The organism is Pseudomonas sp. R38(2017) (assembly GCF_002112395.1).
Lineage (GTDB): Bacteria > Pseudomonadota > Gammaproteobacteria > Pseudomonadales > Pseudomonadaceae > Aquipseudomonas.
In genome coordinates this window covers 230687-346029 of sequence record NZ_NEHN01000003.1, presented here as the reverse complement: position 1 = coordinate 346029, position 115343 = coordinate 230687, and the positions used below count along the sequence as shown (strand labels likewise).

The window sequence follows — 115343 nt, the reverse complement described above, 5'->3', positions numbered from 1 at the left end:
TCGGGTTGAACACGCCGACGCTGTCGACCAGGTGCACCTTGCCGGTGGACTTCACCAGGATCTTGTCGCCCTTCTTCACGCGGCCATGACGCACGCGCACCAGAGAGACAACGCCCAGGTAGTTGTCGAACCAGGAGTCGATGATCAACGCTTGCAGCGGATCTTCGATGTTGCCGGTCGGCGCAGGAATGGTGGCGACCAGACGCTCGAGTACTTCGTCGACACCCAGGCCCGTCTTGGCGCTGCAGGTAACGGCGTCGGTGGCGTCGATGCCGATGATCTTCTCGATCTCGTCCTTGACGCGGTCAGGCTCGGCCTGCGGCAGGTCGATCTTGTTCAGTACCGGCATGACCTCGAGGCCCTGCTCGATGGCGGTGTAGCAGTTGGCCACGGACTGGGCTTCAACGCCCTGCCCCGCGTCAACCACCAGCAAGGCACCTTCACACGCGGCCAGGGAACGGCTGACTTCGTAGGTGAAGTCGACGTGGCCCGGGGTGTCAATGAAGTTCAGCTGATAGGTAACGCCGTCTTTGGCCTTGTAATAGAGGGTAACGCTGTGGGCCTTGATGGTGATCCCGCGTTCGCGCTCCAGCTCCATGGAATCCAGTACCTGGGCTTCCATTTCACGCTCGGCCAGGCCACCGCACATCTGGATGAAACGGTCAGCCAGCGTCGACTTGCCATGGTCAATGTGGGCGATGATGGAGAAATTGCGGATATGACTCAAATCACTCACGGATCAACACTCAAAAAGGCTGCAGGCTTGGCCCGCCGAAAAATAGCCGGGAATTGTACCTGATACACGGCGCAAGCGTCACGTTCGCCTGTCACCCGGATTGCATGCAAAAACGCCCCGATCTTGCGACCGGGGCGTTTTCAAGGCTGGAGCAAGGGTGAAACCTTGTTCATCAACCGGCTCGACGCAGCAACCAGACACCCGCCAGCGCACAGACGCCGGCCGGCACCAGCACCGCGAACAGCGGCGAGAAACCGAACACCAAACTGGATGGACCGAGCAGATCCTGGACGATGCGGAAGGTGAACCCCACCAGCACACCGGTGAACACCCGCTGACCGAGGGTCACCGAGCGCAGCGGGCCGAAAATGAAGGAAATCGCCATCAGCACCAGCGCAGCGGTCACCAGCGGCTGCAACACCTTGACCCAAAACGCCAGCCAGTAACGGCCATTGCTCAGCCCCTGATCCGCCAAGTAATGGATATAACCCCACAGGCCGCTGATCGACAGCGCTTCCGGCGCCATGACCACGGTATTCAACAGCTCCGGACTGATGGAAACATCCCAGTCTTCGGTCGGCGTGTTGACGACTTCGGTGCTGCGTTCGTGAAACAACGTGGTGGTGATATCGGTGAGCTGCCAGCGTTTGCCATCGAAATCGGCGCGCTTGGCGAAGCTGGAGCTCAACAGGTGACGCTCCTTGTCGAAGTGATAGCGGGTCACGCCATACAACAAACCATCGGGCTGAACGGCGTTGATATGGATGAACTCGTCGCCCTGACGGTGCCACATACCGTGTTTGGCGCTCTGCGCGTCGCCACTGCCTTGCGCCAGCGAACGGTTGGCCTGAGCGATGCTCTCGGTGGCCGGAGCAACGTATTCGCCAATCAGCACGCCAGCCAGCATCAGCACCAGCATTGGCTTCATGACGGCCCAGACGATGCGCCCGATGGACACACCCGCCGCACGCATCACGGTCAGCTCGCTGCTGCTCGCCAGGCTGCCGAGGCCGATCAGGCAACCGATCAGCGCCGCCATCGGCAACATGTCATAGAGCCGGCGCGGTGCGGTCAGCGCGACAAAGCTCAGTACGTCGACCAGCGTGTAGGTATCGCTGACATCGCCCATTTCGTCGATGAAGGCGAACAGCGTAGCCAGACCAAGGATGATCGCCAGCACGGCGATGATCGCCATGAACACGCTGCTGCCGATGTAGCGGTCGAGTTTAACCACGAGCCACCTCCAGCGCAGCGCTGCGACGGCTGGCCATTTTCAGGCGCAGCGGTTCCCAGTACAGCAGGCCGATACCGATGACCAGGAAGATCCCGTGTACCCACCACAGCCCCAGACTCGCCGGGATCTTGCCTTTTTCGAGGGCGCCGCGAGCGGCAATCAGGATGGTCAGGTAAGCCATATAAAGAAGAATCGCCGGCAGCAGCTTGAGGAAGCGCCCTTGGCGCGGATTGACCCGCGACAGCGGCACCGCCATCAGGGTCACGATAAATACCAGCAGCGGCAGCGACAGGCGCCATTGCAGTTCGGTCTTGGCGCGGATGTCATCGCTGGCCATCAAGGTCGACGTCGGCATGGCGTCACGGTCGGTGACTTCCTCGCTGACATCGGGCTTGGGCAACAGTACGCCATAGGTTTCGTAATGAATGGCACGGTAGTTGGCCAGACCCGGGCTGCCGTCGTAGCGGTAGCCATTGTGCAGGATCAGATAGCGATTGCCGTCAGGACGGATTTCCTGCCGTCCTTTTTCGGCCACCAGCACGGAAATCCCGCGATCCGCCTGATTGGCACCGAGGTTTTTCTGCGAGATGAACACGCTGCCCAGGTTGACCCGGTCGTCGCTCAGGTTTTCGGTGTAGGTCACCCGGGTGCCGTCGCGCAATGCCTGGAAGCGGCCGGGCTCAAGGGTGTCGAATTCGGTCAGGGCGTCCTGCTTGTTCAGCAGCAGCTGGAACTGATTGGCGCCTTGCGGGGCGAGGCTCAGGCTCAGCCAGGCAACCACCAGTGCAACCAGCGTGGCCGGGAACAGCGTCATGCGGAACAGGCGCTGCTGGCTCATGCCAGTGGCCGACAGCACGGTCATTTCGCTTTCGAGATACAACCGGCCGTACGCCAGCAGGATCCCGAGGAACAGGCCCAGCGGCAGGATCAACTGCATGAAGCCCGGCAGACGGTAGCCCATGATCAGGAACAGCGATCCCGGATCGAGCTGGCCCGCAGCGGCCTGGGCAAGGTATTTGATGAAGCGACCGCTCATGATGATGACCAGCAGCACGGCGCTTACCGCACTCAGGGTCAACAGGACTTCGCGGGACAGATAACGGAAGACGATCAAACCAGACTCCAGGGTTGTCAGGCTAAGGCGGCCAAACAAGCAAACGTATCGACAGGCCCGCAAGGCAGAGCCGTCGAAAAAAGATGCGGCATTATCCTGTGATTGAGGGCGCCTGTCACTGCGCACACTCACGCAAGCGTGCAATCCGTTGAAGATCGAACAACCGAGGGTTGTCAGGCGCGGTGAGCGAGGTTCAAACTGCCGCCTCTGTCGCAGGCACTGGCCTGCGCCTCTTCTCTCTATAAGCAGGCGACGGCGAACACCGTCGAACGCCTGCGTGTTGACCATTCATTCAGGGATCCGGACATGGAACTGGTTGTAAAAAGCGTTAGCCCAGAAACGTTGAAAACCGCCACCCTGGTGGTTGCCGTCGGCGAAGGCCGCAAACTCGGCGTCGCGGCCAGGCAGGTCGACGAACTGAGCGGCGGCGCCATCAGCGCCGTGCTCAAGCGTGGCGATCTGGCCGGCAAGGTCGGTCAGAGCCTGTTGCTGCACAGCCTGCCAAACCTGAAAGCCGAGCGCGTGCTGCTGGTCGGCGTGGGCAAGGATGAAGAACTGGGCGACCGCCCGTTCCGCAAGATCGTTGCCGGCATCCTCAACACCCTGAAGGGGCTGGGTGGCAGCGATGCCGTGCTGGCGCTGGATGAAATCATCGTCAAGGGCCGCGACAGCTACGGCAAGACCCGCCTGCTGGCCGAAACCCTGGTCGATGGCGAATACACCTTCGACCAGTTCAAGAGCCAGAAAGCCGAACCGCGCGCGCTGAAGAAAATCACCCTGCTGACCATCAAGGCCGCTCAGGCTGAAGTGCAACGCGCCGTGAACCACGCCAACGCGATCGCCAACGGCATGGCGTTCACCCGTAACCTGGGCAACCTGCCGCCGAACATCTGCCACCCGACGTTCCTCGGCGAACAGGCCAAGAACCTCGGCAAAGAGTTCAAGGATCTGAAAGTCGAAGTCCTCGACGAGAAGAAGATCAAATCCCTGGGCATGGGCTCGTTCTACGCCGTCGGCCAGGGCAGCGCCCAGCCGCCGCGCCTGATCGTCATGCAATACAACGGTGGCAAGAAGTCCGAAAAACCGTACGCGCTGGTCGGTAAAGGCATCACCTTCGACACCGGCGGCATCAGCCTGAAACCGGGCGCCGGCATGGACGAGATGAAGTACGACATGGGCGGCGCCGCCAGCGTGTTCGGTACCCTGCGTGCCGTGCTGGAACTGAAGCTGCCGATCAACCTGGTGTGCATCCTGGCCTGCGCCGAAAACATGCCGAGCGGCACCGCTTCGCGTCCGGGCGACATCGTGACCACCATGAGCGGCCAGACCGTGGAAATCCTCAACACCGACGCCGAAGGCCGTCTGGTACTGTGCGACGCCCTGACCTACTCCGAGCGCTTCAAGCCGCAAGCAGTGATCGACATCGCCACCCTGACCGGCGCCTGCGTCGTTGCTCTGGGCGCCCACACGTCGGGCCTGCTGGGCAACAACGACGAACTGATCGAGCAACTGCTGAGCGCCGGCAAGGCTGCCGACGACCGCGCCTGGCAACTGCCGCTGTTCGATGAGTACCAGGAGCAACTGGACAGCCCGTTCGCCGACATCGCCAACATTGGCGGGCCGAAGGCCGGCACCATTACTGCTGCGTGCTTCCTGTCGCGCTTCACCAAGAACCTGAACTGGGCGCACCTGGACATCGCGGGCACCGCATGGACCAGCGGCGGCAAGGACAAGGGCGCCACCGGCCGTCCGGTTCCCCTGCTGACCCAGTACCTGCTGGATCGCGCCAAAGCCTGAAACCGATGACTGCGAGCGGCGCCTCTTTCGAGGGGCGCTGCTTGCAGCTCAGGAACCGCAATGACCAAAGTCGACTTCTACATCCTGCCCAGTGCCGATCCTTCGGCGCGCCTGGATTTTGCCTGCAAGCTCACCGAAAAAGCCTGGCGCATGGGCCACCGCATTTACCTGCATTGCAGCGACGCCGCCCAGCGTGATGATCTCGATGCGCGACTGTGGGCATTCAAGGGCGAAACCTTCGTGCCTCATGGCCCGGCCGAGAGCGAACCGGAAGGTTTGATCGTGCTCGGATTGGGTAATGACTGCGGCCAGCATCAGGATTTGCTCGTCAACCTCGACCTGAAAGTCCCGGCCTTCGCCAACAAGTTCGCCCGATTGGCAGAAGTGGTGGTGGAAGATCCGGTGATCCGTGCGGCTGCGCGGGAGAGTTTCCGTTTCTACCGGGAACAGGGCTATCCTCTGCAAGACCACCGTTTACAGCGACTCTGAGTACGCCGATGGACACTCCAAAACCGCTGCAAAAACCCGCACACCTGCTGGATGACCTCGAGTCGATCCGCCAGTTGCTCGGCGATGACAACCTGCAACCGCCGCTTTTGACCGACACGGTCGATGATGGCGAACAGGAACAGATTCCGATGCTGTTCGACTCGGTCGCCACTGAGCCACCGGCCGTCGAACCGCCGCCAGCCCCCGTCGCGAAACCCGCCACCGCGCCCGCCGCACCTGTGGATAAAGGCCCCGACGCCCTATTGCACCTGGACAGCGAACTGCGCGCCGCCGCGCAATTGATCATGCAAGACGTGATCGACGACTTCGCCCCGCACATTGAAAATGAAATCAAACGTCGCCTCGAGGCGCGGATGGAACGGCTTCTGAGCCAGTACGAATAATCGACGGTGGGAGCCGTCGCACGGTCGCTCCCACTTTTAGATCTCCACCCGGCCCGCCCCGCTCGCCCTGCGCCCCATGCCCCGCTATACTTCCCGGCTTTTCCTGAATAAATGCCAATAGGGTCCCGCCGCGCATGGATAAGACCTACCAGCCGCACGCCATTGAAACTTCCTGGTACAACACCTGGGAGTCCGAGAACTACTTCGCCCCGCAAGGCGCGGGCGACTCCTACACCATCATGATCCCGCCGCCGAACGTCACCGGCAGCCTGCACATGGGTCACGGATTCAACAACGCGATCATGGACGCCCTGATCCGTTTCCGCCGCATGCAGGGTCGCAACACCCTGTGGCAGCCGGGCACCGACCATGCCGGTATCGCCACGCAGATGCTGGTGGAACGTCAACTCGAAGCCCAAGGCCAGAATCGCCACGATCTGGGCCGGGAAAAATTCCTCGAGAAAGTCTGGGAGTGGAAGGATCAGTCCGGCGGCAATATCAGCCGTCAGATCCGCCGCCTCGGCTCGTCCGTGGACTGGAGCCGCGAGCGCTTCACCATGGACGACGGCCTCTCTGAAGCCGTTAAGGAAGCGTTCGTGCGCCTGCACGAAGACGGTCTGATCTATCGCGGCAAGCGTCTGGTCAACTGGGACACCAAGTTGCACACGGCGATTTCCGACCTCGAAGTGGAAAACCACGACGAGAAAGGTTTCCTGTGGAACCTGAAGTACCCGCTGGCCGACGGCGCGAAAACCGCTGAAGGCAACGATTTCCTGATCGTCGCGACCACCCGTCCGGAAACCATGCTCGGCGACTCCGCCGTTGCGGTGAACCCGAACGACGAGCGCTACAAAGCCCTGATCGGCAAATTTGTCGAGCTGCCGCTGGTCGGCCGCCGCATCCCGATCATCGCCGACGATTACTGCGATCCTGAATTCGGCACCGGTTGCGTGAAAATCACCCCGGCCCACGATTTCAACGACTACGAAGTCGGCAAGCGCCACAACCTGCCGCTGCTGAACATCTTCGACAAGAACGCCAACGTGCTGCCTGCGGCTCAGGTGTTCAACCTCGACGGCACGCTGAACGACAGCATCGACGGCAAGATTCCGGCCGAGTACGCCGGTCTCGAGCGTTTCGAAGCGCGCAAGCAGATCGTGGCCGCGTTCGACGCCGCCGGCCTGCTGGTCAGCGTCGACGACCACAACCTGAAAGTGCCGAAAGGCGACCGCTCCGGCACCGTCATCGAGCCGTGGCTGACCGACCAGTGGTACGTGTCCACCAAACCGCTGGCCGTGCCTGCGATTGCCGCCGTTGAAGACGGTCGCATCCAGTTCGTGCCGAAGCAGTACGAAAACATGTACTTCTCGTGGATGCGCGACATCCAGGACTGGTGCATCAGCCGTCAGCTGTGGTGGGGCCACCGGATTCCGGCCTGGTACGACGAGTCGGGCAAGGTCTACGTTGGTCGCGACGAAGCCGAAGTGCGCGCCAAGCACAACCTCGGCCCGGACGTTGCGCTGCAACAGGACAATGACGTGCTCGACACCTGGTTCAGTTCGGGCCTGTGGACCTTCTCTACCCTGGGCTGGCCGGAAAAGACCGAGTTCCTGAAGAAATTCCACTCCACCGACGTACTGGTCACCGGTTTCGACATCATTTTCTTCTGGGTCGCCCGGATGATCATGCTGACGATGCACCTGATCAAGAACGAGGACGGCACGCCGCAGGTTCCGTTCAAGACCGTTTACGTACACGGTCTGGTGCGTGATGGCCAGGGCCAGAAGATGTCCAAGTCCAAGGGCAACGTCCTGGACCCGCTGGACATCATCGACGGTATCGAGCTCGAAACCCTGGTGCAGAAACGCACTTCCGGTCTGATGCAACCGAAACTGGCGAAGAAGATCGAGAAGCAGACCCGCGAAGAGTTCGCCGACGGCATCGCCAGCTACGGCACCGACGCCCTGCGCTTCACCTTCTGCTCGCTGGCGTCCACCGGTCGTGACATCAAGTTCGACATGGGCCGCGTCGAAGGCTATCGCAACTTCTGCAACAAGATCTGGAACGCTGCGCGCTATGTTCTGGACAAGGGCGAAGACTGCGGCCAGAACGGCGAAGCCTATGAGCTGTCGCTGGCGGACCGCTGGATCATCTCGCAGTTGCAACGCACCGAAGCCGAAGTGACCCGTCAACTGGATCAGTTCCGTTTCGACCTGGCGGCGCAAGCGCTGTACGAGTTCATCTGGAACCAGTACTGCGACTGGTACCTGGAACTGTCCAAGCCTGTGCTGTGGGACGAAAACGCGCCGGTCGAGCGTCAGCGCGGTACCCGCCGCACGCTGGTTCGCGTACTGGAAGTGGCGCTGCGTCTGGCGCATCCGTTCATGCCATTCATCACTGAAGAAATCTGGCAGCGCATCGCGCCGCTGGCCGGCATTCAGGGCAAGACGATCATGCTGCAACCCTGGCCGGTGGCCAACGAAGAGCGCATCGATCCGGCGGCCGAAGACGACATCGAGTGGCTCAAGGGCCTGATGCTCGGCACACGCAACATCCGTGGCGAAATGAACATCGGCCCGGGCAAACCGCTGCCGATCTATTTGAAAAACGTCACCGCCGAAGATCAACGCCGCCTGACCGAAAACGAAGCGCTGCTGAAGAAGCTGGCGCGTCTGGAATCGATCACCGTGCTGGCGGCCGGCGAAGAAGCGCCGCTGTCTGCCACCGCGCTGGTTGGCGAGATGGAAGTGCTGGTGCCGATGGCCGGCCTGATCGACAAGAACGCCGAGCTGGCGCGTCTGGACAAGGAAATCCTGCGTCTGCAGGGCGAAGTCCAGCGGGTTGGCGGCAAGCTGTCCAACGCCGGTTTCGTTGACAAGGCTCCGGCCGAAGTCATCGAGAAGGAACGCGCCAAACTGGCCGAAGCCGAACAGGCTCTGGCCAAGCTGGCCGAGCAGCACGCGCGGATTGCCAGCCTGTAACGGCAAATCGCACTGAAAAAGGGAGGCCCGCAACGGCCTCCCTTTTTTGTGCCCGGCACTTTTCCGGCCAACAACGCAGCGCCCTGTGGGACAATAGCCGCCACTTTCAGCCCTACCCGAATCGACCACGCCCATGAACGCCCCACGTACACCGAAACCTGCGCGCAAGAAGCCTGACTCCGCCACCCCGGCCAAACCCGTGGAACCGCGTAAAGAAGCCAGCCTGCACCCGCGCAATCGCCATCAGGGTCGTTACGACTTCCCGGCGCTGATCAAGACCACGCCGGAACTGGCGAAGTTCGTGATCACCAACCCGTACGGCAAGGAAAGCATCGACTTCGCCAGTCCCGATGCGGTGCGTGTGTTCAACCGGGCGTTGCTCAAGTCGTTCTACGGCATCCAGCATTGGGACATCCCGGCCGATTATCTGTGCCCGCCGGTGCCGGGCCGCGCCGACTACATCCACTTCCTGGCTGACCTGCTGGCCAGCAACAACGATGGCGTGGTTCCGCGCGGCGCCATCGTCAATGTGCTGGATATCGGCATGGGCGCCAACTGCGTGTATCCGCTGATCGGTAACAGCGAATACCGCTGGCACTTCCTCGGCTCGGAGATCGATCCGACCGCCGTGGCCGCCGCCAGGGCCATCGTCCAGTCCAACAACCTGAACAAGGTCATCCAGCTGCGCCAGCAGGAAAACCGCAAGCACATCCTGATCGGCCTGCTGGAGCCCGGTGAGCGCTTTGATCTGACCATGTGTAACCCGCCGTTCCACGCGTCGATGGAGGAAGCCACCAAGGGCAGCGAGCGTAAATGGCGCGCCTTGGGCAAGGCTGATCCGAAGCGCAAGCTGCCGGTGCTGAACTTCGGCGGCCAGTCGGCCGAGCTGTGGTGTGAAGGTGGCGAGGCGCGTTTCGTGACGCAACTGATCGCCGAAAGTGCGAACCTTGCACACAAGGTGTTGTGGTTCAGCACCTTGGTCTCGAAAGCCTCGAACCTGCCTGCCATCGAAACCGCGCTGAAAAAGGCCGGCGCGCTGGAAAGCCAGGTGGTGGAAATGTCCCAGGGGCAGAAGCAGAGCCGCTTCGTCGCCTGGACCTTCCAGACCAAGTCCGAGCAGCAGATCTGGCGGCGTGAACGCTGGGTTCGCAAGTAATACGTTTCACCTGAGGCGGCGCTTGATCGCAAGCAGCCGCCACTACTGCTGAAACACAATCGGCAGGCACAAAAAAACCGTGTCCGGATCACTCCGGCGCACGGTTTTTTTTATCGCTGCGTCTTACTTGTTCACAGCGTCGGTCAGGCCTTTGGCCACAACCAGCTTGATCACTTTCTTGGCAGGGATTTCGATGGCAGCGCCAGTCGATGGGTTACGGCCAGTGCGGGCAGGACGCTCGGTCACTTTCAGCTTGCCGATACCTGGCAAGGTGATTTCGCCGCCATTTTCCAGCTGATCAGCAACGATTTGGCCCAGTTGGTCCAGAGCGTTACGCGCGGTGGTTTTCGGCGCGTCGATAGCTTCAGCGATGTCGGCGATCAGTTGGTCTTTAGTAAGAGCCATGTAGTGTTCCTTCCCTATCAAATTCATATGGATTGCAGAGTGCAGTGTCAGCCATCGAGCCCGATCTTCTGGATCTGGCACCCTCGGCGATAACCACGACGAGTCGGGGTTATAGATGCCGAAATCAGGGTTTGGTTCGACCTGACAAATGCTGAATGCACGCTTAACGCAGTGACTACGCGTAAGACCGGGCAAAACTAGCACAGAGACAAGGAAATATCCGCCTCTAGCTAGCCAAATGGTCAGGTTTATTGCGCTAAATCGGTAAATAAATGCATACGCGCCGCCCCATGACCCCGAATTGCCCTTCAACCCGCGCCAAAACCAGTGGTTGCGGTACACTGAGCGCTTTTTCGGGGGAGCCCGCCCTCCTCCCTTTCACTTGCCGAGAAGCCCATGCCGATCCGTCATTGCATCGTCCACCTGATCGACAAAAAACCCGATGGCACGCCCGCAGTCCTGCACGCCCGTGACTCTGAACTGGCCGAGTCCGCCGCCATCGAAAACATGCTCGCCGACCTCAACGAAAGCTATAACGCCAAACAGGGCAAAGCCTGGGGCTTGTTCCATCCGGAGTCCGGTGCATTCCCGTTCAGCGGCTGGCTGAAGGAATACATGGAGGGCGGCAAGGACTTCACCGCGTTCAGCAAAGTCGCGGTCGAGCACCTGCAAAAGCTGATGGAAGAGTCGAACCTGTCGGTGGGCGGCCACGTGCTGTTCGCCCACTACCAGCAAGGCATGACCGATTACCTGGCCATCGCGCTGCTGCACCACAGCGAAGGCGTGGCGGTGACCGATCAACTGGACGTGACCCCGTCGCGCCACCTCGACCTCGGCCAATTGCACCTGGCAGCGCGGATCAACGTCTCCGAGTGGCAGAACAACAAGCAGTCCAAGCAGTACATCTCGTTCATCAAGGGCAAGAACGGCAAGAAAGTCTCGGAATACTTCCGTGACTTCATCGGTTGCCAGGAAGGCGTCGACGGTCCGGGCGAGACCCGCACGCTGCTCAAGGCCTTCAGCGACTTCGTCGAGAGCGAAGACCTGCCGGAAGATTCCGCCCGCGAGAAAACCAAGACCCTGGTCGACTACGCCAGCAGCCAGGCCAAGCTCGGCGAACCGATGGGCCTGGAAGAACTGTCGGAGCTGATCGACGAAGAACGTCCGAAAGCGTTCTACGATCACATCCGTAACAAGGATTACGGCCTGTCGCCGGAGATCCCGGCAGACAAGCGCACGCTCAACCAGTTCCGTCGTTTCACCGGCCGCGCCGAAGGCCTGTCGATCAGCTTCGAGGCGCACTTGCTGGGCTCGAAGATCGAATACGACGAAGAGGCCGGCACCCTGGTCATCAAAGGTTTGCCCACCTCGCTCACCGACCAGTTGAAGCGCCGTAACTGATGCTCGGCAATGTGCTGAAGAAGGTTGCGCTGGTGTTGCTGGTGGTCGTGGTCTACCAGAACTGGGGCAAGATCGAACGGGTGTTCAACCCATCGCAGATGGCGTCCGAGCAGGTCCGCGCCAACGCCAAAGTGGTGCTGTACACCACCGACTGGTGCGGCTACTGCAAGCAGACCAAGCGTTTTCTCGATCAGAAAGGCATTCCGTTCAAGGAATTCGACATTGAGAAGGACGCCGAGGCGCGCAAGGCGTACGAAGCGCTGGGCGGACGCGGAATCCCGCTGATCGACGTCAATGGCACGTTGATTCGCGGGTTTGATCCGGACGACATTCTCGCCGCACTGAAATGAACGAGGGAGCCAATCGGCTCCCTCGTTTGTTTCAGCGTTTCTCGATTCGGAAACCGAACCGCGGGAAGTGCACATGCACCACGCCACCGCGTTCGTCTTCACGGCGCAGGATCAGCTCTTCACGACCGGCAAATACCAGCTCCCCGGCAACCGGATCAACACCGTAGTCAGTGGCCGCGATCACAACCTGCTGGCCCGCTTCGAATCCGTTCGGGTCGACAAAATGCTCATCAGGCAACGCCGCCGGCGTCGAATCGCGCGCAATCTCCAGCGCCTCTTCGGAGCTCATCGCACTGGCTGCACCATGACCGAAGCCCAGCACCCGCCCGAGCCACGCGGACACCGCCGGATAGTCATCCACCAACGGTGCGGTTACATGAGTTGCCTTGAGGAACCACAGCGGATGCGCCATGGCAAAGTCGGCTATCGACGGCTCACCGAGCAGGAAGTCCCCGTCTTCACGCTGCAGCTGCTGTTCCAGGCGCGCCATGATGGTTGGCCATTGATGTTTGGCCTGTTCGGCTGGCAACTTGGTCGCGCTGCCACCGCTGAACAGTCCGGCACGATCGGCGAGGAACGCCTTGATGGCTTCCGGCGGCAACTTGCCGAAACGCACTGCCACCGATTCCGGCTGAAACACCAGGCTCACTGCGTGCTGGAACACCACAGAATCGGCCCAGGCGGCGAAACTGGCGGCGATCATTTCCTGACCTTCCGGGAAGAACGAAGGCTGGGCCTTTTCCTGCTCGAGGCGGCGGGCGACAAGCGCAGTGTCGCAATAGATGTCGGCGCCGATCTGCAGCACCGGGGTCTTGCGGTAGCCACCGGTCAGGGCGGTCAGATCCGGTTTCGGCATTACCGGCGAGATGTGCACCGAACGCCAGGACAAGCCCTTGAACCCCAACAACAACCGGGCCTTTTCGGCAAAGGGAGAGGTCGGGTAATGATGCAGAATCAACTCGGACATGCTCGGCTCCGCCGCACAGGAAGTGAACCGGCAGCTTAGCGCGCAATTCGTTCGCAGCCTACGGATCCGGCTGATGAGAACTCATCAGTCAGGTTGATAAGGCACCTGAGAGTGCTCGAAAAAACCGCCTCCGCCGAAACCGAGACGGTTTTCCCACTGCAATGGTCTTACATCAGGTCATCGAAGTGATCTCGCAGGAACTCGTAAAAGCGAAACGCTTTGAACGACCTCCATACGAGGCTCAGAGTACGCAGCAAAAGCTTCATACGTTTTGGCCTCCGGTTGGGGGCCAAACCTCCAGCGTGCTTACCGGACCACGTACGCCTTCGGAAGACACGTCAATATCCCCTGTGAGGCGGCCGGTTGTGATACCCCCTGAAAAATCATTCCGGCACGGGAGCAACTCCGTGTCAGAGGGCATGAAACCGTTACGCCGATCGGCCAGACCTCATTGGTTGCACTGTCATGTGAGCAGACGGATCGTAATCGGGTTTTCTGAACCTTCGCTTAAACAAATAAACTCAAAATTGAGTTTTTTGGGTAGGCGTGTCTCCAAGCTTGCTCAGTGAAGCAAAGAGGAATACTCTCGGTCTACGTCAATATCTCCTGTGAGATCAGTAAATCCGGCCGCAAACCGAGGTTTACAGAAAAACCGCCCCGCAAAGGCGGTTTTTTTTCGCCTGTCGTTTGCCTGAAAGCGCCGCTTCGATGTGCAGGGGTTTCTACCGTTCGCACCTGATCAGTCCGGCCGATAAGACGCCACCAGACATTCCTTCGCACTCTTCCTGAGTTTCTTGATCAACCGTTCCTGGCGCAACGCATCACTCTTGTCACGGCAACGCTCGGTATAAACCAGCGCCATCGCCGGGCTCGAGAGAAAGAATCGCGCGCCCTTGCCACTCTGGTGCTTGGCAAAGCGGCGCACGGGATCATCGCTGATCCCGCAGTACAGCGAACCGTTGGCGGCGCGTACGAGGTAGACGAACCAGGATTTGCTCACTGGAACGTCGGCATCGAGAGGATTTTCGCTGAGGCTGGTCACGGGACAATTCAGGCGTAAGGAAAACAGGTCGCGATCTTATCAGCGACTTGCCTGAAATGCCTTCAGCCCTTTCAGCGCCTGGGCGCGGACGGCGTTGCGCACCAGCGGCGTCCAGCCCAACAGCAGCCCCTTGAAACCCAGCGCCTGACGGGACCAGCGCCACAGGTCGAAGTGGTCGCGGTGTTCACAGATCTTGCCGTCGCGGAAGACGAAGCGTGCCTGGATGTCGTTGATCACGACGTTGCCGGTCTGGCTGAACAGGTAGGTCGCTACCCAGTGGGCGCCGCCGCTGCGCTCGTCGGCGCGGACGTTGTCGAAGGTCAGGGAGAAGTCCTTGGCCCGCGTGGTGAGCATGCGCCACATGTCGCCGGCATCGCGCCCGCGCAGCTCGCCGAAGGCCGGGTCGCTGAACACCACGTCGTCGGTGTAGCAGGCGGCCATGGCCTCGGCGTCGAGGCGTTGGAAAGCCTGATAGAAACGGGTGATCAACGCGCTGTGGGCTTCTTCACTCATGGGCAATCTCCAGGAAAGGTACAGATTGCCAGCACGATAATCCGCAAACGCCCGAAACACTATCGGCATTCGCATTCCGAATACCGACAGTGTGTGCGTATCAGACCTTTTCGCTTACTACCTGCACGTACAACGCGCGCCCGGCACCGAGGCCGGCGAGGATCGCACCCGCACCGACGATGCCGAAGATCCAGCCCACGGCGTTCCAGCCACCGGTCCAGTCATGCACTACGCCGACCGCGAACGGACCCATGGATGCAAGGGTGTAGCCGAAGCCCTGGGACATGCTCGACAGGTTCGCCGCGACGTGAGAATCCCGCGAGCGCAGCACGATCAGAGTCAGCGCCAGGCTGAACGTACCACCCTGCCCCAGCCCCAGCAGGATCGCCCAGCCCCACAGGCCTTCGATCGGCGCAAAGAGGCAACCGAACAGTCCGCCGAGGGTCAGCGCCATCACTACCACGATCGCCAGTCGCTGGTCCTTGCCGCGTGTGGCCAGCCACGGTGCTGCCAGGGAGCTGGCGAGCTGAATGATCACCGAACCGGACAGCACCAGGCCGGCCTGGGTCGGTGTCAGCCCGCGACCGATGAGGATCGACGGCAACCAGCCGAACACGATGTAGGCCAGCGACGATTGCAGGCCCATGTACAAGGTCACCTGCCAGGCCAGCGGATCACGCAGCAGCCCGCGCACTCGATACGCAACATTGTGTGCACCGTGCTTCTGGCCAATTTGCGGCAGCCAGAACACCGCCGCGACCAGCGCTGGAATGACCCAGAACCCCAACCCCATGGCCCAGCTGTGATCGAAGTGTTCGCTCAAGGGCACGCTTGAGCCCGCCGCCATCGCCGCACCCAGGCACAGGGCCATGGTGTAGACACCGGTCATGGTGCCGGCGTGTTTGGCGAAGTCGCGTTTGACGATACCGGGCAGCAAGACGCCGATGATGCCGATACTCGCGCCACCCAGAATGCTGCCGGCGAACAGACCGATTTCACCGAAATTGCTGCGCAGGATGATGCCGCCGGCCAGTGTCAGAAGAATCCCCAGCACCACCCGCTCGGCACCGAAACGCCGCGCCAGCACCGGAGCCAGCGGGGCGAACAGGCCAAGACACAGCACCGGCAACGTCGTCAGCAAGCCTGCCTGAGCGGCGGACAAGCCGAGGCTTTTCGACACTTCACTGAGCAGCGGCGCCATGCTCGACAACGCCGGGCGCAGGTTCAACGCCACCAGAATCAGCCCCAGCAGCAACAGCCACGGACGGCGCACCAGCGGATGGCTTTGTTGCACCTGTTCATCGTCAGCCTCGGCATCGATCAGCAACTCCTCCAGTTCGGCGGTGCGCTTCGGGGCGTTGATGGCTTCAGGGCGGGACATGGTTTTCTCGGTTTCAGGGTTCATTGATCAGTTGCCTCGACAGGGCTTTGGCCCGTTCCGGATCACGCTGTTCGACGGCTTCGAACAGGGCGATGTGCAAATCGAAGACTTCCTGTCGACGAGGGACGATGTTCAGGGTCTGGCGCAATTGCGCACCGACGATGCTGGAGAAGTAGCGGTACAGCTCGCTGAGGGTCGGGTTGTGAGCGGCGTCCACCAGACGACGGTGAAACACCAGGTCACAGGCGATGTAGCTGTCGAGATCGCCGTGATAGTGGCTGCCGGCAACACCAAGCGCCTCGCGCAGGCCCGCCAGATCCTCATCGGTACGACGCAACGCCGCCAGGCCGATGGCCTCGACCTCAAGGATGTGCCGGGTTTCCCGGGCCTGATCCAGTGAGCATTTGGACAGCGCCTTGAGCGTGTCCATCGGGTCGACCACCGCCCGCAAGTAACTGCCGTCACCCTGACGGATTTCGATCAGCCCGGAGAACGCCAATACCCGCATCGCCTCGCGCACGGTATTGCGGCTGATGCCGAGCTCAGCGCACAGCTCGGGTTCAGTCGGCAGACGCTGACCGACCTGCCACGTGCCGTCGGTGATGCGCTGGCGCAATTGATCCAGGGCCTGATCGACCAGGGATCGTTTGATCAATAAAGAGTTTTCAGACATGTAATTCGCCCTGTCATCCAATCATGGGATGAATTTGCTGACAGGGTAGTCAGATTTTTTAAACAGGGCAATCGGTAAAATCCGGGCAAAAATAAACCCGGAACTGAGTCCGGGTTTATTTCAATGCCTGAATCGGATCAATGCAGAATCTGACTCAGGAACAACTTGGTCCGATCATTCTGCGGATTGTCGAAAAAGTCGTTCGGTGCCGCCTGCTCGACGATTTCGCCCTTGTCCATGAAGATTACCCGGTTGGCCACAGTGCGGGCGAAGCCCATTTCGTGGGTCACGCAAAGCATGGTCATGCCGTCTTCGGCCAGGCCGATCATGGTGTCGAGAACCTCCTTCACCATCTCTGGGTCGAGTGCCGAGGTCGGTTCGTCGAACAGCATGATTTTCGGTTTCATGCACAGCGCGCGGGCAATCGCCACACGCTGTTGCTGACCGCCGGACAATTGTCCCGGGAACTTGTGCGCCTGCTCCGGAATACGTACGCGCTCCAGATAGTGCATGGCGATTTCCTCGGCCTTGCGCTTGGGCATCTTGCGCACCCACATCGGCGCCAACGTGCAGTTCTGCAGAATGGTCAGGTGCGGGAACAGGTTGAAGTGCTGGAACACCATGCCGACTTCACGGCGGATCGCTTCGATCTGCTTGAGGTCGTTGGTCAGCTCCACGCCATCGACAACGATGCGGCCCTGCTGGTGTTCTTCCAGACGGTTCAGGCAGCGGATGGTGGTGGACTTGCCGGAACCCGACGGGCCGCACAGCACGATACGCTCGCCCTGCTTGACGTTGAGGTTGATGTCTTTCAGCACGTGGAACTGGCCGTACCACTTGTTCACGCCCTGCATCTGAATGATGCCTTCAGGGCCCACTGGCTTTTTGATTGCTTCGCTCATCGAAAAAACTCCTAACGCTTGTGGCCAGTGTCGAGCTTGCGTTCCAGATGCATGGAATAGCGCGACATACCAAAACAGAAAATCCAGAACACCAGGGCGGCGAACACGTAGCCTTCGGTGGCCATGCCCAGCCATTTCGGATCGGCAGCGGCTTGCTTGACGCTGTTGAGCAGGTCAAAGAGGCCGATGATGATCACCAGGCTGGTGTCCTTGAACAGCGCGATGAAGGTGTTGACGATGCCGGGAATCACCAGTTTCAGGGCTTGCGGCAGAATCACCAGGCCCATGGCGCGCCAGTAACCGAGGCCCATGGCGGCAGCGGCTTCGTACTGACCTTTGGGGATCGCTTGCAGACCGCCGCGCACCACTTCGGCGACGTAGGCCGACTGGAACAGGATCACGCCGATAAGTGCCCGCAGCAGCTTGTCGAAGTTCATGCCTTCAGGCAGGAACAGCGGCAGCATCACCGACGACATGAACAGCACGGTGATCAGCGGCACGCCGCGCCAGAACTCGATGAACGTCACGCAGACCACACGAATGGCCGGCATGTTCGAGCGTCGTCCCAGCGCCAGCATGATCCCCAGCGGCAACGCGCCGGCGATACCGACGGTGGCGATCACCAGGGTCAGCATCAGGCCGCCCCACTGGCTCGTGGCAACGGCGCTCAGGCCAAACACGCCGCCATGCAGCAGGCACCAGGCAACGATCGGATAGATCACCAGGAAGCTCAGCCCGTACACCGCTTTACGCGGCACGCGTTTGATGAACAGCGGCGCCACACCGATGACCGCCAGCCACACGGTCAGGTCCACGCGCCAGCGCAGATCCGCCGGGTAGTAGCCGTACATGAACTGGCCGAAACGCTGTTCGATGAACACCCAGCAAGCGCCCGCCTTGGTGCAGTCGGCGCGGGTAGTGCCGACCCAGTTGGCATCGAAGATCGCCCAGCTGAGCAGTGGCGGAATCACCAGGTAGATCAGGTAGAACGCAAACAGGGTCAGCAGGGTGTTGAGCCAGCTGGAGAACATGTTCGCGCGTATCCACGCCATCGGGCCGAAGACCTTGGCCGGCGGTGGCATGTCGGGTTTGAAAGTATGAGTACTCATGCGCTATTCCTTACCGCTCGATCAGCGCAATGCGCTTGTTGTACCAGTTCATCAGCAGGGAAATGCTGATACTGATCGCCAGGTACACGCTCATGGTGATGGCAATGACTTCGATCGCCTGACCGGTCTGGTTCAGCACGGTGCCGGCGAACAGCGAAACCATTTCCGGGTAACCGATACCGGCCGCCAGCGAGGAGTTCTTCGCCAGGTTCAGGTATTGGCTGGTCAGCGGTGGAATGATCACGCGCAGCGCTTGCGGAATGATCACCTTGCGCAAGGTCGGACCGTTGCGCAGGCCGAGCGAACGGGCCGCTTCGGTCTGACCGTGGCTGACCGACTTGATCCCCGAACGCACGATCTCGGCGATGAACGCCGCGGTGTACACGGTCAGGGCCAGGGTCAGGGCCAGCAGTTCCGGGATCAGCACCCAGCCGCCGACGAAGTTGAAGCCTTGCAGCTTCGGCATTTCCCAGTGCAGTGGCGCGCCGAAGATCAGCGCGCACAGCGTCGGGATCACCAGGAACATTGCCAGGCCGACCCAGAACTTGTGGAACGGCTCGCCGGTTTCCTCGAAACGCTTGGTGGCCCAGCGGCTCATCAGCACGATCGCAACGATAGCCACCACGATGCTGACCACGAACGCCCAGAAGCCGTCGGCCATCTGCGCGGCCGGCATGTTCAGGCCACGGCTGCTGACGAAGAAAGTGTCGCCGAAGTTGTGACTGTTACGCGGCCCCGGCATGGTGAGGAACACCGCGAAATACCAGAACAGGATTTGCAGCAGCGGCGGAATGTTGCGGAAGACTTCCACATACACGGTCGCCAGCTTGCTGATGATCCAGTTCGGCGACAGCCGCGCCACACCGATGATGAAACCCAGCAAAGTCGCCAGGATCACGCCAATGAAGGTCACCAGCAAGGTGTTGAGCAGGCCGATCACGAACACGCGGGCATAGCTGTCCGCTTCGGTGTAGGAGATCAGGTGTTGAGCGATGCCGAACCCGGCACTGCGCTCCAGAAAGCTGAACCCGGACGTGATGCCCCGGTGCTGCAGGTTGGTCTGGGTGTTGTCGAACAGATACCAGCCCATGGCGACCACCGCCACGACGGTGATGATCTGGAATAGCCACGCACGCACACGCGGATCGCTGAGGCTGAACCTCTGCTTTGGTGCGCCGATTGAATTTTGCATGAAGTGCCCCGCAAGAAATGGAACAGAACATCACCCGGCGGTTGGCCCGCCGGGTGATAGAACCATTAGCGCACTGGTGGTGCGTACTGAATGCCGCCGTTGTTCCACAGCGCGTTCAGGCCACGGTCGATTTCCAGCGGAGTGCTCTTGCCGAGGTTTTTCTCGAAGATTTCGCCGTAGTTACCCACCTGGGAAACGATTTTCACCACCCAGTCCTTCGGCAGTTTCAGGTCCTTGCCGTACTCGCCGTCAGCACCCAGCAGACGTGCAACGTCCGGGTTCTTGGTGGACTTGGCTTCTTCGAGTACGTTTTTCGAAGTGATACCGGCTTCTTCAGCGTTGAGCAGCGCGTAGCCAACCCAGCGAACGATGGCCAGCCACTCGTCGTCGCCGTTACGCACGACCGGGCCCAGAGGTTCCTTGGAAATGGTTTCCGGCAGAACCACGTAGTCCTTCGGCGAAGCCAGCTTGCTGCGCTGGGCGAACAGCTGGGACTTGTCGGAGGTCAGCACATCGCAACGACCGGACTCCAGCGACTTGGCGCTTTCATCGGAGGTGTCGAAAGTGATCGGGGTGTACTTCAGGCCATTGGCGCGGAAGTAGTCGGAGACGTTCAGCTCGGTAGTGGTACCGGCCTGAATGCAGATGGTTGCGCCGTCCAGTTCCTTGGCACTCTTCACGCCCAGCTTGTTGTTGGCCAGGAAGCCCACGCCGTCGTAGTAAGTGATGAAGCCTGGGAATTTCAGGCCCATGCCTGCGTCACGGGAGCTGGTCATGGTGGTGTTGCGCGACAGGATGTCGATCTCGCCGGACTGCAGCGCGGTGAAGCGCTCCTTGGCGTTCAATTGACTGAACTTGACCTTGGTCGCATCGCCGAACACGGCAGCGGCCACGGCACGGCAGACGTCGGCGTCGATGCCGAGAATCTTGCCGGTCGAATCCGGTACGGAGAAGCCTGGCAGACCGTCGCTGACGCCACACTGCACGAAACCTTTCTTCTGTACCGCATCCAGGGTTGCACCCGCCTGAGCGAACCCGCTGACACCCAGTACTGCAGCAGCAGTCACGATCGCCAGCGTGGATTTCAACATCTTCATTCAAACCTCCAGTTTTGCTCTTGTTGTGTCGGAGCTTGAGTCCAGTCGCACCCTTTTGAGGCGTTGTTGACCCGTGTTGGCTTTTTATAGGGTCAACCGACGCAGGACCTTCGCTATGAGTCTAGTAGGAGAAAATCCACATCATGGACAACTCACTTCTCACCATTCGGCCGAACGGGCGGTAGCCCTTTCACGTTCGCTAAGCCCGTTGCGGCCATTGGCGAACATCCATCACCGGATTCTTTGCTATCCCGTCGCCAAGCGTTCACTGATAGTGTTACCGCCAGGCGCGAGATCGATTGCACGACTACCTCATAGCAAAGCCCGTACCACACCGCTCGCTGAAGCGATTGAGCGACAGGTCAATAGCAAAACTTGTAGCCTTGCGACATCTTCTTAACGGATCAACCGGGCGCGCACCCCAATCACGCACTTAATGAGAGCGCCCGCACATTTTTGGAGCAGCCATGACCGAGCCCTTGATTCTTCAGCCTGTTAAGGCAGCCGACGCCTGCGTGATCTGGCTGCACGGCCTCGGCGCCGACCGCTACGACTTTCTGCCGGTGGCCGAGGCCTTGCAGGAAAGCCTGCTGAGCACGCGCTTCGTTTTGCCCCAGGCACCGACCCGCCCGGTGACAATAAATGGCGGTTATGCCATGCCGAGCTGGTACGACATCAAGGCCATGAGCCCGGCTCGGGCCATCGACCGGGATGAGCTTGAAGCGTCCGCCGACCACGTCATCGAATTGATCGAACAACAGCGCGCCAGCGGAATAGACGCTTCGCGGATTTTCCTCGCCGGCTTTTCCCAGGGCGGTGCCGTGGTCTATCACACCGCTTTTCTGAAATGGCAGGGACCGTTGGGTGGCGTGCTGGCGTTGTCGACCTACGCGCCGACCTTCAACGACGAACTGGAGCTGTCCGCCAGCCAGCAACGGATTCCGGTGCTGGCGCTGCACGGCCAGTTCGACAACGTGGTGCAGAACTCCATGGGCCGCACGGCGTATGAGTACCTCAAGGCCCATGGTGTCACCGTGACATGGCAGGAATACCCAATGGAGCACGAAGTGTTACCCGAAGAAATTCGCGACATCGGCGTGTGGCTGAGCGAACGCCTGCGCTGATCGTTCGGGGCTCGATTTTCAAGTGGTCGGGCCCCTTTGATCATCCCACTACGCCGCGCCCGTTTCTTGCATTACACTGGCCGGCGTACATTCCTTAACCAATTGATGAGATGACCGTGCTCAAAGCACTCAAGAAGATGTTCGGAAAAAGCGAGGCTGAGCAGCTCGCGCCAGCTCCCAGTGCGCCGTCGCATGCCCCCGGTCATCGCAGCGATGCCAAACCGGCGGACCGCCAGGCTCCTGTAGCCACACCGAAACGCGAACCGGCACCCGCTGCTGTTTCAGCTCCCGCTTCAGAAAGCACCCGCAGCGAAACACCCAAACCTGCCAAGCCACGCCGCGAACCGAAGCCCAAGGCGCCGGTCATTCCCTGGAAACTCGAAGATTTCGTCGTCGAGCCACAGGAAGGCAAGACCCGTTTCCACGATTTCAAACTCGCCCCGGAACTGATGCACGCCATCCACGACCTGGGTTTCCCGTATTGCACGCCGATCCAGGCCCAGGTGCTGGGTTTCACCCTCGCCGGCAAAGACGCCATCGGCCGCGCCCAGACCGGCACCGGCAAGACCGCCGCGTTCCTGATTTCGATCATCACCCAGCTGTTGCAGACCCCGCCGCCGAAAGAGCGCTACATGGGCGAGCCACGGGCGCTGATCATCGCGCCGACCCGTGAGCTGGTGGTGCAGATCGCCAAGGACGCCGCAGACCTGACCAAGTACACCGGCCTAAACGTCATGACGTTCGTCGGCGGCATGGATTTCGACAAGCAGCTCAAGCACCTCGAAGCCCGCCACTGCGACATCCTCGTCGCAACCCCGGGCCGTCTGCTCGACTTCAACCAGCGCGGCGACGTGCACCTGGACATGGTCGAAGTGATGGTGCTGGACGAAGCCGACCGCATGCTCGACATGGGCTTCATCCCGCAGGTACGGCAGATCATTCGCCAAACCCCGCCGAAAAGCGAACGCCAGACCCTGCTGTTCTCCGCGACCTTCACCGATGACGTGATGAACCTCGCCAAGCAGTGGACCACCGATCCTGCGATCGTCGAAATCGAAGTCACCAATGTGGCCAACGAGAACGTCGAACAGCACATCTACGCGGTGGCCGGTGCCGACAAATACAAACTGCTCTTCAACCTGGTCAACGACAACGGCTGGGAGCGGGTCATTGTGTTCGCCAACCGCAAGGATGAAGTGCGGCGCATCGAGGAACGCCTGGTGCGCGACGGCATCAACGCCGCGCAACTGTCCGGCGACGTGCCGCAGCACAAACGGATCAAGACGCTGGAAGGCTTCCGCGAAGGCAAGATCCGCGTGCTGGTGGCCACTGACGTGGCCGGTCGCGGCATCCACATCGACGGTATCAGCCACGTGATCAACTTCACCCTGCCGGAAGTCCCGGACGACTACGTGCACCGCATCGGTCGTACCGGTCGGGCTGGTGCCGATGGCGTGTCGATCAGCTTCGCCGGTGAAGACGACTCCTATCAGTTGCCGTCCATCGAAGAAAAACTCGGTCGCAAGATCAGCTGCGAAACGCCACCGACCCATCTGTTGCGGGCGGTTGAGCGCAAGCGTCCACAGTAAGCGACGCTATAAAGAGAAGCGCAGCCGGCAACGGACTGCGCTTTTTTTTCGCCCGGATATTGTTCAATAAAACTAAAAGTCCATAATGGACAAATTAGTTTATAAACAGTCTCCGGAGTCCGACATGTCCAGCACGCCGTACGTGATTGATCAAACCCAGGCCCGCGAGCTTCTGGCCCGGATCGATGTGCCGCAGATCCTGCGCAAGCTGTTCCGCGATCTGGCGGCCGGGCATGCGGTGCAACCGGCGCAGCAACTGGTGGAATTTCCCCAGGGCGCCGGGGACTTCATCAACTATCTGGGCGTATTGGCTGAAGATGGCGTGTACGGGGTCAAGACCTCGCCATACATCGTTCGCGAACAAGGCCCGCTGGTGACGGCATGGACGCTGTTGATGTCGATGCAAACCGGTCAGCCATTGCTACTTTGCGATGCCGGCGAACTGACCACCGCCCGCACGGCGGCAACCACAGCTGTCGCCGTCGACGCCCTCGCCCTCTTGAACGCCTCCCGTCTGGCAATCATCGGCAGCGGCAAGGTCGCTCAGGCGCATCTGCACTACGTCAAAACGTCGCGTGAATGGCAGAGCATCAACGTGTATTCGCCCACCCTGAGCGAAGACGCGGCGACCGCCCGCCAACTGCAAGCCCTCGATCCACGGGTGAGCATCGCCTGCAGCCGCGAAGCCGCCATCGCCGAAGCCGATGTGATCATGCTCTGCACCTCGTCCGCAGGACCTGTGATCGACCCGGCGACCTTGAGCAAACCGGCGCTGATCACCTCGATCAGCACCAATGCCCCACGCGCGCACGAAGTGCCGCCGCAGAGCCTCAACGACATGCAGGTGTTCTGCGACTATCGTCTGACCACACCGGGTTCGGCCGGCGAGATGCTGATCGCCACCGAACAACATGGCTGGGACAACAGCGCGATCATCGGTGACCTCGCGGACCTGCTCAGCGAAAAAGTGCAGCGTCCGGATTACAACCGTCACGTGTTCTTCCGCTCCATCGGTCTGGGCCTTGAAGACATCGCCCTGGCCAACGCCGTTTATCAATTGCAGCGCTGACACCGGAGATTTTCATGAGTCATGCAGATTTCATCATCATCGGCGGCGGGATTGCCGGCGCGTCCACCGGTTACTGGCTGTCGCAACATGGCAAGGTCGTGGTCCTGGAGCGCGAGTCGCATCCCGCCTATCACTCCACCGGGCGCTCCGCCGCACTGTTCACCGCTGCTTATGGCACCCCGCAGGTTCGGGCACTGACCCAGGCCAGCCGGGCATTTTTCGATAACCCGCCCAGTGGTTTCTGTGAACACCCGCTGCTCACCCCGCGCGGCGAAATGACCGTGGACTTCACCGGCGACGCCGCCGAGCTGAACAATCAGTACCTCAGCGCCAAGGCCACCGTGCCGGAGATGCAACTGCTCAGCGCGGAAGAAGCGTGCGTGCGACTGCCGATCTTGCGCCAGGAAAAAGTCCACGGTGCGATCTACGACCCGACCGCCAGCGACATCGACACCGATGCGCTGCACCAAGGCTATCTGCGCGGCATCCGTCGCAACAATGGGCAAGTCCTGACCGATTGCGAAGTGCTCGGACTGAACCAAGATGCCGACGGCGTCTGGCAAGTCCAGACCAACGGCCAGACTTTCAGCGCACCCATTGTGATCAACGCCGCAGGCGCCTGGGCTGACAAAATCGGTGCCCTGGCCGGCGCCCGGCCCCTGGGCCTGCAACCGAAGCGCCGCGCGGCGTTTATCTTCGCCGGCCCAGAAGGCGTCGACATTCACCACTGGCCGATGCTGGTCAGCCTCGACGAGTCGTTCTACATGAAGCCCGACGCCGGCATGTTCCTCGGCTCGCCTGCCAACGCCGACCCGGTCGAGCCGCACGACGTGCAGCCAGAAGAACTGGACATCGCCATGGGCATCTACCAGATCGAAGAAGCGACGACCCTGACCATCCGCCGCCCGACCCGCACCTGGGCCGGCCTGCGCAGTTTCGTCGCCGACGGTGATTTGCTGTCCGGGTTCGATCCGCAGGTGCCGGGGCTGTTCTGGGTCGCGGCCCAGGGCGGTTACGGTATCCAGACTTCGCCGGCGATGGGCCAGGCCAGCGCGGCGCTGGTGCGCGGTGAGTCGTTGCCCGAGCACCTCAAGCAGTTCGGTCTGTCCGCCGCGATGCTCTCCCCCGCCCGCCTGGCCTGACCGCCCCCGGATGACGCGCCCAACGGATTGCGGCACACTCGCAACGCCCCCGGACCACGGGGGCGTTGACGTTGCCTGGAGCTCCACAGTTATGACCGCCCCCGAACACACGCCCGAGCTGAATGACGCCGCCCTGGATAACTACCACGCCATCGCCGATGCCATCGCTACGCTGTTCTTTCCACATGCTGAAGTGGTGCTGCATGACCTACGCACGCAAAAGGTCGACTACATCGCCAACAACCTCTCGAAAAGGGTGATCGGCGACGAGTCGTCGCTGGAAGACATGCTCAGCGACGACGTCAGCGAACGGAACATCGGCCCGTACGAAAAGCTCAATTGGGACGGCCAGAAGATTCGCAGCCTGAGCACCGTGCTGCGCGACAGCGAAGGGCATCCGCTGGCAGTGCTGTGCATCAACCTGAATATTTCGCTGTTCGAGAACGCCAAGGCTGCGCTCGACCTGTTCCTCTCGCCGAGCAAACTGATTCCGCAACCGGACTCGCTGTTTCGCGATGACTGGCAGGAACGGATCAACACCTTCCTGCACGCCTGGCTGCGCGAGCGGCAACTGAGCTTGAACCTGCTGACCCGCGATCACAAACGCGAACTGGTGCTGGCGCTGCACGCCGAAGGCGCGTTCAAGGGCAAGAGCGCCTCAAACTATGTGGCCAATGTGCTGAACATGGGGCGGGCGACGGTGTACAAGCATTTGAAGGAATTGAAGGGCTGAAGCCGTGCAGCCTGCGATGGCAGGCTGCACATTTTTGAAACTCAGTCGCCGTAGATGTCCGACTTGAAGTACTTCTCGGAAATTTTCTGATACTCGCCACTGGCGCGAATGCCGTCGATGGCGGTGTTCAACTGGCTGACCAGTTCGGTGTTGCCCTTGCGCACCGCGATCCCGGCACCCTCGCCCACGTACTTCGGATCTTTCAGTTCCGGTCCGACAAACGCGTAACCCTTGCCCCGAGGCATCGACAGGAAGTCGGTCAGCGGAATGGTGTCTGCAAAAATCGCGTCGAGACGCCCGGCCGCCAGGTCCATGTAGATTTCTTCGTTGTTGCCATAGCGCTTGACGTTGATGCCCTTGGGCTCGAACACCTCCGTGGCGTAACGATCGGTGGTGGTCGCACGTTGCACGCCGACGGTCTTGCCCTTGAGGCTGGCGTATTGGTCATCAACCGTCGCGCCTTCCTTCATTACGAGCCGCGACGAGGTGAAATAGTACTTGTGGGTGAAGTCCACGGACTTCTTGCGGTCTTCATTGATGGTCATGGACGACAGCGCCATGTCGATTTTCTTCACTTTCAGGGAAGGAATCAGACCGTCGAACTCGCCCTCGACCCACACGCACTTGACCTGCATCTGCGCGCACAGGGCGTTGCCGATGTCGTAGTCGAAGCCGACGATTTCACCTTGGTCGGTCTTTGAGGCGAACGGCGGATAGGCCGCTTCAATACCGATGCGCAGGGTTTTCTCGGCGGCAAACACGCTGCTGCACGCCAACAGGCTCAGCGCCAGACCGGTGATGAGGGGGAGTTTCTTCATGTTCGTTCTCTCGCGGGTTGTTGTTGGTTTGGCAAGACAGAAGAAAGAGCTGAAACAGGGAAAAGCTTTATTTGTACTTGTAAATCCATACTGGACTTTTACGTACAAATCGTCAATTGGACAAACGCCATCGGCGTCAGCCGATGGTCGGGAGTCGAGGGGAGATTGACTGAGGAGAGGATTTACTGCTTCCAGCGATCCGCAGCGGCATGGTCGCTGTCACGACCTTCGACCCAGCGCGAGCCGTCGCTGGTGTTCTCTTTCTTCCAGAACGGCGCGCGGGTTTTCAGGTAATCCATGACGAAGGCGCAGGCGTCGAATGCCGCCTGACGATGGGCACTGGCGGCGCCGACGAACACGATCGGCTCACCCGGCTCCAGCGCGCCGATGCGGTGCAGCACTTCCAGCTTCAACAGCGGCCAGCGCTGTTCGGCCTCGACGGCGATCTTGCCCAGGGCCTTTTCGGTCATGCCCGGATAGTGCTCCAGAAACATTCCGGCAACATCGAGGCCATCGTTGAAGTCGCGCACGTAGCCGACAAAACTCACCACCGCGCCGACGCCGACATTGGCCGCGTGCATCGCGTTGACTTCAGCACCGGGATCGAACGCCGTGGACTGCACACGAATCGCCATGCCTCAGCCTCCGGTCACGGTGGGGAAAAACGCTACTTCGTCGCCATCGACCACCGGCTCGTCGAGCTGGCACAGGTCTTCGTTGCGCGCACACATCAAGTTCTGTTCGCTCAGCACCTCGGCGCCGTCACGCTTGGCGAGCAAGGCGCGTACGTCTTCCACCGTCGCGAATTCACCTTCGACCTTTACCGAATCCACACCCAGCGCCTCGCGGTAACGGGCAAAAAACTTCACGGTCAGGTTCATGGCTGCTCCGCCTGGAAATGCCCGCTCTTGCCGCCGACTTTCTCCAGCAGGCGCACGCTTTCGATGGTCATGCCGCGATCCACGGCCTTGCACATGTCGTAGATCGTCAGCGCGGCGACGCTGGCGGCGGTCAGCGCCTCCATCTCGACGCCGGTTTGCCCGGACAGTTTGCAACGAGCCACGATGCGCACCGCGTCGTCGCCTTCGGCGCTGAGCTCAACCTTGACGCCGGTCAGCATCAACGGATGGCACAAGGGAATCAGGTCACTGGTTTTCTTCGCCGCCTGAATGCCGGCGATGCGCGCCACGGCGAACACGTCGCCCTTGGGATGGCCGCCGCTAACGATCATCTGCAGGGTGTCGGGCAGCATGCGCACCAGCGCTTGGGCCGTCGCCTCGCGGAACGTCACGGCTTTTTCGGTGACGTCGACCATGTTGGCGCGACCTTGGGAATCGAGATGAGTCAGCACGGGATTACTCCTGATCAGGAGCGTCGATTGTAAACCTGAGGGTCAGAATTTCGCACACAAAAAACCGGGCGACTTTGCAGTCGCCCGGTTCCATTTGGCGGTTACAGGTGCGATTCGGCGTATTCGGCCAGAATCGAGCGAGGCACCCCTTGCAGGGTGATGTGCACACCGTTGGGGAAGTCTTTGAAACGTTCGGTCAGGTAAGTCAGCCCGGAACTGGTCGCGGACAGGTAAGGGGTGTCAATCTGTGCCAGGTTGCCCAGGCACACCACTTTGGAACCGGCGCCGGCCCGGGTGATGATGGTTTTCATCTGGTGCGGCGTGAGGTTCTGGCATTCGTCGATCAGGATCAGGCTCTGCTGGAAGCTGCGCCCGCGAATGTAGTTGAGCGATTTGAACTGCAACGGCACTTTGCTGAGGATGTAGTCGACGCTGCCATGGGTGTTTTCGTCATCCATGTGCAAGGCTTCGAGGTTGTCGGTGATGGCGCCCAGCCAAGGCTCCATTTTTTCCGCTTCGGTGCCGGGCAGGAAGCCGATTTCCTGGTCCAGGCCCTGCACGCTGCGGGTGGCGATGATGCGGCGATAACGCTTGCTGACCATGGTCTGCTCGATCGCAGCGGCCAGCGCCAGGATGGTCTTGCCGGAACCGGCGGCGCCGGACAGGTTGACCAGATGAATGTCTGGGTCGAGCAAGGCGTACAGCGCCAGGCTCTGATAGATGTCACGGGGCTTGAGGCCCCAGGCCTCTTGATGCAGCAGCGGTTCCTGGTGCAGATCGAGGATCAGCAGACGGTCTTCTTCAATCTCCTTGATCCAGCCGACAAAGCCCTGCTCATCGATGATGAACTCGTTGATGTGCACGGCCGGCAGGTTGTCGATCAGTTGCACCTGGTGCCAGGTGCGGCCATGGTCCTGACGGGTTTCGACCTTGCTCACGCGGTCCCAGAAGGAGCCGGTCATGTTGTGGTAGCCGTTGGGCAACAGGGACACGTCATCGACCAGTTGGTCGGTGCTGTAGTCCTCGGCGTCGATCCCGCAGGCTCGCGCCTTGAGGCGCATGTTGATGTCTTTGGTGACCAGCACCACCGGTTTCTTCGGATCGCGGGTGTGCAGATCGATCAACTGGTTGATGATTTTGTTGTCGTTCAGGTGCTCGGGCAGAATCAGGTTCGATTCGGCCTGTTTGCTCATCAGAATTGACAGCAACCCCTTCGGCCCGCTCTTTCCGCGCTGGATCGGCACCCCTTGCTCGACGTCTTCGGGCGAGGCATCGCCCAGCGTCTTGTCGATCAGCCGGATGGCCTGGCGGCATTCGGCGGCCACGCTGTGATGCCCGCTCTTGAGCTTGTCCAGCTCTTCAAGCACGGTCATCGGGATCGCGACGTGGTGTTCTTCGAAATTCAGCAGGGCGTTTGGATCGTGAATCAGTACGTTGGTATCGAGTACATAAAGGATTGGCTGGTTGGAGGAAGGGCTACGTCCGTGATCATCCATACTCGGTCACCTTTGTGGGAGCCATTCGACGCAATACCTGGACGGTACTGCGCCTCGAAGTGACTGCCGAATCCACCTGCGAAGCTTTTGTTCGGAATAGCAGGTGAATTGCACACAAAATGGGTCTTGGAAGACGCCACCTGTGTTGCAGGTTTCGGCTGTCTGACTTCGTAATACTCCAAAACCCGTGACAGAAAAAAGCACTTTGACGCTTTTTTGAAGTTTATTTTGCAAAGTGACGAAAAGCCCTTGGCGGACCGCCGCGCCCCCGTTAGAGTCGGAAGTCCGCCTGCATCGAATCCTGCAAAAAACTCACCCCAAGCCCAATGTTTCCGGGCTCTTGCCGTTTGTCAGCGAAAAGCGTCCTGACAGTCTTCCCAGCCGATGCCGCTTTGCGCGGTTTGCGTGATCAGCCAAGGCAACGCGGTCTTCACCGCGTCCTGCTTCATGTTGAAATTGATCACCCCATGCCGCCACAACAGCATCAGGGTCAGCACCCGCTGCGCGCTGGGATTGCCCTTGAGCTTGCCGGCGCCGTCCTGGGCATCGATGTCCCACAACGCCACTTGCAGGCCCTGATTGCGCAAGAAACTGCCGGCATCACTGCGGCGCTGGCCATCCGGTGGGCGGAACAAAGGCACGTAGTTTTCCGGCAGCTTGTTCTTCACCAGATCGCTGCTGCGGCGTACCGAGTCCTGCCAGTCCTGCCAGTGGCTGTGGGAGCGGAACTCCCAGCCCTGAACCCCCACGCAGAGTTTCGAGAATTCCGCTTGCAGGTTATTCACCGAGCGATCCGCCAGTCGCGCCTGCACATCCTTGCCCAGCAAAAAGAAGGTGCCGCTCAGACTGGATTTGCGCAGGTAATCGGCGATCCAGTGGGTATTGTCCGGCTGAAGGTTCGCGGCGCTGTCGAAACTCAACAGGAACAACCGGTCGTGCATCTCGTCGCCGTTGCGCTCGTAGTCGCCGAAATGATCGACTTCGCTGGTGGTCTGCGGCGACAGCGCCGCCTTGCGCATCAGTTCATCCAGATACTGCAGATGAAAGATCCGGCTCGGCTCTGCCCACTTGGTGTAATAGCTTTCGTCGCTGACCACGAACTTGGTCGCCTGCTCGCGCAGGGTCGGCAGGTCTTCGACGAGGAAGCAGAACGAGGCGTCCTGATCGCAACTCTGCTGGGCGAAGTTGTAGTTGGTCAGCAGCCGTTGCCACAGGCGAGCGCGCAGGTTGTTGATCGCCTCCAGATTGACCGTGCGCAGCCCCAGACGCTGGGCCAGCGCGGCCTCATCCAGCGCTTCGCTGCCCAGCAGGCCCCGGGCGAACATCAGGATTTCCGCCCGCGAGGCGACGTCGAACAGGGTCGGGTTGTCGAGTTTCTCCGGCCAGGTGCTGCGATCGAGCGTGGCAATATCGCCCGGCGCCGCAACGGCCCCGAAGCTCAACAACCACACAGTAAATAAAAGAACAATGCGCAAAGGGGTGTCTCCATAACAAAACCCGCGCGGCACTATAGCCGATCCGGCCCGCAAACCGCCGATCACCTATGGACTCGATAGCTGGAGTCATCCGCCTCAACCCCCTAGAATCGCCCCCACGATTAAAGGAGACGACTTCATGCTGATGGTGATTTCCCCCGCCAAGACCCTCGATTACGAAACACCGCCGGCGACCCAGCGCTTCACCCAGCCGCAATACCTCGACCATTCCCAAGAGCTGATCCAACAGTTGCGTGAGCTGACGCCTGCACAGATCAGCGAACTGATGCACGTCTCCGACAAGATCGGTGGCCTCAACGCCGCGCGTTTCGGCAGCTGGACGCCGGCGTTCACTCCCGAGAACGCCAAACAGGCGCTGCTGGCCTTCAAGGGCGACGTCTACACCGGACTCGATGCCCAGTCGTTCAGCGAAGCCGATTTTGACTACGCGCAACAGCACCTGCGCATGCTCTCCGGCCTCTACGGCCTGCTGCGCCCGCTCGACCTGATGCAGCCATATCGCCTGGAAATGGGCACCAAACTGGCCAACGTCCGCGGCAAGGACTTGTACGCGTTCTGGGGCACGCGCATCAGCGAATGGCTGAACGAAGCGCTGGCCGACCAGGGCGATGACGTGCTGCTGAACCTGGCGTCCAATGAGTACTTCTCGGCGGTCAAGCGCACGGCCCTGAACGCGCGGATCATCAACACCGAGTTCAAGGACCTGAAAAACGGCCAGTACAAGATCATCAGTTTTTACGCCAAAAAGGCTCGAGGCCTGATGAGCCGCTTCGTCATCCAGGAACGCATCAACGATCCGGCGGCCCTCAAACAGTTCGATGTGCAGGGTTATCGCTACAGCGCCGAACAATCGAAACCGGACAATCTGGTGTTTCTGCGCGATCACACACCCGAATAAAGCATGCCCATTGCACGACTCTTTATATAAAGAGTCGTGCACCTCGCACGACGTCAAAAAAACCTCCCGCCTTTTCGCCGACTTATTGGCGCCATAAAAACATCACCCCCATTTCTATCTTTTCTTTCACTCGACAGTTGTCATTTTTTTCAGTAGTGGCACCTGAAATTTTTCCGGGTAGTGGCACAAAACCATCTAACGCGATTATCTACCTATTAATAAAGGGCGAAATGGAAAGTGCTATCAATATGAGAGCAGTGCCATCTTTCTCAATATTTCAAAAAATTTCAGATTTCGCGATGAGCGGACAGGAACTATGTCCAAATGCATAGCTCATACCACCGGTAACGATTCTCGCCGAATATGTACGAGATAACTTACGCAGAGATCAAAACCATGTAACCAAGTTGTCACAGCAACTTGCCTGAATGGACAACAACTCTGAACAACTAGCGAAGGACAGGAGATACGCACCATCAATATCCCCTACAAGGCCAAGGCCGCGCCCTTATAAACGTGCTCGCCTGAGCACCCAACCGCCCGATCTACAGGCCTGCGCCTGACATCGGGCGCGCAATACAAGATTGCACAAGAGTCCTCTTGCCAGAGGATCCGCTGCATAACAGGGCATGTCACAACAATAAGGCCTGGTTGCGCACATCTTGAGTGCACTTATTTAGACACTCGAAACTTAGTATGCCTGCACACGGCATTGTGACGCCTGCAAGTCACACTTTCGAGTGCACTAAGACCGCTGAACACCATTAACTCCGGCCTTCTAACGGCCTGATATATACAGAGGTAATTGCGATGCGCATCAGCATATTTGGTTTGGGTTACGTCGGCGCAGTGTGTGCCGGTTGCCTGTCTGCACGGGGCCATGACGTGGTTGGCGTCGATGTTGCCAAAGACAAGATCGACATGATCAATGCTGGCAAATCCCCCATTGTCGAACCGGGCCTGGGCGAGTTGCTGGCGCAAGGGATCGAGACCGGCCGTCTGCGCGGTACGACCAATTTCGCCGAGGCGATTCGTGACACCGATTTGTCGATGATTTGCGTCGGCACGCCGAGCAAAAAGAACGGCGACCTGGAACTGAACTACATCGAAGCGGTATGCCGCGAGATCGGTTTTGTCCTGCGTGAAAAATCCACCCGTCACACCATCGTCGTGCGCAGCACGGTGCTGCCGGGCACCGTCGCCAACGTGGTGATTCCGATCCTCGAAGACTGCTCCGGCAAAAAAGCTGGCGTTGATTTCGGTGTAGCCGTGAACCCAGAGTTCCTGCGTGAATCCACCGCGATCGCCGACTACGACCTGCCACCGATGACCGTCATCGGCGAGTTCGACAAGGCCTCGGGTGACGTTCTGCAATCGCTGTACGAAGAACTCGACGCACCGATCATCCGCAAGGACATCGCCGTCGCCGAGATGATCAAGTACACCTGCAACGTCTGGCACGCGACCAAAGTGACCTTCGCCAACGAAATCGGCAACATCGCCAAAGCAGTGGGCGTCGATGGCCGCGAAGTGATGGACGTGGTCTGCCAGGACAAGACCCTCAACCTGTCCCAGTACTACATGCGTCCGGGCTTTGCCTTCGGCGGCTCGTGCCTGCCGAAAGACGTGCGTGCCCTGACCTACCGCGCCGGCTCGCTGGATGTGGAGGCGCCGCTGCTCAACTCACTGATGCGCAGCAACGAATCGCAAGTGCAGAACGCCTTCGACATCGTTGAAAGCCACGACAAACGCAAAGTCGCCCTGCTCGGCCTGAGCTTCAAGGCCGGTACCGACGACCTGCGCGAAAGCCCGCTGGTGGAACTGGCCGAGATGCTGATCGGCAAGGGTTACGACCTGAGCATCTACGACAGCAACGTCCAGTACGCCCGCGTCCACGGCGCGAACAAGGACTACATCGAGTCGAAGATCCCCCACGTTTCGTCCCTGCTCAATGCGGACTTCGACTCGGTGATCGACAACTCCGACGTGATCATCCTCGGCAACCGCGATGAGAAGTTCCGCGCGCTGGCCCAGCAGGCACCGCACGGTAAACAGGTCATCGACCTGGTCGGTTTCATGGCCAAAACCACCGATGCCGGCTCCCGCACCGAAGGTATCTGCTGGTAACGCAGCAGCACGCTTCGAGCTTCAAGCCGCACGCCGTGAATCGGCAGGCGGCTTGAAGCCCCCATCACCTTCGGATGACGGTCATGTCCAAGCTCAAACATTTTTTTCTGCAATCCGCCGGCTGGCTTTTGTTTCTGAGCCTGCTGATGGGCCTGGCCCTGATGCTGCCTACGTCCACGTTCGACTCCGAGTCGAAGGACTTCATTTTCCTGATTGGCGCCGTGGGTATCTGGCGCTATTCGATGGGTGCCACGCACTTTGTGCGCGGCATGATTTTTCTCTACATCGTCTACCCACACCTGCGACGCAAAGTGCGCAAGCTGGGTAAATCGGCGGACCCGTCCCATGTGTTTCTGATGGTCACCAGTTTCCGCATCGACGCGTTGACCACCGCACAGGTCTACAGCTCGGTGATCCGCGAAGCCATCGACTGCGAACTGCCGACCACCGTGGTCTGCTCCATCGTCGAAATGTCCGATGAACTGCTGGTCAAGGCGCTGTGGACGCGGATGAATCCGCCAGAGCGCGTGAAGCTCGACTTCGTGCGCATTCCCGGCACCGGTAAACGCGACGGCCTGGCTTATGGTTTTCGCGCGATCTCCCGCCACCTGCCCGACGACCGCGCCGTGGTCGCCGTGATCGACGGCGACACCGTGCTCGGTGAAGGCACCGTGCGCAAGACCGTGCCGTGGTTCCAGCTGTTCGGCAACGTCGGCGGCCTGACCACCAACGAATTCTGTGAAGTGCGCGGCGGCTACATCATGAGCGAATGGCACAAGCTGCGTTTCGCCCAGCGCCACATCAACATGTGCTCGATGGCCCTGTCCAAGCGCGTGCTGACCATGACTGGGCGCATGTCGGTGTTCCGCGCCACCGTGGTCACCAACCCGGAATTTATCGCCGACGTCGAAAGCGACTCGCTGCAACACTGGCGTCTGGGCCGTTTCAAGTTTTTGACCGGCGACGACAAGTCGAGCTGGTTCAGCCTGATGCGCCTGGGCTACGACACCTTCTACGTGCCGGACGCCGCAATCAACACCGTTGAACACCCGCCGGAAAAAAGCTTCATCAAGGCCAGTCGCAAACTGATGTTTCGCTGGTACGGCAACAACCTGCGGCAGAACTCGCGAGCCCTGGGCCTGGGTGTGAAACGCCTCGGCGCCTTCACCTCGGTGGTGCTGTTCGACCAACGCGTATCGATGTGGACCTCACTGCTGGGCCTGACCGTCGCGATCATCGCCAGCTTCAAATACGGCGGCGCGTTCATCCTCGCGTACCTGCTGTGGATCGGCATCACCCGCATGATTCTGACACTGCTGCTGTCGTGCTCCGGCCACCGTATCGGCCCAGCCTACCCGGTGATTCTCTATTACAACCAGATCGTCGGCGCGCTGGTGAAGATCTACGTGTTCTTCCGCCTCGACCAACAATCCTGGACTCGCCAGCCCACTTCCCTGACCCGTGACCTCGCCAGCTTTCAACGTTGGTTCAACACCTGGTCGTCTCGGACCATGACCTTCTCCGCCGGCAGCATTTTCGTCGCCGTGCTGCTGATGATGGTCTGACCCGCCCCTCTTGAATTAACAAGGAAATCGCCCCTATGAATACCGCCGTCAACGCCAACGTAGTGCATGAATCCGAAGCCCAGCGCCAGCACGCCCGGGTGAAAATCCCGGCCAAGCTGCGATTCTTCGGTCCCGACCGGACACCGGTCGAAGCACGAGTCATCGATCTGTCTGCCGGTGGTCTGGCGTTCAATGCCGGTCAGTTGCCGCTGACCATTGGCGAGGTGCGCAAGGCACGTCTGCAATTCGTCATCGACAACCTCGGCATCGCCATGGACGTGGAACTGCAAGTGCGTTCCTACGATCGCCAGACCGGCCGCGCCGGCTGCCAGTTCCAGAACCTCGAACCGCAGGACATTTCCACCCTGCGCCACCTGATTACTTCGCACCTGGCCGGCGACATCGTCAGCATCGGCGAAGTGCTGGCGACCCTGCAGCGCGACAATTTCACCAAGGCGCGCAAAACCAAGGACAGCGGCCACGGCATGACCCCGTTCGGGCGCCTGAAAGCCGTGACCTTCAGCGCCGGCATTTTCGCGATCGGCCTCGTGGCAGCGGGTTTCGTTTTCAAATCGGTGTACAGCATGTACTTCGTCAGCCATGCCCAGGCCGGTCTGGTCAGCGTGCCGGGCATGAACATCACCATGCCGCGCGACGGCACCGTGCAGAGCCTGGTGAAGTCCGACGGCGTTGCCGCCAAAGGCGCACCGCTGGCGACTTTCAGCACCAGCATGCTCGACGTGCTCAAGGGCCATCTGGACGAAGATCAACTGCAACCGGCCAAGGTTGAAGAACTGTTCGGCAAGCAAATGACCGGCACCCTGACCTCGCCGTGCGATTGCACCGTTGCCCAGCAACTGGTGACTGACGGTCAGTACGCGAGCAAGGGCGACGTGATCTTCACCCTGGTACCACGCAACACCCAGGCCACCGTCGATGCACGCTTCTCCTATCGCCAGTTCGGCGACGTGCGCCCGGGTACACCGGTGAGCTTCCAGATTGCCGGCGAAGACAAGACCCGCACCGGCAAGATCGTCAGCAGCACCAGTCTGAAAAGCGCCGACCTGTCCTCCGACATCCGCGTACAGATCCAGCCCGACGAGCCGCTGGACAGCAGCTTCGCCGGCCGCCCGGTGGAAGTGAACAGCGACCGTGGTCCGAACCTGAACTGGTTGATCGACAAAGCCATGGCTGCCGGTCTTTAAGTCGAGGACATGCCCGTGACGAGCCCTATCAGAATCCTGCCGGTTCCGCTGACCCTGGCCATGGCAATTGCCCTGGCCGGTTGCGCCGGCCTGCCCGACCAACGTCTGGCCAACGAAGCGCTGAAGCGCGGTGACACCGCGACCGCCGCGCAGAACTACCGTGCGCTGGCCGATCTGGGTTACAGCGAAGCTCAGGTTGGTCTCGCCGACATCCAGGTCGACAGTCGCGACCCTGCGCAGATCAAACAGGCCGAGGCGACCTATCGCGCAGCCGCTGATGTGTCGCCGCGCGCCCAGGCCCGACTCGGTCGTTTGCTGGTGGCCAAGCCCGGCTCCACCGAAGCCGAGCATCACGAAGCCGAAACCCTGCTGAAGAAAGCCGCCGCCAATGGCGAAGGCAATACGTTGATCCCGCTGGCGATGCTGTACCTGCAATACCCGCACAGTTTCCCGAACATCAACGCCCAGCAGCAGATCGATCAGTGGCGCAAATCCGGTTACCCGGAAGCGGGTCTGGCGCAGGTGCTGCTGTATCGCACCCAGGGCACTTACGACCAGCATCTGGATGACGTGGAAAAGATCTGCAAGGCCGCGTTGCACACCACCGACATCTGCTACGTCGAACTGGCCACGGTCTATCAGAAACGTGCCCAACCGGACCAGCAGGCCGAGCTGATCAAGCAACTGCAGGCCGGTTACAGCCGTGGCAGCGTCACGGCCCAGCGCGTGGACTCCGTTGCCCGTGTGCTCGCCGATTCGACCCTCGGCAAGACCGACGAAAAGACTGCGCAATCGCTGCTCGAACCGATCGCTCCGGGCTACCCGGCCTCGTGGGTGACGCTGGCGCAACTGCTCTACGACTTCCCGGAACTGGGCGATGTCGATCAGATGATGAAGTACCTGGACAACGGCCGCGCCGCCGATCAGCCCCGCGCCGAGCTGTTGCTGGGCAAGCTCTACTACGAAGGCAAACTGGTGCCGGCCGACGCGAAAGTCGCCGAGGAGCATTTCCAGAAAGCCGTTGGCCGCGAAGTTGCCGCTGACTACTACCTCGGCCAGATCTACCGCCGCGGCTACCTGGGCAAGGTCTATCCGCAAAAGGCTCTCGACCATCTGCTGACCGCTGCGCGCAACGGCCAGAACAGCGCCGACTTCGCCATCGCCCAGCTGTTTTCCCAAGGCAAGGGCACCCGGCCTGACCCACTCAATGCCTATGTGTTCAGCCAGTTGGCCAAGGCCCAGAACACGCCGCAAGCCGATGAACTGGCGACCACCCTCGCGGCGCAATTGCCGCCTGAGCGCCTGGCCGAAGCCCAGCGCCTGTTGCAACAGGAACAGGCCAGCCGTGGTGCCCTGAATCAGAACACGCTGCAACTGCACGCCCTGCAAGAAGAAGACGGCGAGGAAAAATTATGAAGTTGAATCCATTCGTGAAGGCCGGCATTGGCCTTTCGTTCGCGCTGATCTGGTCTTGCCCGACACTGGCCGCGATCACTGAAACCAAGAACTTCGGCCTCGAAGTGAAAATCACCGGCCAGTCCGAAGACGACCGCGATCTCGGCACCGCGCCCGGTGGCGACGTCAACGGTGTCGGCCTGGATCTGCGCCCATGGATCTACGGCGAAAGCGGCGCGTGGAGTGCCTACGCCATGGGCCAGGCCGTGACCTCGACCGACATCATCGAGACCGACACCCTGCAACAGTCCGACGGTACCGAAACCACCGACAGCGGTGATCGCAAGACCAAGAAGAACTACCTGGCGATGCGCGAGTTCTGGGTCGGCTACAGCGGCCTGACGCCTTACCCCGGCGAAATCCTCAAGTTCGGTCGCCAGCGCCTGCGCAACGACGACGGCCAGTGGCGCGACACCAATATCGAAGCGCTGAACTGGACCTTCGACACCACCCTGCTGCGCGCCAACGCCGGTGTCGCCGAACGCTTCAGCGAATACCGCACCGACCTCAAGGAGCTGGCGCCGAAAGACAAGGATCGCCTGCATGCTTACGCCGATGCGGCGTATCAGTGGACACCGGGCAACTGGGTTGGCATTCGCGGCCATCACACCCACGATAACGGCAAACTCGATTACGCCGAACCGGGCGTGCCCCGCGACACCCTCGACAAAACCCAGAACGGCGACATCAGCTGGCTCGGCCTGACCGCCGACAGCGACGCCTACAACTGGCGCAACACCAACACCGTCAACTACTGGGGCAGCATCACCGGCATGAGCGGCGACCGCGACACGGTCAACCCGCTGAACGCCGATGGCAGCCGTCCGGCACAAGCCAAACGCAGCGAAGACATCAACGGCTGGGCCACCGACATCGGCGTGCGCCTGCGCCTCGATCCGCAATGGCAAGTCGGTGCGGCTTATGCCCGCGCCAGCGCCGATTACCAACAGAACGGCCTGGAAAGCAACCGCTCGAACTACACCGGTACGCGCTCGCGGGTGCACCGTTTCGGTGAAGCGTTCCGTGGCGAAATGAACAACATGCAGACCGCCACTTTGTTCGGTTCCTGGATGCTCAACGACCAGTACGACGCCAGCCTGATCTACCACAAGTTCTGGCGCGTGGACGGCAACAAACCGGTGGGCAGCAACGGCATCAACGCTGTGGAAAACAACACCGACGACGTGACCGGCGCAATCCTCTCCAGCACCTCGCTGCCCCTGCAGGACGGCAACAAGGATCTGGGCCAGGAAATGGATCTGGTGGTCACCAAGTACTTCAAGCAAGGCCTGCTGCCGGCGGCGTTGAGCCAGTCGATCGACGAGCCTTCGGCGCTGGTGCGTTTGCGTGGCGGCGTGTTCAAGCCGGGTGACGCCTATGGCAGCCAGGTCGATTCGTACATGCACCGCGCGTTCATCGACGTGATCTGGCGCTTCTGATGCAAACCGCGAAGGGAGTGCCCGACATGAACAACCCAAGGAAAGGCTCGCTCAGCCTGTTGGCCGGCGCGATGCTGCTGGCCTCGACTGGCGCCTTCGCCACGGTCGAACCGGCGGCCTCTCAGCCAGGCAAGCCGGTCACCATCGCCAAGGAGCTGCAACAGGCCAAGACCTACACCGTCAGCAGCGCACCAACTGAAGCGCTGGAGCTGGCCAAGCCGAAACTGCCCGACCTCTCCGGCTTCACCGCCGAGGCCGCTGCCGCGAAAATCGTGCGCAGCAAACCGGGCAAGATCAGCGTGCGCCGGATGATGCAGGAAGACGCCCTGAAGGACTTCATCGGCGGCGACAACAAGATGGCCGAATGGGTGGTGCGTCAGCACGGCATCCCGCAGGCGATCTTCGTCGACGACGGTTACATGAACCTGAAGGAGCTGGCGCAGAAACTGCCCAAGCAGTACTTCAGCGAAACCTCGCCGGGCGTGTACCTGGCCAAGTTGCCAATCGTCGTGGGCCGCAAAGGCATCCTCGAAATCGACGGCCAGACCCAGGAATTGCGCCTGTCCCAGGAGGCCGGTTCGTTCCTGGTCAACGACGGCCAGTTGTTCGTGCGTGACACCAAGGTCACCGGCTGGCGCGAGAAGGACAACGGTCCGGCGACCTTCCGTTCGCCGAAGGAATTCCGCCCGTTCCTGCTGGCCTGGGGCGGCACCGAGACCTACATCGTCAACAGCAAGATGGCCAGCTTCGGCTACGCCAACAGTAAGTCCTACGGCGTGAGTATTTCCCAGTACACACCGAACATGGCCAAGGTGCTCAAGCGTCCCGAGCCGACCGGCTGGATCGTCGGTTCCGAGTTCTCGGACATGTGGTACGGCTTCTACTGCTACGAGACCCGCGACTTCGTGGTCAAGGGCAACACCTACAAGGACAACATCGTCTACGGCATCGACCCCCACGACCGTTCCCACGGCCTGATCATTGCCGAGAACACCGTCCATGGGACGAAGAAGAAGCACGGGATCATCATTTCCCGTGAGGTGAACGACAGCTTCATCTTCAACAACAAGAGCTTCGACAACCACCTCTCCGGGCTGGTGATCGACCGTAACAGCGTGAACAACATCGTCGCCTATAACGAGATCTACAAGAACCACACCGATGGCATCACGCTCTACGAGTCCGCCGACAACCTGCTGTGGGGCAACAAAGTCATCAGCAACAAGCGCCACGGCATCCGCATTCGTAACAGCGTGAACATCCGCCTTTACGAAAATATCGCCATGGCCAACGGCCTGACCGGCGTCTACGGCCACATCAAGGACCTGACCGACACCGACCGCGACATCAAGCTCGACCCGTTCGACGCCCAGGTTTCGCTGATCGTGGTCGGCGGCGAACTGGCGGCCAACGGCAGCGGCCCGATGGCCATCGACTCGCCGCTGAGCGTCGAGCTGTACCGCGTGTCGATGCTGGCGCCGACCAAATCCAGCGGCATCAGCTTCAACGGCGTCCTTGGTGATCGCCAGGATGAAATTCTCGATCTGCTGGTGCGCCAGCAGAAAGCCGTGCTGATCGACCCCGTCGAACGCCAGACCGAAATGCGGGACTGAGGATAATTTTATGCACCCACACCTGATCAAATTACTCAGCCTGTCGGCCCTGACCGTGGGCATTCTGGCGGCCAGCAATGGCGCCCGCGCAGATGAAGTCCAGCCGCCGAAATTCACGGCCGAACCTTGCTGCAGCCTGTGCCCCGCCGCCCATGACGCAAAGAACTACACCACGCGTTACCAGCAGAACTTCACCACGCTGGTGCAGGCCCAGGGCGACTGGTTGTTCCGGACCCAGGAAGACCTGCGTACCGAGTTCAACACTACCCCGGCCGGCTACAAACGCCTGCAACAGTTGCACGATGCGTTCAAGGCCAAGGGCGTCGAACTGGTGATCGTTTACCAGCCAACCCGTGGCCTGGTGAACCGCAACAAGCTCAACCCGGCGGAAAAAGCCGCGTTCGATTACGAGAAAGCGCTGGGCAACTACAAGACCATGCTCGGCCGGTTCGCGCAGATGGGTTACGTGGTGCCGGATCTGTCGCCGCTGACCAACGAATCGCTGCCCGACACCCTGCCCGCCCACGACTTCTACTTCCGTGGCGACCAGCACTGGACGCCGTACGGTGCGCAGCGCACGGCGAAAATCGTCGCCGAGAAGGTCAAGCAGATTCCGGCCTTCGCCGACATTCCCAAGCGTGAATTCGAGACCAAACGTTCGGGGCGCATGGGCAAGACCGGCACCCTGCACAACATGGCCGGGCAATTGTGCGGTACCAGTTACGCGATCCAGTACATGGACCAGTTCACCACTGAGCCGAAAGGCGAAGCCGGTGACGGCGATCTGTTCGGCGATTCCGGGAATCCGCAGATCACCCTGGTCGGCACTTCGCATAGCGGCAAGAACTACAACTTCGCCGGCTTCCTCGAAGAAGCCATCGGCGCCGACATTCTCAACGTCGCCTTCCCCGGCGGCGGTCTGGAAGGATCGATGTTGCAGTACCTGGGCAGCGACGAATTCCAGAAGACGCCGCCGAAAATTCTCATCTGGGAATTCTCGCCGCTGTATCGCCTCGACCAGGAAACCATCTACCGCCAGATGATGGCGCTGCTGGATAACGGTTGCGAAGGCAAGGAAACCCAGATGTCCGCCAGCACCACGCTCAAGCCCGGCGGCAAACAGGAACTGCTGGTCAACAGCAAGAACCTGAACCTGCAGAACAGCGGCCATCAGGTCGACATCCGCTTCGCCGACCCCTCGGTGAAAAAACTGCAAGCCACCCTCTGGTACATGAACGGTCGCCACGAGGACATCAAGATCGAGAAACCGGAAACCTCCGACACCGACGGTCGTTTCGCCTTTGAGTTGCGCACGGACGAAGACTGGGCCTCGCAGAACCTGCTGGCCGTCGAAGTCCAGGGCCCGGATGCGGGCACCGCGCCACAGAAAGTCGAAGCGAAAATCTGCAAACGCAACGTATTCCCGGGCGCTGGGCAACAAACCGCTCAGGTCGGGCAATGAGGTCTGCCATGCGAAACCGAACGATCAAACATCTGCTTGCGCCATCCCTGCTGACCTTGGCGATATTCGCCGGGGCCACTCAGGCCGCCGCGCCACTGCGTCCGCCTCAGGGCTACTTCGCCGCCGTGGATAAATTCAAGACCGGCGACAAGAGCGAAGGCTGCGACGCGATGCCGACGCCGTACACCGGGCCGCTGCAATTTCGCAGCAAGTACGAAGGCTCGGACAAGGCCCGCGCGACGCTGAACGTGCAGTCGGAAAAAGCCTTCCGCGACACCACCAAAGACATCACCACCCTGGAGCGCGGCACCGCCAAGCGCGTCATGCAGTTCATGCGCGACGGTCGCCCGGAACAGCTCGATTGCACACTGAACTGGCTGGTTAATTGGGCCCGGGCGGATGCATTGATGTCGAAGGACTTCAACCACACCGGCAAGTCGATGCGCAAATGGGCGCTGGGCAGCATGGCCTCGTCGTACATTCGCCTGAAGTTCTCCAACTCCCATCCGCTGGCCCAGCACCAGCAGGAAGCGCAGTTGATCGAGGCCTGGTTCAGCAAATTGGCCGATCAGGTGGTCAGCGACTGGGACAACCTGCCGCTGGAAAAAACCAACAACCACTCGTACTGGGCCGCCTGGTCGGTAATGGCGACGTCCATCGCTACCAACCGCCGCGACCTGTTCGACTGGGCGGTCAAGGAATACAAGGTCGGCGCCAATCAGATCGACGCCGACGGCTACCTGCCGAACGAACTCAAGCGCCAGCAACGCGCCCTCGCCTACCACAACTACGCCCTGCCGCCGCTGGCGATGATTGCCAGTTTCGCCCAGGTCAATGGTGTGGATCTGCGTCAGGAAAACAATGGCGCGCTGAAACGCCTGGGTGACCGGGTGCTGGCCGGGGTGAAAGACCCGGATCAGTTCGAAGCAAAGAACGGCAAGAAACAGGACATGACCGATTTGAAAGAGGACATGAAATTCGCCTGGCTTGAGCCGTTCTGCACGCTCTACACCTGTTCGCCGGATGTGCTGGAGAAGAAGCACGGCATGCAGCCGTTCAAGACCTTCCGCCTCGGTGGAGATCTGACCAAGGTCTACGACCCCTCCCATGAGAAGGGCAACAAGGGCAGTTGATCGCTGATCGTTTCACCCCTCCAATTCCACGGGGGGGTTGGGGGGGCTTTGGCCCTTGACTGTTGGTTCAAACATGGAGAGATCGGGATGGTATTTTCATCCAACGTGTTCCTGTTTCTGTTCTTGCCGATCTTTCTCGGCTTGTACTACCTGAGCGGGCAACGCTATCGCAACCTGCTGCTGCTGATCGCCAGCTACGTGTTCTACGCGTGGTGGCGGGTGGACTTCCTGGCGCTGTTCGCCGGTGTCACGCTGTGGAACTACTGGATCGGCCTGAAAGTCGGCGCCGCCGGTGTGCGCACCAAACCGGCCCAGCGCTGGCTGCTGCTCGGCGTGGCGGTGGACCTGTGCATCCTCGGCTACTTCAAGTACGCCAACTTCGGCGTGGACAGCATCAACGCGATCATGACCTCGTTCGGTCTCGAGCCGTTCATCCTGACCCACGTGCTGTTGCCGATCGGGATCTCGTTCTACATCTTCGAGTCGATCAGCTACATCATCGACGTCTACCGTGGCGACACCCCGGCCACCCGCAACCTGATCGACTTCGCAGCGTTCGTGGCGATCTTCCCGCACCTGATCGCCGGTCCCGTGCTGCGTTTCCGTGACCTGGCAGACCAGTTCAACAACCGCACCCACACCCTCGACAAATTCTCCGAGGGCTGCACGCGGTTCATGCAGGGTTTCATCAAGAAGGTGTTCATCGCCGACACCCTGGCCGTGGTCGCCGACCATTGCTTCGCCCTACAGAACCCGACCACGGGCGATGCCTGGCTCGGCGCGTTGGCCTACACCGCGCAGCTGTATTTCGACTTCTCCGGTTACAGCGACATGGCCATCGGCCTGGGCCTGATGATGGGTTTCCGCTTCATGGAAAACTTCAAGCAGCCGTACATCAGCCAGTCGATCACCGAGTTCTGGCGCCGCTGGCACATCAGCTTGTCGACCTGGCTGCGTGACTACCTCTACATCACCCTCGGCGGCAATCGCAAAGGTACGCTGATGACCTATCGCAACCTGTTCCTGACCATGCTGCTCGGTGGTCTGTGGCACGGCGCGAACATCACCTACATCGTCTGGGGTGCGTGGCACGGCATGTGGCTGGCGATCGAGAAAATGCTCGGTCTCAACACTTCGCCGCGCAGCCTTAACCCGATCCGCTGGGCGCTGACTTTCCTGCTGGTGGTCATGGGCTGGGTGATCTTCCGCGCAGAAAACCTGCACGTTGCCGGTCGCATGTACGGCGCCATGTTCAGCTTCGGCGACTGGTCGCTGTCGGAACTCAACCAGGCCAGCCTCACCGGTCTGCAAGTCGCAACTCTGGTGGTGGCTTACGTGACGCTGGCGTTCTTCGGCCTGCGTGATCTGTACACCAACCAGCCTCCGGTAAAGACCAAACCTGCGGTCAACATCGAAAGCGACGGCCCTGCCGGTGCGCAACCGGGCCTGATCAAGGCAGCGCCTGGCGAAAACCCGGCGAACATCCACGAGCCTGGCTACACCGTCGGCGTCGACGCCCAGGTGCAACCGGCGTACCGGACGGCGGACTGGTCGCGCTACGTGATGCGCGGGCTGATCCTGCTGCTGTTCATCGCCTCGATTCTCAAACTCTCGGCGCAAAGCTTCTCGCCGTTCCTTTACTTCCAGTTCTGAGGGATCTGACATGACCCGCTCATTACGCATCTTCTATATCGCGCTGTTTCTGGTGACCCTGCTGGTGCTTGGTCTGTGGTCGGTGCGCAGCTTCTTCGGCTTCAGCACCAACGCCGATGCGACGGTGCTCAACGGCCGCTGGACCAAAGCCGTGGAAACCCACTACGACGATGAATTCCCGATCAAGCGCCTGGGCACCAATCTTTGGGCCGCGCTGGATTTCAAACTGTTCAACGAAGGTCGTCCGGGCGTGGTGCTCGGTCGCGATCAGTGGTTGTACAGCGATGAGGAATTCAACCCGATCGTCAACGAAGAGCTGAACCTTCAAGGCAACTATGCGCTGGTCGAAGGCGTGCGCCAGACCCTGAAAGAGAAAGGCGTGAAACTGGTGATGGCGATCGTCCCGGCCAAGGTCCGCCTGTACCCGGAACACTTGGGTGAAGTGAAACCGGCGAGCATCCACGCCAACCTGTATCAGGACTTCCATGCCCGTGTCGCGGCGGACAAGATCCTCGCCCCCGACCTGCTCGGTCCGCTGCAAAAAGCCAAGCAGAACGGTCAGCAAGTGTTCTTGCGCACGGACACCCACTGGACCCCGGAAGGCGCGGAAATCGCCGCCAACACCCTGGCCAAGACCATCGCCGACAAGTTCCCGCTCAGCGGCGAGCCGCAGCGCTTCGTCACTACCCCGACGGAGAAGGTCACGCACAAGGGCGACCTGCGTCTGTTCCTCCCGCTGGATCCGCTGTTCGAAAACCTGATGCCGGCCAAAGAGCCGCTGCAAAAGCGCAACACCGTGGCCGCCACCGAGCAGCCTGCCGGTGACGATGCCCTTTTCGCCAACAGTGAAGTGCCAGTCGCGCTGATCGGCACCAGCTACAGCGCCAACCCCAACTGGAACTTCGTCGGTGCGCTCAAGCAAGCGCTGCACAGCGACGTCGTCAACTACGCCGAAGACGGCCACGGCCCGATCCTGCCGATGCTCAGCTACCTGAAAAGCGATGACTTCAAGAACAGCCCGCCACAGGTGCTGATCTGGGAGTTTCCTGAACGATATCTGCCTGTGAACAACGAAATCGGCGACGCCGACCCGCAGTGGGTCGCAGAGCTTAAACAAGCCGGCGCGCGCCAACAAAACGTAGCAATAAACACTAAATCCGAGACGCCCGATCGGGCGCAAAACTGAAAGAGAGGTACACCATGACTTTCACTACAACTCCTCGTCGTCTCGCCAAACGCATTGCTCTGGTTGCGGGTCTGAGCGTGCTGTCGGTCCAGGCGTTCGCCGGTGGCGACGCTGCGCTCTACGGCCCGACCGCACCGAAAGGCTCGACCTTCGTACGCATCTACAACGCCAGCAACGCTGAAGTCAGCGCCACCATTGGCAGCACCAATCTGAGCGACGTCGCGCCGCTGGCCAGCAGCGACTTCAGTTTCATGCCGGGCGGCGACTACAGCGCCAAGGTCGGCAGCCAGACCCTGCCGGTGAAACTCGCCGGTGACCATTACTACACCCTGGTCAACAACGCCTCCGGCGCGCCGCAACTGATCGAAGAACCGCCGTTCAAGAACAAACAGAAATCCCTGGTGCGCGTGCAGAACCTCAGCGACAAGCCGCTGACCCTGAAGACCGCCGACGGCAAGACTGATGTGGTGCCGAACGTGGCCGCCAAGGGCCGTGGCGAACGTGAAATCAACCCGGTGAAAGTCAGCCTGGCGCTGTACGACGGCGCAACGAAAGTCGGCGACGTGAAACCGGTCGCCCTGGAGCGCGGTGAAGCCGCGGTGCTGTACGTCACCGGCAACGGCAGCAACCTGTCGCCGGTCTGGGTGAAACGCCCGGTATCGACCCGCTAAGCACATGAAACCGGGCAGCCGTCGCTGCCCGGTACGGAATAACAACAAGAGTGAAACGACACAACGTTCGTGGCTCTGACCCAATCGACTTTATGGAGTAAACAATATGATTCCGGTGATCTTGTCAGGTGGTAGCGGTTCACGTCTTTGGCCGCTTTCGCGCAAGCAGTTTCCCAAGCAATTCCTCGCTCTTACCGGCGAACACACGCTGTTCCAGCAAACCCTCGAGCGTCTGGTGTTCGAAGGCATGGACACCCCGATCGTGGTCTGCAACAAGGATCACCGCTTTATCGTCAACGAACAGTTGGCCAACCTCAATCTCGAAACCCAGCGGATCCTGATGGAACCGTTCGGTCGCAACACCGCACCGGCCGTGGCGCTCACCGCGATGATGCTGGTCAATGAAGGTCGCGACGAATTGATGCTGGTACTGCCGGCCGACCACGTTCTCGAAGACCAGAAAGCCCTGCAACGTGCGCTGGCCCTGGCCACCGTGGCGGCAGAAAACGGCGAGATGGTGCTGTTCGGCGTGCCCGCCACCAAACCGGAAACCGGTTACGGCTACATCAAGTCCACTGGCGATTCGCTGTTGCCGGAAGGCGTCAGCCGCGTCTCGCACTTCGTGGAAAAACCCGACGTCAAACGCGCCACCGAATACGTCGAGTCCGGCGGTTACTACTGGAACAGCGGCATGTTCCTGTTTCGCGCCAGCCGCTTCCTCGAAGAGCTGAAAAAACACGATCCGGACATCTACGACACCTGCCTGCTGACCCTCGAGCGCAGCACTCAGGACCCGGACACCATCACCCTCGACGAAGCCACCTTCGCCTGCTGCCCGGACAACTCCATCGACTATTCCGTGATGGAAAAAACCCAGCGCGCCTGCGTGGTGCCGCTGACTGCCGGCTGGAGCGATGTCGGTTGCTGGTCGTCGCTGTGGGAAGTCAACGAGAAGGACGCCAATGGCAACGTCAGCAAAGGCGATGTGGTCATCCAGGACAGCAAGAACTGCATGATCCACGGCAACGGCAAACTGGTGTCGGTGATCGGTCTGGAAAACATCGTCGTGGTCGAAACCAAGGACGCCATGATGATTGCCCACAAGGACAAGGTCCAAGGCGTCAAGCAGATGGTCAACACCCTCAACGAGCAGGGCCGCAGCGAAACCCAGAACCACTGCGAGGTCTACCGTCCGTGGGGCTCTTACGACTCGGTGGACATGGGCGGCCGCTTCCAGGTCAAGCACATCTCGGTCAAACCGGGCGCATGCCTGTCGCTGCAGATGCACCACCACCGCGCCGAACACTGGATCGTGGTCAGCGGCACCGCCGAAGTGACCTGCGACGAGAACGTGTTTCTGCTCACTGAAAACCAGTCGACCTACATCCCGATCGCCTCGGTCCATCGCCTGCGCAATCCGGGCAAGATCCCGCTGGAAATCATCGAAGTGCAGTCGGGTTCGTACCTGGGTGAAGACGATATCGAGCGCTTCGAAGATATCTACGGTCGCTCGACCCCGATCGAACGCGGCGTGTCGGTGAAAACCATCGCGCAGTGATCGCTCTGTAATTAAAAGCCCCCGTCCAGCCCGCTGCGTCCCCTATCCGCAGCAGGCTGGGCGGGGGCTTTTTTTTTCGCCAACCTCGTCCAGGCTTAGGTAGGATGAACCTTCCCTGCCCACGAGGTTTCGCGACATGTTCATCGGTGTCTTGCTGGTCATCACCTGGCTGATCCTGCTGTTGCGCTATCCGGCCAAGGCCTTGCCGGTGTCCATGGCGGCCGCGGTCGGCCTCGGGCTGGTGGCGATGTGGGTGGTGTGGCTGGACAACCGCGAGATAAAACAACTGGCGCGGCTTGAGTTGCGCATCACGTACGCACCTGAGAAATGCCCGGCGGACCGTCCGCTGCAATTGAAGATGAACAACGGCAACGACGTGCCTTTGACCGAACTGCGCTGGCGCATCGCAGCGTACGCGCCGGGCGACACGGTGAATCTGGCCGACAATCAATACGCCGCCCCACGCTATCGCGGCCCCGGCGAACTGCAGGCCGGTGGCAACTGGGAAGACTGCTTGCCGATGCCGCCGCTGCGTCCCGGTTATCGCCCGCAAACTCTGGAGTTTCGCGCCGAGCGATTGCAGGGTAGTTTCTCCGACTGATCCCCTCCCCACTCTTTTGCACAAGGAATGCGCCATGCCCCTTGCGTTGATTACCGGTTGTTCCAGCGGCATCGGCCGCGCCCTCGCCGATGCCTTCAAAAGCGCCGGCTACGAGGTCTGGGCCAGTGCACGCAAGGCTGAAGATGTCGCGGCACTCGCAGCTGCCGGGTTCACGGCGGTGCAGCTCGACGTCAATGACAACGTCGCGCTGGAACAACTCGCCGAGCGAATCAATCAGCAACACGGCGGCCTCGACGTGCTCATCAACAATGCCGGTTACGGCGCCATGGGGCCGCTGCTCGACGGCGGTGTTCCGGCCATGCAGCGCCAGTTCGAGACCAACGTGTTTTCAGTTGTCGGCGTGACCCGTGCGCTGTTCCCGGTGCTGCGCCGGGCCAAGGGATTGGTGGTGAATGTCGGCAGTGTTTCCGGGGTGCTGGTGACGCCATTTGCCGGCGCGTATTGCGCGTCGAAAGCGGCGGTGCATGCGCTGAGCGACGCTTTACGCATGGAACTGGCGCCGTTCGGGATTCGCGTGATGGAAGTGCAGCCGGGGGCGATTCAATCGAGCTTCGCCAAGAATGCCGGGCATGAAGCCGAACAACTGATCAACGAACAATCGCCGTGGTTTCCACTGCGCGAAGGCATCCGGGCGCGGGCCAAGGCGTCCCAGGACAAACCAACGCCGGCCAGCGACTTTGCCGCCGAGTTGCTCAAGGCTGTGCAGCAAAGCAAGCCGCCACGGCTGATCCGCATCGGCAATGGCAGCCGGGCGTTGCCGTTGCTGGCGACGCTGTTGCCGAAAGGGTTGTTGGAATCGACGTTGATGAAGCGCTTCGGCTTGCGTGGGCAACTCTGAGATCGAGTCAGCCCCACCCTTTCATGAAATCAATGAACGCCCGCACCTTCAGCGGCAGGTGCCGGGTGTCCGGATACAGCGCATACACGCCTTGTTGGGCGAAGCGGAAATCCGGCAACAAGCGCTGTAACCGCCCGGCGTCCAGGTCTTCCTGAATCAACCACTGCGGCAGAATCGCCACGCCTTGCCCGGTCAGTGCAAACGCACGCAGGGTCGCGGAATTGTCGGCGACGATAGCGGTGGTTCCCGGTTTTGGCTGGTAGATATGCTCGGTGCCGGCCGGGTCGTTGACCGTCATTTCCGGCACACGCCCATGTCCCAGCGTTGGCATCGACTCCAGCACCGCCAGCGTGTTGACCGGCGAAAATCGCTCAACCAACCCCGGCGCCGCCACGGCAAACACTTCGAACGTCGACAACCGCACCGCGCGAAGATTGGAGTCGTGCATGCGTCCCAGGCGGATCGCCATGTCAAAGCGTTCGGAGATCAGATCGGCGTGGGTCGAGGACGTGGACAAGTGAATGTTCAGTTGCGGCTGCTGTTGTCGAAACACTTCCAGCGCCGGCACCACTTGAGCCAGCGCGAACTCCACGGTCGTGGTGATGCGCAATGTGCCCTTGAGCTGCGAGTGCTCCGAACGTGCTTCCTCGATGGCCAGCCGCGCTTCGTCCAGCGTGCGCAGACAGCGTCGGTAAAAACGCTCACCAGCATCGGTCAGGGCCAGTTGCCGAGTGTTGCGAGTGAGCAAGGTGACGCCCAGCTCTTCTTCCAACCGCTTGAGGTTGAAGCTCACTACCGCCCGTGTCTGCCCCAGCGTATCGGCGGCGGCGGTCAGCGAGCCAGCCTCGACCACGGCTTTGAAGGTATCGAATCGATCCAGACTGACCATGTTCCCTACGCTCACTGTCAAAATAATTTTGACAAACTAGCAGCCAAACCAGCGTATTTCTATCGCCGCCAGCGCCCTACCCTGCACGCTTCATCACAGGGAAGCTGCCATGGCCTATCGCTCGAAAGTCGCGCTGGTGTATCTGTTGGGGTTCGCCCTCGACCTGCTGAACATGTTCGCCGCCAGCATTGCCTACCCGGACATTGCCGCGCAATTGCAGGCCTCGGTGACGCAACTGGCGTGGATCACCAACGCCTACATGCTCGGGCTGACGCTGATCATTCCGATGAGCGTGTGGCTGGCGGTAAGGATCGGCGAGCGGCGGCTGATCCTCGGTTCGTTGCTGATGTTCGGGATCGCCTCCGGGCTCGTCGCTCAGGCGAGTTCGATTGAAAGCCTGATCGGCTGGCGACTGCTGCAAGGGCTGGGTGGCGGGTTGTTGCTGCCGGTCGGTCAGGCGCTGGCTTATCGAGAGTTTCCAGCGACACAGCGCGCGCATTTCACCGGTGTGGTTTTGCTGGTAGCGCTGATGGTGCCGGCCCTGTCACCGGCGGCGGGCGGTTTGATCGTAGAAGCGTTGTCGTGGCGCTGGATTTTCTACCTGAACCTGCCGGTGGCCCTCTTGGCTTTCGGATTGGGCCTGCTCTGGTTGAAAGCGGATCAAATAACGAGCGAACGCCCGGCACTGGACGCACGTGGCCTTCTGTTGGCCGTGTCGACCCTGAGTCTGTTGTTGATGGCCGTCAGTCTGGCGAGCGCCCCCGAAACCCGTCGACTCGCGGGCGGTGTCCTTTTGCTCAGCGCCATAACCCTGTGGATATACCTGCGTGATGGCTGGGACAAACCCGGGGCGGTCCTTGACCTGCAACTCATCAAGAACCCCTCGTTACGCCTGGCGATGCTGATCTATCTGTTCGTGCCCGGCATCTTTACCGGCACCAACATGATCGCCGTGTTGTATCTGCACGATCTCGGTTTCGGTGCAGCACACACCGGAGCGCTGATGCTGTCCTGGGCGGCGGCTTCAGGCGTGGCGATCATGTTGGGCAAACGCAGCTTCAACCGGATCGGCCCCAAGCCGTTGCTGATCGCCGGGATGCTGCTGCAATGCCTGGGCATTGTCGTGCTGATGCAGATCGACCAACCCGCCAGCAGCCCGTTGATCCTTGCCTATGCCCTGATGGGACTGGGCGGCAGTCTGTGCAGCGTCACCGCGCAGACCCTGGCGTTTGTCGGCATCACGCCAGACAAAATGGGCCACTCCAGCGCCCTGTGGAACATCAACCGTCAGCTCGGTTTCTGCCTCGGCGCGGCGCTGCTCAGCTCATTGCTGGGCGCACTGGGCCCCAACGGTTTCAAATACTGCTTTCTCGCCGCCGCGTTGCTGACGCTGTTGCCGATGGTCGCCGTGCTGCGTTTTGACTCCACGAAAGTGCTCGCCCTGCTGAACTCACCTCCCCTTCAGGAAACATCCACATGACTGACTACACCGACTACTTTGACGAAGTGATCCAGGCCCACGAGGCCATCGAACGATGGTTTGCGGTGGAGGAAGAAGAAGCTGCGCTGGAACGATTGCTGACACGTTTTTCGCCACGGTTTTCCATGGTGACGCCGCTGGGACGTGTGCTGGATTTCGAGGCGTTGCGTGCGCTGTTTCAAATGGCGGGCGGGAAGAAGAGCGGGTTCAGGATCGAACTCGACGAGCTTCAAGGGATTGCCTTGCATGAACACGGTGCAACGGTGAGTTACCGCGAGCAGCAGACCGACGCAAGTGGATTGCACACGGATCGGCGTTCAACCGTGGTGTTTGAAAAAACCGAATCCGGACGGGTGATCTGGCGGCATCTGCATGAGACGTTTTACCAAGACTGACACCGCCCGGTCATGGCGAGGGAGCCTGCCCCCTCGCCAACGAATTACTCGACAGTTTCCTGTTTCACAACAACGGTGCAGGTAATCCCCGCCGCCAGCAGCACACCCTCCGGCACTTCATCGATGTGAATCCGCACCGGCACCCGTTGCGCCAGGCGCACCCAGTTGAACGTCGGGTTCACGTCGGCGATCAGCTCGCGGCTTTCCGGGTTGTCACGGTCGTAGATGCCGCGGGAAATGCTCTCCACGTGGCCCTTAAGGACTTCGCCGCTCATCAGCTGCATGTCAGCTTTATCACCGACCCGCACGTGAGGCAGTTTGGTTTCTTCGAAAAATCCGTAGACCCAAAAAGAATTCATGTCGACCACGGCCATTTTCGCTTCGCCGATACGGGCGTAGTCGCCGCGATGAACGTTGAGGTTGGTCACGTAGCCGTCCACCGCCGCCCGCACTTCGGTGCGTTTGAGGTTGAGTTCAGCGGCTTCCAGTTGCGCCTGGGCCTGTTGGTAATCGGCCAGTGCGGAGTCGGCGATGTTGCTGGCGTCGTCGCGGTTTTCCTTGGAGATCACCAGATTGTCGAGGTCGGCGCGGCGATGGGCGTTGACCTTGCGCATCTCCCAGGTGGCCTTGCGCGAAGCCACCAGTGACTGCGCCTGTTTCACCGCGAGGCGGTAATGCTCGGGGTCGATCTGCATCAGCAGATCACCTTTCTTCACCAACTGATTGTCGCGTACCGGCACATCCACCACTTCACCGGTGACGTCGGCGGCGACGTTGATGATGTCGGCGCGCACCCGACCGTCGCGGGTCCACGGGGTGTTCATGTAGTGCTCCCACAACGTGCGGCCGATCCACAGCGCCAGGGCCAGCACCAGCAGGGTCGCGAGCAGGCTGAAAAACTTTTTCATCGGGACAATTCTCAGACTCAACGGTAGACAGTCAGCGCCATCGCGCCGAACAGACAGGTAAACAGGCTCAGGCGCAGCAGCGCCGGGTGCCAGAAGAAGCGGTACAGATCGAACCCCGAGAGGAACCGGTCCAGCGCCCAGGCCAGTGCCGCGGCGATGAAAAACATCAGGGTCATGGTCGGCATGTACACGCCGTGGAAGGCGATTTCACGAGGCATGGGCAAGTCCTTCGGGCTTGGCGATGGCGTAGGCAGCAAGGGGCGATTGCGGGTCGAGCAATGAGGTGCGGATGAAATGCAGGTAGCTTTTCACCCGCCGCAGGGCCGAGGTATCGAAGTGCGGCGCGAACGGTTCGTCAGTGGCGGCAACCCGGCTGATCGCGTGATCGACCGCCACCAGCGCACGTTCCAGATTGCTCGAATTCGGTTGCAGGAACAGGCGCACCAGCGAGCGCCCCATGACCCGGATTGCCTGGCGCCATGGCTGCGATTCGGCATAGGCCGGATGCACCGGCAGGATCGCCTGTTCCTTGCGCAGCTCGATGATCGCGTGGCCGACTTCCAGCACCACGAACATCCAGCGCAGCAGGTTTTTCTGCACCAGCGGCTGACCGGCCGCCAGACCGTAAGCCTGATGCATCAAGTCGCGGGTACGGCTTTCGAAACTCGACGCCAACCCCTTGAGTTTGCCGCTGATCGCGTACACCACTTGCCCGCGCAAATCCTGTTCCAGACGCTGCCACAACCAGCGGCTGTTCGGCGGCAGAATGATCGCCCCCGCCGCCGCGCAGACCAGCATGCCCATGACCATGGCGATGTAGTCGTTGATGAAGGTGTAGGGGTTGTAGATGGTCAGGTTGTCCGGCACCGAACCGGTGCTGAAAAAGATCAGCAAGCCAAGACCGACACCGGCGTATTGCGGCCGCGAAGTGAGGAACGAGCCGAGCACGATCACCGGCGCAAGCATCACGCACAGCAGCGGGAAACCATCGATCCACGGGAAGATGAAAAACATTTCGACGAAGCCGATCAGCGCCCCGAGGAACGTGCCGCACGCCATTTGAAACGCCATGCGTTTCGGGTTCGGCGTGGCGGCGGAAAGGCCCACGGTGGCGGCAGCGATCAGGGTCATGGTCGCGCCGCTCGGCCACGCGGTGGCGACCCAGTAACTGCCGAGCACGACCAGAATGAACGCGGCACGAATCCCCGAAGCCGCTGCGGCCCACCAACTGGTCTGCGGGGTGAACGGCTCGTCCCAGCGCTCGCGTTCGTGGCTGTGATCGGCCAGCGAAGCGTGGGTCTGTGCATAACTGTGCAGGTCATCGACGAAGCGATAAAGCAGTTCATACGCCGTGTGGAAATCCAGCAGCTCGGCGTCGCTCGGATCGCTCTCCTGGAAGGCCGCCCGCAGACTGCGCACCCGCGTCGGCAAGCCTTCCTTGTAAGCCGTCAGCGCCAGCACCAGACGCGCCGCATCCGGGCTGGTCAGGGCGCGACCGCTGAAACCGTCGAGTACTTCGGCCAGATCCTGCAGACCCGGTTTGATCGCCGCTTCCACATGATCGGCACCGTTGCGGCGCAAGCGTTCGAGCAACTGATGCAAGGCGTTGAAACGGGTGGTGACGCCCATGAACTCGCTGTTCAGGCGACTGAGGCGACCGTTGCGCCGACGCATGTGCGGGTCTTCGAACACGGTCACGCTGCGCAGCCCTTCCAGCCCCACCGCTTCGGCGATAAAGCGCACGTTGCTGGCCTCAAACGACTCCGGCTTGCTGCGCCCGCGCAAGCCGTCGGTGACGAACAGGGCGAACACGCCGAAGCGCTGATACAAGGCGTTGCGCATCGCCGCGCTGGCGGTTTGCGGCAGGATCGCGGCGCTGACCAGCGTCGAGCAGAGAATCCCCAGCGAAATCTCCAACACCCGCCACACCGCTGCCATGAACGCGCCATCGGGATGGGCGAGCGCCGGCAGGCCGACCATCGCCGCCGTATACCCGGCCAGCACAAAACCGTAGGCGCGGAAGTTGCGGCAACGGGCGGCGCCGGCCGAGCAGATACCGACCCAGATCGCCAGCGAGCCAAGGAACAGTTCAGTGTTCTGGGCGAACAGCGAAATCAGCGTGACCATCATCGCCGACCCAGCCAGGGTGCCGAGGAAACGGTAGAAGCTCTTGGCGAACACCTGACCGCTCTGCGGCTGCATGACGATGAACACGGTGATCATCGCCGTGCGCGGTTGCGGCAGTTCCAGGCGCATCGCCAGCCACAGGGTCAGGAATGCGGCAATCAACACCTTGAAGATGTAGACCCAGGTCACGCCGTCGCTGCGCGCCCAGTCGAAAAAGCCCCGGCGCCATTCCAGGGAGTAGAGCCAGCGCAAAGGTGCGGGCAAGGGAGTCATTAAGGCTTGCTCAGTGGTCGAGGGCTTGAAGAAGGGCCGGGGTTTTCGGTGCGGCGGTCTGCTCGGCAGTCGGCACGTCCTTACCCGCGCCAAGACCGCCACCCAATGCCGTCACCAGTTCCGCATGGGCGCTCAAGCGCGCCGCCTGCACTTGCTGCTGAACCTGTTGCTGTTTGAACAGCAGGGTCTGGGCGTTGAGCACGTTGAGGTAATCGGTGAGCCCGCGCTGATAAGCGATCATCGCGATGTCGTAAGTCTTCTGCGCGGTAGCCACGGACTCGGCAGCGAATGTCTGCTGCTTGTCCATAGACTCACGGCGGATCAACTGGTCGGAGATGTTCTTCAGCGCATTGACCAGGGTCTGGTTGTAATGCGCGACGGCGATGTCATAACCCGCCGAGGCCTCACCGAGTTCGGCACGCAGTCTCCCGCCGTCGAAGATCGGCAGCGAGATCGCCGGCCCGACGTTGTAGTTGAGCTTCTTGCCGGTCAGGAACTCCAGCGCCCCGCCGCCGGTGGCCATGTAGCCGAGGCTGCCGACCAGATCGACGTTCGGGTAGAACCCGGCATGCGCGACATCGATCCCGCGCGCCTGCGCCGCCACTTGCCAGCGACTGGCGACTACGTCCGGACGCTGGCCAAGCAGCTCGGCAGGCAGTGCCGACGGCAACTTCAGCGCCGCGCCAAGCGACAGTGTCGGACGCTGCAATTGCGCACCGGCGCCCGGGCCTTTGCCGGCCAGCGCGGCGATCTGGTTGCGGCTCAGGGCGATTTCCTCGTCCAGCGCATCCAGCTGCCGATGGGTTTCCGGCAGCGGGGTTTCAGCCTGGCTGACTTCGAAGTGCGTGCCGATTCCGCCGTTCAGGCGTTTTTGCGCCAGCTCGAGAATCTGCTGTTGCTGCTTGAGTGTCGCCGCGACGATGTCGCGCTGGGCGTAATGCAGCGACAGCTCGATGTAGGCGCGCACGATGTTGTTCTGCAACTCAAGCTGCGCCTGACGCGCCTCGGCAGCGCTCATGTGCGCCAGATCGACCGCCCGCTCGGTGCTGTTGCTTTCACGACCCCAGAGGTCGAGGGCGTAACTGAAACCCAGCGCGGCGTTGTTGTCCCAAGTCGTGGTATTGGCCAGCTCACCGGGGCCGTAGAACTGGTCGGTCGGCCAGTTGTGGCGCTTGAGGGTCGACTCGCCGTTGATCTGCAACGACTCGGCGGCTTCGGCGACACCGGCCATGGACCGGGCCTGACGCACTCGCGCGGCGGCCATCGCCAGGGTCGGGCTGCCTTGCACGGCAAGGTCGATCCAATGATCGAGTTGCGGGTCGCCATAGGCTTGCCACCATTGGGCGGTGGGCCAGTTTGCGTCACGGGCGGCGTGGGCGATGGCCTCGTCGGTGGCCAGTTCATTGGCCTCCAGAGCCTTGCCCTGCGGGGCAATGCCTCCGGTTCCGATGCAGCCGCTGAGACCTAACGAAATAGCCAGAACACTGAGCGGCAAAAGCGCTCTGTTGATGCGACGCGGCACTGCTGCGAATTCCTGAGGTGGGAGATGTTTCGAGGTGGGCGCAATTCTAGGGGGCGCCCTGAACGGCGATAAGCTGGGTTTTCTGCGAATCTTTGTTACGGTTAACGAGATAATCCCTTGGTCGGGGGTCTCAGCCCCTGAAACTTCGTGTCACAATTTGCCATCTCCCTTGAGAGCACCCCATGGACACATTGCAAAACATGCGCGCCTTCAGTTGTGTTGCCGAAGCGGGTAGCTTCACCGCCGCCGCCGTGCAACTCGACACCACCACCGCCAACGTCTCGCGCGCGGTCTCCAACCTTGAGGCCCACCTGCAAACCCGCCTGCTGAACCGCACGACGCGGCGCATCGCGCTCACCGAAGCCGGCAAGCGCTACCTGCTGCGCTGCGAGCAGATACTCGCCTACGTCGAAGAGGCCGAAGCCGAAGCCAGCGAAGCCCACGCGCGCCCGGCCGGTCAGTTGAAAGTGCACACCATGACCGGGATCGGCCAGCACTTCGTGATCGACGCCATCGCCCGCTACCGCAAGACCCACCCGGATGTGACCTTCGACCTGACCATGGCCAACCGCGTACCGGACCTGCTCGACGAAGGGTACGACGTGTCCATCGTCCTCGCTCGCGAGTTGCCGGACTCGGGCTTCGTCTCGCAACGCCTGGGCATCACCTACAGCATCGTCTGCGCCTCCCCGGCCTACGTGAAAGCCAACGGCTGCGCACAGAAACCCAGCGACCTGCTGAACCACGCCTGCCTGCGCCTGGTGAGCCCGGTGATCCCCCTGGAAAAATGGGCCTTCGACGGCCCGGACGGCCAGGAAATGGTCACCATCAACAGCTCACCGTTCCTGGTGAACTCCGCCGACGCGATGAAAACCGCGATCACCAGTGGGATGGGGGTCGGCGTGTTGCCGGTGTACGCCGCCATTGAAGGCTTGCGCAATGGCTCGTTGGTAAGAGTGATGCCGAACTACCGTTCGCAGGAGCTGAACCTGTATGCGATCTACCCGTCGCGGCAATATCTGGATGCGAAGATCAAGACCTGGGTCGAGTACCTTCGTGGGTCGTTGCCGGAGATTCTGGCGGGGCATCAGGCGGAATTGGCGGCTTATGAGATGAGTGGGAGTCTGGCGGGGGTTCGGGTGGCGAATTGAGTTGGTCCTCCTGAAATTGGTGTGATGTTGAGAGCGCCCCCCCTAACCCTCTCCCCGAGGAGAGGGAACTGACCGAGCTGTTTGGGAGAGGTACGCCGACGTGACATACCGAGGTGAATTCGGGTCTTAAAAAGCCCACATCCCGCACCTGCTTTGGCTTTGGCTTTCCACCACTCAACACAATGAGCGTTAGCTCGAGTACCGCTTTTGACGTGCTGGCCCCTTCGGCAGGCTGAGTGGAGGGATTCATCCGGGGGTGGGCGCGAAGCGCCGTTTGGCGAAGCCGAACACACCGAGAGGAGGTGCAGCGAAGCAAACCGGAGGCGGTGCCCCCGGATGAGTCCCGGAACGAAGGAACACCGAGCCTAGGCGAGGTGCCGAACGCAGGGGCCCAGCCTTTTGCTTACTTTTGGGCGTCTGCAAAAGTGAGTCGCTGTAAAAGCGAAACCGCCAGCCGCAGCACCCGAAGCAACGGATATACCCCCAAAACCCCAAAAGCCTGGTCGGCCCAGAGGCCGCCAAGACAACCCCAAACAGAAAATGTTAGCTTGCTTGGCATCAAGCCCAAAGCCGAGCCCAAAGCCAATGAAAAAAACAGTCCTGGCCTTCAGCCGCATCACCCCGCCCATGATCGAACGCCTGCAACAGGACTTCGAAGTCATCGTCCCCAACCCAAAAAACGGCGACATCAACGCCCAGTTCAACGAAGCCCTGCCCCACGCCCACGGCCTGATCGGCGTCGGTCGCAAACTCGGCAAGGCCCAACTGGAAAACGCCGCAAAACTCGAAGTGGTCTCCAGCGTCTCCGTCGGCTACGACAACTACGACCTCGCCTACTTCAACGAACGCGGGATCATGCTCACCAACACCCCGGACGTCCTCACCGAAAGCACCGCCGACCTGGCCTTCGCGCTGATCATGAGCAGCGCCCGCCGCGTCGCCGAACTGGACGCCTGGACCAAGGCCGGCCAATGGCAGGCCAGCGTCGGCGCACCGCTGTTCGGTTGCGACGTGCACGGCAAGACCTTGGGCATCGTCGGCATGGGCAACATCGGCGCCGCCGTCGCGCGTCGCGGACGTTTCGGTTTCAACATGCCGATCCTCTACAGCGGCAACAGCCGCAAGACCGAACGGGAACAGGAACTCGGCGCACAGTTCCGCAGCCTTGACCAACTGCTGGCCGAAGCCGACTTCGTCTGCCTGGTAGTGCCACTCAGCGACAAGACCCGTCATCTGATCAGCCATCGCGAACTGGCGCTGATGAAGCCGAGCGCGATTCTGGTGAATATCTCCCGCGGTCCGGTGGTCGACGAACCGGCATTGATCGAAGCATTGCAGAACCACCGCATTCGCGGCGCCGGTCTCGACGTCTACGAGAAAGAACCGCTGGCCGAATCGCCGCTGTTCCAGCTGAAAAATGCCGTAACCCTGCCGCACATTGGCTCGGCCACGAATGAAACCCGCGAAGCCATGGCCAATCGCGCGCTGGCCAATCTGCGCAGCGCCCTGCTTGGTGAGCGGCCGCAGGATCTGGTCAACCCACAGGTCTGGCGCGTATAAAAAATCGGGCAAGTGCTGTACGGCACTTGCCCGATCATTTATCCGGCACACATAACTTGCAATTGAACTGAACAACGAAACAGACACTGTCGCTATAGACTCTCCAGAAATTAAAACTTTCTGGAGAACATCAACTTTGAAAAGCCTGACCACCGATCAACTTGTCCGCTACAGCAAAGTCATACTCATGGCTTATATCAGCTTCTTCGGTCTTCTCGTGATGCACAGTAACTTCACCGACTATTCGTCAAACTATGAATATGTCGGGCACATCCTCAGCATGGACACAACCCAGATCAACGAAAACATACGATATCGGGCAATCACCTCACCCATGCTGCACCACCGCATATACTGGCTGATCATTACGTTGGAGGTAATTTACACCGTTTGCTGCCTGCTGGGCACTTATCATCTCTATCAGAAAATCAACGATTCAGCCGAAGCGTTCCACGAAGCCAAGAAACTCTCGCTCATTGGCTTGATGATCGCCATGTTTGTATATTACGTCGGCCTGCAAACCATCGGTGTTGAATGGTTCGACATGGACACTTCGCAAACATGGAATGCCAAGGACTGGGCCCGGCACATTGTCGATTTCATATTTCCGTTATTGATTTACATCGTCATGAAAGTTGAGCGCTGAACATTCAGCGCTCATGCGCATCAGGCCAGTTTGCCTTGAGTCGGCAGTATCGGTGCGCGGGGTTTGCGAAACACCAGCACATTGCCCAGCATCACCAGCACCAACCCCGCCAACGCCGGCGCCGTCCACTGGTAGCCTTCGGCAAACGCCGAAACGTTCAACGCCACCACCGGGAACAGCACCGTGCAATACGCTGCGCGTTCCGGGCCCATACGACCGACCAGGGTCAGGTACGCGGTGAAGCCGATCACCGAACCCGGGATGACCAGGTACAGCAGTGCGCCAATGTAGCGCGACGTCCATTCCATCTCGAACGGAATGCCTTTGGCCAGGCACCACACCGACAGCATCGCCGCGCCGTAGGCCATGCCCCAGGCATTGGTGGTCAGCGGTTTGAGGCCGGCCTTCTGTTGCAGGCTCGACAACATGTTGCCCGCCGAAAAGCACAGGGTGCCGCAGAGCGCCAGGCCGAGGCCGAGCAGGGTTTGGGGAGTGGCGTGATGCCCCGCCAGCTCCGGCCAGAACAACAGGCCCAGACCACCCAGCCCCAGCGCCCCACCCATCAACACATTGCGCGCGATGCGTTGACCGAAGAACACCCGCGCATTCAGGGCGTTCCACAAGGTCGCGGTGGAAAAAACCACCGCCACCAGACCGCTGGGAATCCACTGACTGGCGGTCAGGAAACACATGAAATTGACGCAGAACAGGCACAAGCCCTGCGCCACGCAGATCAAATGCCCGCGCCGGTTCATTGGTTGCAGGCGACGGCTGAGCAACAACAGCGCAAACAGCACCAGTGCGGCGAGACCGAAGCGATAGACGATCGACACCGGAATCGCCACCACGCCCAATTGCCACTTCAGGGCGATCCAGGTCGTGCCCCAGATCAGCACGGTCAACAAATACAACGACAGGTTCATGGCAGACACTCCTCGATTGGGTTTCAGTGTCCGCCCACGCCATCTACCCGCGCTTGCATAAACTTGCGCTTTTGTCGGGCCACAGGCTGGCAGCGCGAAATCCAGGGAGTAGGATGCAAGGCGTTGAAGAGAACCGATCATGGCCGCCATCGATACCTTGCAAGTCTTCCAAGCCCTCAACAACTCGCCCAATGCACGCCTCGTGCACAGCGCCGAGTTGGGTGACGGCCTGTCCGCTGCCTTGTGGACCAATCATCACGACGCGCAGGAGTACGAAGCGCCGAGCCATCACACCCTCTCCTGCTACATCGCCGGCGGCACCGGCACCTTTCGCCGTGGCGAGCCCGGCCACAAGGGCGGCCCGGACAAGCTGTGCATCCTGCCGGCCGATCACGAATCGGGTTGGGTCATCAACGGCGACATTCGCCTCGCTCACCTGTATTTCAGTGCCGAACAATTTGCCCTGGGCTGCGTCACGCTGCTGGATCGCGAGCCTCGGGAAATGCAGCTGCGCGAACAGACTTTTCTTGAAGATCCGCAGCAGGCCCAACGGTTTCGCCAGCTACTGACCTTGAACTGGGACGAGCCTGCCGAGCGCTTGCTGACCAGCAGCCTGGCCCACGAATTGATCAGCCATACTCTGTTGAGCCAGGTCGGCGTGCGTCAGGGCTTGCGTCTGAAAGGTGGATTGGCACCGCACCAGCGCCGGCAACTGGTGGAGTTCATCGACAACCAACTGGCCGAGCCGATCAGCCTCGGGCAACTGGCGGGGTTATGTGCGTTGTCGGAATACCACTTTGCGCGGATGTTCCGGGTGAGCTTCGGCTTGCCGCCACATCAATATGTGCTGGCGCGGCGTTTGAGCCGGGCGCGGGAGTTGTTGCGGGGCACAGCGTTGCCGTTGGGTGAGATTGCCCTGGCGTGCGGATTTGCCAGTGCCAGCCACTTCACCAACCGCTTTCGCCAGGTGCTGGGTGGAACGCCCGGCGACTATCGCCAGGCGTTTTTGCGCTGATCAGAACTCCAGCGTGCTCGACAACGAAATCTGCCGCGAATCGCCCATCGACACGAAGAACCGGCTGGCCGCCGAAGTGTAGTAAGTGCGGTCGAACAGGTTCTTCACGTTGAGCTGGAACTTGACCTTCTGCCCTTCGAGTTTGGTGTCGTACGTGGCGAACGCATCGGCCACCGTGTAGCTCGGCAGCTCGAAATCATTCACCGCGTTACCCGCTCGCTCGCCGACATATCGCGCGCCGGCGCCGACCCGAAGTTGGTCGCCGCCGATTACGCTGCCGAAGTCGTAGACCGCCGACAGCGAGCCGCTATTCTTCGCCACGTTTTGCAGCTTGTTGCCTTTGTAGTCCGGATCTTCCGTGACCTCGGCGTCGGTATAGGCGTAGCTGCCGATCATGCTCCAGCGATCGCTGAGTTGGCCGGTCAGGTCCATTTCCAGACCACGGGAACGCACTTCACCGGCAGCGCTGTAGATCGTGGTCGGGCCTTCGGCGTTGGCCACCAGCACGTTGCGTTTCTTGATGTCGAACAAGGCAATGTTGCCGGTAACACGGCCCGGAATGTCGAGGCGTGCACCCAGCTCCCAAGACTTGGCTTCTTCCGGCGCGATGCTGCCGTCGAGCACGGTGCTGCTGCCGCTCAACGGGGCGATGGTCGAGTTCGGTTTGAACGACTCGGTGTAGCTGCCGTAGAACGACAACGCGTCGGTGTAGCGATACACCAGGCCCGCACGCGGCACCCACTTCTGACCGTTGTTGTCGGTATTGGCCTTGAACGGCACGCCTTTGCCGGCGTACTGGTCGTACTCCTGGAAGCGCCCACCGGCCACCAGAATCCACTGGTCGTTGAGGTGAATCGAGTCCTGCAGGAACACCGAATCACTGCGCAGCAGATCGGTCTGTGCACTGTCCGCCGGGCTGACGGTGGTGCCGGCAACTTCACGGCCGTACACCGGATTGACGTAGCTGAAAGTGCTCAGGCTTTTCTGGCGGATCAGGTCGGCGCGGTAGATCTTGCGGTACTCGTCGTCGACGCCGAACACCAGGTCATGCTGCATGCCCAGCACGTTGACCTTGCCTTCGAGGCTGGCGGTGGTGAAACGGTCGGTGCTGATCGCGCCCTGAGTGCCATCCATGCTGCGAGTCAGGGTGCCTTTCTTGGTGTCGATGGCCGTCACGCGGACCTGGCTGGCGTCATAGGTCTCGCGGTTCCAGCTGTAGCCGAAATGGGCTTTCCAGTCGTCGTTGAGTTCGTGGTCGGCCTCAAAGTGATAGAGGTCCGAGCGCCCTTCCATGTCGTTGAATTTCTCGTCTAGACGTTCGTTGCGCGAGATGTCCAGCGGATGGTTGGTGCGCGGATCGATCAGGGTGCCACGGTCGAACGGCGTCAGGAATTCCCGATGCTCATACGCGAACAACAGCTTGGTGCGCTCGCCGTACCAGGCCAGCGACGGCGCAATCAGACTTTCGCGGTGGGTACCGAAGTTGCGCCAGTAATCTTCGTCTTCATGGTCCAGCACCATGCGATAAGCCAGCCCGGAATCACCCAGCGCACCGGTACTGTCGAACGAGCCGCCGCTGCCGTTCTTGCCGTCGCCGTAGGTCGAGCCACGCAGCGTCAGGGCGTTGTACTGGGTCAGTTCGGGTTTCTTGCTGACCATGTTGACCACGCCGCCCGGATCCTGAATCCCGTACAGCAGCGAGGCCGGGCCCTTGAGCACTTCGACGCGATCCACGGTGGCGTTCATGCCACGGCCCTGCACCACCGGCATGCCGTCGCGCATGATCGAGCCGTTGCGGTTGTCGCCGAAGCCACGGGTCATCACCGAGTCCTGGGTGCTGCCCAACGTGTTGCCCTGAGTGATGCCGCTGACGTTGGCCAGCGCATCATCGAGATTGCGCGGCGCCTGGTCGCGAATGACCTGGGCCGGGATCACGTTGACGGTCTGCGGGATTTCCTGAAGCGAGGCCGACGAGCGCATCACCGAACTGGTTTCCGGTGGCTGGTAACTCATCGGCTGATCCATGACCGAGGTGATGTTCGTCGCGCCGAGGTTCAACGCGCCTGCGGTCGGTTGCGGTTCGAGGGCCAGGGTATGGCTGTCGGTGCGGCGGAAGGTCAGGCCGGAACCGGTGAGCAATCGTTGCAGCGCCTGTTCGGCGCTCATCTGCCCGTTGACCGCTGGCGCGTCGAGGCCGTACGGCGCTTCGACGGTGTAGACCACGCTCTGGCCGGTCACGCGACTGAAGTCGCTCAAGGCTTGCGGCAGCGGTTTGGCGGCCAGGGAAAAACTGAACTGTTTCTGTGGCTGGCTGCTGTTGCTTTCAGCGGCCTGCGCCACGCTCATCGGCAGCAACGCCAGCGCCGCAAAACTCAGCGCCGAGGCACCGAACCATTGTTTGACCGAACCCGATTTTGCCCTGGACTTCATTGCTCATGACCTGTGTAGAACCGCAACGGATGCGAATGACTCGCAGTTTCAGTCACTACACGGATGGCGTCGGGATTTACCTCATCACATTTTGAAAATATTTTCAGCGCAGGATGATCAGCTTGCCCAACACTTCGTGCTGCTCGAATCCCAATACCCCTTGCAGCGAGGTCAACACGGCTTGTGGATCCTTGCTCGGAAAGCTGCCGCTGACCTTTCGCGCGCCCAGTTCGTCGTTGAGCAACACGATCCGTCCGGGGTAATAACGCCGCAGATCCTGCACCACATCGGCCAGTGTCGACTTGTAGTAAGTCAGCCAACCTTGACGCCAGGCCAGTTGCGCTTCGCTGTCCACGGCGTGCAGTTTTTCCGCGATGCCTTTGCCATATGCCACTTGCTGGCCGGCGGTGAGAACCTGCTGTTCGGCATCACGCGCCGCCGTCACACCGACGCGCCCGGACAGAACGGTGACTTGTGTGCCATGCGGTTGCAGACGTACTTCGAACTGCGTACCAAGCACCCGCGCCTGGCCCTTTTCGGCCTCGACCACGAACGGCTCGCCGGTGTGGGTCACGCTGAAAAAACCGGCGCCCCGACGTACCTGAACATGCCGTTCGCCATGACTGAAATCCACGGCGATGGCGCTGTCGGCGTCCAGTGTGACCAGGGACTGATCGGCCAAGGTCACGGTGCGGATTTCACCGGGTGCCGAAACGTAATCGGCGCCCAGATCATCGATCCAGCGCTGCGGCTGCCAACCGGTGCCGAGGCTGACCATCAACAACAGACAGGCCGCCATTGCCAGCGCTCCGGCCCAACGTCGAATCTGCGGACGGCGCGGCCGGTCCATCGCATTCAAATAGCCCTGCAGGGCGAACGCCTCTTCATCGGCTAGAGTGCGGGCCGGTCCCTCGCTCATTTCCCATACAACTTGCGCCTGGGCATAGGCCTCGGCATGGGCCGGGTCAGCGTGCAGCCACTGGCTGAAAGTCACTTGATCACCGGTGCTCGGGCGGTCGTGCAGCAGGCTCAGCCAGGCGAAAGCAGCCTGCTCCTGAGCGGGCGTCGGGATGACGTGGTCGGTGTTGTTCACGGTGCTTTCCCTGGCAGGCGTGGCGCGGGTTCGCGCAGGCTGGCCTTGCAGGCCTCGAGGGCGCGCATCATATGTTTTTCCACAGCGCTTTGGGACAGGCCCATGGCCTTGGCGATCTCGGCGTACTTGCGCCCGTGGATGCGATTGAGCAAAAAGATCTGCCGCGTGCGTTCGGGCAACGCACGCAAAGCCGCTTCGACGTGGCGCAAATCGTTGCCCGCTTCGAGCGCCGCCTGCGGTTCGCTGGCGCTGCTGTCCGGCTCATCCGGTTGCCAGCCTTCGTTGACCCGCACCCGCGCACCTTCGCTGCGCAAATGATCGATGGCGATGTTGCCGGCACAGCGCAGAAGATAAGTGCTGAGTTCTTCCACCTGAACGAGCGGCCGGCGCCAGAATCGCAAGAACAGATCCTGCACCAGGTCTGCTGCCGTCGCCCGGCAACCGACGCGGCGGTTCACCAACGCTTCCATTTGCGGACGCTGCGAGAGGAACACCTGAAGAAAATGTTCACGCGCACCACTCGGTTCGTCGTCGCGGGATTCAGGGGGATGACCGATCAGCATTGCATCACCATACCCATGCGGCGACCGGCGTTGCCAACAGACTCAACGCCGCCAGCACCAATGCCAGTTTCGGTCGATAAGGCATCAGCAGCACCAGCACCAATGCGCTGAACATCAACACAGCGAACCAGTCGACCAGCCCGAACCCCCAGCCGTTGGCAGCCACGGCGACCCAGAGTGAAAGGCACAGCAGCAACCAACCGGCGAATTTCAGACTTTTTGCGCGTCGGGTTGAAGACTTGTGACCCAGCAGCTCGTCGTGATGCCGCGGCATCGACAGACACAGCGACATGAATCCGGCGTAGCACAGCAACAACGCCAGCAGCATCAGTGGATCCCCTGCTCAAGCGTGATCGGCCGGGGTGTTTCGCGAGGTGTTTTTTTCACTCGAACGGCGTGGTCTGCACACTGCATTTTCCAGGCAGCCCACGCCAGAAACAGACCGGCGCCGAGGCAGGTCAGGTCGAAACCGGCCAATGCCCAGTCACCCTGTTTCAACGTCACGCCGAGGTGATGCGAGGTGGTCAATGCGTTGAGCAACGGCACCGTGGTGAACAGCAATGCTGCCAGCGTCAATTGCTCGACCCAGGCTTTGCGACCGGGCCGGAGCAACGCATGCACGATGCTCAAACCCCAAGCGATGAAGAACGCGTTCACTTCCCAATTGGCCCGGCCGTCGAGGCTCAGTGGCAACAGACGGTTGGCCCAGAAGAACGCCGCAACCGCACTGACCAACCCGACCATGCTGGCGATGTTCAGCACTTCGACCAGCCGCAACTCGAATGGCATGACCCCGGTCTTGGCATGTTTGAGCTGACGTTTGCCAAGCCAGATCACCAGTCCGGTACCGATCATTGCCGTGCCGGCCAAGCCGCAAATGAAATACAGCCAACGCAGCATCGGGCCGGCAAAGTGGCCGATGTGCAGACCATAGAAACTGCCAGCAATCGTCATCGGCAGCGGTTTGGCCGGGGTCGCACCGAGGATTTGCCCGGTCACGCCGTTGAAGGTCACGTCGCTGCCGTATTCGTAGGTGATCTTGTCGGAGCTGGCACGCGACACCTGCACCGAGGCATTGGCGTCGCCGGGATTGTTCACGGTCACCCGCGCTGCATGTCCGCCGCCCCAGTGCTCGCTCGCACGTGCCAGCAACGGCGCCATCACCGGCAACGTGGAGGGTACGCCTGCACGCTTCGGGGTCGGCGCTTCGGGAAACACTTCGTCGTAAAACGCACTGCGATCGTTGCCGTAGGACGCCAAAAGGCTCGCCGGCATAACCATCGCCATGAAGATCACCAGGCTGCTGTAGGTGATCATCAGGTGAAAGGGCAGCACCAGCACACCCACCGCGTTGTGCCCGTCGAGCCAGGTGCGCTGGCCTTTGCGCGGACGGAAGGTGAAGAAGTCCTTGAAGATTTTCTTGTGGGTGATGATGCCGGTAATCAGCGCGATGAACATCACCATTGCGGCACTGGTCGCCAGCCAGCGGCCCCATGGATAAGGCATTTGCAGCTGGAAGTGGAAGCGGTAGAAGAATTCGCCGCCGAAGCTTTTGCGCACAGGCACTTCGGCACCGGTCTGGGCGTCGAGGATTTTTTCGGTGAATCGGCCGCGCGCGCCGGGTTTGCCAGGGGCTTGCCAACCTACAGAGATCCCGGGCTCGCGCGCATCGGGAAGTGTGATCTGCCAACTCGGCGCGTCGGCCGCACGCTGTTGCAGGTAGGCTTGCGCCAGCGTCAGGCTCGATTCGGCATTGAGCGGGCGTGACGGGATTTCCGGCTGCATCCAGTGATTGGTCTCGTCCTTGAAATAGGCCAGCGTCCCGGTCAGGAAAATCGCGAACAGCAGCCAACCGAAGACCAGTCCGGTCCAGGTGTGCAGCCAGGCCATCGCCTGGCGAAAACCTTCTTTCATGCGTAACCCAGACCCCGAGCGGCGCCGGAGATCGTCGCCAGAATGACGCTCGGCACCAGCAAGCCGACCCACGCTGCCCAAGCGCTGCGGCAGGCGAAGCACCAGAGCACGGCTACCAGATAGACGAGGAACGAGACGGTCATGCCGGTGATGACCGCTTCGGCGCGGTTCAGCGGCAACCACAGGGTCAGCGTGACACTGGCCAGCGCCGCGACCAGATAGCCACCAAACACCGCCGCGAGTACCCGCGAAGTGACGGCCAGACGATAGGACATAGGGAGTGCGGCGGGTTTGGCTTTCATGTTTCGACCCTGAAACGGTTAACGTCCGGGAAACAGACCGAGACGACAGGCATGCGATATTAATGATAAATATTCTCATACGCAAAAGAGTCTGATTGCCGGCATGCATTCGCAACCCTACAATGCGAACCATTCTTGTTCTCTAACGCATCCCGCATGCGCCCGGAGTGATGCCGTTGTCGTCCGCCCATCCCGTCGAATCGCTGTATCAGGCCCATCACAGCTGGCTCACCGGCTGGCTGCGGCGCAAACTCGGCTGCCCGGACAGCGCCGCCGATCTGGCCCAGGACACGTTCATCCGGGTGCTGACCGCACGAGAACCACCGGTGATCATCGAGCCCCGGGCGTTTCTCACCACCCTGGCCAAGCGCGTGCTGTTCAACCATTACCGTCGCCAGGATCTGGAGCGCGCCTACCTCGACACCCTCGCGCAGATGCCGGAAGTGGTCGCGCCTTCGGAAGAAGAGAAAGCGATCATCCTGCAAACCCTGATGGAGCTGGATCAGTTGCTCGACGGTCTGCCGCGTGCGGTCAAACGTGCATTTCTGCTGGCACAGGTCGATGGCCTGACGTACCCGCAGATTGCCGCTGAACTGGGCATCTCCGTGGCCACGGTCAAACGTCATCTGAACAAAGCGGCAATGCGCTGCTACTTCGCCCTGTGAACCCGCCGATGGATTTTTCCGCACAGGTCGCCGAGCAGGCGGTGCACTGGCTGCTGGAAATGCAGCAGGGCCCGTTGAATCCGCGCCAGCAACAAGCCTGGCAACAATGGATCGACGCCCACAGCGAACATCGCCGCGCCTGGGAACACATTCAGCGGGTCAATTCGCGGTTGCGCGGATTGTCATCGCCTCTGGCCCATGCCGCGTTGAACGCGCCGAAGTCCAATAGCCGGCGTCAGGCGCTGAAGTTGTTGCTGATTCTCGGCGCCGGCTCGGCAGTTACCTGGGGAATGCGCGAGCACAATCCGTTGCCGTCACTGCTGGCCGAATACCGCAGCCCGATCGGTCAGCGGCGCAAGATTTCGCTTGGCGCAGGAGGCCAGTTGCAACTCAACACCGCGAGTGCGGCGGATGTCAGCGGTGACGGTCTGATCCGTCTGCTCGAAGGCGAAATGCTGCTGACCGCCACTCAATCCTTCGAAGTGCAAACCGCCCAATGCCTGCTGAAAACTCGAGGGGCGCGGATCAATGTTCGGCAGTTTGCCGACCGCACGCAGGTTGCGTTGTTTGAGGGTCGAGTCGAGTTGAGCACACAGGATCGCGCTCCGATGTTGCTGCCGGTCGCACGGCAATTGAGTTTCAGCGCCACCTCTGTCGGCGAAGCCAAACCGCTGGACGCCAACAGCGGCGCCTGGGCCGACGGCATGCTGGTGGCCGCGCACATGCGCCTGGGTGACTTCCTCGACGAACTCGGCCGCTATCGTCGCGGGCAGCTCAATTGCGATGCGAAAGTGGCTGACTTGCTGATCTCCGGGACTTATCCACTGGACGACAGCGAGCGGATTCTCGATCTGCTGGAAATCAGCCTGCCGGTAAAAGTGAAACGCTTTACCCGTTACTGGGTGACGGTCGAAGCCAAGGTTTGATCAACCGCAAAAATAAATGAGCCGTTTTTCAGATCTGGCGTGACAGAGAAGGAAAGCCCCCCTTTATTCAACCTTCTCAGGACCGTCTTCCATGCACTCCAACCGCCTCACGCCGCTGGCCCGAACCCTGTGCAATCTCGTCCTCGGCGCCAGTCTGAGCTTCAGCGCCCTGCCCTTTGCGCAGGCCGCCGACACCAAGGCTTACCACATCGCCCCGTCGCCGCTGGAAAACGCCCTCAACCAGTTCGGCCGTGAGGCTGGTGTGCTGATCTCGTTTGGCTCGCAGGTCACCAGCGGTGTGCAAAGCCGTGGGCTGGAAGGCAACTACACAGCGGAACAAGGTCTGAACGCGCTGCTCCAAGGCACCGGCCTGCAAGCCCGCGCCGAAGGCGGCAATGCGTTCAGCCTCCAACCGTCGAGCGATACGGCGCTGGAGCTGGACACCTCGAAAGTGGTTGGCGACTGGCTGGGTGAAGCCGCTCAGGTCAACGTTTTTGAACATCCCGGCGCTCGTGACGTGATCCGTCGCGAAGAATTCGAACGCCAGGGCGCAACCCAGGCCCGTGACGTGCTCAATCGTATTCCCGGTGTCAACGCCCCGGAAAACAACGGCACCGGCAGCCACGACATGGCGCTGAACTTCGGCATACGCGGCCTCAACCCGCGCCTGGCCGCACGTTCGACCGTTTTGATGGACGGCATTCCGGTGCCGTTCGCGCCTTACGGTCAACCACAGTTGTCGTTCGCACCGATCAGCATGGGCAACATGGACGCGGTGGACGTCGTGCGAGGTGGCGGCGCCGTGCGTTACGGCCCGCAAAACGTCGGCGGCGTGGTCAACTTTGTGACCCGGGCGATTCCGGACGAGCCGACCGTCAAGGGCGGATTCCAGACCGAAACCAGTCCATCGTCCAGCCATGACGGCTTCAAGACCAGCGCCAACCTGCTGGCCGGCGGCACCAACGAGAACGGACTGGGCGGTGCGATACTGTATTCCGGCACGCGCGGTGGCGACTGGCGCGAACACAGCGACACGGAAATCGACGACCTGATCTTCAAGGGCAAATACCAGCTCGACGAAGCCAACAGTTTCAACGCCATGGCCCAGTATTACGAAGGCAAGGCCGACATGCCCGGTGGCCTGAATGTCGCCGATTACGATGCCGACCCGTATCAGTCGACCCGGCCGAAAGACCAGTTCTGGGGCCGTCGCACGATGTTCAACTTCGGCTATCGCTACCAGGAAGATCGCCGCGAATTCACCGCCAACACCTTCTTCACCAAGACCCTGCGCAGCGGTTATCTGGATCAGGGCACGTTCCTGTCGCTGTCACCACGCGAATACTGGGTTCGCGGTCTGGAAACCCGTTTCGCCCAAGGCTTCGACATCGGCCCGACCAGCCATGAAGTCGGTGTCGGCTATCGCTACATCAACGAGGCCGGCCACGAGTTGCGCTATCGCACATCGATCGCCAGCAACGAATTCCCGACCACCAACAGCCGCAACGACCGCGACACTCGTGGCGGCACCGAGGCCAATGCGTTCTTCGTCGATGACCGGATCGACATCGGCAAGTGGACGATCACACCGGGCGTGCGCTACGAGATGATCGAATCGCAGCAGACCAACAACCTGACCAACGTCAAATACAAGGGCGACTACAACACCGCACTGCCGGCGTTGAACGTGCTGTATCACCTGACCGACACCTGGAACCTGTACGCCAACACCGAAGGTTCGTTCGGCAGCGTGCAATACAGCCAGATGCCCAACCGCGTAAGCAGCGGCGAAGTGAAACCGGAGAAGGCCCGCACCTGGGAACTCGGCACCCGTTACGACAACGGTGCGCTGCGCGCGGAAATCGGCGCGTTCCTGATCAACTTCGACAACCAGTACGAGAGCAACCAGACCAATGATTCGGTCATTGCCCGTGGCGAAACCCGCCATCAAGGCATCGAGACCAGCGTCAATTACGCGCTGGATGACTTGAGTCCGGCACTGGCCGGCTTCGATGTCTACGCCACTTATGCCTATGTCGACGCGACCATCCGCGAGGACGGTCCGAACAAGGGCAATCGTGTGCCGTTCTCGTCGAAACACAAAGGCACGATCGGCGTCGGTTACACCGAAGGGCCGTGGAAACTGAATCTGGACAGCAGCTTCCAGAGCGACCAGTTCGCCGACAACGCCAACACCTCGAAGGAAAGCGCCGACGGCAGCACCGGCAAGATCCCGGGCTACATGCTGTTCAGCAGCCGCGCCGGTTATGACTTCGGCCCGCAGCTGTCGGACCTGAACGTAGCAGTGGGGGTGAAGAACATCTTCAACACCCAATACTTCACTCGCTCGTTCGATGACAACAACAAGGGCAAGTATGTCGGTGAGCCGCGCACGGTGTATGTGCAGACATCCGTTGCCTTCTGATATCTAAATGCACCCGGCCCTCTCCCGAAGGGAAAGGGGTTTCATATACGAGCCGATCACCCCCCCAATAAAACGAAACGGGCCTGCAATCGCAGGCCCGTTCTCATTGGGTGACTTATAAAATCAGCGCATCAACTGTTGATCGCTGCCTGTTCGTTTTCCAGAAACTCTTCCTCCAGCAACCGGTCATTCGCCTTTCTTTCGAACGGCACCACAGCGGCTCGCGGTTTTCCGCGCAGTTTGCCAAACAGGTGCTCCAGCGCGTGCTCCAGTTTTTCGGCTGCACCATCGATCGCCTGTTCCAGCGAATCGGCTTTGTGGGTGACGGAAATCGGTTGATGGCCTTTTGGCCGCGCCTCCAGTTGGCAGCGCAAATCATGGGGACCCGGTTTGTCACCGTTCTCGTCGCTCAGATGGACTTCGACACGGGTCAGGTCTTCCTCATAACGGTCGAGCGTGCTCTCAATTGTGGTTCGTACCCACTCCTCCAGTCGTTTGCTGCTTTGAATATGGTTGTCGCTGTTGACTTGGATTTGCATAGTTCATCCCTTATTTCAGCTAGCTCGCAAGAGGCCTTGAACAGGATTTCGTGACCTCTTGATTACAACAATCGGCCCGTGTGACGAACATTTCAACCCCTGAAAAAAGATAAATATTCATACGCAAAAAAAGCCGGACAACCGAGTGAAGCGCTGGTAAGGTCGGGAGTTGCATCGCCCCGTCACCCTGAAAAATCTGCTCACAATTGGCCATCACTTAACGGGTGCAGGCTGCGGAAAATCCCCGCTTCTTCCACCAGCCAGTCATGCACCGCGCGCACGCCCGGATGGCTCAGCGCACCCGGCGCATAGAGCAATACATAGCGCTTGTGATTGGGCACCGAAATTCCGAACGGCACGATCAAAGTCCCCCGCTCCAACTCATCGTTAAGCAGTGTGCGCCGAGCAATCGCCACACCCATCCCGGCAATCGCCGCTTCGATGGTCAAATGGTTGCGATTGAACGTGTGCCCGCGCCGTACGTCGGCACCATCGAAACCGATGGCGTTGAGATAAAACTCCCACTCCGCGTATTCATAACTGCCCCGCCAGGCCGTGATGTCGTGCAGCAACGGGAAATGCACAAGATCCGCCGGCCCGTGCAACGGCGGCCGTCCGCGCAACAGGCTCGGCGCACACACCGGGAAAATCTGCTCGTCGAGCAGGGCTGTGGATAACAGGCCCGGATAGCTGCCGTCGTTAAGATCGATGGCCAGGTCGAAATCCCCTTCATGCAACGGCACGCTGCTGTCTTCGGCCACCAGCCGCAGCTGGATGTCCGGGTAACGCTGTTGCAGGCGCGGCAGACGCGGGGTCAGCCATTTGCTGAGGAATGACGGAATCGAGCGTACCCTCAGAATCCCGCTGATCATCCCCGCATCCAGACGACGTAACTCAGCATCGATGCTGCCGTAAGCCTCGTTGACCGTGATCGCCAGTCGCTGTCCTTCCGCGCTCAACTCCACGCCCCGGGCACGACGGTGAAACAGGCGAAAACCCAGACGCTCTTCCAGCTGTCGGATTTGCTGACTCACCGCCCCCGGGGTGATGTGCAATTCTTCGGCACACCGGGTGAATGACAGGTGCCGCGCGGCACAGGAAAACACCTGCAGCCAAACGTAAGTCTGGGCATGCAATTGACGACTCATTGTTTAGTCCTGCTAAAGGCTTACTTAGGAAGTTTCGTTAGTCACGTTGAAGCGAGGTAGGCAGTATCGCCGACATTGCGCTTGTCCTACAAAAAATGGCGGCGATTCCTACTCCATTGCTTGTAAGGCTTTAGCATGGCTATCAGTGTTTTCGATCTATTCAAAGTCGGCATCGGTCCGTCCAGTTCCCACACCGTCGGCCCGATGCGCGCCGCCGCGACCTTCGCCCAGGCCCTGATCGATCAACATTTGCTGCTCGATGTGCAGCGGGTGGAAATCCGTTTGTACGGCTCGCTTTCCGCCACCGGCGTCGGCCATGCCACTGACCGCGCGACGGTCATGGGTCTGATGGGTGAATGGCCAGACAGCATCGATCCGTCGACCATCGAGCCACGCATCCAGCAACTGCGCGAAACGGGTCAACTGTCTCTGGCCGGTGAACGCTCGATTGCCTTCCACTGGCAGCACGATCTCCTGTTGCTGGACGAGAGCCTGCCCTACCACCCGAACGCCATGTCGCTGACAGCCTTCGGTGCATCCGGGCAACTGTTCGAGCAAACGTACTACTCGGTCGGCGGCGGTTTCATCATCGAAGCGGCCGAAGCCGAATCTGGCGTAGCGCCGACCGGCGACGTCGAGTTGCCTTACGAATTCTCCAGCGCTGTCGAACTGCTGGCGCTGTGCAAGCAGCATGACCTGCGGGTTTCCGAACTGATGATGGCCAACGAACGGGCCTGGCGCAGCGACGCCGAGATCCGTCAGGGCCTGCTGCATATCTGGTCGGTGATGCGCGAGTGCGTCGAGCAGGGCCTGCGTCACGAAGGCGTCCTGCCTGGCGGTCTGAATGTTCCGCGTCGTGCGGCGAAATTGCACCGCAGCCTGCTGGAAATCGGTAAGCCGAACGTCATCAGTTCGACCCTGTCGGCGATGGAGTGGGTCAACCTGTTCGCCCTCGCCGTCAACGAAGAAAACGCCGCCGGCGGGCGCATGGTCACCGCGCCGACCAACGGTGCCGCCGGGATCATTCCGGCCGTCCTGCACTACTACATGAAATTCAATCCGGACGCGTCCGACGATGACGTGGTTGCGTTCTTTCTGGGCGCGGCAGCGGTCGGCATCCTGTGCAAGAAAAACGCTTCGATCTCCGGCGCCGAAGTCGGCTGCCAGGGCGAAGTCGGCTCTGCCTGTGCAATGGCCGCTGCGGGGCTCGCCGATGTGCTCGGCGCCACCCCGGAACAACTGGAAAACGCCGCCGAAATCGGCCTGGAACACAACCTCGGCCTGACCTGCGACCCAGTCGGCGGGCTCGTGCAGGTGCCGTGCATCGAGCGCAACGCCATCGCTGCAGTGAAGGCGATCAACGCCACACAAATGGCCCTGCGCGGCGACGGCAAACACTTCATTTCCCTCGACCGGGTCATCCGCACCATGCGCGACACCGGCGCCGACATGCATGACAAATACAAAGAAACTTCACGGGGCGGCCTGGCCGTGAGCTGGGTGGAGTGCTGAGGAGCGCTCCCTGACTGCCCGTAACACGTGAGCCCGAGCAAGAATAATAACGAGGCAAAAACGATGACCGATGTACGTACACCTGCTGCCGAAAATCCTGCTGTAGACCGCACACGCAATGACGAAACCGCCCACAAGGGCTGGAGCAAATTCGACACCACCTGGATGCTCGGCCTCTACGGCACGGCTATCGGTGCCGGTACGCTGTTCCTGCCGATCAACGCCGGTGTCGGCGGCTTCTGGCCGTTGCTGATCCTGGCGTTGCTGGCGTTCCCGATGACCTTCTTCGCGCACCGGGGCCTGACCCGCTTCGTGCTGTCGGGCCGCTCCGGTGACATCACCGAAGTGGTGGAAGAACACTTCGGCATTGGCGCCGGCAAACTGATCACGCTGCTGTATTTTTTCGCGATCTTCCCGATCCTGCTGGTGTACAGCGTGGCGCTGACCAACACCCTGACCAGCTTCCTCGAACACCAATTGCACATCGCCCCGCCGCCGCGCGCGGTGCTGTCGCTGGCGCTGATCCTCGGCCTGATGGCCATCGTGCGTTGCGGTCAGAGCGTGATCGTCAAAGCCATGAGCGTGCTGGTGTATCCGTTCGTCGCCGCGTTGCTGCTACTCGGCATCAGCCTGATTCCGAACTGGAACGGTGCATTCTTCGCCAGCACCCAGGAATCGATGCAAATGTCGGTGTTCATTAAAACCCTGTGGCTGGCGATCCCGGTGATGGTGTTCTCGTTCAACCATTCGCCGATCATTTCCGCGTTCGCCGTCGACCAGAAACAGCGCTATGGCGATCAGGCCGAGCGCAAGAGCAGCGGCATTCTCGCCATGGCTCACGGCATGATGGTCGTCACGGTGATGTTCTTCTGCTTCAGTTGCGTGCTGGCGCTGTCGCCGGCGGATCTGGCAGCGGCCAAGGCGCAGAACATTTCGATCCTGTCGTACCTGGCCAACCACTTCCAGACCCCGGTCATCGCTTACGCCGCGCCGCTGATTGCGCTGGTGGCGATCACCAAATCCTTCCTCGGCCACTACATCGGCGCCAGCGAAGGCTTCCAGGGCATGATCGTCAAAAGCCTGCGGGGTCGTGGCCGGGTGGTGTCGGCGAGCTGGCTGAACCGTGCGACCGCGCTGTTCATGATCCTCAGTTGCTGGGCCGTGGCGACTTTCAACCCGAGCATCCTCGGCATGATCGAAACCCTCGGCGGGCCGGTGATTGCCTGCCTGTTGTTCCTGATGCCGATGTACGCGATCCGCCGCGTGCCATCCTTGCGCCAGTATTCGGGCCAGGTATCCAACGTGTTCGTGGTGCTGATCGGCCTGATTGCACTGTCGGCGATCATCTATTCGGTTCTGCCCTGAAACGGGCCGCAAACAAAGAAGGCGAGCCATGGGCTCGCCTTCTTTTTGGCCGGTTTCATTGTTCGACAATATTCCCGGCATGTCCCTTGCTACATCGCTGAAGTACACAGGACCACGGAAGGGCCGACGGTCAGGTTTGGCGAACCAACCCGATCAAGGCCGGTCAACAACTGCACGTTCAATCAGGCGGTGACGCATCATGGACAATCCTTTTCAGATCATTACCGATGCTTTTGCGCCGGACTATCAGATCAACCTGAGCATTCAGGGCCTCGACGGCAGCATCATGCTGACCCTCTCCAACAGCGGCCGGATCGTCGCCAAACGGATGATCAGCGCCGAACAGCGCAACGATCCCAAGCGCTTGAAACGGCTGGTACAAAGCATTCAGTTCGGCATCGCCATCGAACAAGGCCACAGCGCCATGGCGATCCTGGAGGCCATGACCCGCGGCGACGGGCTCACCCCGCCACCGCGCCAGATCAAGGGGCAGCACCGGCCGTCAATCGGTCTTTAGAGCTCGCCTTTCTCGATCTCAGGGTGTTCACCGGAGCCCGCACCGAGCTTGCGTTGCGGCTTCTCGATTTTCACCGAAGGGAATTGCGACGAGGCGTAACGTACCACCAGGATCGAAAACGCCAGCAACAGAATCCCGCCGCACAGGTAGATGATGCCCATGTCTGGCGGGTTGTGGTGCGAGACGTTGGAGATCAGCAACCGCGTCAGTGCGGTGATCGCCACATAGATCAGGAAGCGCACCGGCATGTGATTGGTCTTGAAATAAATCCCGACCATCGCCCCCAGTTCCAGATAGATGAACAGCAACAGAATGTCATCGATCTTGATGTGCCCTTCCTCGAGCATCCCGAGAAATTCCATCACCGCCGCCCAGGCAGTTACCGCACCAATGGCGAACAGCGCCAGGTAGTGGAAAGTCTCGACGAACAGGTTGCCCAGGGACTCGGCCAGTTGATGCACGTTTTGCCGCAGTTTCTCGGCCCAGTTGATTTTCACGATGAAGGTTCCTTAGCCCGGTTCGAGCGGATGTTGAGCATTGGACGTGACGGTTATTGCACACGTACTCATATGCATGCAGAAAAGAGGCCACGCCATCATGGCGAGGCGCCGCGAAACCCGCGCCGTGGCGTTTGGTCGCACCTTTACATAACCGTCGGGCTGAAAAAATCCGAATCCGGTCTACATTAAAAAGCCACTACCCAAAGCGCAGGGATTCGCTTATTCTTTTCGCTGTATATAGATACAGTAGTCGCAAAGACAACTTAATGTGAAGGCATGTGAGGTGGTGAATGGCCGTCGAAGTGGTATACCGCAGCAGCCGAGATCTGGAGCGCTTGTTCATGGATAAAGCCGAAGCTGACCGTCATGACAAAATGCTCGAACTGGCCGAACTGTTGGCCGAAGTGCTGGAAAAAGCCGTTCCTTCGTTGAGCGAGCAGCAAGTGGAAGAAGTCGGGATCTTCATGGCGAAGAACCGCGATGTGTTCGCCCGGGCGTTCAAGAGCCAGCCTGATGCCCTGTCGGAGCTGATCAACGCACCTGCTGCGCCGGTTGTGGCGACCGAGACGGCAGACGCGGACGAACCGGTAGAAACGCCAGCCAAACCTGCCAAGGCGGCGAAAACTGCGAAGTAATCGACACCTGAATTGAATAGCCCCTGAGTTGCAAGACTCAGGGGCTTTTTCATGCCAAGACAAACCTCAGCGGTACAACACTTTCTCCGCCAGTTCATCCGCCACCCGCGCCGGCGAACGTTTTTCTGCCTGGGCGTGGGCAAACACTTCGGTCAGTCGCGAACTGATTTTCGACAGATGCGCGGTGATGGTCGTCAGTTCTTCGCCACGGTGCTTGAGGGATACGTAGATCAAGCCACCGGCATTGATCACGTAATCCGGCGCATACAGGATGCCGCGCCGTTCCAGCTGATCGGCCACATCCAGATGCGTCAGTTGATTGTTGGCCGACCCCGCCACCGCCGAGCAGCGCAACTGGGTGACGGTGTGGCTGTTGAGCACACCGCCCAGGCCGCACGGCGCAAGGATGTCGCACGGTGTGCTGAGCAAGGCGTCGTTGGCAATCGGATGAGCGTTGAGCTGTTCCATCGCCAGTTGCACCTTGCCGTGGTCGATATCGCTGACCAGCAGTTCGGCGCCAGCGGCATGCAGCTGTTCGGCCAGTGCGTAACCGACATTGCCCAGCCCCTGAATCGCCACGCGCAAACCTTCGAGGTTGTCGCTGCCCAACCGCGCCATGGCCGTGGCGCGAATCCCGGTGAACACGCCCATTGCCGCGTGCGGTGCCGGGTCGCCGGCCGAGGTGGTACTGGTGACGTGCTGGGTCTGCTGGGCGATGCAGTCCATGTCCGCCACCGAAGTGCCGCTGTCGATGGCGGTGATGTAGCGGCCGTCGAGTTGATCGATGCAACGACCGAATGCTTCGAACAGCGCGCCACGGTTTTCCACATGGGCCGGCCGCACGATCACGGCCACGCCGCCGCCCTGGGCCAGACCGGCCAGCGCGGCCTTGTAGCTCATACCCTGAGCCAGGCGTATGGCGTCCGCGACGGCGGACTCGTCATTCGGATAGGCAAGATAGCGACATCCGCCCAGGGCTGGCCCGAGGCGACTGTTATGGATGGCAATGACCGCCTTCAATCCGGAGACCGGATCAACGCTAAGGTGCAGCGATTCCAGGCGAGTGCTTTGCATGAGAGCGAACATCGGCAGGCTCCCGAATCACTTCTGGTAGTCGCCAGTATAGGCTTGCGCCCAAAAATTGCTGAAGCGCACGGGAATAAGGCCCGACAGCGACCAATGTGTTGCGGCATAACCCGATGGCAGAGCGGCCCCGACACTGGACGAATGGCAAAGACGGGGCTAAAACGAGGCATGCCCCGGAGATTTAGATGAGTCCGCGCCAACGTTTCTTCGATTGTCTGCACCGTTCACCGCCCGCGCTGTTCGAAGCCGCGTTGTGGATGGCCGCCGAACACGACAAACAAGCCGATCCCGAAGCGCTGTTGCAGGAATTCAAGGAACTGCAGCAGCGAGTCAGTTATGGCTTGCCGTTGCTTCCGGTCAGCGAGCTGGCGCAACCGTTGCTGCGGCGCATGACCGACCTCGGTTTTGCCCAGGATGATTTCGTACCGCTGCGTCCGCAGGCCGCGATGGTGCACAAAGTCATGCAGACCAAACGCGGCCAGCCGCTGGCGCTGGCACTGATCGCCCTGGAACTGGCCCGTGGTCTGGAGATCCCGCTGGTTGGCGTGAACTTCCCCGGGCATTTCCTGCTGAAGGTGCCCGGAGCCGATCACCTGCTCGATCCGTGCGGCGGACGGCGCCTGTATCCGAACGATTGCCGCGAACTGTTGCATCGCCAGTACGGCCATCAAATGAAACTCAACGCCGACCACCTGCTGACTGCCGAGCCGGTGCAGATGCTTCAGCGTCTGTCACGCAACCTGCGCCAGTTGCACCTGACCCACGACGATTTCATCGCGGCGCTGATTGATGCCGAGCGCGTACTCGAACTGGGTAACGCCAGCGCCGCCGATTACCTGGCCCGGGCCAGTCTGTACCAGCGCCTCGATTGCCCGAACGCCGAGCGTTTCGATCTGGAGCACGCGCTGTTGCTCAGTGACGACCCGATTCAGCGACTTCGCCTGACGGAGCGGCTGGGGCATCTGCCGCCGAACGCGGTTGTCCACTGAACGGCGCAGTAACTGGCGAACGCACCTGAATGATCAGCAACGCCGCGATCACCGCCGGAATCGCGCAGAAGAAGAAAATCTGCTCCACCGGAATATGCATCGCCAGCAACAGGCTGCCGAACAGCGGCCCGAGAATCGAGCCGAAACGCCCCACTCCCAACGCCCAACCGGTACCGGTGGCGCGCACGTGCGCCGGATAGAAATTGCTGGCGAAGGCATTCAGAGTCAGTTGGCCGCCGATGATGCAGAACCCCGCCGCGAAAACACAGGCCACCAGATAACGCGGGTTGTCGTGATTCAGGCCCAACAGAATGGTGCACAGCGCTGCACCGGCCAGCACACCGGACAGCAGACGCACTTTGCTTTTCAACCGATCAGCGAACCACGCCATGCAGATCGCCCCCAGCGTACCGGCGAACAGGAACATCGACGTCACCAGGTTCGCCTCATTGAGTTGCAAGCCACTTTCCAGCAGCAGCGACGGCAGCCAACTGATCATGAAATACAGCAGGATCAGGCTGACAAAAAAGGTTGCCCAGATCAGCAAGGTCGGACGCGCATAACCGTTGCGGAACAATTCCACCACGGTCAGCTTGCTGCCCTGCTCGCGTTCGTTCTGCTCGACCGATGCGGCGGGCGGTTGCCACTCCGGCAGCATGCGTGCGGTGACCTTGCGCAGGCGCGCATAGGGCGGCGCATCACGTAGAAGACGCGGCAAGGATTCCGGCAGCATCCACCAGAGAAACGGAAACAGCAGCAACGGCGTGACACCACCGGCGAGGAACACCGCTTGCCAGCCAAAACGGTCGATAAAACCGGCCGCGACAAAACCACCCGCCGCCCCGCCGAAAGAGAAACCGCACGCCGCCAGCGTCACCATCAGCGTGCGCAGGCGTGGCGGGGAATACTCCGACATCAACGCCATGGCGCTGGGCATCGCGCCGCCCATGCCGATGCCGCAAATGAAGCGCGCGATCATCAGCGTATTCAGGGAGTCGGCGAACACCATCAGCACGGTGAGGCTGGCGTAGATCAGTACGCAGGCGAGCAGAATCCGCCGCACACCGAAGCGGTCGGCCAGCGGCGTCACGGCGAGCGAGCCTAGCGTCAGGCCGAGCAGGTTGGCGCTGAACACCGGGCCGAACGCCGATTTCTCCAGGCCCCAGTCCTGCGCCAGCGCAGGCACCACGTAACCGAGCACCTGGGCGTCGTAGCCGTCGGTGACCAGCAGCAAGGCGAGAAGAATCAGGAGCAACCACTGAAAGCGGGACACAGGACGGGCGTCGAGTGCCGCCCGGAAGCTGGCAATCTGGTTGTGCATCGCAAGGTACCTGTTTTGTTTTTATGATTTTTTGCGGGTAACCGGAGTGGCGCCCGTGCCTTGCACGGGCGCCATCAAATGCTACTTCGGCGTATCCGGCTGGTTCGCCGGATGCGCCGCGATAAACGCCGGATGTTCAGCGGCCAACGCGGCCACCCGACGGATCCGTGGATACGCCTCCAGCGAAACACTGAACCGCTCGGCCGCGTACAACTGCGGAATCAGGTACACGTCAGCCACACAGGGCCACTCGCCAAAACAGAAACCGCTATCGCCGATCAATTGCTCCACCGTCGCCAGCCCCTGACTGATCCAGTGACCGATCCACTCGTTGACCTGCGGCTCGTCATGCCCCAACCCGCGCAGGCGATTGAGCACGCTGACGTTGTGCAGCGGATGCACGTCGCAGCCAATCACCGCCGCCACACCGCGCACCTGGGCACGGGCAACGAGGTCTTCGGGCAGCAACGGCACCTGTGGATAACGCTCTTCCAGGTACTCGATGATCGCCGGCGACTGGATCAGCAACTTGCCTTCGTCAGTGCGCAGCGCCGGTACCCGGCCCTGAGGATTGATCGCCAGATACGCCGGTTGCCGATGTTCGCCACCGGGCGCTGCGATCAGATTGACCGGCAACGCCTGATAGTCGAGGCCCTTGAGCGCCAGCGCGATCCGCACCCGGTACGACGAGGTGGAACGGTAATAGGTATAGAGTTCCATGACCCGCTCCTGTCAGCGTGCCGCCAGCACGGTGCCACGGCATTCGCCGAAACCGATCGAGGCAAAACCTTCGCGGGCGCAGCGAGCGCGCAGGATGATTTCGTCGCCATCTTCGAGGAATTTGCGCACTTCGCCGGACGCCAGCTCGATCGGCTTTTTACCGCCCTCGGTAATTTCCAGCAGGCTGCCGAACTGGCCGCTTTCAGGGCCAGACAAAGTGCCCGAACCGAACAGGTCACCTGCCTGCAACTGGCAACCGTTGACGCTGTGGTGCGCGACCATTTGTGCAACGGTCCAGTACATGTAGCGGGTGTTGCTCAGGGTCAGGCGATGGGCCGGCAGGTTTTGCTCGCGCATTTTCTCGGTGAGCAGCAGCACTTCCAGTTCGATGTCGAAGCCACCGCCATCCTGATCGCGCTTGTCGAACAGGTACGGCAATGGCTGCGGATCACCTTCCGGGCGCGGCGGTTGCGCGATGCGGAATGGCGCCAGCGCTTCGGCAGTCACCACCCATGGCGAGACGCTGGTGATGAAGCTCTTGGACAGGAACGGGCCGAGCGGCTGATATTCCCAAGCCTGGATATCACGGGCCGACCAGTCGTTGAGCAAGCAGAAACCGGCAATGTGTTCGGCTGCATCGCCAATGGCAATCGGCTCGCCCATCTCGTTGCCCTGCCCGATCCAGATGCCCAGCTCCAGCTCATAGTCCAGACGCGCGCACGGGCCGAAAGTCGGCTCAGTCGCACCAGCCGGCAAGGTCTGGCCTTTAGGACGGCGCACATCGGTGCCGGAAGCACGCACGGTGGAGGCACGACCGTGGTAACCGATCGGCACGTGTTTGTAGTTCGGCAGTAGCGGGTTGTCCGGGCGGAACAGTTTGCCGACGTTCTGCGCGTGCTCGATGCCGACGTAGAAGTCCGTGTAGTCACTGATACGCGCCGGCAGATGCAGTTGGCAATCGGCGGCCAATGGCAGCAGTTTTGCACCCTGGGCTTCGATGTTGCCGCGATGAGTGCTGCCTTCGCTGAACAGCTCCAGCAGGCGTTCACGCAACGCAACGCGGGCATCGCGGCCGAGTTCGAAGAAGGCGTTCAACTGACCGCCGTGCATGGCTTCGACCGCCCTACGCGCGGCGCCGTCGAACAGCCCCGCCTCCAGCGCCACTTGCAGATCAAAGATATGTTCGCCAATCGCCACGCCCGCGCGCGGCGCCGAGCCGTTGAGGCTGAACACACCCAGCGGAAGGTTCTGCAACGGGAAATCGGTGTGGCCGTTGGCCGAAGCGACCCAACTGCGGGTGATGGAATTCTGAGTCATGGGTTATCTCCGGGTCGGGTCGAACGTGGCGGGCAGCGTGGCCCAGCAGGCGTCGTAAGTGGATTGCAGTTGCGGGCAGTCGAGGGCGAAGCGGCTTGGGCGCAGCACCTGGCTGGTCTCGAACATGAACGCCATGGTGTTGTCGATCTTCGCCGGCTTCAGGTCCGCGTTGATGGCTTTGGTGCAGGTCTCGCCGTCCGGGCCGTGGGCGCTCATGCAGCTGTGCAGAGATGCGCCGCCGGGCACAAAACCTTCGGCCTTGGCGTCGTACTCGCCCTGGATCAGGCCCATGAATTCGTTCATCAGGTTGCGGTGGAACCACGGCGGACGGAAGGTGTTCTCGGCCACCATCCAGCGCGGCGGGAAGATCACGAAGTCGAGGTTGGCCAGGCCGTGGACGCTGGTCGGCGAGGTCAGCACGGTGAAGATCGACGGGTCAGGGTGATCGAAACTGACGGTGCCGATGGTGTTGAAGCGGCGCAGGTCATATTTGTACGGCACGTTGTTGCCGTGCCAGGCGACCACGTTCAGCGGCGAATGATTGAGTTCGGTGCCCCACAGCTGGCCAAGGAATTTCTGCACCAGCGTGGTCGGTTGTTGCAGGTTTTCGTAGGCGGCGACCGGGGTCAGAAAGTCTCGCGGATTGGCCAGACCATTGCTGCCGATCGGCCCCAGGTCCGGCAGGCGCAGCGGCGCGCCATGGTTCTCGGCGACGTAGCCGCGCGCTTGCGGATCGAGCAGTTCGACGCGGAATTTCAAACCCCGTGGCAGCACGGCGATTTCCAGCGGCGCCACTTCCAGCACACCCAGTTCGGTGACGATGCGCAGGCGACCCAGTTGCGGCACCAGCAGCAGCTCGCCGTCGGCGTTGAAGAAAACGCGTTCCATCGAACGGTTGGCGCAATAGTGATAGATGCTGATGCCGGCCGGTTTTTCGGCAGCGGAGTTGGCCGCCATGCTCACCAGACCATCGATGAAATCGGTGGGTTCGGCCGGGATGTCCAGCGGGTTCCAGCGCAGGCGATTGGGGGTCACTTCACCCAACGGACCGCCTGCCAGTTGCCGCTCCAGTTTGACGAAGGCCGGGTGATTGGCCGACGGCTGGATCCGGTACATCCAGGTACGCCGCGCTTCGCTGCGGGTCATGGTGAACGCGGTGCCGGAGAACAGTTCGGTGTAGAGACCGTACGGGGCTTTCTGCGGGGAGTTCTGGCCGACGGGCAGTGCGCCGGGCAACGCTTCGGAGCTGAACTCGTTGCCGAAACCGGACTGGTAAGCCAGGGCTGAATCGAGGTTCATGGAGCCTCCTGAACAGGGAGTCGGCATGGCCGGACGCTCTGGATCGGAGGTCTTGGCACGCCGGGGTTATTTTTATCGTAATTCAATTACGCATAACGTAATTTGCTCGCTATCCAGCGTCAAGCTATAAAGACGCCCATTCGTTCCGGGACACGGCAGCACCATGGAAAAAACCAGCGACAGCAACGGCAAACAGAAAGTCCGCTCCGCGGAGGTCGGCACCGACATCCTCAAGGCCCTGGCCGAGTTGTCGCCGTCCACTTCGCTGTCGCGTCTGGCCGAACATGTGCAGATGCCGGCAAGCAAGGTTCATCGTTATCTGCAGGCATTGATCGCCAGCGGCTTCGCCGAGCAGAACACCGCCACCAACCATTACGGCCTCGGCCGTGAAGCGCTGCGCGTTGGCCTGGCGGCACTCAACAGTATGGACGTGCTGAAAGTCGCCGCCCTGCCCCTGGCCGAACTGCGCGACGAGCTCAACGAAACCTGTTTCCTGGCGGTGTGGGGCAATCAGGGCGCGACCGTTGTACACATCGAGCCGGCGGTGCGCGCGGTGACCGTAGTGACACAACTTGGCTCGGTATTACCGCTGCTCAGTTCATCCACCGGTCTGGTCTTCGGCGCGTACCTGCCGCACCGGGAAACCGACGAATTGCGCGAACAGGAAATCGCTGTTGGCGCTCACCCATTGGCCGACGAAAAAGCCTATGCAGTGCTGTGCGAACAGATCCGCGAACGAGGTCTGCATCATGTACACGGCTTGCTGATGCCCGGCGTCGATGCCCTGTCGGCGCCGGTGTTCAACGCCCTCGGGCAGATCGAGGCGGTGTTGACCATCGTCGGCCCGACTTCGTTGTTCCACGCCGACGAAAACGGCCCGGCGGCGCAACGGTTGCTGGCGGTGACGCGGGCCGTGAGTTGGCGGATGGGGTATCAACCCGAGAACAAGTCGGACTGACCGTTACCTGAGGTAGGTCCTGCTGGCGAAGGAATCCGGATCATCGAGAACTGACTGAATGATCGCCAGCGCCTGCAACGGCAGTCTCTGCTGTCCGGTCGCCTGAGAGAAGAATTTCTCGATGGTATAGACATCACCCAGCAACCCGATGAGATCCTTCTGCGTTTTCGTTGGAGCCAGACGGCTATAACCGGCCTTGCCCAGCGAAGCCAGTTCGACCAATGCCCAGAAAATATGGACTTGCGCCGTCACACGATCGCCATCCTTGTAAGCTTCGGCGGCCTCCCAAAGGTTTTTTGTCAGCAACGCTACACTCACCGCAATACCCACAGGCGGAATGACTATGCTGATCGCCGTAGCCGCTGCTTCCACCGCTTTGAAGACCAGTTTGAAAATGATCTCATTGAGGCTTTCTGTTTTCTCGTCGACATCGGAAATGGTCCGCTGGATCAAACCATCGAAATCACCACTGAAGTCCGTGGCTCGGGCATACGGCTGAACAACCGGCATCTGAGTGAAATTTTCCAGTTGTTCAAGATCGGTGATATAGGTTCCGACAACTTTCTGATCCTTGTACATCACCCGCTCGTAAAAATACTGCCCAAGCTCAAGTGTCTTGACGGCCGAAACGAACTCCGAAAACGGCCGGATCGAACGACCGTCGGGTGCATCCGGAGTGAAGAGATAACTCTCGACCTGCCCTGCTGTCACCCAGCGAAAAACAAAGTTTCCCACTACCGGTCGATCCCTTATCTCGAACTGGAACAACCCGGGCTCTTCGAACCCAATGGAGAACAACGGGCGGGTATCGACGTTTTCGCTGGCATCAACAATCCGCATGAGCTGATCGAATTGCGCGGCCCTCAGACGTCCGTGAAAGCGCTCCTGCAAAATGCCGATCTGCATATGGCGACGCGCGACTTGTTTGTGGATCAGACGTTTGAGAGCACCTTCGGCATGGTCAGGATCGAGGTATTTCTCATGCAGCATTGCAATGTATTTTTCACCCGGGCGTAGTGTTCGTGACCAACTGGCAATATGGCGGATATCCAGATTCATCACAGGCAGATGATCATGCGCCAATGTGAATCGGGGATAACTCCAGGGGGAACCTGCATCGTTTGCATAAAAATGGGTTTCGGTGATGATCAACTCCGTCAGTGTCATCTGCACTTGCGGGCTGACGTCAACGAAAATCCGGTCGGGATTGATCGTGATCTGTTCTCCTTTCTCGAGTAGCACCTGCTCGACGCGCTCCTTGATCAGATCAAAGCAGAACCGCTCATACGTGACAAAACCGCCTTCACGCACCATCAGCGTCTGCAATGCCTTGAGTTCGCAATTGATGCGGGCATAGCTCTGGCGTTGATCTATGGACGCTGTTCGATATCCATAGGGGCGCAGGCTTTCTTCTTCGGAAATCCGCCAGGCACGAGCATTTTCAACGATGCCGTTCAAGGCCTCGTCGGCCATGTGCGGTGTCGATGCCAGAATTATGCCTCTCCAGAGACTGGGCATTTTCTCGAGCTTTTTCAGAAAGCCCACAATCTGACGACGGTTCAAGGCATGCGCGCGGGAAGCAATGAAATCGCGCCCCGCCTGCTCCCTTGTCCAGTCGATCACTGTGATGTCGACCTGGCGCAAGCTGCGGCATTCGTACCAGGTCTGACCGCCGGGAGAGTCAGGTGCATAAAGAAACAATGGTTCGCCATTACCCTTGCGAGCCCCGATGACCAGCATCTGAGACAATGGTCGCGTATCTTCGATTATGCGAATGCCATCTATCACAAAGGCATTGTCCCCCATTACGGCACGCTGAACGCTCGATAGATAATCGTCTTTGCTGATGTGGCCCTGATATCGAGCTGCCAATGCGCTTAGCAGGAGTTTTTCACGCAGCGCGTTCTTCATGGCGTCAATAACATCAGCACGTTGGTACAATTTGCCGAGTTCGGCACCGTAGACCGAGCGAACATCACGAACGAGTATGTCCTCCAGCCATTGTTGGTTCAGGCTTGAAGGAAGATCCCGGCCTTTAATGGAGATCTCCCCCCTCTGTTCCTCTTCATGCAGACCTATAATGAATTGCTCAGTCAGCGATCGGGTATCCTCCTGAACGACTTGCCGATTCCCCACACTGAAGGTGTATCGGCAACTGCACTGGATTTCATCGGCGTCGAATTCACGTCCGAACTCAAGTTGCAGAACCTCTCTCACCACATGACGGGCATAGTCTTTCAAAGAGGTATAAGGTGCCAACAAGTCCTGAAGTCTGGTGTCGCTGAGTTCGGACACCCTACTTTGTTCGAGATAAGTTCTCCTTTCCGTCTGTCCCAACCGTTCCAGCCAGGCTGGATAGCTCTCCGACAGAAGTTTTTCATTCAATGCAACATTCATTTAAATACCCTTGGAAGTTATAAAGCAAGACAGGCTTCGGCTTGACTGCCTATAAACTAACCAAGATAAAAAAACGAACACACCCGATAATCACCACAAATAATTTGGATCCATTCCGGCGCACTATGTTTTTACAAAGAACCACAACCGTCAAACGCACAAACCCAGAACTCTTGCACGCGCCACCGCATGAGTCCTGCGTTCCACGCCCAACTTTGCATGAATTCGCCTGACATGAGTTTTAACTGTGTGCAATGAGATGAATAACTTGTCCGCTATTTGCTGATTTGAACTTCCCGACGCGATTAATCGCAAAACCTGCGATTCACGCAAACTCAATGAACTTTCATCGTTATTATTATCTGGATGTTGCTTGTCCAGTGTCGAATCGGGATAAATGCCTGGCGCCTGTTCCTCAAACCTCATCAACAATCGCGACAGGTTGAATTGACTGGCTAATGTACGACCCTTGTCAAAGCACTGGCGGGCCGACTCCGGGTCATCAAGCAGCGAGACCACCTCGCTCATCGCCAACAGCAACTCGGCCTCAAGCACGATCATCCGGCTGGCGTGAGCCTGCTCGAGCAAAGACTGCAATCGCACCACTGGCTGTTGCGCCTGCTGCAACCGGGCCTCTGCCAGAATCAGCAAACACTCTATGCGCGGAATCAGCTCCAGCGTCGCCGGCGGTGCCTGCCTTGCACATGGGCCACGATAATGTCTGAGCACCCGGCTCAACGCCTCGTGAGCCAGTTCGGGTCGTCCTTGTTGCAACCAGAACTCGCTGCTGACCTGCAACAGGACGCCGCGATAAACCGTGTCCGGAATCTGTCGCTGCTGCATCAACCGTTCGGCGTCCCGCAGTCGCATGAAGGCGTAAGCGTAATTCCCCTGATCGGCGGCCAGTTGCGCCTGACCAAGAAAACCGTAAAGCACACGCTTGTCAAAGCTGCGCAGACAGTCGTCGAGCCCTTGCTGAAAGAACTCGGCTGCCCGGCCTGGTTGCCCCATGCTCAATGCCAGTCGCCCCCGGCGCAGGGCGATGCGCCCCAGCAGTGGCGTCGGTCGCTCGACGGACGAGTCGAGCATTTCGCAAAGATTGGCCAGCAACTCTTCGGCCCGGGCGGCCCCACCACGCTGCTCCAGCAACTGGGCGTGATCAAGTTCCAGCAACGCTTCAAACAACAGAGAACCTTCAGCCCGGGCCAGGCAAAGCGCTTCACGATTGATCGAGTGAGCCAACTCCAGATCACCGCACAGCAACGCCTGCTGTGTGCGGCCCGAGAGACATAGCAGACGCGCAGTCCAGGCCTGCGGCGACAGATCGATCAAGGCTTGCTCGAAATGTTCACGCGCCTCCTCCATCCGTCCTTGCAGGTGCAACAGCCAGCCTTGCTGAGCCTGCCAGCGGGCGATCAATTGCCGTTGCTGGCCAGCCGACGGTGGCGGCAAGAAACGCGACAGTTGCCCGATGCAATCTGCCGCCTGCGCAAAACGCCCGGCGAACAGCAACGCCGCCGTGATCAAACCGACCAATTGCGCAGAGCCCAGCAGCAATTCTTCACCGCGTTGCTCATAAAGACGCAGCAACAGCACGACCGTCTGTTCCTCGAACAGATGCTCGAAACTGAAGTGTTGCAACAAGCTCACCGCAACCTCGTACTCTTCGGCCAGCAACGCCTGCTCAAAGGCGCATTTCCAATGCTTTCCGGCGGCAAACCACTGACAGGCCCGGCGATGCCAGGAACGTCCGGCAGGCCAGGGTTCGTCACGCATCAAGCGCGACAGCGGCGCACATACCTGCAACCAGTCCGGAGATCCTCGCCAGGGTTCGATAAAGCATCCCAGCGTTTGCAGAGTACGCATCCATTGCGCCCCGTCCCCGGCACCGAACAGGTGATCGCAAAGGCTGGCATTGAAGCGCGGCAATTGCGCCAGCACCCGCCAGGCCTCGGCCAGCTCCGGACTCAGTCCGCTGAACAGTTCGTGTTGCAAGTAATCCAGCAAGGTGTCCATGCGTTGCTGCGGCAGGGTCTTTTGCGACCAGTCGCATTTTTGCATCATCAGCATCCGTACTCCGGCGCACCAACCGGCGCTGCGCTGAAAGATGCGCCCGGCCACGCTGTCGGCCTGGGCGGGAGGCAAGTGGCGCAACACTTGTGCAATCTCGTACCGGGTCAGCGCCAACGCCGTGCCTTCACATTCGTACAAGGCATCGTCGAGCAGCAGGCGCGGCCAGTTGCAGGACGGGCGGCGCCGAGTGCCGATCCACCACGTCACAGCCGGACTGCTGACCGCCAGCATTCGGTCGAGCAATGCATCCAGCGCCGGCTCCGGGTATCGGCAGTAATCGTCGATCAGCACCCAGGTAGCAGTAGACCGTCGCGCCAGTTCATACAGCAGCGACGCCTCGTCCCAGGTTGTCAGCCCCATCGCACGCGCAAGCCGTTCGCAAAATTCGCCGACACTCAAGGAAGCCCCTGCCAGCGGCAACCAGCAGACGGTGCAATTGACGGGGGCCTGCAGCAGGCATTCGGTGAGCAGCGCGGTTTTACCGCAACCGGCCGGCGCGCAGATCAGTCGGACCCGTGCCGCGGACTCGAGCAGTGCCTCGCAAAGACGCGGACGGGGCAAGTGATGGGGAGACAGTCTCGGGAGAAAATCCGGTCGATCCAGAAGGGGTGTCATGGCGGTCATCAGGTGCGCCTTTTTATCGTTGTACGTTCACCCTAGCCCTCTCCCCGATGCTTGTTGACGAGTATTCAGTACGCTGATTGCTGCCCATAAAAAAGGCGACCAGCCGGTCGCCTTCTGTCTCGCAAGTGTATCGCTCCCTTTACCGGACGCCCTCGGCGCGCAGGGCCGAAGGTGTGAAGTCGGCCGCCTTGGCTTCGAAGCCGAATTCGAAGCTGTGCTTCTCCTCGTTCTTCATGCCCAATGCAATGTAGCGACCGGCAATGATGTCGTAGAGCGCTTCCAGCGTGTAGGCCTGGGCCTGGTGATCGTAGTAGTACTGGGCATGCCCTTCGGCCACCCGCCACAACTGTCCGCGACCGTCGTAGTGATCGGCCAGCGCCACTTGCCAGCTGTCCTCGTCGATGTACATGTGGCGCTTGGCATAGATGTGCCGCTCGCTCGGTTTTACCGTGCCGATCACTTCCCAGACCCGGTGCAGCTCGTAGCGGGTCAGGTCCTGATTGATGTGCCCGGCCTTGACGATGTCGTCGTACTTGAGCTTCGGTGAGTCGAGTTTGTAGCTGTTGTATGGAATGTACATCTCCTTCTTGCCGATCAGCTTCCAGTCATAACGATCCGGTGCACCGGAGAACATGTCGAAGTTGTCCGAAGTACGCAGGCCATCGGCGGCGGTGCCCGGCCCGTCATACGCCACCTGCGGCGCACGGCGAACCCGACGCTGCCCGGCGTTGTAGATCCAGGCCAGACGCGGCTCCTTCACCTGATCGAGGGTTTCGTGCACCAGCAACACGTTGCCGGCAAGGCGCGCCGGCGCGGTCACCGACTGCTTGAAAAAAGTCAGCACGTTGGCCGCCTGCTGCGGGTCCAGATCCTTCATCAACTGCGGCACGGCGATCTCTTCCTCGAAGCGGATCGGTGTGTAGCTGCCGTTGGTCTGCGGTGTCACCTGAGTGATGATCCGCCGCAGGTTACCGCCGTGATAACGAGTGATGTGGTTCCACAGCACCTCGACGCCGTTCTTCGGAATCGGGAAGGCGTAGTAGCGATTGCCGGTGAAATTGGCCAGGCCGTTGCCGTCGTTGATCGAGGTAACGTTCAACGCGCTGCGCTTGGCCGATTCGTAGATTTCCGGCGGCACAGCAACGGTGCGGTGGGTCGGGTAGACCGGGATCTTGTAGGTATCCGGATAGCGTTTGAACATCGCCACCTGGCCTTCGGAAAGTTTGGCCTTGTATTGGTCGACGTTAGCCGCAGTGATTGTGAACAGTGGTTTTTCGCTGGCGAACGGGTCGGCGAGAAAGCCTTTGCTGTCTACTGTCCCTGCGTTTTTCGGGATGCCACCGGTCCAGGCTGGAATCGAGCCGTCGGCGTTACCGGCCTTCTCGGCGCCGAGCGGCGTCAGGCTGCTGCCGAGCTTGTCGGCCTCTTGCGGCGACACCGCCGCGATCACGTTTACAGCCAACAGGCTCAGGGCCAGGACACCGCATTGCAGAATCATCTTGCGCATGGATTTCATCCTTCTCGGGCAGATCAGAAGTTCACGCCGAAGCTCAGGGCCACGAAGTCACGGTCGGTGAGGACGTTGTAATCGCCGCCGAAAAAGTCGGTGTAACTGAGACTCGCGGTGTAGGTATTGCGGTAGTCGGCATCGACGCCGACGCTGATGGCCTTGGCGCCTTCGTTGAACAGACCGTTGGGGCCGTAACCGGAGACGTCATGGGACCAGGACAAGTTGGGCTTGAGGTTGATCCCACCGATCACGTTGGCGTAATCGAGGATGGCCCGGGCGCGGTAACCCCAGGAGGTCGAGGTGACGAAACCGCCGGTGTCGCCACCGAATCCGTACTGGCCGTACACCGAATCTCGGCCGTAACGCAGCTTGCTGCGCGACTCCAGACCACCGACCCGGACCACCGCAGCCTCACCGACCACGGTCAGGCGTTCGGCACCCAGCACCTGATCGAAGAAGTGCGTGAGGGTGCTCTGCAGTTGCGTCACTTCCTTGCGCCGGTAGCCCTTGTTGTCGGCGCCCGGCGAGGTGGTCAGCGGGGATGCCGCGCCGCCGGCGATCGGGTTGAGCAAGGCCAGGGTCAGGTCGTTGGTGTTGACCTGCACCGGAGCGTTGGGCCGGTAGCTGAGCTCACCGGTCCATGCAGTGCCGGTGGGCAATGTGGTGGCGAAACTCGCGCCATACAGACGGATGTCTTCGGGGTATTCGAGGTAGTACTGACCACGCCCGAGCATCACGCTTTGCGCCAGCCCGGAACCGCTGCCGGGAGCGAGGCGGTTGGCAGTGCTGACCATCCCCGGCAATGCCGCCAGAGTCGACAGGCCGGCCGTGGTGGTGCCAACCGTGGGCGTACGGCTGTGGTAGTTCAGGAAATAGAGGCCATATTCGGTATCGTCGCCGAGCCAGCGCAACGCCGTACCCCACTGCCCGGAATCCCGCGCATCACGGTCACCGCCCCGGGGTACGACCACGCCTTCGCGAGTGACCTGGATGGGTTGCCCGAAGGCAGCGGCCAACGGCGCCAGCGGAGCAATCGCCGGGCTGCCGACGGTGTAACCGTTGTTGCAACCATCCGCCGCGACGTCGACACCGAAGAAGGTGCCGCAGTTGTCGAGAACAGTCTGATCCCACTCCAATTGGTAGAAGCCTTCGACCGAGAGCTTGTCAGTCAGGCTTTGCGAGCCGAACAGCATGTTTACCGGAATCAGGCCTTCCTTGATCTCCGCACCGGGCCGGCGGAAGGCCGAAACGTCGATCGGGTTGATGCTGTTGATCGAGTTGCCGATGAAGGTACTTTCGCCCCAGCTCACCACCTGTTTGCCGGCGCGCACGGTGCCCGGCAGATCGGCGATGGAGTAGTTGTGATAGACGAACGCGTCGAGAATCTGCCCGCCGGAAGACTTGGCGCCTTCCTTTCGGCCCTTGTCGCTGATGGGCTTGAACTCGCGGTCTTCGTCCTTGAGTTCGAAGTCGTACCAGTACTTGCCGCGCACGAACACACCAGTGTCGCCGTACTTCAGTTCAAGGTCGTGGATGCCCTTGAAGATCTTGGAAAAGGTCTCGCCTTTCTTGAAGTTCAAGCGCCCGTCATCACCGGTCGAAGACTGGCCCGTACCGCCATTGACCGTGCCGACCAGCGATTTGTCTGCATCGCGCATGCCCCAGCTCGCACCGACCGACAGTGACGAGTCGAACGTGCCTTCGATTTCGCCGATATTGAAATCGACTGCATGGGCCTGGGCACAGCAACCCAAGGCGACCGCAGCCGCCAGCGCCTGCGGTTTGAAGATGGCGCGCATTGTTGTTTTTGTCATGCGTCTTCCCCGGTGAGTGACAGAAGGCCCCACCCTACTGCCGCCGCACGGGGACGATAAGCGCACCAAGGAGGTATTCGCGCTGTCGCTCGAAAGGATGAATCCCCGCCTGGAACGGGGCTTGCCGCGAGGCATGGGCAGGCTGGATAACCCATGATCAATTCAACGGATGATGCCCGCCTCGGGACGCGACACTGTTACATGCCCCGTAACAGTGCATGTCCGGAATCGCTATTTTTCCTTTGGCTTCAAGCCCTTATTCTGAGCGGGCTTTCACGGCAGACCGCCACGAAGCAGAAAGTCCGCGACCGAGTCGTCGGCAACCGATTTCTGATGGTTTGAAGCGTTTTCGATCCATCGCCCCCGGTGTTCACTGACGTTGATTTGTAGCTCCTTGATCCAACGTCTTACCTTGGCCGCTGCGTTTGCAGCGGCCTTTTTTATGGGCGATGGTTTATCGCGTCGTGTCAGCAATCTGTCACTCCCCTCGCCACTGTCAGATGCTTCCTGAATCCTTTTCGGAAACTTCCTTATTTAAATAACGAACAACTTCTATTCGTTATTTATCACCGAATTTTCTGCCGCACTCTTCTGTAACTGCCTACAGGACTCTCGGACCCGCGCCCGTCGGTTCACCTGTAACTTCTAATGGCAGAACAACTCATCACTTTCAAACAGCGCACATTCAAAAGGATATGAATATGCAAAGGCCTCCTGCATGGGAGCTGACCGAAGCTATCCACACGACAGCACCAGCGCCTCCCGGCTACAACCCGTTACCCGCAACTACATTTGATGTCAGCAGTAGCGGCGCCTTTCAACGGCCGCCTGCGTTTGCGGGCAACGTACATATCGTGAAAGGCACCGCTCAAGTGCTGGATCAGGAGTTTCAGGTCAGATCCAGTCAACTTGCAAAAACCCTCGAACATGAACTTGCCGCCGCCAGACTTGAAGTTCCAACTCACCCTCTGCCACCCGCCGAGGCAATCATTCGCGAGCTCGGTGTTCGCAATACGCTGATGGCGCGCAAGACTGCCGAGTTCCATCGCCAGACCGCCTTGGGCAACACGTTTTATGGCAGCGATCCCCTGAACCGGCCGTTGAACGATTTCACTGCGCGGGCGCGAACGATGGAGCGCCCTCTCAAGCCAGATGGCATTGCCTTTCAGACCTGGTCGTTTTCATACAGAGCTGCTCACGAAGCGAGGCTCTTGTCGCAATCGTTGCAGTTGCTCAACCAGCAGCAAGTCAATGTACTCAACTGGCTGGCGACCGTTCAGGCCAACGACCAAGCGCGAATCGCCGCCGAGCAACAAGCGCAGAGAGCCGCTGCCGAACTGGCGCGGATCAATGAACAAGCTCGACTTGAAGCGCTGGCACAAGCTGCACGCGTAGTGGCCGAGCGAGAGCAAGTTGCCGCCGAACAACACCGTCAGCAAGCACTCGCAGAGGCGGCACGGCAGCAAAAGGAACAAGAGGAAATCCAGGCTCGTGAAGAGGCGCGCCTTGCAGCGCTGGCTGAAGCACAACGGCTTGCTGCTGAGCAGGCGCAAATCGCCGCCGACGCTGCCGCGCAACAGATTGCTGCCGAACAGGCACGCCAGCAAGCGCAGGCCGATGCTCAGCGCCGCATGGAAGAGCGCCAACTGCTGGCTGAAAAAACACGCCAGGAAAAACAGCAGAAAGCGCTGCGAAAGGCACAAAAAAGACGCCGCAAAAAAGCGCGCAAGACCGCCAGGGAGCAAGCCCGACGGCAAGCAGAAAACGCCCTGAGCGGACAATCTCCCGTCTTTGCCAATGCCGGATCGATGGCCGCATTCGGCCCGACCTTTACCGGGCCGCTCGGTGTTTTTGGCAACAACCCGGCAACCACGCTGGCACTCAGAACGTCGCTGCGAACGGCGGTGTCCCTGGCGCTGGCGGCCATCTCCACAGCGGCGGCGCCGGTGATCGTCGGGTTCGCCGCTTTGCTCGCGCCCTCGAAACTGGGCAACGGCGATCTTTACTCTGCCAGCGTTCCACTGTCAGACCTGGCACCCGACTTGAGCAGCGATGAGCTGTATCAGTTGGCCGCCATTGGAGGGGAAGTCGATCTGCCGGTCAGGCTGGGTTCGTCGACGATAGGCGACAAAATCGAGTTCGTCGTAGTCACCACAGATGGTCTGACTGTTCCCGCCAATGTGCCCGTCAGGGCTGCTCACTTCGACGCTCGCACAAATACCTATGTTTCCACCGCCAGTGACACCAACGGCCCCACGCTGACCTGGACGCCATTGGTCAATCCACTGAATCCCTCGACGGATTTACCGCAGGTCGATTCGGAACTGCCGGTTTACGACGGCGCTGAAGTGGTTCCTGCAGAGGGGCGGGTTGATCCGTTTCCTGAACTGGATCGGTATGAGTTGGGTGGGTTTATCACGGTTTTTCCGATTGAGTCGGGGATACCGCCGCTGTATGTGGTTTTCAGCAGTCCTTATGACGGGGCGTTCGTCAGAGGGAAATTCAGTGGCCGCGTTTTCAATCCGAACCAAGCTGGCGGGCCAGTACTTGATCTGGACTGGCGATCTGCGGTCATAAGTCGCGCCGGAATCGATGCGGTGAAGCTGCATATCGCACGCCTCGATCAATCAGATGCCAATGACGTGATGATCCAGCGATTAGAAGAAATTCTCAGCGGACGGCTGGCTTTCACGGATACGGATCTACGCTATTACACTCATGAAAACAGGGAGCTTGAACGGTTTCGAGCGCTGGGCTTGAGTGATGCCTTCCGACCCGACAGAGAATCTCCCATGTGGAACAACGCACACACTGCGACATTGGAAGATTTCAAGCTGGAAGATAATGAGTCACTGCTCTATTCGAAAGACGCCATAGCGGCTGCGGACAAACAAGACGAATTGTTTTTTAGAAACTTGTTAAAAGGAGGCAAGCAGTGAGCATCATCGAACAGATCGTCAAAAATGAAACGGTAGAAGATGTCCTGACTGTCTTCGCACTCGGCTCCGCGATTCCGTCGCTAGATCGAATGTTTGGACGGTATCGATACGAAGTCATCGAAAATGGTGAGTTACTGAAAACCTACGCCAGGCTTTTCGAGGAGGGCGTGCTCGCCAATGGTGATGGGCCAATCGCTACCAAAGGCCCGAACTGGAAAGCTCCTGATTTCATGTCAAACAACAAATACGCTTAGCAGAGCGACGGGCCACCCAGTATCAACTGGGTGGCCCTCTCCACCTACAACGAATACTTCTGCAAATTCGCCATCATTTCCTTCAGCGCCTCGATGTTGTCCTTCGGATGCGCCGCCCCTTCGAAATCACAAATCTGCTGCCAGTGCGCCGCCACATCTTCCGGTGAGAACCCCACGCGCGGATCGAACCCGGCGCCCAGGCTGCGCTCCCAGCGCACCTTGCCCATCCAGCCGCCGCCGACTTCGAACAGGCCCGAGGTTTCCTGGCATTGCTCGCTGGCCAGGTACACCACCAGCGGGCTGACCAGTTCCGGTTTGAGTTGTTCGAACACTTGCGGCGGGATCAAGCCTTCGGTCATGCGCGTGCCGCCGGTGGGTGCGATGGCGTTGACCAGGATGTTGTTCTTGCGCCCTTCGATGGCCAGGGTGCGGGTCAAACCGTAGAGACCCAGCTTGGCCATGCCGTAGTTGGACTGGCCGAAGTTGCCGTAAATGCCCGAGGTCGAGGCGGTGAAGATTACTCGCCCGTAGTTTTGCTCGCGCAGGTGTGGCCATGCGGCGCGGGTCACTTTGTAGGCGCCTTCGACGTGGACGCGATAGACCAGATCCCAGTCGGCATCCTCCATCTTGTGGAAAGTCTTGTCCCGCAGGATGCCGGCGTTGTTGACCACCACATCGACGCGACCGAATACATCGAGGGCGTTCTGCACCAGTTTGTCGCCGTCGGTCACCGAGTCATGGTTGGCCTCGGCGATGCCGCCGGCCTCACGGATTTCCGCTACCACGCGGTCGGCGGCCGAGGCGTTGGCGCCTTCGCCCTGGGTCGAGCCGCCGAGGTCATTCACCAGCACTTTGGCGCCCTGTTTGGCGAACAGCAAAGCGTGAGCGCGCCCCAGGCCACCACCGGCTCCGGTGACGATCACGACTTTATCTTCGAAACGCACAGACTCATTCATCGGGGCAACTCCAGCAGGCCTGAGGGACAGTGTCCCTGAGTGTCAGGCACGACGCGTGCGGTCACAACGAACACGACTGAGGCTGAATGGTGCGCGATAAGGCTGGGGGATGATGAAACGGTCCAGAGGCGCAATGCGCCTCCGCCCGTCGATCAGGAGCACGCCACTTTGCGCGGCGGCAACACGAAGTGATCACGAAATTCGAGGTAGTACTTGAGCACCTGCACTGGCGCTTCGCTTTGCGGGTAATGACCGATGCCGGGCAACAGCACGGTGTCCGCGTCGGGAATCAGTTCGCGATAACGCTCGACCATATGAGCGCCGGAGATCGGATCGACTTCGCCATCGATCACCCGCAGCGGCACCTCGCCGCGCTGCATTGCCGCCACCCAACGGTCACGCCGCACCCGGCGTTCGGGGATGTAGGTGATCAGTTTGTGCATGATGCGCGGGCCGCGATTGCACTCGATCAGGCTCCAGAAATCATCCATTTCACTTTCACTGGGCCGGGTGTCCGGGCCGAAGATCTGATGAAAACTCTTCACCAGCGCATCGCGGGAAAAAGCGCGGCCGATCATCCAGCCCAACGGACTCAGCAAGAGTTTTTGCGTCAACAATGGCCGATGGGTTTCCGGAAACAGACCACCGTTGAGGAACACGCAACTGGCAACTTCGATCAGATCCTCGTAATGCCGGGCCAGCAGTTCCTGGGCAACGCTGTCGCCATAGTCATGGGCGAGGATATGCACCGGTTGCTCGACCTGGAGATGCGCGAGCAACGCCTGCTGCAGATCGGCCTGTTCCAGCAGGCTGTAGGTGTGGTTCAACGGTTTGGCCGAGTCGCCGAAACCGAGCATGTCGCAGGCGATCACCCGAAAGCGCTGGGCCAGCGGCTGCCACAGGTAATGCCAGTCCCAGCTGGCCGTCGGGAAGCCGTGGATCAGCAGCAGCGGCTCGCCCTGCCCGGCCGTCCAGTAACGGATCGGCTGGCCACGAAAGACAAACGTCTGGCTGCGTTTGCGCCAGGCACTCAGAGGAATCTCGGCGAGAGGCATTACAGTTTATACCCCGGGTCTTGTTTATCGAGTTTGCGCAGCAACGCCGGCCAGGCCAGCGCGCCACCCATGCCTTGAGCACTTTTGGTGACGCCGGCGATCATCGCCTTGGCGCCTGCCAGAATCTGCGGCTCGATGGCGATCAGTTCGGCACCGCCGGTTTGCGCCATGACCTGGATGTCGCAGGCACGCTGGAAAGTGAACATCATCAGGAACGTGTCGGCGATGGTGCCGCCGCAGGTCAGCAAGCCGTGGTTGTGCAGCATCAGGAAATTGTTTTCGCCGAGGTCGGCCTGCAACCGGGCCTTCTCTTCGTGATTGAGTGCCACGCCTTCATAAGCGTGAAAGGCCAGGCTCGACAACACGAACAACGATTGCTGACTGATCGGCAACACTCCCTGTTTCTGCGCCGACACCGCAACGCCCGAAGCAGTGTGGGTATGCAGCACGCAGGCCACGTCATGGCGCACTTCATGGACGGCACTGTGAATGGTGTAACCGGCGGGGTTGATCTCGTAGGGGCTGTCCATGAGTTTGTTGCCGGCCTGATCGACCTTCACCAGGCTGGACGCAGTGATCTCATGGAACATCAGGCCGAACGGGTTGATCAGGAAGTCTTCGGTGCCCGGCACCTTGGCCGAAATGTGGGTGAAGATCAGATCGTCCCAGCCATGCAGGGCGACCAGTCGATAGCAGGCGGCGAGATCGACCCGGGTCTGCCACTCCGCGGCACTGACCTGATCTTTGACATTCAAGGAGGAAGGGACGGGGGCTACGCTCACTGTATGCACCTCTGTTTTTGTTTTTTTCGGCAGGTGTCAGCAGTCTAGTCAGCCCCGGGGTTTCGCGTAGTTGCATTGGCAGCCAGCTTGATGACTGAGCGGGTCAGCTGCGCAAACCGCTTGGATCCATGTCAAAGCAACGACGCCAACAAAGGTGCGGCGAACAGATTGAGCAGCCCGGTGAGCACCATGACCAGCCCTGCCACCGAACCTTCTTCGCCACCCACTTCATGGGCGCGGCTGACGCCCGCACCATGAGCGCCAACGCCAAACAGGGCGCCGCGCGCCAGAGCGCTTCGCAGCGGCAGCCACTTGAGCAGCACCCCGCCCAGCATCGCGCCGAATACCCCGGTGAACATCACGAACACCGCCGTCAGTTCAGGTACGCCACCCAGATCCTGCGCCAGCGGCATGGCAAACGGCGTGGTGATTGAGCGCGGCACCAGCGACAGCGTCACCGAACTGTCCAGCGCCAAGGCTCGGGCCAGGCCAAACGAAGTCGCAATCGATGCAGCACTGCCGGCCAGCATGCCCAGCAGCAACGCTGACCAGTGACGCACCAGCAGACGCCGCTGTTGCCAGATCGGCACCGCAAAAGCGACGGTGACCGGGCCGAGCACCAGCATCAGCCAGTGGGTATTGCTGGAGTATTCCGCATAAGCGGTATGCAGCGGCACGGCGAGGGCCAGCAATAATGCGGGGACCAGAATCAGTGGCGACAGCACGTAGCGACCGGTCCGGCGATACAGCCAGCGACTGAACAGATAGGCCAGCAGCGTGAACGCCAGCCAGAACATCGGCATCAGCTCAAACTTCATGGGACCGCCTCAGGCGCACGGCCAGTTCCACGGTGAACGCCGTCACCAGCATCACCATCAGCGTACTCGCCGCAATCACCAGCAGAATTCGCCAGCCGTCATTACGCAGCAATGCGCCGTAATCCAGCAGGCTCATCAGGGCCGGAATGAAGAACAGCAGCATCTCGGCCATCAGCAGTCCCGCGCCCATTTGCAGCGCCGCCGGTTTGACCCAGCCAAACGCAAAAGCCAACAGTAGCAACGCCATGCCGATCACGCCGCCGGGGATCGGCCATGCCAGCCATGCAGCCAACTGGCAGCCGAGCAGATAGAGACCAAGCAGCACGGCCAGTTCGGCCAGCAGGCGAGAGAGGTATTTGAGGGTCGAGGCTTTCATCGGTGGGCTCCTTTCAGGCGCCTATTTTACGAACTCGACTGTCATCTCCGAAGCGAATTGTTAGACTCAAAGCCATTCCAATCCGGAATCAGGCCATGGAATTCAAACAGCTCAAAAGCTTCGTCGAAGTCATGCATCAGGGTGGTTTCACCCAGGCGGCGAAAACCCTGCACATCAGCCAGTCCGCCGTGAGCAAACAGATCGCCCAGCTCGAACAGAGCCTCGGCACCCCGCTGCTCGATCGCCTGGGTTCGCAATTGCGCCTGACCGCCGCCGGCAGCGTGGTGCTGCAACGGGCCGAAGGCATGCTGCGTTTGCGCGATGAATTGCTTACGGAACTGGATGACCTCAGTCATCTGGCGCGCGGCGAACTGCGACTCGGTTTGCCCTTGCTCGGCAGCGATGCACTGTTTGCCGGGCTGTTCGCCGAATACCGACGGCGTTACCCGAACATCAGTGTGCAGTTACTCGAAGGCGGCAGCCGAAACATCGAACAGGCGGTATTGAGTGGTGAACTGGAGCTGGGGGGCAGTCTGCGGCCGAAAGACCCACAGTTCGACTTCCAGCCATTCTGCGATGAACCGCTCGATGCGCTGCTGCCGCGGGATCACCCGTTGGCGGCAAAAGGTGAAATCGGTCTGGAGGAACTGGCTGAGACGCCGTTCCTTTTGTATCAGCGCAGTTTCGTACTCAACGATCGTTTGCTTCAGGCGTGCCAGCAGATGGGCTTCACCCCGAAGGAAGGTGGCCGTAGCGGCCAGGCGGATTTTCTCGCGGCACTGGTGGCCGCCGGGCAAGGCGTGGTGCTGCTGCCCAGCGTGGTGGCCCGCGGTCTGGTGCGGCCAGGCGTGGTTCGCCTGACCTTGAAGGCGCCCGACTATCTGCGCTGGGATATCGCGTTCATCTGGCGCCGGGGCGCCTATCTGTCAAAGGCTGCGCAGGCCTGGCTCGCACTGCTGCGCGAGCGCGGGATCAGCCCTTGAGCGTGGCGATCAACTGCCCGAGCCATGACTCCGCGTCGGTTTCCGGGGTGACGCTTTCGCTGGCGTCAATACGCAGCATGTCCTGAACTTCACGCACGCCCAGCTCACTGAACAATTCACGCATCTGCTCACCACCGCCACAGAACGTGTCACCGTAACTGGCGTCGCCCAAGGCGATCACTGCGCCGGGCAAACCGCGCCAGGCCGCCGGCAACTGGTCGCGGATGCTCGAGTACAGCGGTTGCAGGTTGTCCGGCAATTCGCCCATGCCGGTGGTCGAAGTCACGGCGAGCAAGGCCTCGGGGCCGAAGGTCTGGAGATCGGCGAGGCTGGCGCGCGAGTTGTAGAAGGTTTCAAAACCGGCGGCGTTCAACAGGCTCTGAGCGTGGCGAGCGACTTCTTCGGCCGTGCCGTACACCGAGCCGGAGAGGATGGCGACTTTCATCAATCTGATCCTGAAACTGAAAAAAAGAGCGGCGATAGTAACAGCCAGCGACGCCCTGTTGCGATTGGCTCTCGATAAGCGCTGATGGCCAGTAGACAGCGCCATTCGATCTTCTAGAATGCCTGCCACCGACAACCCTGAAGGGATTCAAAGATGATCAATGCCAGCCTGCTGCAAATGGTGATCAACGCGTCGAACGATGGAATCGTGGTGGCGGAAAAGGAAGGCGATCAGGACAACATTCTGATTTACGTGAATCCTGCTTTCGAAAAACTGACTGGCTATACCAGTGAAGAAATTCTTTATCAGGACTGCCGTTTCCTGCAGGCCGGAGATCGCGATCAGCCCAGTCTGGAATTGATTCGCGGCGTATTGAGAAACGGCGGCTCATGCCGCGAGATCCTGCGCAACTATCGCAAGGACGGCACACCGTTCTGGAACGAGCTGTCGCTATCAACGGTAAAAAATGCTGACGATGGACAGACGTACTTCGTCGGCGTGCAAAAGGACGTGACCGTTCAGGTCAAGGCGCAGCAGCGGGTGGCGCAGCTGGAAGCCCAAGTCGCGGCACTCGAGGCAGAACTGGCGGCCATCAAAGCGACGAACGGCGCAAACAAAACAGCGAACTAAGTGTCATTAACTACAATCACCAATGACTTTGTAATTATTTATTTCGAGCTAGCCATGCAACGCGACACCCTCCTGACCCAGGACGAGCTGGATTTTATCCAGACCATGCAACACAACCCGCAGCTCAATGTGCGGGATGCGACGTCGAGCCTGCTGGTCAACGGTGGTTCGCAGATCCGTGACCTGCTCACGCGCCTGGCGGCCCATGAACAAGTCACCATCCAGGCCAACTTCGAAAATCAGCAGATGACCTTCCCGTTGCATCTGGTGGAAGACGAGTTCCACGCCCTGCACCTGCGCCTGGGTGTACCGAGCATCTATGAAGACGGACCGATGGTGCGTCCATGGCGCCTGACCCTGGAAGAGCCGGTGGCACTGGAAAATGCCAAGGGCCAGCCCGGTACGCTGTGGGTTCACGAGGTTTCGCACAAGGGTGTGCTGCTGGAAGTGCGCAACAAGACCAAACCACCGAAGCATTTTGCCTTGTGGTTCAGCCCGTCGGGCTACGAGCGGATTTCCCTGCGCGGGACGTTCGAGCGGGAAACCGAAAGCGGCTTTTATGCTTACGAGCTAAGTCAGAGCGATGCCGACGAAACCGAGCGTCTGCGCCAGTTCATCCTGCAACAGCATCGTCTGACCCACCCTGCCATGCACACCTGAGTCTCAGGTATCCAGCGTCCCCGCCAGAAACTGATTCATGCGTTGACGCATGGTCGATCCTTCATTGCCCAGGCAGCCGACCGCTGATCCGGCGAGGCTGTCCTGCGCCAGATCGGCGGCATCGCCCGCCAGCATCAACTGACAATCCAGACTCAAGGCCAGACGATTCAGACGTCGTGGCAGCTCTGCAGTCGGCGCATGATTGGAAAACAGCACCAGCGCCTGAGGCCTGGTCTTTTCGCACACCAGCGTCAGTTCATCGAACGGCTGGCCGGTGGTGAGTACACGAACACCCGCGTCATTGCCGCTGAGAAACAGCGCCGCCACCAGTAACTCAAGCTCACGACATTGACCGGCCAGTGCGCTGACGATCACCTTGCGTGGTTGCGAGCCGCGTAGCATGACGATGCGCTGCAGCACCTTCGCTCGCAGAAAACCATCGAAGAACAGCCACTCGCTGGTTTGTCCGAAAGCGTCCTGACGCTGCAACATTTGCAGCCATAACGGCATCAGGATGTCCTGAAACACTACAGGCAATGCATAGGAGGAGAAAATCTGGCCGTAGAGCTGATCCAGCGCCTGATCGTCGAATGAACCGACCGCGTGCCGAACCTGTTCCTGCCACTGCAGGTAGTCCGTCTGCACACTGTCATCGGATATGAACGGGGCCAGGACTTTCATCGGCTCGGTCTTGGCCAGAATCCTGCCGATCTTGCTCACGGCGACACCCCGATCGATCCAGTCGACGATGCTGCGAACGCGCTCGATATCGGTCATCGAATACAAACGATGCCCACTTTCGGTGCGTGTCGGCTGGATCAAACCGTAGCGACGCTCCCAGGCGCGCAGCGTAACCGGGTTCACGCCGGTCAGCCGCGCTACTTCGCGGATAGGGAAAAGCTCTTCGCGCTCCAGCGCAACAGAGGCCGGGAAAGCAGGACGAACGTCAGTCATGACAGGCATTTGCGCGGGTACGTCCTCGTTAGCGAGTGTGAGCGTAGTGGATCCCATTCTACTCCGGATGCCATTGAGCGGTTCAAGCGGTGAAATGAGACGAAAGTCTCTGGTTTGTCACGCAGATGAGGAATAATCCTTGCTTGTCGAAAAACGCAGCCCTCTACCCGGCGCTGCGTCAGGCGAAACTCCTACCCGGAGCGACGCAATGCAATACGGAGATACACAATGTCTACTTCCCCCGTCACGCTGATGGTCGCGCGTCGCGTCACCAATGGTCGTTATCAGGATCTGATCGCCTGGTTGCGAGAAGGCGAACAACTGGCCACCGACTTCCCCGGTTACCTCGGCTCCGGCGTACTGGCCCCGCCTCCCGGCGACGATGAATTCCAGATCATATTCCGCTTCGTCGACGAACAGACCCTGCATGCCTGGGAACACTCGGCATCGCGCACCGCATGGCTGGCCCGTGGCAGCGATCTGTTTGCCCACCCGACGGAACATCGGGTCAGCGGCATTGAAGGCTGGTTCGGCGCTGCCGGTCATCGCCCCCAGCGCTGGAAACAGGCCGTGGCAATCTGGCTGGCGTTCTTCCCGGTGTCGCTGCTGTTCAATTTCGTGCTGGGTCCGCTGCTCGCTGAAATGAGCCTGTTGCCGAGGGTCTTCGTCAGCACGCTGTGCCTGACCCCGTTGATGGTCTACTTCTTCATTCCGCTGTCGACCCGCCTGCTGGCCGGCTGGCTCAACCCGGCGCCTGCGCGCCCGCTGCCCGCCGCGCCCTCTACGCAAAATCGCTGAAGCCGTCGCTCGCGTCGCTGTTATAGTTTTTGCTCTGACTTCGACGCGAGCCGTACATGACTTTTCCCACAGCTCCCATCCTCATCACCGGCGCCGGCCAGCGGGTCGGCCTGCATTGTGCGCAGCGTCTGCTGGACGACGGCCATCGAGTGATCTTCACCTATCGCAGCGAACGACCGGGAGTGAAGGCTTTGCGGGATCTGGGCGCCCTCGGGCTGCACGCGGACTTTTCCAGCGAAGCCTCGATCCTCGCGTTCATTACCGAACTGAAGACCCACACCGACAGCCTGCGCGCCATCGTGCACAACGCCTCACAGTGGCTGGCGGAAACCGACGACGGCGAAGCCGAAGCCTTCTGCCGCATGTTTAACGTTCACATGCTGGCGCCGTACCTGATCAACCTGCATTGCGCCGGCCTGCTGCAACGCTCGAACCCCGCCGACATCATCCATATCAGCGACGACGTCACCCGCAAGGGCAGCAGCAAACACATCGGCTATTGCGCCAGCAAGGCCGGGCTCGACAGTCTCACGCTGTCCTTCGCCGCGCGCTACGCGCCCTCAATCAAGGTCAACGGCATCGCGCCAGCCCTGCTATTGTTCAATCCCGACGACGACGCAGCGTACCGCGCCAAGGCGCTGGCCAAGTCCGCACTGGGCATCGAACCCGGCAGCGAAGTGATTTATCAGAGCCTGCGTTATCTGCTCGACAACCCTTACGTCACCGGCACGACCCTGACCGTCAACGGCGGGCGGCACGTCAAGTAATACGCCCCGCGAGGATGCTCCATGACCCGTTCCCTGCCCGAGAGTTACCGCGAGATCCTGATCGGTCTCGGTGAAGACCCTGACCGCGAAGGATTGCTCGACACCCCGGTGCGGGCGGCCAAGGCCATGCAGTACCTGTGTCACGGCTACGAACAGAGCGTCGAGGAAATCGTCAATGGCGCGCTGTTTGCCTCCGACACCGACGAGATGATCATCGTCGCCGACATCGAGCTCTATTCGTTGTGCGAACATCACCTGCTGCCCTTCATCGGCAAGGCCCATGTGGCTTATATTCCGACGGGCAAGGTACTGGGACTGTCGAAGATCGCACGGCTGGTGGACATGTTCGCCCGCCGCCTGCAGATCCAGGAAAACCTCACCCGACAGATCGCCGAGGCGGTCCAGCAAGTCACCGATGCCGCCGGTGTCGCGGTGGTCATCGAAGCCCGGCACATGTGCATGATGATGCGCGGTGTCGAGAAACAGAATTCGACCATGAACACCTCGGTCATGCTCGGCGCCTTCCGCGAGTCGAGCAACACCCGCCAGGAGTTCCTGCAATTGATTGGACGGAGCAAGTAAATGCCACAACTTCAACCGGGAATGGCGCGCATCCGGGTCAAGGATCTGCGCCTGCGCACCTTTATCGGGATCAACGAGGAGGAAATCCTCAACAAGCAGGATGTGCTGATCAACCTGACCATCCTGTACGCCGCGCAGGAAGCGGTGCGTGACAACGACATCGACCACGCGCTGAACTACCGCACGATCACCAAGGCGATCATCGCCCACGTGGAAGGCAACCGTTTCGCGCTGCTCGAACGCCTGACCCAGGAGCTGCTGGATCTGGTGATGGCCAACGAATCGGTGCTGTACGCCGAAGTCGAAGTCGACAAGCCGCATGCCTTGCGTTTTGCCGAATCGGTGTCGATCACCCTCGCCGCCAGCCGCTGAACGTGTCTGGCGCTCCGGGCGTCAGACTTTTATCATCCGCGCCACGATTTGACTGCACAGAGCCCACCATGACCGAGCAACAACGCCTCGAACTCGAAGCCGCCGCCTTCCGCCGGCTGGTCGCCCACCTGGACAGCCGCAAGGATGTGCAGAACATCGACCTGATGAACCTCTCCGGGTTCTGCCGCAATTGCCTGTCCAAGTGGTACAAGGCCGCCGCCGACGAGCGCCAGATCGACGTCAGCCTCGACGATGCACGCGAAGTGGTTTACGGCATGCCGTACGCCGAATGGAAAGCCCGATATCAGCAAGAAGCCAGCGCCGAACAACAAGCGGCGTTCGCCAAAGGAAAACCCAATGAGTGATCTGAACACCCTGCGCGCCAGCCTCAAGAGCGGCGAACACGTTTTTGCTGACACCCTGGCGTTCGTCGCCGCCGGTTACGACTACCAGCCTCAGGCGTTCAACAACGGCGGCCTGGAAAACGCGGCCGGGCAGAACGAAGGTTCGTGCAAGACGCTGGGTCTGGCGTTGCTGGAAGGCTTGAGCGATGAAGAAGCGCTGCTGGCGTTCGGCGAGCACTACCGTTCGGTTGTGGCAACGCCTGAAGGCAGCGACCACGGCAATATCCGTTCGCTGATCCAGCACGGTCTGGCCGGTGTGAAGTTCGAAGCACAACCGCTGACCCGCCGCTGATTTCCGAGCGAATCGCAGGTACAAAAAAACCGGCCATTGGCCGGTTTTTTATGTCTGCGATCTTAGAACGAAGCGTTCTGCAGATCGTCCAGATAACGCTCAGTGTCCAGTGCCGCCATGCAGCCGGCGCCGGCCGAGGTGATGGCCTGGCGGTAAACGTGGTCGGCCACGTCGCCGGCGGCGAAGATGCCTTCGACGCTGGTCGCGGTAGCGTTGCCTTCACGGCCGCCCTGAACGACGAGGTAGCCGTCTTTCAGCTCCAGCTGACCTTCGAACAGCGAGGTGTTCGGGGTGTGGCCGATCGCGATGAACACGCCGTCGACCTTGATTTCGTCGAAGCTGCCGTCGTTGTTCTTCAGACGCGCACCGGTCACGCCCATGTTGTCGCCCAGCACTTCGTCCAGGGTCGCGTTCAGTTTCAGCTCGATCTTGCCTTCGGCCACACGGGCGTTGAGCTTGTCGATCAGGATCTTCTCGGCGCGGAAGGTTTCGCGACGGTGGATCAGGGTGACCTTGTTGGCGATGTTGGCCAGGTACAGGGCTTCTTCGACAGCGGTGTTGCCGCCGCCGACCACGGCCACCGGTTTGTTGCGATAGAAGAAACCGTCGCACGTCGCGCAGGCCGAAACGCCTTTGCCCATGAACGCCTCTTCCGACGGCAGGCCCAGGTAACGAGCGCTGGCGCCGGTGGCGATGATCAGGGCGTCGCAGGTGTAGGTGCCGCTGTCGCCGGTCAGGCTGTACGGTTTGGAAGCGAAGTCCACGGCGTTGATGTGATCGAAGACGATCTCGGTTTCAAAACGCTCGGCGTGCTCGCGCATGCGCTCCATCAGCACCGGACCGGTCAAACCGTGGACGTCGCCCGGCCAGTTGTCGACTTCGGTGGTGGTGGTCAGTTGACCGCCGGCCTGCATGCCGGTGATCAGCAGCGGCTTGAGGTTGGCGCGGGCAGCGTAGACAGCAGCGCTGTAACCGGCAGGGCCGGAACCGAGAATGATCACTCGCGAATGACGGACTTCAGACATGAACCTGTCTCCTGTTGACCGGCCAATACATCAGGCGCGGACGCCGGACTGCCGGCGAGAATAAAAAAGGACTGTGGATAACCTTGGGGAAGGCGTGAGCTCGACAGTCCTGTAAAAAGTTGGGTGCAGCGTATCGAGGGGGGCAAGATTAAGGAAATACGGTTTAACAATCCAGCTCATAGGTGGTCTCTATGCCGACACACGGACGAGATGGACGTCTTTGTTACAGTGAATGTCGATCCCGCTGCCGCGCTTTCCCAGCTTATGCAAAGCCGGTAAGGTCGGCGCGTTTTCCCTTGCTCGGAGCACCCTATGCCCGCCCCTGTTCTCTCCGGCCCGCAATACCTGCGCGAAGGCCTGAAACTGGTCCTCAGTCCAGGACTGCGCCTGTTCGTGCTGCTGCCGCTGGCGATCAACCTGGTGCTGTTCGTCGGATTGATCTATTTCGCCGGCCACCAGTTCAGCCTGTGGGTCGATTCGCTGATGCCGTCGCTCCCCGACTGGCTGAGCTTCCTGAGCTACATCCTGTGGCCATTGTTCGTGGTGCTGGTGGCGTTGATGGTGTTTTTCACCTTCACTATGCTGGCTAACGTGATCGCGGCGCCGTTCAACGGTTTTCTCGCGGAAAAAGTCGAAGTCGTGGTGCGTGGCAGCGACGATTTCCCGGCCTTCAGCTGGGGCGAACTGATTGCGATGATCCCGCGCACCCTCGCCCGGGAAATGCGCAAACTGGGCTACTTCCTGCCCCGGGCCATCGGCCTGTTCATCCTGTCGTTCATCCCGATGGTGAACATTGTCGCCGCTCCGCTGTGGCTGCTGTTCGGCGTATGGATGATGGCGATCCAGTACATCGACTATCCGGCGGACAACCACAAACTGGGCTGGAACGAAATGCTTGCCTGGCTGCGCCAGAAGCGCTGGCAGAGCATGAGCTTCGGGGGGATCGTCTACTTGGCGCTGCTGATCCCGGTGGTGAACATCCTGATGATGCCAGCGGCTGTGGCCGGGGCAACGTTGTTCTGGGTGCGCGAGCGCGGTGCTGAAAACCTCGTGACGCAACGCTGAGCGCGCGTCACAAATCCATCATCCGAACGTCACAGGCGCGACATGGCCTCAGCCGACACTGAGGCCATGACGACAGCTCTACATATCACCCTGATCAGCGAAACCTTCCCACCGGAAATCAACGGCGTGGCCAATACCCTTGGCCGCTTGTGCGACGGCTTGCGCGCGCGCGGGCATAGGGTGGAACTGGTGCGGCCGCGTCAGGGGGACGATCCGCATCGCACTGAGGACGATGCGCTGCTGTTGTGCCGGGGCTGGCCGCTCCCGGGTTATCCGGGGTTGCAGTGGGGTCAGTCGTCGATGCACAAGTTGCTGCGCCGCTGGACACACCAGCGCCCGGACGTGCTGTACATCGCCACCGAAGGCCCGCTCGGGTTGTCAGCACTGCGCGCGGCACGTCGCCTGGGCATCGCCGTGGTCAGCGGCTTCCACACCAATTTCCAGCAGTACACCAATCAGTACGGTCTCGGCCTGCTGACGCGTTTACTGACTCATTATCTGCGCTGGTTCCACAATCGTTCTGCGCTGACCCTGGTGCCAAGTGTCAGCCAGCGACTGGAACTGGAGCGGCGGCATTTCGATCGTCTGGCGCTGCTGTCACGGGGGGTAGACAGCCAGTTGTTCCACCCGACCAAACGCCTGAACGCCCTGCGTGAGCAATGGGGACTGAGCGAGCAGGACATCGCGGTGATTCACGTAGGACGCCTGGCGCCGGAAAAGAACCTTGGCCTGCTCAAACGCTGCTTCGAAAAGCTCACCAGTGCTTATCCAAAGCGCAATCTGAAACTGATCATCGTCGGAGACGGACCGCAACGGGTGGCACTGGAAAAGGAATTGCCCGACGCGATTTTCTGCGGCTCTCAACGCGGCGAAGCATTGGCGGCGCACTATGCGTCCGGCGATCTGTTCCTATTTCCGAGCATGACCGAGACGTTCGGCAACGTCGTGCTGGAGGCGCTGGCTTCGGGTCTTGGCGTGGTGGCGTACGATCAGGCGGCGGCTGCGCAGCATATTCGCCACGGCTACAACGGCGTGCTGGCGATGCCGGGGGATGAAAAAGCGTTTTGCGATGCAGCACAGTGGCTGCTGGAGGAAGATGAAACCTTGCGCTGCGTCAGATTGAACGCCCGCCAGCATGCCAGTCGTCAAGGCTGGGCGGCGATCATCGAGCAGTTTGAACAGCATTTGCAGGGAGCTTGCCGCGACCTGCGCGACAAGCCCCCCACTGCGATCAAACCAGCGTCATCAACGCCTCACGGCTGAACGGCAGAATGTCCTGCTCGCGGCCTTCACGCACTTTCTGCGCCCAGTCCGGATCGACCAGCAGCGCGCGGCCCACTGCCACCAGATCGAACTCATCGTTGTTCAGACGCTCCAGCAGCTTTTCCAGGCTGGCCGGTTGCGCCACCTTGTCGGTGTTGACCATGAACTGCAGGAACTCGCCATCGAGGCCGACGCTGCCGACGGTGATGGTCGGTTTGCCGGTCAGTTTGCGGGTCCAGCCCGCCAGGTTCAGTTCGGAACCATCGAATTCCGGCTCCCAGAAACGGCGCGTCGAGCAGTGGAAAATGTCCACGCCAGCGTCGGACAACGGCTTGAGAAACTCGCCCAGCGCCTCTGGGGTTTGCACCAGACGTGCGGTGTAGTCCTGCTGCTTCCACTGCGAGAAACGGAAGATGATCGGGAAGCCCTCGCCCACTGCAGCGCGCACGGCCTGGATCAGTTCGATAGCGAAACGCGAACGGTTGGCAAGGCTGCCGCCGTATTCGTCGGTGCGCTGGTTGCTGCCTTCCCAGAAGAACTGGTCGATCAGGTAACCGTGGGCGCCGTGGATTTCCACACCATCCATGCCGATGGTCTGGGCATCTTTGGCAGCCTGAGCGAAGGCCGCGATCACGTCCTGGATGTCCTGCTTGGTCATGCCGTGTACCACGACCTGACCGTCCTTGAGTTTCTCGGTCGGGCCATAACCCGGGACGCTGGCATCCGGCTCGGTACCGATACGACGAACGCTGCCGACGTGCCACAGTTGCGGGACAATCTTGCCGCCCTCGGCGTGCACCGCGTCGACGACTTTCTTCCAGCCGGCCAGTGCCGCCTCACCGAAAAATTGCGGCACATTCGGGTAACCGTTGGAGGCCTGATGGCCGACGGTGGTTCCTTCGGTAATGATCAGGCCGACGCCGGCCGCCGCGCGACGACGGTAGTACTCGATCACTTTGGAGTTGGGTACGCCGCCCGGAGAGAACGAACGGGTCATCGGCGCCATGACCACGCGGGTCGGCAATTCGAGGGCACCGAGCTGGAACGGTTTGAACAAGGCTTGAACAGGCATGGGAGGCTCCACGAAAAATTGATCGGCGGGCATTGAATTCATATGACGGCGATAATATGCGGAGTACCAACAGTCTCATAGCACTATTGATCTGAATGATTAAGGGTCAAAAGGCAGGCAAAAAAAATCGCAGC

Annotated in this window: 106 protein-coding genes and 1 pseudogene (1 of these 107 cut by a window edge); 55 read left to right on the top strand and 52 right to left on the bottom strand. The window is 60.4% G+C overall.

What is annotated here, in order from left to right; all coding sequences use genetic code 11:
* The 3 genes from lepA to lptF all read right to left on the bottom strand — a co-directional run.
* Positions 1-736: the start of a translation elongation factor 4 gene (gene lepA / locus CAF87_RS08375; protein WP_085729729.1), read on the bottom strand. Its footprint begins 1061 nt before the window's first position; the window shows 736 of its 1797 coding nt (coding positions 1-736); the start codon lies at positions 734-736; the stop codon falls past the left edge of the window.
* 172 nt (positions 737-908) lie between these two features.
* Positions 909-1970: an LPS export ABC transporter permease LptG gene (lptG, locus tag CAF87_RS08370; protein WP_085729728.1), complete on the bottom strand. Its 1062-nt coding sequence runs from the start codon at positions 1968-1970 to the stop codon at positions 909-911.
* The gene (lptF, locus tag CAF87_RS08365; protein ID WP_085729727.1) at positions 1963-3084 is read right to left on the bottom strand and encodes an LPS export ABC transporter permease LptF; all 1122 of its coding nucleotides are present in this window, start codon (positions 3082-3084) and stop codon (positions 1963-1965) included. Before lptF ends, lptG begins: the two co-directional genes overlap by 8 nt.
* Positions 3085-3390: 306 nt before the next feature.
* Here lptF and CAF87_RS08360 point away from each other — a divergent pair, with 306 nt between their 5' ends.
* The 5 genes from CAF87_RS08360 to rlmF all read left to right on the top strand — a co-directional run bounded on the left by CAF87_RS08360 (position 3391) and on the right by rlmF (position 9911).
* Complete coding sequence (locus CAF87_RS08360) at positions 3391-4881, top strand: leucyl aminopeptidase (RefSeq protein WP_085729726.1); 1491 nt, start codon at positions 3391-3393, stop codon at positions 4879-4881.
* Positions 4882-4941: 60 nt separating this feature from the next.
* Entirely contained in the window at positions 4942-5370 is a 429-nt protein-coding gene (locus tag CAF87_RS08355; protein WP_085729725.1) for a DNA polymerase III subunit chi, read from the top strand.
* Between the two features lie 8 nt (positions 5371-5378).
* Positions 5379-5774 carry a DNA polymerase III subunit chi gene (locus CAF87_RS08350; protein WP_085729724.1) on the top strand — a complete coding sequence of 132 codons (396 nt, stop codon included), beginning with the start codon at positions 5379-5381 and terminating at the stop codon, positions 5772-5774.
* A 134-nt stretch (positions 5775-5908) separates the two neighbouring features.
* A complete protein-coding gene (locus CAF87_RS08345; protein ID WP_085729723.1) occupies positions 5909-8755 on the top strand; it encodes a valine--tRNA ligase in 2847 nt (948 codons plus the stop codon).
* Between the two features lie 133 nt (positions 8756-8888).
* Entirely contained in the window at positions 8889-9911 is a 1023-nt protein-coding gene (gene rlmF / locus CAF87_RS08340; RefSeq protein ID WP_085729722.1) for a 23S rRNA (adenine(1618)-N(6))-methyltransferase RlmF, read from the top strand.
* A gap of 123 nt (positions 9912-10034) precedes the next feature.
* On the opposite strand, the gene CAF87_RS08335 is transcribed toward rlmF, so the two are convergent.
* Complete coding sequence (locus tag CAF87_RS08335; RefSeq protein WP_003221909.1) at positions 10035-10316, bottom strand: HU family DNA-binding protein; 282 nt, start codon at positions 10314-10316, stop codon at positions 10035-10037.
* Between the two features lie 396 nt (positions 10317-10712).
* On the opposite strand from CAF87_RS08335, the gene yejK reads away from it, so the two are divergent.
* Both yejK and CAF87_RS08325 read left to right on the top strand, forming a co-directional pair.
* The gene (gene yejK / locus CAF87_RS08330; RefSeq protein WP_007957356.1) at positions 10713-11717 is read left to right on the top strand and encodes a nucleoid-associated protein YejK; all 1005 of its coding nucleotides are present in this window, start codon (positions 10713-10715) and stop codon (positions 11715-11717) included.
* Positions 11717-12067 (top strand): glutaredoxin family protein, encoded by a 351-nt coding sequence (locus tag CAF87_RS08325; protein WP_085729721.1) that lies wholly within the window; start codon positions 11717-11719, stop codon positions 12065-12067. The genes yejK and CAF87_RS08325 overlap by 1 nt, the downstream gene beginning before the upstream one ends.
* A 31-nt stretch (positions 12068-12098) precedes the next feature.
* On the opposite strand, the gene CAF87_RS08320 is transcribed toward CAF87_RS08325, so the two are convergent.
* The 9 genes from CAF87_RS08320 to CAF87_RS08280 form a co-directional block, all read right to left on the bottom strand.
* Entirely contained in the window at positions 12099-13034 is a 936-nt protein-coding gene (locus CAF87_RS08320) for a glutathione S-transferase family protein (protein WP_085729720.1), read from the bottom strand.
* Between the two features lie 739 nt (positions 13035-13773).
* Positions 13774-14076 carry a GIY-YIG nuclease family protein gene (locus CAF87_RS08315; protein WP_085647749.1) on the bottom strand — a complete coding sequence of 101 codons (303 nt, stop codon included), beginning with the start codon at positions 14074-14076 and terminating at the stop codon, positions 13774-13776.
* A gap of 39 nt (positions 14077-14115) precedes the next feature.
* Entirely contained in the window at positions 14116-14589 is a 474-nt protein-coding gene (locus tag CAF87_RS08310; RefSeq protein ID WP_085729719.1) for a nuclear transport factor 2 family protein, read from the bottom strand.
* A 100-nt stretch (positions 14590-14689) separates the two neighbouring features.
* Positions 14690-15994, bottom strand: a complete 1305-nt coding sequence (locus CAF87_RS08305) for a CynX/NimT family MFS transporter (RefSeq protein ID WP_085729718.1) — start codon at positions 15992-15994, stop codon at positions 14690-14692.
* Positions 15984-16643, bottom strand: a complete 660-nt coding sequence (locus tag CAF87_RS08300; RefSeq protein WP_085729717.1) for a FadR/GntR family transcriptional regulator — start codon at positions 16641-16643, stop codon at positions 15984-15986. Before CAF87_RS08300 ends, CAF87_RS08305 begins: the two co-directional genes overlap by 11 nt.
* Positions 16644-16780: 137 nt before the next feature.
* Entirely contained in the window at positions 16781-17545 is a 765-nt protein-coding gene (locus tag CAF87_RS08295) for an amino acid ABC transporter ATP-binding protein (protein ID WP_003221897.1), read from the bottom strand.
* Positions 17546-17556: 11 nt separating this feature from the next.
* Positions 17557-18654, bottom strand: coding sequence for an amino acid ABC transporter permease (locus CAF87_RS08290; RefSeq protein WP_085729716.1), 1098 nt, complete (start codon positions 18652-18654; stop codon positions 17557-17559).
* Positions 18655-18664: 10 nt separating this feature from the next.
* Positions 18665-19846 carry an amino acid ABC transporter permease gene (locus tag CAF87_RS08285; RefSeq protein WP_085729715.1) on the bottom strand — a complete coding sequence of 394 codons (1182 nt, stop codon included), beginning with the start codon at positions 19844-19846 and terminating at the stop codon, positions 18665-18667.
* A gap of 65 nt (positions 19847-19911) precedes the next feature.
* Positions 19912-20943, bottom strand: coding sequence for an amino acid ABC transporter substrate-binding protein (locus CAF87_RS08280; RefSeq protein WP_085729714.1), 1032 nt, complete (start codon positions 20941-20943; stop codon positions 19912-19914).
* Between the two features lie 467 nt (positions 20944-21410).
* On the opposite strand from CAF87_RS08280, the gene CAF87_RS08275 reads away from it, so the two are divergent.
* The 5 genes from CAF87_RS08275 to CAF87_RS08255 all read left to right on the top strand — a co-directional run bounded on the left by CAF87_RS08275 (position 21411) and on the right by CAF87_RS08255 (position 26600).
* Positions 21411-22067 carry an alpha/beta hydrolase gene (locus tag CAF87_RS08275; RefSeq protein WP_085729713.1) on the top strand — a complete coding sequence of 219 codons (657 nt, stop codon included), beginning with the start codon at positions 21411-21413 and terminating at the stop codon, positions 22065-22067.
* A gap of 110 nt (positions 22068-22177) precedes the next feature.
* Positions 22178-23656, top strand: a complete 1479-nt coding sequence (gene rhlB / locus CAF87_RS08270) for an ATP-dependent RNA helicase RhlB (RefSeq protein ID WP_085729712.1) — start codon at positions 22178-22180, stop codon at positions 23654-23656.
* A 124-nt stretch (positions 23657-23780) separates the two neighbouring features.
* Positions 23781-24725 carry an ornithine cyclodeaminase family protein gene (locus tag CAF87_RS08265; RefSeq protein ID WP_085729711.1) on the top strand — a complete coding sequence of 315 codons (945 nt, stop codon included), beginning with the start codon at positions 23781-23783 and terminating at the stop codon, positions 24723-24725.
* A 14-nt stretch (positions 24726-24739) separates the two neighbouring features.
* Positions 24740-25867, top strand: coding sequence for an FAD-binding oxidoreductase (locus tag CAF87_RS08260; protein WP_085729710.1), 1128 nt, complete (start codon positions 24740-24742; stop codon positions 25865-25867).
* Positions 25868-25958: 91 nt separating this feature from the next.
* Entirely contained in the window at positions 25959-26600 is a 642-nt protein-coding gene (locus CAF87_RS08255; RefSeq protein ID WP_085729709.1) for a transcriptional regulator, read from the top strand.
* A 41-nt stretch (positions 26601-26641) separates the two neighbouring features.
* On the opposite strand, the gene CAF87_RS08250 is transcribed toward CAF87_RS08255, so the two are convergent.
* The 6 genes from CAF87_RS08250 to CAF87_RS08225 all read right to left on the bottom strand — a co-directional run bounded on the left by CAF87_RS08250 (position 26642) and on the right by CAF87_RS08225 (position 31740).
* Positions 26642-27418 carry an ABC transporter substrate-binding protein gene (locus CAF87_RS08250; protein WP_085711691.1) on the bottom strand — a complete coding sequence of 259 codons (777 nt, stop codon included), beginning with the start codon at positions 27416-27418 and terminating at the stop codon, positions 26642-26644.
* A 182-nt stretch (positions 27419-27600) separates the two neighbouring features.
* Positions 27601-28053: a molybdopterin synthase catalytic subunit MoaE gene (moaE, locus tag CAF87_RS08245; RefSeq protein WP_085729708.1), complete on the bottom strand. Its 453-nt coding sequence runs from the start codon at positions 28051-28053 to the stop codon at positions 27601-27603.
* 3 nt (positions 28054-28056) lie between these two features.
* Positions 28057-28299, bottom strand: coding sequence for a molybdopterin converting factor subunit 1 (moaD, locus tag CAF87_RS08240; RefSeq protein WP_085729707.1), 243 nt, complete (start codon positions 28297-28299; stop codon positions 28057-28059).
* Entirely contained in the window at positions 28296-28769 is a 474-nt protein-coding gene (gene moaC, locus CAF87_RS08235; protein WP_007957321.1) for a cyclic pyranopterin monophosphate synthase MoaC, read from the bottom strand. Before moaC ends, moaD begins: the two co-directional genes overlap by 4 nt.
* 101 nt (positions 28770-28870) lie before the next feature.
* On the bottom strand, positions 28871-30265 hold the full coding sequence (locus tag CAF87_RS08230) for a PhoH family protein (RefSeq protein ID WP_085729706.1): 1395 nt from the start codon (positions 30263-30265) through the stop codon (positions 28871-28873).
* A 350-nt stretch (positions 30266-30615) separates the two neighbouring features.
* Entirely contained in the window at positions 30616-31740 is a 1125-nt protein-coding gene (locus CAF87_RS08225; RefSeq protein WP_085729705.1) for a polysaccharide deacetylase family protein, read from the bottom strand.
* Positions 31741-31879: 139 nt separating this feature from the next.
* Here CAF87_RS08225 and yaaA point away from each other — a divergent pair, with 139 nt between their 5' ends.
* From yaaA to CAF87_RS08150, 15 genes are all read left to right on the top strand, one after another.
* Complete coding sequence (gene yaaA, locus CAF87_RS08220; protein ID WP_085729704.1) at positions 31880-32659, top strand: peroxide stress protein YaaA; 780 nt, start codon at positions 31880-31882, stop codon at positions 32657-32659.
* A gap of 810 nt (positions 32660-33469) precedes the next feature.
* Entirely contained in the window at positions 33470-34786 is a 1317-nt protein-coding gene (locus CAF87_RS08215; protein WP_085729703.1) for a nucleotide sugar dehydrogenase, read from the top strand.
* Between the two features lie 83 nt (positions 34787-34869).
* Positions 34870-36351, top strand: a complete 1482-nt coding sequence (gene alg8, locus CAF87_RS08210) for a mannuronan synthase (RefSeq protein WP_170929607.1) — start codon at positions 34870-34872, stop codon at positions 36349-36351.
* A 35-nt stretch (positions 36352-36386) separates the two neighbouring features.
* Complete coding sequence (locus tag CAF87_RS08205; protein WP_085729701.1) at positions 36387-37556, top strand: alginate biosynthesis protein Alg44; 1170 nt, start codon at positions 36387-36389, stop codon at positions 37554-37556.
* 9 nt (positions 37557-37565) lie between these two features.
* On the top strand, positions 37566-38972 hold the full coding sequence (algK, locus tag CAF87_RS08200) for an alginate biosynthesis TPR repeat lipoprotein AlgK (RefSeq protein ID WP_085729700.1): 1407 nt from the start codon (positions 37566-37568) through the stop codon (positions 38970-38972).
* Positions 38969-40450 (top strand): alginate export family protein, encoded by a 1482-nt coding sequence (locus CAF87_RS08195; RefSeq protein WP_085729699.1) that lies wholly within the window; start codon positions 38969-38971, stop codon positions 40448-40450. The genes algK and CAF87_RS08195 overlap by 4 nt, the downstream gene beginning before the upstream one ends.
* A 26-nt stretch (positions 40451-40476) precedes the next feature.
* The gene (gene algG / locus CAF87_RS08190; RefSeq protein ID WP_085729698.1) at positions 40477-42063 is read left to right on the top strand and encodes a mannuronan 5-epimerase AlgG; all 1587 of its coding nucleotides are present in this window, start codon (positions 40477-40479) and stop codon (positions 42061-42063) included.
* A 10-nt stretch (positions 42064-42073) separates the two neighbouring features.
* Entirely contained in the window at positions 42074-43525 is a 1452-nt protein-coding gene (locus tag CAF87_RS08185; protein WP_085729697.1) for an alginate O-acetyltransferase, read from the top strand.
* An 8-nt stretch (positions 43526-43533) separates the two neighbouring features.
* Positions 43534-44658, top strand: a complete 1125-nt coding sequence (locus tag CAF87_RS08180) for a mannuronate-specific alginate lyase (protein ID WP_085729696.1) — start codon at positions 43534-43536, stop codon at positions 44656-44658.
* Between the two features lie 87 nt (positions 44659-44745).
* Positions 44746-46311, top strand: coding sequence for an MBOAT family protein (locus tag CAF87_RS08175; RefSeq protein WP_085729695.1), 1566 nt, complete (start codon positions 44746-44748; stop codon positions 46309-46311).
* A 10-nt stretch (positions 46312-46321) separates the two neighbouring features.
* Positions 46322-47497, top strand: a complete 1176-nt coding sequence (locus CAF87_RS08170; RefSeq protein WP_085729694.1) for an alginate O-acetyltransferase — start codon at positions 46322-46324, stop codon at positions 47495-47497.
* 14 nt (positions 47498-47511) lie between these two features.
* On the top strand, positions 47512-48168 hold the full coding sequence (locus CAF87_RS08165) for an alginate O-acetyltransferase AlgF (protein ID WP_085729693.1): 657 nt from the start codon (positions 47512-47514) through the stop codon (positions 48166-48168).
* A gap of 106 nt (positions 48169-48274) precedes the next feature.
* Positions 48275-49726, top strand: a complete 1452-nt coding sequence (locus tag CAF87_RS08160) for a mannose-1-phosphate guanylyltransferase/mannose-6-phosphate isomerase (RefSeq protein WP_085729692.1) — start codon at positions 48275-48277, stop codon at positions 49724-49726.
* A gap of 136 nt (positions 49727-49862) precedes the next feature.
* Positions 49863-50327, top strand: coding sequence for a multidrug transporter (locus tag CAF87_RS08155; protein ID WP_085729691.1), 465 nt, complete (start codon positions 49863-49865; stop codon positions 50325-50327).
* A gap of 34 nt (positions 50328-50361) precedes the next feature.
* Positions 50362-51186 (top strand): SDR family oxidoreductase, encoded by an 825-nt coding sequence (locus CAF87_RS08150; protein WP_085729690.1) that lies wholly within the window; start codon positions 50362-50364, stop codon positions 51184-51186.
* A 7-nt stretch (positions 51187-51193) separates the two neighbouring features.
* On the opposite strand, the gene CAF87_RS08145 is transcribed toward CAF87_RS08150, so the two are convergent.
* Positions 51194-52075: a LysR family transcriptional regulator gene (locus tag CAF87_RS08145; protein ID WP_085729689.1), complete on the bottom strand. Its 882-nt coding sequence runs from the start codon at positions 52073-52075 to the stop codon at positions 51194-51196.
* 109 nt (positions 52076-52184) lie between these two features.
* Here CAF87_RS08145 and CAF87_RS08140 point away from each other — a divergent pair, with 109 nt between their 5' ends.
* Together CAF87_RS08140 and CAF87_RS08135 are read left to right on the top strand one after the other, a co-directional pair.
* Positions 52185-53555: an MFS transporter gene (locus CAF87_RS08140; RefSeq protein WP_085729688.1), complete on the top strand. Its 1371-nt coding sequence runs from the start codon at positions 52185-52187 to the stop codon at positions 53553-53555.
* Positions 53552-53950: a DUF4440 domain-containing protein gene (locus CAF87_RS08135; RefSeq protein WP_085729687.1), complete on the top strand. Its 399-nt coding sequence runs from the start codon at positions 53552-53554 to the stop codon at positions 53948-53950. The genes CAF87_RS08140 and CAF87_RS08135 overlap by 4 nt, the downstream gene beginning before the upstream one ends.
* 44 nt (positions 53951-53994) lie before the next feature.
* Here CAF87_RS08135 and CAF87_RS08130 read toward each other — a convergent pair whose 3' ends face one another.
* Genes CAF87_RS08130 through CAF87_RS08115 form a run of 4 tightly spaced genes read right to left on the bottom strand, consistent with a single transcriptional unit; the run spans position 53995 to position 58780 of the window.
* Positions 53995-54858, bottom strand: coding sequence for an HlyD family secretion protein (locus CAF87_RS08130; protein ID WP_085729686.1), 864 nt, complete (start codon positions 54856-54858; stop codon positions 53995-53997).
* 17 nt (positions 54859-54875) lie between these two features.
* Positions 54876-55076 carry a DUF1656 domain-containing protein gene (locus CAF87_RS08125; RefSeq protein WP_015096751.1) on the bottom strand — a complete coding sequence of 67 codons (201 nt, stop codon included), beginning with the start codon at positions 55074-55076 and terminating at the stop codon, positions 54876-54878.
* Positions 55066-57258 (bottom strand): FUSC family protein, encoded by a 2193-nt coding sequence (locus tag CAF87_RS08120; RefSeq protein ID WP_085729685.1) that lies wholly within the window; start codon positions 57256-57258, stop codon positions 55066-55068. Before CAF87_RS08120 ends, CAF87_RS08125 begins: the two co-directional genes overlap by 11 nt.
* A 10-nt stretch (positions 57259-57268) precedes the next feature.
* Positions 57269-58780: an efflux transporter outer membrane subunit gene (locus CAF87_RS08115; protein ID WP_085729684.1), complete on the bottom strand. Its 1512-nt coding sequence runs from the start codon at positions 58778-58780 to the stop codon at positions 57269-57271.
* Between the two features lie 182 nt (positions 58781-58962).
* Here CAF87_RS08115 and CAF87_RS08110 point away from each other — a divergent pair, with 182 nt between their 5' ends.
* The 3 genes from CAF87_RS08110 to CAF87_RS08100 all read left to right on the top strand — a co-directional run bounded on the left by CAF87_RS08110 (position 58963) and on the right by CAF87_RS08100 (position 62137).
* On the top strand, positions 58963-59931 hold the full coding sequence (locus CAF87_RS08110; protein WP_085729683.1) for a LysR family transcriptional regulator: 969 nt from the start codon (positions 58963-58965) through the stop codon (positions 59929-59931).
* A 585-nt stretch (positions 59932-60516) separates the two neighbouring features.
* Positions 60517-61491: a D-glycerate dehydrogenase gene (locus tag CAF87_RS08105; RefSeq protein ID WP_085729682.1), complete on the top strand. Its 975-nt coding sequence runs from the start codon at positions 60517-60519 to the stop codon at positions 61489-61491.
* Between the two features lie 136 nt (positions 61492-61627).
* Positions 61628-62137 carry a DUF2165 family protein gene (locus CAF87_RS08100; RefSeq protein WP_085729681.1) on the top strand — a complete coding sequence of 170 codons (510 nt, stop codon included), beginning with the start codon at positions 61628-61630 and terminating at the stop codon, positions 62135-62137.
* 20 nt (positions 62138-62157) lie between these two features.
* Here the strand turns inward: CAF87_RS08100 and CAF87_RS08095 are convergent, their stop codons facing one another.
* Positions 62158-63060: a DMT family transporter gene (locus CAF87_RS08095; RefSeq protein ID WP_085729680.1), complete on the bottom strand. Its 903-nt coding sequence runs from the start codon at positions 63058-63060 to the stop codon at positions 62158-62160.
* A 139-nt stretch (positions 63061-63199) separates the two neighbouring features.
* Between CAF87_RS08095 and CAF87_RS08090 the strand changes: the two genes are divergently transcribed.
* Positions 63200-64075: an AraC family transcriptional regulator gene (locus tag CAF87_RS08090; protein ID WP_085729679.1), complete on the top strand. Its 876-nt coding sequence runs from the start codon at positions 63200-63202 to the stop codon at positions 64073-64075.
* On the opposite strand, the gene CAF87_RS08085 is transcribed toward CAF87_RS08090, so the two are convergent.
* The 6 genes from CAF87_RS08085 to CAF87_RS08060 form a co-directional block, all read right to left on the bottom strand.
* Entirely contained in the window at positions 64076-66505 is a 2430-nt protein-coding gene (locus tag CAF87_RS08085; protein ID WP_085729678.1) for a TonB-dependent receptor, read from the bottom strand. It lies immediately after the preceding gene.
* A 103-nt stretch (positions 66506-66608) separates the two neighbouring features.
* A complete protein-coding gene (locus tag CAF87_RS08080) occupies positions 66609-67598 on the bottom strand; it encodes a FecR family protein (protein WP_085729677.1) in 990 nt (329 codons plus the stop codon).
* Complete coding sequence (locus CAF87_RS08075; protein ID WP_085729676.1) at positions 67595-68161, bottom strand: RNA polymerase sigma factor; 567 nt, start codon at positions 68159-68161, stop codon at positions 67595-67597. The genes CAF87_RS08080 and CAF87_RS08075 overlap by 4 nt, the downstream gene beginning before the upstream one ends.
* 4 nt (positions 68162-68165) lie before the next feature.
* Positions 68166-68489: a DUF3325 domain-containing protein gene (locus CAF87_RS08070; protein WP_085729675.1), complete on the bottom strand. Its 324-nt coding sequence runs from the start codon at positions 68487-68489 to the stop codon at positions 68166-68168.
* The gene (locus tag CAF87_RS08065) at positions 68489-70075 is read right to left on the bottom strand and encodes a PepSY domain-containing protein (protein ID WP_085729674.1); all 1587 of its coding nucleotides are present in this window, start codon (positions 70073-70075) and stop codon (positions 68489-68491) included. Before CAF87_RS08065 ends, CAF87_RS08070 begins: the two co-directional genes overlap by 1 nt.
* Positions 70072-70377, bottom strand: coding sequence for a DUF3649 domain-containing protein (locus tag CAF87_RS08060; RefSeq protein WP_085729673.1), 306 nt, complete (start codon positions 70375-70377; stop codon positions 70072-70074). Before CAF87_RS08060 ends, CAF87_RS08065 begins: the two co-directional genes overlap by 4 nt.
* Before the next feature lie 176 nt (positions 70378-70553).
* On the opposite strand from CAF87_RS08060, the gene CAF87_RS08055 reads away from it, so the two are divergent.
* From CAF87_RS08055 to fecA, 3 genes are all read left to right on the top strand, one after another.
* Positions 70554-71042, top strand: a complete 489-nt coding sequence (locus CAF87_RS08055) for a sigma-70 family RNA polymerase sigma factor (RefSeq protein WP_085730110.1) — start codon at positions 70554-70556, stop codon at positions 71040-71042.
* Positions 71039-71968: a DUF4880 domain-containing protein gene (locus CAF87_RS08050; RefSeq protein WP_085729672.1), complete on the top strand. Its 930-nt coding sequence runs from the start codon at positions 71039-71041 to the stop codon at positions 71966-71968. Before CAF87_RS08055 ends, CAF87_RS08050 begins: the two co-directional genes overlap by 4 nt.
* A gap of 91 nt (positions 71969-72059) precedes the next feature.
* The gene (gene fecA, locus CAF87_RS08045; RefSeq protein ID WP_085729671.1) at positions 72060-74393 is read left to right on the top strand and encodes a TonB-dependent Fe(3+) dicitrate receptor FecA; all 2334 of its coding nucleotides are present in this window, start codon (positions 72060-72062) and stop codon (positions 74391-74393) included.
* 131 nt (positions 74394-74524) lie between these two features.
* Here fecA and CAF87_RS08040 read toward each other — a convergent pair whose 3' ends face one another.
* On the bottom strand, positions 74525-74932 hold the full coding sequence (locus tag CAF87_RS08040; protein ID WP_085711730.1) for an HPF/RaiA family ribosome-associated protein: 408 nt from the start codon (positions 74930-74932) through the stop codon (positions 74525-74527).
* 200 nt (positions 74933-75132) lie between these two features.
* Positions 75133-76080 carry a LysR substrate-binding domain-containing protein gene (locus CAF87_RS08035; protein WP_085729670.1) on the bottom strand — a complete coding sequence of 316 codons (948 nt, stop codon included), beginning with the start codon at positions 76078-76080 and terminating at the stop codon, positions 75133-75135.
* A 135-nt stretch (positions 76081-76215) separates the two neighbouring features.
* On the opposite strand from CAF87_RS08035, the gene CAF87_RS08030 reads away from it, so the two are divergent.
* The 3 genes from CAF87_RS08030 to CAF87_RS08020 all read left to right on the top strand — a co-directional run bounded on the left by CAF87_RS08030 (position 76216) and on the right by CAF87_RS08020 (position 79474).
* Positions 76216-77592: an L-serine ammonia-lyase gene (locus tag CAF87_RS08030; RefSeq protein WP_085729669.1), complete on the top strand. Its 1377-nt coding sequence runs from the start codon at positions 76216-76218 to the stop codon at positions 77590-77592.
* Between the two features lie 63 nt (positions 77593-77655).
* A complete protein-coding gene (locus tag CAF87_RS08025) occupies positions 77656-78957 on the top strand; it encodes an HAAAP family serine/threonine permease (protein WP_085729668.1) in 1302 nt (433 codons plus the stop codon).
* Between the two features lie 199 nt (positions 78958-79156).
* Complete coding sequence (locus CAF87_RS08020) at positions 79157-79474, top strand: DUF3509 domain-containing protein (protein ID WP_085729667.1); 318 nt, start codon at positions 79157-79159, stop codon at positions 79472-79474.
* Here the strand turns inward: CAF87_RS08020 and CAF87_RS08015 are convergent.
* Positions 79471-79971: a phosphate-starvation-inducible protein PsiE gene (locus CAF87_RS08015; RefSeq protein ID WP_003221775.1), complete on the bottom strand. Its 501-nt coding sequence runs from the start codon at positions 79969-79971 to the stop codon at positions 79471-79473. The genes CAF87_RS08020 and CAF87_RS08015 overlap by 4 nt on opposite strands.
* A 293-nt stretch (positions 79972-80264) precedes the next feature.
* On the opposite strand from CAF87_RS08015, the pseudogene CAF87_RS08010 reads away from it, so the two are divergent.
* Positions 80265-80522 (top strand): annotated as a pseudogene (locus tag CAF87_RS08010) (YebG family protein); the annotation flags it as partial.
* Positions 80523-80675: 153 nt separating this feature from the next.
* Here CAF87_RS08010 and CAF87_RS08005 read toward each other — a convergent pair.
* Positions 80676-81695, bottom strand: coding sequence for a Glu/Leu/Phe/Val dehydrogenase dimerization domain-containing protein (locus tag CAF87_RS08005; protein ID WP_085711736.1), 1020 nt, complete (start codon positions 81693-81695; stop codon positions 80676-80678).
* A gap of 185 nt (positions 81696-81880) precedes the next feature.
* Between CAF87_RS08005 and CAF87_RS08000 the strand changes: the two genes are divergently transcribed.
* Positions 81881-82684, top strand: a complete 804-nt coding sequence (locus tag CAF87_RS08000; protein WP_085729665.1) for a SirB1 family protein — start codon at positions 81881-81883, stop codon at positions 82682-82684.
* Here CAF87_RS08000 and CAF87_RS07995 read toward each other — a convergent pair.
* The 4 genes from CAF87_RS07995 to hmgA all read right to left on the bottom strand — a co-directional run bounded on the left by CAF87_RS07995 (position 82608) and on the right by hmgA (position 87341).
* Positions 82608-84005, bottom strand: coding sequence for an aromatic acid/H+ symport family MFS transporter (locus CAF87_RS07995; RefSeq protein ID WP_085729664.1), 1398 nt, complete (start codon positions 84003-84005; stop codon positions 82608-82610). The two genes, CAF87_RS08000 and CAF87_RS07995, sit on opposite strands and share 77 nt — an antisense overlap.
* 81 nt (positions 84006-84086) lie before the next feature.
* The gene (gene maiA / locus CAF87_RS07990; RefSeq protein WP_085729663.1) at positions 84087-84725 is read right to left on the bottom strand and encodes a maleylacetoacetate isomerase; all 639 of its coding nucleotides are present in this window, start codon (positions 84723-84725) and stop codon (positions 84087-84089) included.
* A gap of 12 nt (positions 84726-84737) precedes the next feature.
* Positions 84738-86042 (bottom strand): fumarylacetoacetase, encoded by a 1305-nt coding sequence (gene fahA, locus CAF87_RS07985; protein ID WP_085729662.1) that lies wholly within the window; start codon positions 86040-86042, stop codon positions 84738-84740.
* A gap of 3 nt (positions 86043-86045) precedes the next feature.
* Positions 86046-87341 (bottom strand): homogentisate 1,2-dioxygenase, encoded by a 1296-nt coding sequence (gene hmgA / locus CAF87_RS07980; protein WP_085729661.1) that lies wholly within the window; start codon positions 87339-87341, stop codon positions 86046-86048.
* Between the two features lie 163 nt (positions 87342-87504).
* On the opposite strand from hmgA, the gene CAF87_RS07975 reads away from it, so the two are divergent.
* The gene (locus tag CAF87_RS07975) at positions 87505-88299 is read left to right on the top strand and encodes an IclR family transcriptional regulator (RefSeq protein WP_085729660.1); all 795 of its coding nucleotides are present in this window, start codon (positions 87505-87507) and stop codon (positions 88297-88299) included.
* A gap of 3 nt (positions 88300-88302) precedes the next feature.
* Here CAF87_RS07975 and CAF87_RS07970 read toward each other — a convergent pair whose 3' ends face one another.
* From CAF87_RS07970 to CAF87_RS07955, 4 genes are all read right to left on the bottom strand, one after another.
* Complete coding sequence (locus tag CAF87_RS07970; RefSeq protein WP_085729659.1) at positions 88303-90696, bottom strand: dermonecrotic toxin domain-containing protein; 2394 nt, start codon at positions 90694-90696, stop codon at positions 88303-88305.
* A 150-nt stretch (positions 90697-90846) separates the two neighbouring features.
* Complete coding sequence (locus CAF87_RS07965) at positions 90847-93393, bottom strand: LuxR C-terminal-related transcriptional regulator (RefSeq protein WP_085729658.1); 2547 nt, start codon at positions 93391-93393, stop codon at positions 90847-90849.
* Positions 93394-93532: 139 nt separating this feature from the next.
* The gene (locus CAF87_RS07960) at positions 93533-94900 is read right to left on the bottom strand and encodes a DUF1329 domain-containing protein (RefSeq protein WP_085729657.1); all 1368 of its coding nucleotides are present in this window, start codon (positions 94898-94900) and stop codon (positions 93533-93535) included.
* A gap of 23 nt (positions 94901-94923) precedes the next feature.
* Positions 94924-96717 carry a DUF1302 domain-containing protein gene (locus tag CAF87_RS07955; RefSeq protein ID WP_085729656.1) on the bottom strand — a complete coding sequence of 598 codons (1794 nt, stop codon included), beginning with the start codon at positions 96715-96717 and terminating at the stop codon, positions 94924-94926.
* 701 nt (positions 96718-97418) lie between these two features.
* Between CAF87_RS07955 and CAF87_RS07950 the strand changes: the two genes are divergently transcribed.
* Positions 97419-99656, top strand: a complete 2238-nt coding sequence (locus CAF87_RS07950; RefSeq protein WP_085729655.1) for an S-type pyocin domain-containing protein — start codon at positions 97419-97421, stop codon at positions 99654-99656.
* Entirely contained in the window at positions 99653-99910 is a 258-nt protein-coding gene (locus CAF87_RS07945; RefSeq protein WP_085729654.1) for an immunity protein, read from the top strand. Before CAF87_RS07950 ends, CAF87_RS07945 begins: the two co-directional genes overlap by 4 nt.
* Positions 99911-99954: 44 nt before the next feature.
* On the opposite strand, the gene CAF87_RS07940 is transcribed toward CAF87_RS07945, so the two are convergent.
* The 5 genes from CAF87_RS07940 to CAF87_RS07920 form a co-directional block, all read right to left on the bottom strand.
* Positions 99955-100866, bottom strand: coding sequence for an SDR family oxidoreductase (locus CAF87_RS07940; RefSeq protein ID WP_085729653.1), 912 nt, complete (start codon positions 100864-100866; stop codon positions 99955-99957).
* 152 nt (positions 100867-101018) lie between these two features.
* Entirely contained in the window at positions 101019-101921 is a 903-nt protein-coding gene (locus tag CAF87_RS07935) for an alpha/beta fold hydrolase (protein WP_085729652.1), read from the bottom strand.
* On the bottom strand, positions 101921-102703 hold the full coding sequence (locus CAF87_RS07930; protein ID WP_085729651.1) for a class II aldolase/adducin family protein: 783 nt from the start codon (positions 102701-102703) through the stop codon (positions 101921-101923). Before CAF87_RS07930 ends, CAF87_RS07935 begins: the two co-directional genes overlap by 1 nt.
* Positions 102704-102834: 131 nt before the next feature.
* Positions 102835-103521 (bottom strand): LrgB family protein, encoded by a 687-nt coding sequence (locus CAF87_RS07925; protein ID WP_085729650.1) that lies wholly within the window; start codon positions 103519-103521, stop codon positions 102835-102837.
* Positions 103511-103897, bottom strand: a complete 387-nt coding sequence (locus CAF87_RS07920; RefSeq protein WP_085729649.1) for a CidA/LrgA family protein — start codon at positions 103895-103897, stop codon at positions 103511-103513. Before CAF87_RS07920 ends, CAF87_RS07925 begins: the two co-directional genes overlap by 11 nt.
* A 95-nt stretch (positions 103898-103992) precedes the next feature.
* On the opposite strand from CAF87_RS07920, the gene CAF87_RS07915 reads away from it, so the two are divergent.
* Complete coding sequence (locus tag CAF87_RS07915; RefSeq protein ID WP_085729648.1) at positions 103993-104880, top strand: LysR family transcriptional regulator; 888 nt, start codon at positions 103993-103995, stop codon at positions 104878-104880.
* Here CAF87_RS07915 and CAF87_RS07910 read toward each other — a convergent pair.
* Positions 104870-105325, bottom strand: coding sequence for a flavodoxin (locus CAF87_RS07910; protein WP_085729647.1), 456 nt, complete (start codon positions 105323-105325; stop codon positions 104870-104872). The genes CAF87_RS07915 and CAF87_RS07910 overlap by 11 nt on opposite strands.
* Before the next feature lie 153 nt (positions 105326-105478).
* On the opposite strand from CAF87_RS07910, the gene CAF87_RS07905 reads away from it, so the two are divergent.
* Together CAF87_RS07905 and CAF87_RS07900 are read left to right on the top strand one after the other, a co-directional pair.
* Positions 105479-105955 carry a PAS domain-containing protein gene (locus tag CAF87_RS07905; protein ID WP_085729646.1) on the top strand — a complete coding sequence of 159 codons (477 nt, stop codon included), beginning with the start codon at positions 105479-105481 and terminating at the stop codon, positions 105953-105955.
* A 54-nt stretch (positions 105956-106009) separates the two neighbouring features.
* Positions 106010-106615: a hypothetical protein gene (locus tag CAF87_RS07900; protein WP_085729645.1), complete on the top strand. Its 606-nt coding sequence runs from the start codon at positions 106010-106012 to the stop codon at positions 106613-106615.
* A 3-nt stretch (positions 106616-106618) separates the two neighbouring features.
* Here the strand turns inward: CAF87_RS07900 and CAF87_RS07895 are convergent, their stop codons facing one another.
* On the bottom strand, positions 106619-107578 hold the full coding sequence (locus CAF87_RS07895) for a MerR family transcriptional regulator (RefSeq protein ID WP_085729644.1): 960 nt from the start codon (positions 107576-107578) through the stop codon (positions 106619-106621).
* A gap of 219 nt (positions 107579-107797) precedes the next feature.
* Here CAF87_RS07895 and CAF87_RS07890 point away from each other — a divergent pair, with 219 nt between their 5' ends.
* From CAF87_RS07890 to CAF87_RS07865, 6 genes are all read left to right on the top strand, one after another.
* Positions 107798-108367, top strand: a complete 570-nt coding sequence (locus CAF87_RS07890) for an antibiotic biosynthesis monooxygenase (protein WP_085729643.1) — start codon at positions 107798-107800, stop codon at positions 108365-108367.
* A 56-nt stretch (positions 108368-108423) separates the two neighbouring features.
* The gene (gene folM, locus CAF87_RS07885; RefSeq protein WP_085729642.1) at positions 108424-109134 is read left to right on the top strand and encodes a dihydromonapterin reductase; all 711 of its coding nucleotides are present in this window, start codon (positions 108424-108426) and stop codon (positions 109132-109134) included.
* A gap of 21 nt (positions 109135-109155) precedes the next feature.
* Positions 109156-109716 carry a GTP cyclohydrolase I FolE gene (folE, locus tag CAF87_RS07880; protein ID WP_085729641.1) on the top strand — a complete coding sequence of 187 codons (561 nt, stop codon included), beginning with the start codon at positions 109156-109158 and terminating at the stop codon, positions 109714-109716.
* Positions 109717-110088, top strand: a complete 372-nt coding sequence (gene folX, locus CAF87_RS07875) for a dihydroneopterin triphosphate 2'-epimerase (RefSeq protein WP_085729640.1) — start codon at positions 109717-109719, stop codon at positions 110086-110088.
* 68 nt (positions 110089-110156) lie between these two features.
* The gene (locus CAF87_RS07870; RefSeq protein WP_085729639.1) at positions 110157-110453 is read left to right on the top strand and encodes a DUF1244 domain-containing protein; all 297 of its coding nucleotides are present in this window, start codon (positions 110157-110159) and stop codon (positions 110451-110453) included.
* Positions 110446-110784, top strand: a complete 339-nt coding sequence (locus tag CAF87_RS07865; protein WP_085729638.1) for a HopJ type III effector protein — start codon at positions 110446-110448, stop codon at positions 110782-110784. The genes CAF87_RS07870 and CAF87_RS07865 overlap by 8 nt, the downstream gene beginning before the upstream one ends.
* 62 nt (positions 110785-110846) lie before the next feature.
* Here the strand turns inward: CAF87_RS07865 and trxB are convergent, their stop codons facing one another.
* Positions 110847-111809 (bottom strand): thioredoxin-disulfide reductase, encoded by a 963-nt coding sequence (gene trxB / locus CAF87_RS07860; protein ID WP_085729637.1) that lies wholly within the window; start codon positions 111807-111809, stop codon positions 110847-110849.
* Between the two features lie 312 nt (positions 111810-112121).
* Between trxB and cysZ the strand changes: the two genes are divergently transcribed.
* Both cysZ and CAF87_RS07850 read left to right on the top strand, forming a co-directional pair.
* Complete coding sequence (cysZ, locus tag CAF87_RS07855) at positions 112122-112874, top strand: sulfate transporter CysZ (protein WP_085729636.1); 753 nt, start codon at positions 112122-112124, stop codon at positions 112872-112874.
* A gap of 42 nt (positions 112875-112916) precedes the next feature.
* On the top strand, positions 112917-114137 hold the full coding sequence (locus CAF87_RS07850) for a glycosyltransferase family 1 protein (RefSeq protein ID WP_085729635.1): 1221 nt from the start codon (positions 112917-112919) through the stop codon (positions 114135-114137).
* On the opposite strand, the gene CAF87_RS07845 is transcribed toward CAF87_RS07850, so the two are convergent.
* A complete protein-coding gene (locus CAF87_RS07845) occupies positions 114106-115209 on the bottom strand; it encodes an NADH:flavin oxidoreductase (RefSeq protein WP_085729634.1) in 1104 nt (367 codons plus the stop codon). The genes CAF87_RS07850 and CAF87_RS07845 overlap by 32 nt on opposite strands.
* Positions 115210-115343: the final 134 nt, after the last annotated feature.

Coding starts and splice junctions, on each gene's coding strand:
- CAF87_RS08275 (WP_085729713.1), top strand. CDS start 21,411: ATGACCGAGCCCTTGATTCTTCAGCCTGTTAAGGCAGCCGACGCCTGC.
- CAF87_RS07975 (WP_085729660.1), top strand. CDS start 87,505: ATGGAAAAAACCAGCGACAGCAACGGCAAACAGAAAGTCCGCTCCGCG.
- CAF87_RS08005 (WP_085711736.1), bottom strand. CDS start 81,695: ATGTTCGCTCTCATGCAAAGCACTCGCCTGGAATCGCTGCACCTTAGC.
- CAF87_RS08070 (WP_085729675.1), bottom strand. CDS start 68,489: ATGCTGCTGGCGTTGTTGCTGTGCTACGCCGGATTCATGTCGCTGTGT.
- CAF87_RS07850 (WP_085729635.1), top strand. CDS start 112,917: ATGGCCTCAGCCGACACTGAGGCCATGACGACAGCTCTACATATCACC.
- CAF87_RS07845 (WP_085729634.1), bottom strand. CDS start 115,209: ATGCCTGTTCAAGCCTTGTTCAAACCGTTCCAGCTCGGTGCCCTCGAA.
- CAF87_RS07970 (WP_085729659.1), bottom strand. CDS start 90,696: ATGAATGTTGCATTGAATGAAAAACTTCTGTCGGAGAGCTATCCAGCC.
- CAF87_RS08140 (WP_085729688.1), top strand. CDS start 52,185: ATGGCCTATCGCTCGAAAGTCGCGCTGGTGTATCTGTTGGGGTTCGCC.
- CAF87_RS08135 (WP_085729687.1), top strand. CDS start 53,552: ATGACTGACTACACCGACTACTTTGACGAAGTGATCCAGGCCCACGAG.
- CAF87_RS07920 (WP_085729649.1), bottom strand. CDS start 103,897: ATGAAAGCCTCGACCCTCAAATACCTCTCTCGCCTGCTGGCCGAACTG.
- CAF87_RS08255 (WP_085729709.1), top strand. CDS start 25,959: ATGACCGCCCCCGAACACACGCCCGAGCTGAATGACGCCGCCCTGGAT.
- algK (WP_085729700.1), top strand. CDS start 37,566: ATGCCCGTGACGAGCCCTATCAGAATCCTGCCGGTTCCGCTGACCCTG.
- CAF87_RS08350 (WP_085729724.1), top strand. CDS start 5,379: ATGGACACTCCAAAACCGCTGCAAAAACCCGCACACCTGCTGGATGAC.
- CAF87_RS08125 (WP_015096751.1), bottom strand. CDS start 55,076: ATGCCTCGTGAAATCGCCTTCCACGGCGTGTACATGCCGACCATGACC.
- CAF87_RS07950 (WP_085729655.1), top strand. CDS start 97,419: ATGCAAAGGCCTCCTGCATGGGAGCTGACCGAAGCTATCCACACGACA.
- CAF87_RS07870 (WP_085729639.1), top strand. CDS start 110,157: ATGACCGAGCAACAACGCCTCGAACTCGAAGCCGCCGCCTTCCGCCGG.
- CAF87_RS08060 (WP_085729673.1), bottom strand. CDS start 70,377: ATGAAAGCCAAACCCGCCGCACTCCCTATGTCCTATCGTCTGGCCGTC.
- CAF87_RS08035 (WP_085729670.1), bottom strand. CDS start 76,080: ATGAGTCGTCAATTGCATGCCCAGACTTACGTTTGGCTGCAGGTGTTT.
- CAF87_RS07925 (WP_085729650.1), bottom strand. CDS start 103,521: ATGAAGTTTGAGCTGATGCCGATGTTCTGGCTGGCGTTCACGCTGCTG.
- CAF87_RS08030 (WP_085729669.1), top strand. CDS start 76,216: ATGGCTATCAGTGTTTTCGATCTATTCAAAGTCGGCATCGGTCCGTCC.
- CAF87_RS07910 (WP_085729647.1), bottom strand. CDS start 105,325: ATGAAAGTCGCCATCCTCTCCGGCTCGGTGTACGGCACGGCCGAAGAA.
- CAF87_RS08355 (WP_085729725.1), top strand. CDS start 4,942: ATGACCAAAGTCGACTTCTACATCCTGCCCAGTGCCGATCCTTCGGCG.
- CAF87_RS07935 (WP_085729652.1), bottom strand. CDS start 101,921: ATGCCTCTCGCCGAGATTCCTCTGAGTGCCTGGCGCAAACGCAGCCAG.
- CAF87_RS08075 (WP_085729676.1), bottom strand. CDS start 68,161: ATGCTGATCGGTCATCCCCCTGAATCCCGCGACGACGAACCGAGTGGT.
- CAF87_RS08205 (WP_085729701.1), top strand. CDS start 36,387: ATGAATACCGCCGTCAACGCCAACGTAGTGCATGAATCCGAAGCCCAG.
- CAF87_RS07955 (WP_085729656.1), bottom strand. CDS start 96,717: ATGACAAAAACAACAATGCGCGCCATCTTCAAACCGCAGGCGCTGGCG.
- CAF87_RS08000 (WP_085729665.1), top strand. CDS start 81,881: ATGAGTCCGCGCCAACGTTTCTTCGATTGTCTGCACCGTTCACCGCCC.
- CAF87_RS07915 (WP_085729648.1), top strand. CDS start 103,993: ATGGAATTCAAACAGCTCAAAAGCTTCGTCGAAGTCATGCATCAGGGT.
- CAF87_RS07995 (WP_085729664.1), bottom strand. CDS start 84,005: ATGCACAACCAGATTGCCAGCTTCCGGGCGGCACTCGACGCCCGTCCT.
- CAF87_RS08250 (WP_085711691.1), bottom strand. CDS start 27,418: ATGAAGAAACTCCCCCTCATCACCGGTCTGGCGCTGAGCCTGTTGGCG.
- CAF87_RS08085 (WP_085729678.1), bottom strand. CDS start 66,505: ATGAAGTCCAGGGCAAAATCGGGTTCGGTCAAACAATGGTTCGGTGCC.
- CAF87_RS07895 (WP_085729644.1), bottom strand. CDS start 107,578: ATGCCTGTCATGACTGACGTTCGTCCTGCTTTCCCGGCCTCTGTTGCG.
- CAF87_RS08345 (WP_085729723.1), top strand. CDS start 5,909: ATGGATAAGACCTACCAGCCGCACGCCATTGAAACTTCCTGGTACAAC.
- CAF87_RS08335 (WP_003221909.1), bottom strand. CDS start 10,316: ATGGCTCTTACTAAAGACCAACTGATCGCCGACATCGCTGAAGCTATC.
- CAF87_RS08145 (WP_085729689.1), bottom strand. CDS start 52,075: ATGGTCAGTCTGGATCGATTCGATACCTTCAAAGCCGTGGTCGAGGCT.
- CAF87_RS08040 (WP_085711730.1), bottom strand. CDS start 74,932: ATGCAAATCCAAGTCAACAGCGACAACCATATTCAAAGCAGCAAACGA.
- CAF87_RS08065 (WP_085729674.1), bottom strand. CDS start 70,075: ATGAAAGAAGGTTTTCGCCAGGCGATGGCCTGGCTGCACACCTGGACC.
- CAF87_RS08095 (WP_085729680.1), bottom strand. CDS start 63,060: ATGAACCTGTCGTTGTATTTGTTGACCGTGCTGATCTGGGGCACGACC.
- CAF87_RS07940 (WP_085729653.1), bottom strand. CDS start 100,866: ATGAATGAGTCTGTGCGTTTCGAAGATAAAGTCGTGATCGTCACCGGA.
- folM (WP_085729642.1), top strand. CDS start 108,424: ATGACTTTTCCCACAGCTCCCATCCTCATCACCGGCGCCGGCCAGCGG.
- CAF87_RS08285 (WP_085729715.1), bottom strand. CDS start 19,846: ATGCAAAATTCAATCGGCGCACCAAAGCAGAGGTTCAGCCTCAGCGAT.
- CAF87_RS08120 (WP_085729685.1), bottom strand. CDS start 57,258: ATGACTCCCTTGCCCGCACCTTTGCGCTGGCTCTACTCCCTGGAATGG.
- hmgA (WP_085729661.1), bottom strand. CDS start 87,341: ATGAACCTCGATTCAGCCCTGGCTTACCAGTCCGGTTTCGGCAACGAG.
- yaaA (WP_085729704.1), top strand. CDS start 31,880: ATGCTGATGGTGATTTCCCCCGCCAAGACCCTCGATTACGAAACACCG.
- CAF87_RS07900 (WP_085729645.1), top strand. CDS start 106,010: ATGCAACGCGACACCCTCCTGACCCAGGACGAGCTGGATTTTATCCAG.
- rlmF (WP_085729722.1), top strand. CDS start 8,889: ATGAACGCCCCACGTACACCGAAACCTGCGCGCAAGAAGCCTGACTCC.
- CAF87_RS07905 (WP_085729646.1), top strand. CDS start 105,479: ATGATCAATGCCAGCCTGCTGCAAATGGTGATCAACGCGTCGAACGAT.
- CAF87_RS08185 (WP_085729697.1), top strand. CDS start 42,074: ATGCACCCACACCTGATCAAATTACTCAGCCTGTCGGCCCTGACCGTG.
- moaD (WP_085729707.1), bottom strand. CDS start 28,299: ATGAACCTGACCGTGAAGTTTTTTGCCCGTTACCGCGAGGCGCTGGGT.
- CAF87_RS08165 (WP_085729693.1), top strand. CDS start 47,512: ATGACTTTCACTACAACTCCTCGTCGTCTCGCCAAACGCATTGCTCTG.
- CAF87_RS08150 (WP_085729690.1), top strand. CDS start 50,362: ATGCCCCTTGCGTTGATTACCGGTTGTTCCAGCGGCATCGGCCGCGCC.
- CAF87_RS08130 (WP_085729686.1), bottom strand. CDS start 54,858: ATGAAAAAGTTTTTCAGCCTGCTCGCGACCCTGCTGGTGCTGGCCCTG.
- CAF87_RS08020 (WP_085729667.1), top strand. CDS start 79,157: ATGGACAATCCTTTTCAGATCATTACCGATGCTTTTGCGCCGGACTAT.
- moaE (WP_085729708.1), bottom strand. CDS start 28,053: ATGGCGATTCGTGTGCAGTCCACGGCGTTCGATCCCGGTGCTGAAGTC.
- CAF87_RS08110 (WP_085729683.1), top strand. CDS start 58,963: ATGGACACATTGCAAAACATGCGCGCCTTCAGTTGTGTTGCCGAAGCG.
- CAF87_RS08180 (WP_085729696.1), top strand. CDS start 43,534: ATGCGAAACCGAACGATCAAACATCTGCTTGCGCCATCCCTGCTGACC.
- CAF87_RS08265 (WP_085729711.1), top strand. CDS start 23,781: ATGTCCAGCACGCCGTACGTGATTGATCAAACCCAGGCCCGCGAGCTT.
- CAF87_RS08295 (WP_003221897.1), bottom strand. CDS start 17,545: ATGAGCGAAGCAATCAAAAAGCCAGTGGGCCCTGAAGGCATCATTCAG.
- CAF87_RS07890 (WP_085729643.1), top strand. CDS start 107,798: ATGTCTACTTCCCCCGTCACGCTGATGGTCGCGCGTCGCGTCACCAAT.
- CAF87_RS08160 (WP_085729692.1), top strand. CDS start 48,275: ATGATTCCGGTGATCTTGTCAGGTGGTAGCGGTTCACGTCTTTGGCCG.
- fecA (WP_085729671.1), top strand. CDS start 72,060: ATGCACTCCAACCGCCTCACGCCGCTGGCCCGAACCCTGTGCAATCTC.
- CAF87_RS08310 (WP_085729719.1), bottom strand. CDS start 14,589: ATGAGTGAAGAAGCCCACAGCGCGTTGATCACCCGTTTCTATCAGGCT.
- trxB (WP_085729637.1), bottom strand. CDS start 111,809: ATGTCTGAAGTCCGTCATTCGCGAGTGATCATTCTCGGTTCCGGCCCT.
- CAF87_RS08155 (WP_085729691.1), top strand. CDS start 49,863: ATGTTCATCGGTGTCTTGCTGGTCATCACCTGGCTGATCCTGCTGTTG.
- alg8 (WP_170929607.1), top strand. CDS start 34,870: ATGTCCAAGCTCAAACATTTTTTTCTGCAATCCGCCGGCTGGCTTTTG.
- CAF87_RS08230 (WP_085729706.1), bottom strand. CDS start 30,265: ATGGATGATCACGGACGTAGCCCTTCCTCCAACCAGCCAATCCTTTAT.
- folE (WP_085729641.1), top strand. CDS start 109,156: ATGACCCGTTCCCTGCCCGAGAGTTACCGCGAGATCCTGATCGGTCTC.
- CAF87_RS08305 (WP_085729718.1), bottom strand. CDS start 15,994: ATGAACCCTGAAACCGAGAAAACCATGTCCCGCCCTGAAGCCATCAAC.
- rhlB (WP_085729712.1), top strand. CDS start 22,178: ATGACCGTGCTCAAAGCACTCAAGAAGATGTTCGGAAAAAGCGAGGCT.
- cysZ (WP_085729636.1), top strand. CDS start 112,122: ATGCCCGCCCCTGTTCTCTCCGGCCCGCAATACCTGCGCGAAGGCCTG.
- CAF87_RS08360 (WP_085729726.1), top strand. CDS start 3,391: ATGGAACTGGTTGTAAAAAGCGTTAGCCCAGAAACGTTGAAAACCGCC.
- CAF87_RS08260 (WP_085729710.1), top strand. CDS start 24,740: ATGAGTCATGCAGATTTCATCATCATCGGCGGCGGGATTGCCGGCGCG.
- CAF87_RS08025 (WP_085729668.1), top strand. CDS start 77,656: ATGACCGATGTACGTACACCTGCTGCCGAAAATCCTGCTGTAGACCGC.
- CAF87_RS08320 (WP_085729720.1), bottom strand. CDS start 13,034: ATGTCCGAGTTGATTCTGCATCATTACCCGACCTCTCCCTTTGCCGAA.
- CAF87_RS08170 (WP_085729694.1), top strand. CDS start 46,322: ATGACCCGCTCATTACGCATCTTCTATATCGCGCTGTTTCTGGTGACC.
- CAF87_RS08325 (WP_085729721.1), top strand. CDS start 11,717: ATGCTCGGCAATGTGCTGAAGAAGGTTGCGCTGGTGTTGCTGGTGGTC.
- CAF87_RS08300 (WP_085729717.1), bottom strand. CDS start 16,643: ATGTCTGAAAACTCTTTATTGATCAAACGATCCCTGGTCGATCAGGCC.
- CAF87_RS08175 (WP_085729695.1), top strand. CDS start 44,746: ATGGTATTTTCATCCAACGTGTTCCTGTTTCTGTTCTTGCCGATCTTT.
- CAF87_RS08090 (WP_085729679.1), top strand. CDS start 63,200: ATGGCCGCCATCGATACCTTGCAAGTCTTCCAAGCCCTCAACAACTCG.
- algG (WP_085729698.1), top strand. CDS start 40,477: ATGAACAACCCAAGGAAAGGCTCGCTCAGCCTGTTGGCCGGCGCGATG.
- yejK (WP_007957356.1), top strand. CDS start 10,713: ATGCCGATCCGTCATTGCATCGTCCACCTGATCGACAAAAAACCCGAT.
- CAF87_RS07865 (WP_085729638.1), top strand. CDS start 110,446: ATGAGTGATCTGAACACCCTGCGCGCCAGCCTCAAGAGCGGCGAACAC.
- CAF87_RS07960 (WP_085729657.1), bottom strand. CDS start 94,900: ATGCGCAAGATGATTCTGCAATGCGGTGTCCTGGCCCTGAGCCTGTTG.
- CAF87_RS07965 (WP_085729658.1), bottom strand. CDS start 93,393: ATGACCGCCATGACACCCCTTCTGGATCGACCGGATTTTCTCCCGAGA.
- folX (WP_085729640.1), top strand. CDS start 109,717: ATGCCACAACTTCAACCGGGAATGGCGCGCATCCGGGTCAAGGATCTG.
- fahA (WP_085729662.1), bottom strand. CDS start 86,042: ATGACTCAGAATTCCATCACCCGCAGTTGGGTCGCTTCGGCCAACGGC.
- CAF87_RS08215 (WP_085729703.1), top strand. CDS start 33,470: ATGCGCATCAGCATATTTGGTTTGGGTTACGTCGGCGCAGTGTGTGCC.
- CAF87_RS08280 (WP_085729714.1), bottom strand. CDS start 20,943: ATGAAGATGTTGAAATCCACGCTGGCGATCGTGACTGCTGCTGCAGTA.
- maiA (WP_085729663.1), bottom strand. CDS start 84,725: ATGGAACTCTATACCTATTACCGTTCCACCTCGTCGTACCGGGTGCGG.
- CAF87_RS08195 (WP_085729699.1), top strand. CDS start 38,969: ATGAAGTTGAATCCATTCGTGAAGGCCGGCATTGGCCTTTCGTTCGCG.
- CAF87_RS08290 (WP_085729716.1), bottom strand. CDS start 18,654: ATGAGTACTCATACTTTCAAACCCGACATGCCACCGCCGGCCAAGGTC.
- CAF87_RS08105 (WP_085729682.1), top strand. CDS start 60,517: ATGAAAAAAACAGTCCTGGCCTTCAGCCGCATCACCCCGCCCATGATC.